This is a genomic window from Saccharibacillus sacchari (assembly GCF_037722395.1).
Lineage (GTDB): Bacteria > Bacillota > Bacilli > Paenibacillales > Paenibacillaceae > Saccharibacillus > Saccharibacillus sacchari_A.
Map to the genome: position 1 here is coordinate 1 of NZ_JBBKAR010000042.1, position 103,480 is coordinate 103,480.

The window sequence follows — 103,480 nt, forward strand, 5'->3', positions numbered from 1 at the left end:
GCATTAAAAAAATAGATAAAAGAAAAAAAAGAGCAAAAATTTCTCTTGAATTCTCTGGAAAACAAATACTGGTTGATGTTGGAATCAAAATTTTATCAAAGTCAGAATGAATCTTAAAAAACCAACTGATGTAAATCAATCGGTTTTTTAAGATATTTCGTCTGTCTATAAAATATTTGATTAAATTGACTCATCAGTCTGAAAAAATTGTAACGTTTAAAAACACATTTAAAGCGATGCATTATATTTATCTGACCTTAAGATTATCGTACGAAGCCTGCATGTGATCGAGCAATTGTTCTCTCGTATCCCTTCCCGCGATATACGACTGCATCAAACTGGCATAATCCTGTGGCGTCCCGATCGGCAGCTGTTGGAAGTACCAATTAAGCGCTTTGCCGTCTGCGATATACGTGGTTAGGTCGCCGCCGAGCGGTCCGATATCTTCCGCCGCCGCTTCGATATTGTTGAACGCCGGAATGAATTGGAACTTCTCGGTCAGGAACTGCTGTCCTTCCGGCGTGCCCGCCATCCATTCCAGCAGTTCTTTCGCTTCGTCTTTGACCGGCGAATTTTTGTTGATGACCCAATAGGTCGGCACGCCCACGAACAGTTTGTCGTTGGCCTCGGCATCGTCGCTGATCGGCATCGGCATCATCCCTACGTTGAGATCGGGATTGATACCGTCGAGCGTCGGCTGTACCCAGTTGCCCTGCTGCGTCATCGCGGCCTGCCCGTTGGCGAACGTGGACATCTGCGTATTATAGTCGGTCGTCAGCGGGTTGGCATTGCCGTACTTGAGCGTCAGGTCGAGCAGGTCCAGCCAGCCGTCGAAAATTTCATTGCTCGCCATATCCGCGTTTCCTTCGTCCAGCGCCTGCATGAAGGCTTCCGGATCATCCTGGCGGGCAAACGGCACGTTCACGTTGTGGTTGCCGAGCACCCACCATTCCGCATAAGCGTTCACGAATGGCGTATAGCCGGCGTCCTGGATCTTTTTCGCGGCTTCTTCCAGTTCGGACAACGTTTTGGGAATCTCGGTCACGCCGGCTTCTTGGAAAATGTCTTTGTTATACAGAAAGCCGTACCCTTCGTAGTTCAGCGGAAAACCGTACAGCTTCCCGTCTGCGCTCATCGGGTCTTTGGCCACCTGCTCCATATTCTCCGTCCACGGTTGATCCGACAGGTCTTCCAGATATTCCAGCCACAGATCGCGTTCCTGGAACCCGCCGATCGTGAAGATGTCAGGTTGGGCACCGGCGGAAAAACGCGATTTCAGCGAAGCCGCATAATCCGTGCCGCCGCCGACCGATTGGATATTCAGCACGACGCCCGGATGCGAAGATTCGTACAGTTGTTTCATTTCCTGAAGCTGATCGGAGATTTCGACTTTCCCCTGATAAATGTTGATGACCTTTTGCCCCGATTCGCCTGCGCTGCCTCCCTGCGTGCAACCGGACAGCACGGTAGCGGCGGTCAGGATCAAGGCGGGCAGCAGCATAAGCTTTTTACCGAACATAGGTATTCCCCCTTACCCTTTCACGGCGCCCGCCGCAATGCCGGACACGATGTATTTTTGCATAGCCAGGAAAAAGATAATGACCGGAGCGATGCCAAGCACCAGTGCCGGAAGCGCCAAATCCCATTGCTTCGTATACTGACCGAACAGCATGTACGTCGCGATCGGAATCGTCTGCAAGCTTTCGCTGGTCAGCATAAGCGACGGCAGCAGGTAATCATTCCAGATCCACAGGGTGTTGAGGATAATGATCGTCACGTACATCGGGCGCATCATCGGATACACGATCCGGAAAAAGACGCCGTACGTGCCCGAACCGTCGACCCGCGCCGCCTGCTCGATTTCGAGCGGGATCGACTTCATGCTGCCGTGGAACAGGAATACCGAGAGCGGCGCGCCGAAGCCCAGATAAGCGATAATCAGACCGACCAAGCTGTCGCTGAGTCCGATCCGGCTCGTCACGTCCGTGAGCGGCAGCATGATGGATTGAAACGGAATGACCATCGCGGCCACGAACAGAGCGAGCAGCGCTTTGTTGAATTTCGTGTTATGACGCACCATCTGGTAAGCCGTCATCGAACTGAGCAGCACCAGCAGCACGTTACTGACAACGGTAATGATTAGCGAGTTTTTGAAAGCGGACGGGAAATTGATCGCTTCCCAGCCCGACTTGTAGTTTGCCCATTGAATCGTATTCGGCAACGCCGCCGCATCCGACAAAATTTCGCCGAATGTTTTCAGCGAGTTGGAGATTAGGAAGTAGAACGGAACCAGAAACAGCAGGCCGATCAGAATTAACACGATTTCGATAATCAACGTAGGGATACGGTATCTCGTCTCTTGTTCCATTATGCTTCAACCTCCCTGCTTTTGGTCGCCCGTACTTGAAGCGCCGTAATGATCGCCACGATAACGAAGAAGATCACGGCTTTGGCCGTACCCAATCCGAGTCGGCTGTTCGTGAACGCTTCGCGGTAGATGTCGAGCGCTACCGAACGGGTCGCGTTGAACGGTCCGCCGTTGGTTAAGGCTAGATTCAAATCGAACATTTTAAACGACCAGGAGATCGCCAGGAACAAGCATACGGTAACGGCAGGCATGATCAGCGGCACAATGATTTTCCACAAAATCTGGCTGCGGTTCGCTCCGTCAATCTCGGCCGATTCCAGCACATCTTTGGAGACATTGCCGAGGGACGCGATATAAATAACCATTAAATAACCGGCATACTGCCACACAAACACGATCACAATACCCCAAAACGCAGTCGGTTCGTCGCCCAGCCACGGTAGGTTGAAGAACGACCAGCCTGTCGCTTCCCCAATCGCCGCGAATCCGCGCACGAAGATGAACTGCCAGATAAAGCCGAGCAGCAGTCCTCCGATCATGTTAGGCATAAAAAAGACGGTGCGCAGGATGTTTTTGCTTTTCAACGGTTTGGTCAGGAAATACGCCAGGAAAAATCCAAGCAGGTTCGCACCGATGACGGCGATCACGGTGAACCTCACCGTAAACCAGAATGAATTCCGGAACTCGGGGTCCGACGTAAAAATATGTACGTAGTTGCTCAAGCCGACAAACTCGACGCTGGTCGATACGCCGTTCCAATTGGTCATCGAGTAGTAAACGCCGAGCAAGAACGGCACCAGGACGATTAATGTGAAAAAGATCGTCGTCGGGCCTACGAAAACGAGCTGCTGCGAAAGTTGCGAAAGTTTTTTGCGGCTCAACCGTATCCTCTCCCTCTGTTTTTGTATATACCTGAAAGATTAAAGCGATTGCAAAACGTAATGGTTATATACCCGATTTTGACTGCTGTCTGTCATCCATCCTGAAATTACCAGAAAAATCGAGAAAAGAGTCGCTTTCTTCTCAGGCTGTCGAGCAAGGTACGTTAGAGTTGTTCGGCACGTTCAATAGCAATTGCTTTATGATTTTGTTTTCTCGCGACAACAGCCGCATAAAGAATTTTTTGTACTGCTCAGAATTAACTAATAGGCATTATTTTCCGGACAACGCAAAAAAAGCCGTCTTAAAACCGATGTACGGTTTTAAGACAGCTTTATAAAGTCAGGTGCGTGATCGCAGAAACCTATTAGTATTGCAGGTTAGGATACAATGGGAAGCGGTCTGTCAGTTCTTTGACGTTTGCGCGTGCTTTATCCAGAACGGCTTCGTCCTTCGGTGCTTTCAGTACGGAAGCGATGATCTGTCCGATCGACTTCATTGCGTCCTGATCCATGCCGCGGGAAGTTGCTGCTGGCGTACCGAGACGGATACCGCTTGTGATGAACGGGCTTGTCGTATCGAACGGAATCGCGTTTTTGTTTACCGTGATGCCGACCGAGTCGAGGACATGCTCCGCTTCTTTGCCCGTGATGCCGACGCCGCGCGTATCGATCAGCATCAAATGGTTGTCCGTACCGCCGGATACGATGTTGATGCCTTCGCCGATCAGCGTGTCCGCCAAGACGCGGGCGTTGTCGATTACGTTCTGCGCGTACACTTTGAACGACGGATCAAGCGCTTCGCCGAAAGCAACGGCTTTCGAAGCGATCACGTGCATCAGAGGTCCGCCTTGCGTACCTGGGAACATCGCTTTGTCGATCGCTTGCGCCCAAGGCTTTTTACACAGGATCATGCCGCCGCGCGGCCCGCGAAGCGTCTTATGCGTCGTTGTTGTCACGAAGTGGGCATGGGGAACCGGCGACGGGTGCAGACCAGCGGCTACGAGGCCCGCGATATGCGCCATATCGACCATGAACAACGCGCCAACATCGTTTGCGATCGAAGCCAGCGCTTCGAAGTCGATCGTACGCGGATACGCGCTAGCGCCGGCAACGAGCATGCGAGGGCGGTGTTTGAAGGCCGCTTTGCGTACGTCGTCGTAGTCGATACGGAAGTTGTCTTCGCGTACGCCGTAAGCCACGAAGTTGTACAGGATACCCGAAGCGTTAACCGGGCTGCCGTGCGTCAAGTGACCACCGTGTGCCAGGTTCATGCCCAGAACGGTATCGCCTGCTTTCAATGCTGCCAAGTAGACACCCAGGTTGGCTTGCGCGCCGGAGTGAGGCTGTACGTTGACATGTTCCGCGCCGAACAGTTCTTTTGCACGGTCGCGCGCCAGATCTTCGACGATATCGACATGCTCGCAGCCGCCGTAGTAGCGTTTGCCCGGATAGCCTTCGGCATATTTATTCGTCAGCACCGAGCCCATTGCTTCGATCACCGCTTCGCTGACGATGTTCTCGGATGCGATCAGCTCGATGTTGGCTTTTTGACGGTCCAGTTCCAGTCCCATTGCTTTCAGTACGGCCGGGTCGCTTTTTCTCAAGTTTTCCATGTTAACGTATTCCTCCCTGGGTTTAAAAAATGTCGTCACTCGCAAAAGGTCGAATCTTCATTTTCCGCCAAACGGTAGACCGCGCGTTCCCCACCGATCAGTGGAGGGCGGGTCAATGCGGCGTTCACTCGGGCTTCGCCGATCTGCCTCACCGACAATCGCAGCGGAACCGCTACCCGTCGCAGGTGCATTCCGATCAGCGTCTCCCCGATATCCAGACCTGCATGGGCTTCGATACTCTCGGCCAGAGCAGGCTCCTTCATATCGCGATACGCTGCGGAAGCCATCGAGCCGCCTGCTTTGGGCACCGGCACAGCCGATACTTCACGCAAGCCAAGTCGCTCCAGCACCGAACGTTCGACCACCAGCGCACGATTGAGATGCTCGCAACATTGGTACGCTACATCGAAGCCAAACTCTTGCTGAACCTCGCGGATACCCGCAAGCAGCGATTGGGCGACTTCGAGCGCTCCCGAAGTGCCGATCCGCTGGCCTGCAACCTCGCTTGTGCTGGTGCCGATCACCAGAACCTTTCCCGGCTTCAGCCCAGCAGTTTCCGCCAATTCACGTACCGCAAGCGTTACCTGAAGGCGAATCGAATTCTCGTGTTTCTGTTCCATCTCCGTCACTCCTTCGCTAATGCCGTTAAGGCTTTCCTCTAACGATCATAACGCCGAAATCGCTCAAAGGAAAGCGAGAAGGCGGGACGGAACCTGGATACATCCTGCCAAAAAAACAAAAAGAGCGACTGCGCGCGTAAAAACGCACGAAGCTGCTCTTTGCCCAGGCGACCGGCCGATTACTCCGGTGCTCCATCGTGGTTGAACCCACACTCGTCGCCAGTTACACCGGATCTGCAATTTCCCCTCCATCATAAGACAACAAAGGGTAAAAATCAACTTAAATTCGTGCGAAATACGGACAAACCATGAGAAGCATTTCACAGACGTTCGGTAATAAAGCAAAAGCTCAGCTCGGCTCGGCTCAGCTAACGGACTCTATGTCCCTTATAAGCACAAATCAACCCTATCCGCGATTTTAACGGATCGTATTGCCATTAGACTCTCATTTCCCTACTTTTTTCGCCAAAATCAGGCCAACTTCTGATCTAAGCGTCACCTCGATCCGTTAAAAATCCAAACTCCTTCCAAATGACCGCTAAGCGTCGCCTTGATCCGTTACAATTTTCAACAGTCCCGTTTTGTTCGATTCTTTTTTCCGTACATAAAAAAACCGTCTTACCGAAAAAGGCGGACGGTTTTGTAACTAACGGTTTGGTATCTATAACAAGCACCGCGTATTTCCTTTTCGTTAACGCTCTCGCCTACTCAGGAACTGCGTTCCAATTTCTCCAGCAGTCGATCGAGCGCTGTCCGAATCTCGGCTGCCGTCGCTTCGTAATCATCTCGCGAACCGCCGAACGGATCGGAGATATCGAAGATCGGAATACGCTGGCGCAACTCGATCATCCGTTGGCGCACGGTTGAATCAACGGCTTCTCCAAGCGCACGCGACAACTCGGCCGATGCCGTTAAACTATCCAACTCTTCCAGATCGGCCAGTACCTCCGGATCATTTTCCACGTATTCCTTCAAGGTGTAGACACGTTCGAACGTCTCGGGAAAGTACCGCAGCACATGGCTTTTATGCGATCCGGTCAGGGTAAGGATCAAATCGGCCCACTCTACCAACTCCCGATCCAACGGCGAAGAGGTCAGACGATCATTAATACTGTGGTCGCGCAAGACGCCCTCCGCATGGCGGGAGATCGGCACGCCCCACGATGCAGCCACGCCAGCCGAACGAACATCCAGCTCTACGCCGCGCTCCCGCGCCATCTGACGCAGCAAACCTTCAGCCATCGGACTGCGACAAGTGTTACCCGTGCATACGAATAAAATATGTTTCAAGCGAACCGTCTCCTTTGCGCAAAAGTGTCATTCCTATCAAACCCGATGAATCCGTCCGCCAGCGGCTTTGCTCATCCGATTCATGATCGCCAAGCCGATGCCGTCTTCCGAGCAGCCTTCAGCCAGCATATACGTCGTTTTTTGTTCATCGAATTGCCGCAACGCCGCGTATAACCGGGAGGCGGCTTCGCGCAGATCGTGTTTGCTGCCCAGAGACAGCGCGACGTCGGACAACTCCTTATAAAAAGCCAAATGCTCATCGAAGGCCAGCACGCCCGTCTTCTCCCCGCGCATGCGAGCAGCAACAAGGCGTTCACGGATTTCCGTTTCGACCCGCTGATCCGAACCGATCACAACTTCAAGCTGTCCGCTCGGCGCGTAATGCGTATATTTCATCCCTGGCGAGCGAGGCGCTTCATTCGTCGCGGCGGCTTCCTTAGCCTCGTCAACAAGCCTGTTGCTGTGATCAGCCTGAGGCAATCCCGCTTGGATCGGCGATAACTCCGCAGCTTCTCCCGTACCCATAGCCGCTTCCGGATCGATATCCGCTCCATGGTCGGCGGACACTTGGTTTACCGGAGCCTCAAGTACCTGACTCAGTTCAGCAACCGAAATGCCGCCCGGTCGAAGCACCGTCGCACCGCCGTAGGCATCGGTTCGCACCACAGTCGATTCAACGCCGACTCCTGCCGGGCCCCCATCTACGATGCCGTCGATACGACCATTCAGATCCTCCCAGACATGAGAAGCAAGCGTAGGACTCGGACGGCCCGAACGATTGGCGCTGGGTGCCGCAAGCGGACAACCGGAAGCGCGGATCAATTCCAGAGCGACCGGATGATCCGGCATGCGGACCGCGACCGTATCCAGCCCCGCCGTGACTTTGGGAGACAAAGCCCCCGGACGAACGGGCAGAACCAAAGTCAGCGGTCCCGGCCAAAAAGCAGCCATCAACTTCTCGTCCGCTTCGGACACGTCCTCTACGAACGCGTCCAACTCCGACCGATCAGCGATATGCACGATTAACGGGTTGTCCGAAGGGCGGCCTTTGGCTTCGAAGATACCCGCTACAGCGTCGGTGTTTCGGGCATCGGCGCCTAGCCCGTAGACGGTTTCGGTTGGAAAAGCGACGAGTTTGCCATTGGCGAGCAGAGCAGCAGCGGCGCTTAATGGCTCTACGTACCGCGACTCATTGTTCCTCGTGGAACTTAAATGGTCGACTTCCCACTTTAAAGTACGCTTGTTAGACATTCCGCCTTCTTTCATAACGTTATCCTTTCTCCATTCGTCAAATCAAAACTTCAAATACGGTATTTTCAATTTCCGTTTTTGCTTTTTATCTTCCTCTTCCAGATGATCCGTACGCAATATGTTGTCGGTTTTCTGACGTGCTTTATTCGAAAGGTGAATACTCATAACCACGCCCATGCAGGCCATATTAATGAGCAAAGAGGTCCCGCCGTAACTGATAAAAGGAAGCGTGATCCCGGTCAGCGGCATAAGTCCCATAAACATCCCGATGTTTTCGAATATTTGATACATCAGCATCGCTACGATGCCGACAATGATATACGGACCCGCTCTTTCCCGGCATTCCAAAGCGATCAATATCATTCGGTGAATTAAAATGAAATACATCAGCAATAGAACGGCCATCCCTACGAAGCCGAATTCTTCCGCCACCACGGTAACGACGGAGTCGGCGTAGGTATAAGGAACTCTCGAAGACAACTCGCCTTTCATGTATCCCGTGCCGAGCATGCCCCCGTTGCCTATGGCAAGCTGCGCTTTTTCGATCTGATACATCGCTTTATCGCTGGCTTCTTCGGGAAGCAGCCAGGCGTCGATCCGTTCCAGCCAATGAGCGCGACCCGCTTTTTCCACGAACTCCGAAATAGGGGCATGATACGTTTTATACGTGTGGATTCCGCCGATCAGCATGGCCGTAGCAAGCACGAAAAAAATCAGCGCGTGCGTATACTTAATATTGCCGATCCACAAAAGACCAGCTACGATCACCAGATAACAAAGCGCGTTGCCCAAGTCGTTTTGCAGCATGACCAGACCGAAAGGAATCAAAACGATCGAAGCGGTCGGCACCACGTCTTTCCAAAACAGCAGCTTATCATTTTGCTTGCGCGCCAGATAGGCGGACAGGCTGACAATCAAAACCAGTTTGAAAACTTCCGCCGGTTGAAGACTGATTCCCGCGATGCTTACCCAACCGTCGGCATTGTTCAGCGTCATTCTGAGCGGCGTCCAAACCAACAAAAGCACGCCCAGACCGAACACGTAAATGTAAACCGCATATTTGATCAGCAGTTGATACGGAATAGCCGCAACCGCGAAAAAACCGACGAAGCCGAGAATATAGTAAGCGACCATGTTTTTGACGGAAGCCGATATATTGGTATTCGTACTGTTCGTTATCGCGCTATTCAAGACCGGAATACAAATCCCCATAAAAATAAGCAAAATAATCACAAGCGTCCAGTCGATATTTTTGATCTTGCCCAGCATCGCCGCAGCCTCCCGCAACACGCGCCGCTTAGTTCCCGTCACGTGTCGGTTGATTTCAAAACGAACTTTCGCTTTGTCGTCGTACGCTTTCTTCGCAATCCCTCAATATCCGATCATATCGTCCCCTCAGCCTCTTTCGCCCGGTTAGACGGTCTAAGCCTTTTTCGATCTTCCCATTCTCGATAGCGCCCCGCGAATCGCTTGGATTCCGCCGTCGTCGACCTTCGAGCCTTTGACGTCCGCGAACTCGTCTCGTACGAGGTCTTCCTTGGTGCACGCCCGAATGCTCATGACCACGCCGATACTCGCCATATTGATCAGCAGCGACGTACCCCCGTAACTGATAAAGGGCAGCGTGATCCCCGTCAGCGGCATCAAGCCGATAAACATGCCGATATTTTCGAAAATCTGGTACATAAACATCGCCACGATCCCCACGATTATATAGGACCCGACCCTGTCTTTGCATTCCAGCGCAATCACGATCATCCGATGAATCATAATGAAGTACAGCACCAGCAGGAATGAAATCCCCACAAAGCCGAACTCCTCGCCGATTACGACGATAATCGAATCCGAATACGTATACGGAACGAGCGAACCTGTCGGATTTTGTACCATATCGCCCTGCATATAGCCCTGACCCGTCATGCCTCCGCCCGCGATCGCGTATTTACCGTTTTTGGTCTGCCACGAAGCGTCCCGGCTGGCTTCGTCCGGCATCAGCCACGGATCGATCCGATCCAACCAGTGGGCGCGTCCGAGCGTGTTGGTCATAAAGTCGGAGACCTGATCGTGATACGTGATATACGCTTTGATTCCGCCGAACAGCAACCCTGCCCCCAACACGAAAATAATCAAAGCATGCGTGAATTTCAGATTGCCGATCCACAGCAGACCGAGCAGAATCAACACATAACTCAGCGCGTTGCCGAGGTCATTTTGCACCATAACGACAGCGAACGGGATAAAAGCGACGATGCCGATCGGAATCACGTCCGCGAAAAAGCCCAGTTTTTCTTTGTTTCGTTTGGCTAAAAGGGACGCGATCGCAATAACCAGCGCCAGCTTGAACAGTTCCGCCGGCTGCATGCCGATCGGTCCGAGCTTCAGCCAGCCTTGCGCGCCGTTTTGCGTCTGGCCGAGCGGCGTCAGCGTCAGCAGCAAAAGCAGCATACCCCCGCCGTACACGATCCAGAAATACTTCACGTACAAGCGGTAGTCAACAAGAGTCATGAAAAAGATAACGCCAAAACCGAGAACGTAATAAAAAATCATCTGCGTGTCCAGGCCCCTGAATCGGTCGCTCGTCGCAACGGCACTATGCACGAGAGGAATGCAAATTCCCATCATGCACAGCAAAACGATAATCAGGGTCCAGTCAATATGTTTCCATTTGGTCAACATGCGGTATGGTTCCTCCGAAAAGCCTGTTCAAGGCCAATTATTCCCTCTTGCAGCATCAAGGCGAACGGGTTCCCGTCTCCGCCTCAGCAATGCTGCGATTAGCCTTGCGAACCGCGTCGCGGTCCTTTCAGCTTTTCTCTCTATGCGTCTTTCTATTGTAGGCGATAAAGCCCCTGCTTGTCATGTGGACGGCTTAGCGCACAGTTCTCCCTGCACATGATACAAAAAAGCGGGAAGCGCTGCGGCCCTGCCGCCCCTGCTTCCCGCCCGCGCGGCCTTTTCATGCGTGTAGATTCAGACAATCCCAATCACATGCCTGCCAATGCCCGCCAGATCGAACACCGTTTCCACGGTGCTCCAGCTTCCGCGTTCCCGCAGCATATCGGCTACAGCGTCGGCTTGGCCCATGCCCAGCTCGAACGCGATCAGCTTCGGATCATGGGCCAGCAGATCAAGCTGCTTCATCATTTCCCGGTACGGCCAAAGCCCGTCCGGCCCGCCGTCCAGCGCTCCGCGAGGCTCGAAATCCCGGACTTCCGGTTGCAGCTCCTCGATATCGGCAGCCGGAATATAGGGAGGATTCGAGACTAGGATATCAAACGCTTTTCCCGCGAAAGGTTCCAGCAAACTGCCTTCGCCGAAGGCCACGTCCGCGCCGAGCCACTGGGCATTACGCTGGGCAACGCTCAAAGCTCCCGGCGAGATATCGCTGGCCGTCACCTGAAGTTCCGGCCGCAGCAGCTTCAAGCTGACCGCGATCGCCCCACTGCCGGTCCCCACGTCAAGCACCGAAGCCGTTCCTTCCGGCCACAATGTTTTGGCACGTGTCACCACCGCTTCGACCAGCAGTTCCGTTTCCGGTCTCGGGATCAGCACATCCGGCGTCACCTCGAACAGAAAACCGTAAAACTCTTGGTCGCCCAAAATGTACTGCGCCGGTTCGCCGTCGCCTTTGCGCGTAATCGCGTTCTCCCAGCGTTCCACATCCGCATGTTCGTACGGAAAAGGATCTCGCAGCGCCATCACGTATTCCGCACCCGACATGCCGAGAATTTCTTTCAGCAGCAGCCGTGTATTTTCATCCGCTTCTTCTACGCCCCGTTCCCGCAAAAAAGAGGAAGCCTCCGCAAAGGCTTCCCGGAGCGTCAGGCCATCGCGCAATTGAAAGCCGCTCCGGCCTGAACGTGCTCGATTCAATGGATTCATGTTCGAATGATCTGAATTCAACGAATTAAATACTTTTCTCGTCGATCAGATCAGTCTGTTCGGCGATCGTGAGCGCGGATACGATCTCCTGAATATCACCGTTCATGATTTGATCCAGTTTGTGCATAGTCAGACCGATGCGGTGGTCAGTCACGCGACTTTGCGGGAAGTTGTAGGTACGGATACGCTCGCTGCGATCACCCGTGCCGACTTTGCTTTTACGCTCGCCGGCATACTTCGCTTCTTCTTCTTGACGCATCACGTCATAGATACGCGAACGAAGCACCTGAAGCGCTTTTTCCTTATTCGAGTTCTGCGATTTGCCGTCCTGGCAAGTCGCCACGATGCCGGTCGGAACGTGCGTGACACGTACGGCCGACTTGGTTGTATTAACGGACTGTCCGCCTGCTCCGCTGGAACAGAACGTGTCCACGCGAATGTCTTTGTCGCTGATCACGATATCCACTTCTTCGACTTCCGGCAGCACCGCTACCGTCGAGGTCGACGTATGGATACGGCCACCCGATTCCGTCGCCGGAATTCGCTGTACGCGGTGTGCGCCGCTTTCGTATTTCATTTTGCTGTACGCGCCGCGGCCGTTGATCATGAAAATGACTTCTTTGAATCCGCCCAGGTCGCTTTCGTTCACGTCCATCAGCTCGACTTTCCAGCCTTGCGTATCCGCGTAACGGCTGTACATCCGGTACAAGTCCGCCGCGAACAATGCCGCTTCGTCGCCGCCGGCCGCGCCGCGGATTTCGACGATTACGTTTTTGTCGTCGTTCGGATCTTTCGGCAGCAGAACGATCCGGATGATTTCTTCCAGTTCGTTTTTGCGCGCGGACAATTCGTCGATTTCCATTTTGACCATTTCGCGCATGTCGTCGTCGAGCTTTTCGCCTTGCATTTCTTTTGCCGCGTCAAGGTCTTCCACAACGCGTTTGTATTCCGTATACGCTTCGTAAGCCGGTTGCAGATCAGACTGCTCTTTGGAGTAGTCGCGCAGCTTTTTCGAATCGCTTGCCACGTCAGGGTCGCACAGCAGCTCGCTTAGTTTGTCGTAACGGTCAACCAGTGCCTGTAATTTATCCAACAAGGCCGATCACCTCTTTATATGATTTAGGTTTGAATGTTAAATGGATTGTAGGTTCGGTATGCAAGGGTGTACGTGTCGGTCCCCGCTATAAATGCACGCCTATGAACATCATGATGGATGCCTCCCTTTCCACGATTCGTGGAGAAGAAAAAATATAAAAGAAATAGCCGTTCGTATCGGTGTACGACGACTCTTAATTATAGCACAGACCTACAGAATTTCCTATGGAAACTTCTTGTCGAATCTTTGATTTTCTTCTTACATTTAGCGCGATATTTGTCGATATTAGTTACAATACACCGACCTCGACGCAGCATCGCTCACCGGCTGCCGGACGACGGCGTAAGACACTTTCCCCGAAGCAAAATGTACAGCACGAGAAAGGACGGGATTTTATGTCAGCAACAAGAGTCGTGATTGTGGATGATTCGCCGTTTTCTATAGCCGTGATTCGAAATATTTTGGAAGACAACGGATTCGAAGTCGTGGGCGATGCCGGAACGTTGGAAGAAGTTAACGAAGTCATCGCCGCCACGCAACCCGATCTGGTGACGATGGATATGACTTTGCCCGGCACCGACGGATTGGAATGCACGCGCGCCGTCCATGCGATCAACCCGAATATCAAAGTCATCGTGATCAGCTCCATGATGGACGACGAAATCCTCAAAGAAGCCAGAGACAACCATGTATCCGGCTACATTCAAAAACCGGTCGACGCCGACGAACTGCTCAGCGCGATTCAAAAAGCCGTCGCGTTCGAAGAAATTTTCACCGAACTGGAAGACGAGTATGTCGAAGTGTTCAAAGAAAGCCTGAAAGACGGACTCAACCGGATGACCAAGACCCTGCTGACTTACAAAAGCGAATACGAACTGGATACCGATTTCGAATCCCGCGGCATCGCGGTGATCGTCGGCATCATCGGCAAATTCTCCGGCAGACTCATGATCGATTTGAGCAAAGAAACCGCTCACGCGCTCGTGGCTGCCATGATGAGAAAAGAACCTGCCAATCTCAACGAAGTCACGGCCGCGCTTGCGGAATATACCAATATTGTAGCGGGCAATGCCTGCTCGATCCTGAACAAGAAAAACAAATCGTTCGGCCTGCGTCTGGCTCCTCCGTCGATCATGCACGGAGAGCGTATGCTCATCTCGCAAGCGCCTTTCAAAACCATAAGTGCCGTCGGAGACACCGATTACGGTGAAGTGCTTCTTAACGTCGGCTTCAAAAGAGGTGAGGACAAATGGACGTAGCACACGTTAACCCGTTTATTGAATCGTTCCTGAAAGTGATGCCGCAACTCGGTTTCGCCGAAGCCCGCAAAGGCGGATTGGGCGTAAAAGGACAGGATCTCACCTGCTCCGGCATCATCATTCTGGTCGGAATCGTCGGTTCGCTGAAAGGCAACGTCGTGTACCGAATCGATACGGAACATGCCAAAAAAATCGCTTCGACCATGATGATGGGTATGCCGGTCGAAGAATTGGACGATATGGCGCGCAGCGCGCTCTCTGAATTGTCCAATATGTTGACCGCTACGGCGGCGACGGAATTCGCGGGCTTGGGGATCAGCATCGATATCTCGACGCCGACTCTGCTCTCTGGCGACAATATCTCGGTCAAAATGAGTTCCAAGCAAGTCTTGAGCGTGGAGCTTTTGGCTAACGATACGCCGGTCGAAGTATTGATCTCATTCGAGAATTGATTGGGTTTCTTTTAAAAGGCTTCGCAAAGCCGCTTTCGTCTTCCATGACGCGAGCGGCTTTTTATTTTACAAACAAATATCTATAGCGTTTGTCATTTGACAAACATATACGAATAATGTTTATATAATATCAAACAAAATCGAAGAGGATCTATTATATACCAAACAAAGGATGGATTCGTCTCATGAACAATCTGGATACGTTATGGAACGCTCCCGTGCAAGACTTGAAGAACGGATATGCGCGTGACGGCGAGATCTTCGTGTGCCTTTTCTGCGGCCATACGACAGAACAAGGCCTGATCTACGCCGACGACGGTATCTTTTACGACGCCAAAAAATCCATGCAGCGCCATATCGAGGCCCAGCATGGATCGGCATTTCAAGCCTTGATCGGTCTCGACAAAAAGGCAACCGGACTGACCGACCATCAAAATTCGCTGCTGCGGCTTTTTTACGATGGGAATAGCGATGACGAAATCAAGAATGAACTTCAAATCGGCAGCGCTTCGACGATCCGCAATCATCGGTTCGTTTTAAAAGAAAAAGAACGGCAAGCCCGAATTTTTCTCGCGTTGATGGAACTGCTCAAGGAGCGAAGCGATAAACCGGAACCGTCTTTCATCGTGCCACATCCTCAAGCTCGCATGGTGGATGATCGCTATAACATGACCGAGGAAGAAGAACGGCAGATTTTAAAGCGCGCTTTTCCGGAAGGCCTAGACGGCCCGCTGCTTACATTTGATCTAAAAGAAAAGCAGCGTCTCGCCGTACTCCGACAAATCGTCTCACGCCTGGATGACGGAAGATTCTATACCGAAAAAGAACTCAACGCAGAACTTTCCCCGATCTACGCGGATTACGCAATTCTGCGCCGCAATCTGGTCGACTACGGCTTGATCAGCCGCGAGCCGGACGGCAGCGCCTACTGGACAACGCGAGGCGGCCGACCCGACTTCGTTGCCGACAAGAGCGTTACAACTACAAAACCGACAAAGGAGGTATCCCCCGTGAATCCCACCAACCGCCGCAAAGAATTGCAAGCGATGTATAAGGAAATCAAACAAGAAAGCGGCGTCTACCGCATCATGCACAAGTCCAGCGGCAAATCCTTTATCGCCTCCCTCCCCAACCTGAAGTCCATGGACGGCCGCCGCTTCGAACTGAATAACGGCAGCTTCCAAAATAAACAGCTTCAACAAGACTGGAAAACCTACGGCGAAGACGCCTTCGAATTCGAAGTTCTGGAAGTGCTCAAGCCTTCAGAAAATGTCTACCTATCGATCCGCGAACAACTCGGCGAACTGGAAAACAAATGGCTCGCCAAACTCACCCCCTACGGCGAACTCGGCTATAACAAAAAGCCTGCGGAATAAAAGGAGCTAACATTTTAATTCCTTAATTCTTTAAATCTAAAAGTGGAGACTTTTATCGACAACAAAAAAGCCGTTTCCCTTTTCAAAAGGAGAACGGCTTTTTTAGCTCAACGATTAAACGTTGAAACGGAAGTGCATGACGTCGCCGTCCTGCACGATATATTCTTTGCCTTCAAGACGCAGCTGACCGCGTTCTTTAGCGCCGTTCATCGAACCGGCGTTAACCAGGTCATGGTAGCCTACGACTTCAGCGCGGATAAATCCACGTTCGAAGTCGGAGTGAATCACGCCTGCTGCGCCCGGAGCTTTCGTGCCTTGACGAATCGTCCATGCGCGAACTTCCTGTACGCCTGCCGTGAAGTACGTGTACAGACCCAGCAGCTTGTAAGCCGCTTTGATCAGCAGGTTCAGACCGGATTCCTGAATACCCAGTTCTTCCAGGAACATTTGCTTGTCTTCGCCTTCCAGCTCGGAGATATCTTCTTCGATCTTCGCGCTGATCGGCACGACTTCCGCGTTTTCGGCAGCCGCGAACTCGCGGACTTTTTGCACGTAAGCGTTGTTGGCCACATCCGCGATTTCGTCTTCCGCTACGTTTGCCGCATACAAAACAGGCTTAAGCGTAAGCAAATGCAGTTCGCGGATCAATTGCAGTTCGTCGTCCGTCAGATCGATGCTGCGCGCAGGCTGGTCGTTGTACAAAGCTTCCTTGACCTTTTCCAGCACTTCGATCTCTTGGGCGTACTGCTTGTTTCCGCCTTTCATGTTCTTTTTCGAGCGTTCGATTCGTTTGTCCACGCTCTCGATATCGGCGAGGATCAGCTCCAGGTTGATCGTCTGGATATCGCTAACCGGATCGATCTTGCCGTCGACGTGCGTGATGTTCTCGTCCACGAAGCAGCGTACAACGTGTACGATCGCGTCAACTTCACGGATATGGGCCAGGAATTTGTTGCCCAGACCTTCGCCTTTGCTCGCGCCGCGAACCAGGCCCGCGATATCGACGAATTCAAACGCCGTCGGTACCGTTTTCTTCGGTGTAACCATTTCTGTCAGCTTGTCGAGACGCTCGTCGGGAACCTCGACGATGCCAACGTTCGGGTCGATTGTACAAAACGGATAGTTGGCGGACTCTGCGCCTGCTTGCGTGATTGCGTTGAACAATGTGGACTTGCCGACGTTCGGCAACCCTACGATACCGGCTTTCAATGCCATATGAATACACAACTCCTCTGAGTTTGATCTTAAAATAACGCGTTCGCGCGAAAAAAGGATGCGCCAGCTTGCCCTGAAATAAGCATCACCGCCTATTATAACAGGAATTTCCGCGAAGCGATACGGGAGAGCGGCAAGTCTTTGCCAGGGGGCTACCGGAACAAAAAACGCCTGCCCCGCTTATCTGCGGACCAGACGTTTCGTGCTTTTAAGCTCCCGTACGTTTCCCGCGCCGATGCCGAACATCACCGTGCGCAGTTCGAATTCCGCTTGCCGCATCGCGGCAGCCGCGCTTTCGGCCGAATCGACGGCCGGGCCGAGCAACGCGCGGCCGACGCCTGCGAGATCGGCGCCCAGCGCGATTGCTTTGGCCGCGTCGACGCCGCTGGTCAGGCCGCCGCTGCCGATCAGCGGCATGTCCGGCAGTGCGGCGCGAATCTCGGCGATGCACTCCGCCGTGCCGTTGCCCCAATTCGCGAACGCTTCGGCCGCCGTGCGGCGCATGATGTCCGAGCTGCGGAATTTCTCGACCTGGCTCCAAGACGTACCGCCAGCTCCCGCCGCATCGACGAAAGCGACGCCCGCTTCCGCCAAGCGCAGCGCCGTGTCCCCGTCGATGCCCCAACCGACTTCTTTGACGCCGACCGGCACGCCAAGCTCCGAGCAAAGCCGCTTGATCTTCGGCAGCAGATCGGCGAAGTCGATATTGCCTTCCGGCTGGAACACTTCCTGCAAGCTGTTCAGATGCAGCACCAGCGCGTCCGCTTCCGCGATCTCCACCGCGCGCCGGCACTCGTCCGCGCCGAACCCGTAGTTCAACTGCACCGCGCCCAGATTGGCGATGATCGGAATGTCCGGCGCTTTGTGCCGAACCTTGAACGTCGCCGCCAAGTCTTCGCGCTCCACGGCCGCGCGGACCGAGCCCAGTCCCATCGCCCAGCCGCGCAGCTGCGCCGCTTCCGCCAACCGCTCGTTGATCCGCCCCGTCCCGGCGCTGCCTCCGGTCATCGAGCTGATCAACAGCGGCGCCCGCAGGCTGCGTCCGACGAACGCCGTCGACAGATCAATATCGTCAAAATTCAGCTCCGGCAGCGCGTTATGCCGAAATCCGTAACGTTCAAGCCCTGTGGTCACGCCGACTCCGGACACATCTTCTTCCAGACACAAGCGGACATGCTCGCTTTTTCGGTCTCCGGTCGAAGGACCGGAAATTGCTTGTTCTCTCGTCATGGCCGCTCCCCTCTTTTCTACATCATCCAATAGCTTGTCCCACTTTAACAGGGGGTTGGAACCGGTCTGAAACGCTAACGGTTCCGGTACGTCTCAGACCAATTACATTCGCCGAGTTAACGCCGTCAAGCTACAGCAAAGTATCGAGCGTTCCTTCTTTTCAGGTTAGCTTTTATTCTCGGCGAGAATTGTTAAGACGAGACTGATTAACACGAGACTTGTCGAAATAAGTGCTTAAATACACTTATTTCGTTGGATTCGCCTCCGCATCTGCCAATAGATGCGAAATTACATTTATTCAAAGAAAAAACGCGTAAAATCGCATAAGATCGATTAATTAAGTGCATATCCGCATCTATTCTCCCCAAATCGCAAAATCCGAAGCAAATAAGTGTATATCCGCACTTATTTTCAATAATCCTATCTAACAGCGTCCGACTCCGGACTTTTCGCGCTCACCGTTCTCGAATAGGCGAATAACCGCTTATCGGCATACCTGCATATCCATACACCCACGTACCTGCATGTCCGTATGTCCGCGTACCTGCATGTCCTCTATCCGCGCATTACATTTTCCTATCCGCGTACCGACCCGAACTTCCGACTCCGCTATACCCTGTTGTAGCCCCGAGCTTCCCGACTCCCTTATACGGTCTACAGGCGCGGAATCCTCGCTTCCTTACACTTTCGTACTCGCGATCCGCTCGGCTACGAGCTGCCCCGACATGGTCACGAGCGGCGTTCCGCCGCCCGGATGCGCGGTGCCGCCGACGTACCACAGCCCGGAAATATCCGGGTCGCGGTTGCCTGGGCGGAAAAACGTCTGCTTCAGCGTATTCGACGAAATGCCGTAAATGGCGCCGCGATGCGCGTACGTGTCCCGTTGCAAATCGGCCGGCGTATACCGCTCTAACACCTCAGCCGTATCCAAGCCGCCGATCCCCCTCTTTTTCAACATGCCAACGATCTTATCCGCGTATTCGTCTTTGCGTTCCCGCCAATCCCAGGATTCGGACAAATAAGGCGCGTTCGCAAGCACAAACAATGAGCTTCCGCCTTCCGGCGCCGTGCCTTGTTCCGAATACCCGCTATTGCAAATGTACAGAGCCGGATCGTCCGGTGCAACCTTACGCTCAAAAATATCGCCGAATTCGCTCTCCAACCGTTGGGGAAATAACATCGTATGATGCAACAAAGAGTCGTAACGCTGCTTGACCCCGGCCAGTAACACGAACCCGGACAGCGACGGCTCGTACGTATCCAATCGGCTGGACGAAGTCCGCCGACGCAGGCGATCCGGCACCAACCTGGCGGTCGTCAACAGATCTCCGTTACACACGACCTCGTCCGCTTCAAGCACTCCCGCCGTGGTCTCCACGCCGTAGGCACGCCCGGACCGGACCTTGATCGACAGCACTTCCGTATCGGTCAGGACCGTCACGCCAAGCTCTTTCGCCAGACGCGCCATGCCTTCGACCAGTCCGTACGTGCCTCCATGAATCCCGTGAATCCCCAAGTCCGCTTCGACATGGGCCAGCATGGCAAAAATCGCAGGGGCGCGCAGCGGAGAAGCCCCGACATACGTAGCGTAACGCCCAAACATCGCCAGCGTATACGGATGACTGAAGTAACGGGCCAGCAGCGTACGCAAGGTCGTGGTTGGGCGAACCTTCAGAAAATCCCGCAGCAGCATCGGATCGATTTTCTCACGGGTAGACAGCATCAGGCGATTCAAAAAACGTCCGTCCGCCAGCCCGTACACGCGCCGCGCCTCCTCCAGAAATGCCGGATAACGCATCGCGTCTTCCGGGCTGTAGGCCGCGATCTGCTCGCGCATCCAGGAAGCGTCCCGGCTCAAGTCTACCGTCGTTCCGTCAAAAAAGACATTGCGCGTGCGCGGCTCCAACTCATACGTCGTGATATAATCTTCCATTCGCCGTCCGGCACGCTCGAAAACACGCCGAAACGCATGCAGCATCGTAATCGTGCTCGGCCCCCGGTCAAACCGATAGCCGGACTTCTCCACGCGCTTCAGCTTGCCGCCGAGCATGGATTCCTTTTCCGTCAGCGTCACGTCGAAGCCTTCGACAGCCAGGCCAATCGCACAAGACAATCCGCCTAACCCTCCGCCGACGATCACCGCTTTGCGGCTCATAAACCCACCTCCATTCTTTTCCGATTCATCCGTAACGCCGTCCTTTCCACTCGTGCCCTTGACCGCTCAAGCCGCCGAATACGCTCGATAGCGCGATCGCCAGCGTACAGGCAATCGTCGCCGCGATCCATACGCCGTGCCAGGCCGGAAATCCGCCGCGCACGTCGCATACCGCTTTGACCGCCATGCCAAGCAGCATCGCGCCTGCGCTAAAACCCGCCAAATGCGCGTTGCCGGTGAATAAGCCGATCAGCAAAGCGACAGGAGGAAGCAGATACAGCCCGCCGTACCAGATCAGCAGACCGAGCAGCAAAACGTAGTTTTTGCCGAGACCCGCGAACAGATTTTTGCGAAACCCGTTCCATACCTCGCGTCCTGTATGATACATGCGCATATGCGCGTGTCGGGTCATATCCGCGAGCAGCATTTTGTAGCCGGCCTTTTTGACCGCTCGCGCCATGGCCATATCGTCGACCATCTCGTTTTTGACCGCTTCGTAGCCGCCCGCGGATTCGTAAGCCGACTTTTTGATCAGCATGTAGGCGCCGTGCGCGGCAACGAACAGTCCGCTGCGCGCACGGGATACCGCGGCGATCGGCAGATGACACAAAATGACGAATTCCATCATCGGCACGACCAGCTTTTCCAGCGGCGTCACGGTGACCTGCTTGGGAAAGCCCGTGACCAATCCGGCCTTTTTCTTTTGCGCCGAACGCAGCGTGTCGCGGATCGCCATCGGCTCCAATCTGACGTCGGCATCGAGCATCAGATACCAACTCCCCGAAGCGCGTTCCGCCAGATTGTGGCAGGCATAGCATTTGCCTTTCCAGCCCGAAGGCAATTCGCCGCCCCGCATCAATCCGACACGCGAATCTTCCATCGCGATCCGGCGCACGATGCCGCCCGTATCGTCGCTCGAATCGTCATCGTACACGATCACTTCAAGACGGAACTCCGAATCGTCCGAAGCCAGTACATGGCGCAAGCAATCTTCGATATTGCGCTCTTCGTCGCGTGCGGGAATCAAGACGGACACCAGCGGGCGGCCTTCGATCGGTTTGGTTCGCCGACCCGGAACCGGCAGCGCCTTCGCATTCAGCAGCGCGAAAACCAGTTGAGCGATCAGCAATGCGCAAACGACAGTCAGAATCAAAGTGAGAGTCAATGCGCGGGCCTCCTTTTTTTTCGCAAACGGTCATACTTCTCGTTAACGGACAGGCCGGTGCGCAGCAGTTCACGGTCGGGCAGCTTGGCCTTTGACCGATCGTTTACCGCAGCAATCGCGTAACTCCGGTGCAGATCAAGCTGCTGCGTCAACCGACTGCCAAGCATCCGGGTCATCGCCGCTCCATCCGAAGACGCCCAGTCTTCAGTCATCGCTTCTCCGATCATCAGCGATACCTCCGGCTTGGAGTGCAGTCCCGACGTATAGTAGAACGTCACCGGCACGACCGCCGTATGCGGCACCCGTCTGAGCAGATGCGCGGTTCCGCGCTGCAATTCCAGCGGACGGCTTTCCAAATGGCGAATATCCCCTTGCGGAAACAGCCACACCCTCGCTCCTTCGTCCAGCAACCGCTCGGTGTACCGAAGCGACGCCCGGCTTGCTCCAGCGGCACTTTTATCCACCGAATAAGCACCCAGCTTGCGAAAAAAACGATATTCCGAAAGCTGGGCCTCATCCATCATGACATAGTGGTTATGCTCGTTGCTGCGGCGCCACAAATGATACAGCAGCAGACCGTCCCACCACGAGCTATGATTGGCGATGTACAAAATAGGACGTTCCTGTTCGATCCCGGCGTCCAGCGTTCCGTATAATCCAACAGAACGAAACGCGCGAGGCAACAGATAACGACGATTATAAAAATCAAACAGCGCGCGAAACGCCGGAGCTTGCTCTGCGGATATCATAACGGACCCGGACCTCCGAAAGCACGATGCCGGCCACCGCGATCCAGACAGGACCGTAAAGCCCATCCTGCAAAGCGATCAGACCGAACATCAGCAAAATAAATTGATAAAGCCTTAACCCGAGCGTCAACGTCCGGCGACTCGGAACGCGTTGCGGCAGAAGCAAAGACAAGATCGTCCCTACCACGAACCAAGCGGCAAAATTACTCCACGGAATCCCGTAGAAGCCGCCTTCCCCGCTCCAATTCCAGAAGCCTCGGGACGCGGCGGCCGGATCAAGCACAAAATCAATCCATACCGTCCAGGTCCCGATCTGTACGGCTTTCCACAATCGTCCGGGTAACGTCGGCGTTCCCGGTCCCGCAATCAAAGCCGAGCTGCCGATCACCGCAATCCAGGCCAAGCCCAATGTGACCGGCACGCCGAACAGATGCGGACCCAAAATCCACGAATAATGATAGCCGCCGAACGGCCACCCGGTATGCACGCCGCTCCATTCGATCCCCATCCCGCCCAGCCAGATCCCGGCCGCGCCCAGCGTCAAGCTCAATAACGGACGCTGCGGCCGGCGAGGTTCCGCTGCGGCCGCGGACGACTCCATCGCCAACCGAAGCAGCACCAGCGCATACGCCGTATAAAACACCAGAAATAACGCATTCGAAAAACCCAGCGCATCCGGCACGCCGACCGTCAACATCAATGTCAGGCCGATCGCCATCCAGACATAAAAAACGATCCCCGAAATCCGCACGGTGCGGTCAAGCGTGCTTGTCTTCTTTTCCAAAAGATTTTTCCCGGCGTAATCGTTCCGTTCCTTCGCGTCCGACAGCTTCCGTTCGCCGCGCTGTGTCTGCTCCGCTACCGCATATTTCCCCGAATCGCTCATCACGATACTGCTGCGCTGTCCGCCGTCCCGTCAATTGCTCCGAAAGCGGCCAGTACGTTCATCAGCAGCAATCCCTTTTCCTCATCCGGCACGATCGCGCGGCGATTGAACACATCGTATCCGTTGCGGCGTACCTGGTCGAAGATCGCGCCGTAGAACGCCGCCGCCAAAGCGACCGCCAATCCGCTGCGTTTCGGATACGTCTCCAGGTTGGACAACCCTTTCGCGAACCACTTCGTCGCCTGGTCGTGCAATTCATCGATCATGGCGACAAAACGCGCGTCGATCACTCCGTTATCCAGATCCGCATCCGTATACCCATGACGACGCATCAGCTCCGCCGGTATATAACGACGTCCCCGGCGCAGGTCTTCGCCCACGTCGCGAATGATATTGACGATCTGCATTCCTTTCCCCAAAGCAATCCCGGCTTCCGCCGCTTCCACATGCAGATCGTCACGCAGCACCGGCAGCAGCATCTCGCCCACCGTCCCGGCCACCAGATAGCAATAATGCTCCAACTGCTCCGTCGTTTCGTAACGCAGCAGCGTCAAGTCGGAGAGCTGACCGTCCATCTGATTCAAAAAAGGCTGTCGGCCGAGATTCGGGAAGCCGGTAAACAACCACCGCAGCGCCGGCCAGATAAAATGACCTTCCGCTTGCTCCAAATTCAAAAACCGTTCCTTCAGCTCATGGATCGTAAACGGCGACGTCTCCGGTTCATCGACGCTGTCGTCAATCAGCCGGCAAAACGCATAGATCACATAGACGGCATGCCGCCTACGTTCGGGCAAATCACGGAAGGCGTGGTAAAACGAAGATGATCCCCGTCGCATTGCGTCTTCACACTGCTGCATAATTTGTTCGTTCATGGGTTCCACTCCTTCAAAAGCTGATTTACGGCCATTCTGGCCCCCTGCATCACAATCGGTACGCCCCCGCCTGGATGAACCGAAGCGCCGGCCGCGTACAGACCTTCAATGCTGTGAAAAGGTTTCGGTTGCGGTCGATACGGACCCGACTGAGCCAGAATCGGCGCGATGCCGAAGCTGCCTCCTACATAGTTGCCGTCCAGCTTCGAATCCTCGGGCGTGCGCAGCTTGATCCACTTGATCGAATCGCGAAGTCCCGGGAAGCCTCGTTCCTCGGCAGCCCGCAGCACCTTGCGCGCCAGCCGCCGGCCTTCCTTGGACCAAGCGATGCGCGAAGCGTCGGGAGCGGGAATAAGGAAGTACAGCACGCTTTCGCCTTCCGGCGCGGCGTCGGGATCAAGCACCACCGGATTAAACACGTAAAACGACGGATTCGCCGGAATCATGCCTCGTTCGAAAACGGCTTGCAGACTGTCGCTCAAACTATCCGGCAGGAAAAATTGATGCGCCGCCGGATCTTCCCATCGCTTGGATACTCCCATAAAGACGAGCACGCAGCCGGACGAAGGCTGATAAGGCTTTTTCCGTTTTGTTGCTTCGGGATGCCCTTCGAGCAGCGGCAGAATCCCCGGAAAATCCCCGTTGAACAGCACGGCATCATATTCTTCGCGAACGCCGTCGACGCTGATTCCGCGGCAGCGGCCGTTTTCCACTTCCAGTCGCTCCACACGCGTATTCAGTCGAATCTCGACACCGCGCGAATGCAGCTCCTCCTCCAAAATAACGGGCAAACGAGCATAGCCGCCTTCAATCATCCAAATGCCGAATTCATGCTCCGCATACGGCAAAATCGAGTACACCCCCGGCGTTCCCGCAGGCTGTCCGCCGATATAGAGCGACTGAAGCGAATACGCATCGATCAGATTAGGGTGTCGGAAGTAGCGGGCGGCAGCTCCCCGAACGCTTCGGTGGGCTTGCAACTGTCCCAGCATGCGTACCTGACGCGGCGTGAAAAAGTCCCGTTTGCGCGGAAACGTCCGCTCCAGCACCGCTTTTTGCGCGCCGGGATACAACTCGCGCATCCGCTCCATATAACGCATATACCCTTCGGACTCGCCGGGAAACAAACGGTCGATTTCTTTGGCCTGATGTTCGGGTTGCCTGCGCTTCGTCATCGTTTCTCCGTCCGAGAAATGAATGCGATACAGCGGGTCCGATTCGATCAGCTTGATCCGTTCCCGTTCAACCCCGCCCTCTTCCAAAATCGACAACAGCATTTCCGGCAGCAGCACGATGGTCGGCCCCTGGTCGATACGGCGAATGTCGTTTTCGTCGCGTTCGAACGCGATACGCCCGCCGAGGCGGTCGCGTCCTTCGAGCAGCGTCACTTCCGCGCCTTGCTTGCTGAGCAGCAGCGCGGCCGTCAGCCCTCCGATGCCACCGCCGACGATCGCGACTTTCGGACCGCGGCTCACTCTGTTGCTCCTGCTGTACCGAGCGCTTGCGGAGTCGGGCTTTTGCGCGTCTTGCCGTCAGCCTTCTCGATCAAGTCCACGCTGATCCGTGCCGATTCGAAGATCGTCGGCAGTCCGCTGCCCGGATGCGTACCGCCGCCGACCAGCCATACCCGCTCAATTTCTTCGAATTCGTTGTGCGGCCGGAACGCCATCATCTGTCCGAGATTATGCGACAGATTGAACGTGGCTCCGCGATAGACATCCAGCGAATCCTGCCAATCCTGCGGCGTGAAAAAGGCTTCTTCCTCGATGCGGCTGCGAATATCTTGGAGTTGCTCGATCTGTTCCAGACGCGTCAGCATCTGTTCCTTGAGCTCTTCGCGCCGTCCGACCCAGTCGGTATCGCCTTTCAGATTCGGAACGGGCAGCAGCACGTATAGAGACGATTTGCCCGCCGGCGCAAGCGTCGGATCAAGCTTCGACGGATTGTGCACATAGATCGACGGGTCTTCCGATAGCGTCAGGCTCTCCGTGATCTCTCGGACGTTTTTCTCGTAATTATCGGCAAAATGAATCGAATGGTGCGGCAGATCGACTTCTCCGTCAATGCCCAGATACAGCATCGCCGTCGAGCAGGAATATTTTTTGGCCTCCAGCTTTTTCGGCGTGTATTTTTTCAACACCCCCGGCTCGAACAGTCCGTTCATCGCCGAAGCGAAGTCCGCTCCGATTACCACGTGATCCGCTTTGCGGGTTTCTCCGCCTTGGAGCCGAACGCCTGTGGCACGGCCGTTTTGCGTCACAATCCGTTCGATCGGACTGCCCATATGAAAACGCACGCCGTGCTCCTGAGCGACCTTGACCATAGCATCCCACAACGCCGCTACTCCGCCTTTTGGATGCAGCAGGCCATAACGATGCTCCATATACGACAAAATGGTAAATGTTCCCGGACAGTTCCACGCGGACATGCCGAGATACTTGGATTGGAAAGTAAACGCATATTTGAGCCGCTCGTCCTTGAAGTACCGCGAGAGCTGGCCGTATACGGTATCGGTAATTTTAAGGTGGGGCAGCGCCTTGATCGCATCGCTTTTCATGTAATCGCCAAAGCCGCCGAAAGGCCGACGCAGCAAGGGTTCCACATGCTCGTACTTCACTGACTCGTCAGTCATAAAGCGGTAGAAGCCGGCCTCTTCGCCAGGAAAAAGGGCCTGTATCCGTTTTGCAGTCTCTTCGTTGTCGCTGGACGGCATCAACACGGTACGTCCCCGATCAAAATACAATCCATACAACGGGTCCAGCTTGTGCAGTTCCACATAATCATGCACCGAGCGCCCGGCCTGTTCGAATAGTTCCTCCAACAGCTCTGGCATCATGACGAATGTTGCGCCCCGATCGAAGGTGTACGCTCCAAGCTTGATCCGGCCCGAACGTCCTCCCGGAACCTCTTGCTTTTCATACACGTCGACCTCGTATCCTTTCGCGCCAAGCAGCATCGCCGCCGCCAATCCTCCAGGTCCCGCTCCTACGATCACCGCAGTTTTTCGATTTTCATTTTGCGCCATTCTATTCACCTTTCCTGATTAGACATTCCACGTTATTTTTAATTACCCAATAACGGGTCTAACGGCTCGCTTTGCGCATGATGTATTTTGTAAAATCGGTTGGCTTGCGATGCAAATAATCTCCTTTAGCCTAACATAGCAAGCTTCGTGCCACAAATAAGTTTTTCGGATACAAAAAAAGAAAGTGCCAAAGTTAGCACTTTCAGGCTGTCCTCGAAAGTTACGCAGGTAGAGGGAAGCGAGAAGACTACGAGAGAAATTCGTTCCGGTCGCGTGTTGAAATCGGGAAAAAGATTGAATTTTAGCGGAATTTTCCCAATTTCAAAGGCGAAAGCTAACGCTCCTTCACTGAATTTCTCTCTCCGTCTTCTCGCTTCCAGATACGTTAGGTTTTCTCCGCTGGCGTGTCTTATACATCAATTATTTTCTATAGGAGCGGGGACAGAAGTCTGGCGGCGGATTCCATGAAGCGGACGGCGATGCGTTTGCTGCCGAATTTGGCTGGATCGATCATTGTCGTGTTCAGCAGGTCGCGCTCGAAATCGGCGGCGATTCGTTCTACGCTGGCGTTGTTCATCAGCAGTGCGTTGACCTCGAAATTCAGGTGGAAGCTGCGCATATCCATATTAGCTGTGCCGATGCTCGCCGTTTCGCCGTCCACGATCAGCAGCTTGGAATGCAGGAAGCCTTTTTCGTATTCGTAAATCTTTACGCCGGCGTCCAGCAGGATCGGGAAGTACGAGTGGGACGCCCAGAACGGCAGTTTCTTGTCCGGCTTGGCCGGGAACAGCAATCGAACATCCAAGCCCGATAAAGCAGCGGTTCGCAGAGCAGTCAAAATATCTTCGTCCGGAATAAAATACGGCGTGGCGATCCAGACCGACTTTTTCGCTGTAGTAATCATCGAGAAGAAAATATGCTTCAGCGCCCGACGATCGTTATCCGGTCCGCTGGCAATGATCTGCACCGCGCCCAATTTCGGGTTCGGCTTGCCTTTCGACTGAAAATATCCGGGTCCCGTCGGCTGCTCGTTCGTCATATGCCGCCAGTCCCGCAAGAAGATCCGTTGCAGCGTACTGACGGCTTCCCCTTCGATCCGCATATGCGTATCGCGCCAGAATCCGTACGTTTTGCTGCGGCTAAGGTATTCGTCGCCCACGTTCAAGCCGCCGATAAAGCCGATGCTTTTGTCAATCACCACGATCTTCCGATGGTTGCGGTAGTTGACCCGGCTAGTCGCCAGCAAAAACTTCGTCGCGCCGAACAAAGCCACCTTCACCCCGGCTTCGCGCATCTCGTCCAAAAACTTGCGCGGAAGCTGAATGCTGCCGACGGCGTCAACCATAAAGCGCACCTCGACGCCCGATTTCGCCTTTTCGATCAGCAGCCGTTGGATCTGTGTCCCGATATCGTCCGCCCGGTAAATGTAATATTCCATATGGATATGATGCTTGGCCCCGCGCAGAGCTTCCAGCAGTTCCGAGAACGTGCTGCCGCCATTGGTGAGCACCGCCGTCGGACTCGAATAGGACACGGGCATCAGCGACAAACGGCGCGACAGGCGCAGTATCCGCTGCTGTTCCTCGCTAAAATGTGCCGTATTCCCGATCCCGGCCAGCGTATCCTTTTCGCTCCATTTGTAAATGCGACGATCCCACTCTGCCTTCTTATCGTACTTGCGGCGGCGGAAATAATTCTGTCCGAACAGGAAGTAGAAAATCAGTCCCACCACAGGCAGCAGCCCCAACACCAGAATCCACGACAAGGTGCTCGAAGGATTGCGGTTGTCCATAAAGATCAAGAAGGCAATCGAAACGACGGTCAGGGTGGAAAAAATACTCATCACCGCAGCGGCGGTCGTTCCGAACAGATCGACGCCAAAATAATAAAAGACGAACAGAAGCACGGCAAGCATAAATACAATCAATCCGCGTCTCACTTCGCATGCTCCTTTCGGGTATGGTGTGGCTGCTTCGAGCAAAAAGCTTGTTGATTTCTTCCCTTATCGTTCAGGTCATTACGCGATGAACCGAGGGAGGTTTCATGGCTTACCCCGATTTCTTCCTTGATAACTCCCTTTACCCTTTGCATTGACATTCCGAATCCGCCATGCTAAATTACAACCTAACGACCGTTAGTTCGCTCGGTTTTATTTGTATTTGGGATAAGAAAAGGAGGGCTTTTGTATGACCCGCAAACCTGCTATCGAAGACGTTGCCCTACAGCTTTTTGCCAGCGAAGGCTTCGAAGGAGCTTCACTGGGACGGATCGCAGATGCAGTCGGCATACGCAAGCCTTCGATCTACGCTCATTTTCGCAGCAAGGAAGATTTGTTCTTGTGCGTGTTCAAGCGAACGCTGCGCCGCAAACAATACATGCTGCTTCGGCATATCCTGCAAGACACCGCCCGTCCGTTCGAACAGACGCTGCGCGAACTTGTCGAGCGGCTGATGGACGATCATGAATCGGATGCGGAGACGCGCTTTTTGCTGCGGATGTCTTATTTCCCGCCTAGCGCTTTGCACGACCGGGTGATGGAGCTGGTTAATCCCTTTTTCGCCCAGGCCGAGCTTGGATTGATTCGGTTGCTGGAGCAGCCGGTTCACGCTGAACGCTTGCGTCCGGAAGGGGCGCAGGAAGCAGCTTTGGCGTATCTGACGATATTGGACGGAGTCATGGCGGAAGCCATTTATACGACAACGGCAAAAGCTACGCGGCGGCTGGATGCAGTCTGGCCGGTGTATTGCCGGGGCGTGCTGATTACGAAGTGAAGCGATATTCAAGGAGAGTGACTACGATGAGCCGTGCGAATCGCGGATGGATGTATGTACTGATCGGGGGAGTGTTCGAGGTCGCCTGGGTATCGGGCCTCAAGCACTCCTCGAATATTTGGGAGTGGCTGCTGACCGTGATCGGAATCGCGGCAAGCTTCTGGCTCATGATTAACGCTTCAAAAGTGCTGCCGATCGGCAGCGTGTACGCGGTCTTTACAGGGTTGGGCACGGCAGGAACGGTCGTCGCCGAAACCTTGTTGTTCGGCGAGCCGTTCAGCATTGCCAAAACACTGCTGATTCTGCTTCTGCTATCCGGCGTCGTCGGTCTGAAGCTCGTCACCGACTCGCCGAAGGACGAAGCGTCTCCAGGCATCGTTAGCAAAAAGGAGGCGATCTGATATGCCGTGGATTGCTCTCGTGTTGGCAGGATGCTGCGAAGTATTCGGCGTAATCGGACTTAAGCAGGTTTCGCTACGCAAAGGCGTTCCCGCTTTCGCTTTGCTGATTGCTGCTTTTGCAGGTAGTTTCTCGTTGCTGACGTATGCGATGCAGCATATTCCGATGGGTACGGCGTATGCGATCTGGACCGGCATCGGTACAGTAGGCGGCGCGCTTGTCGGCATGTTTATGTACGGAGAAGCCAAAGAAGCGCGTCGCTTGCTGTTTATCGCAATGATCCTGGCCGCAGCGGTCGGACTCAAGCTAATCTCGTAAAACTGATTTTATCAGCAAAACAGCCGTTCTCGACCCCGGTTTCCCGGTAAAGTTGAGACGGCTGTTTTTTTCGTTTATACTAATTTCTGACTCGATAGTCGTTCACAGAACCGATAAGTCAGACAAGGAGGCGCATGACGTTTTGGCAGACAAATCCGCAGAGCGCAAACATACGATTTTCGCCGTGGCTCTCGCCCTGTTTTCCGAGCGCGGAATCAAGGCGACATCCATGCAGGATATCGCGGAACGCTGCGGTTTTTCCAAAGGGACGCTGTATCAGCATTTCCGCTCCAAGGAAGAACTAATCCGCTCCATCCATGAATACGCGCTCGGCACTTTACAAGAGAAGCTGCAAGCCGCGGCCGCGGAAGACCGCTCCGCTCGCGAGACTTTTCTCGCCCAGATTGAAGTTCTTCTGCATTCATTAATCGAATTCAAATCCTTCATGCTGATGCAGATCCGGGAGCAGGAATTTACCGGAATCGGCGACCAACTGAGGAAAAGCCAGGAAGAAGGTTCTTGCGCTCCGGTGCGACACCCGCTGCTGACCCAGGCTTTCCTTCTGATCCGGCGCAGCCTGATCGGCATCTACGGACCGGAGATCGACCGCTATTCCGGCGATCTGTCTATCGTCATCAGCGGATTGACCTTCTCGTACCTTCAGCTTGCTGACGATTGGGGCATGCCGGAGATTCCGATCCCCGACGCGCTGCGCCATCTGGAATCCATGGTGGATGCAGCCGCAGAGCGCTTGCTTGAACGGCAGCCGGAACCCTTGATTCCTTCGTCGCTATGGGCAGACTGGATCAAGGATGTCCCGGACGAATCAGGTGCGGCCAAGCGGCCATTTATCCTGATTCGCCAAATGCGGGACACGCTCGCCTGGAGCCCGCTCCTGCGCGCCGAACGCGAGGAAGCTTTGGAGACGTTAGATGTATTGGAAGAAGAACTCTCCAATGCTTCGCCGAGGCGCGCCGTCGTGAAAGGTATGGTCGCCAATCTCAGAGAAGTCCTTGTCCTGCACGGTGCGCTGGAACAGCTCAGCCCGCTTATTTCGTACCGTTTGGACGAATTGTCCACGCATTGAAGCAAGATTGAAGCCAGTTGTACATCCCCGAAAATGACGCCCGACAACGGGTGCAGTCCATCTAAGAGGAGTGGAGAATCTTTTTATGAAAAGTATCATCGGTTTTTCCCTGCGCAATAAGCTTGCGGTCTGGTTCTTGACGATTGTCATTACGGCAGCCGGTATTTACAGCGGACTTACCATGAAGCAGGAAACCATCCCCGATATCAACGTCCCTTTTCTGAGCATTACGGCGGTCGATCCGGGCGCCGCTCCGGAGACGGTCATGAACGAAGTGACCGTGCCGCTGGAGCAAATGCTGCGCAACGTGAACGGCGTGCAGAATGTAACTTCCTCGTCGATGGAAAACGTGGCTTCCCTCGCCGTCGAGTTCAACTTCGGCGCCAATCTGGATGAAGCGACCGCCCAGATTCGCGAAGGGTTAAACCAGATTACGCTGCCCGAAGGCGTGGAACGCCCGCAAATCACGCGTTTCAGTCTGAACTCCTTCCCGGTTATCTCGCTGAGCGCATCGGCCGAGACGGGGACGGACGATCTGGAAGAACTGTCCCGCATCGCGCAGGAGCAGGTGCTGCCGGAGCTGGAGAAGATCGAAGGCATCGCTTCGGTACAGCTCTCCGGTCAGTATGTGCGTGAAGTTCAACTGACCTTCGACGACGCCAAGATGGCTGAACTGGGTCTGACCCGGGAAACGGTACAAAATATCGTCGACGCTTCGTCCGTTCGCGCACCGCTTGGATTATTCACGCTGGACGATACCCAATCGGCCGTCGTCGTCGATGGCAATGTCACCACGCTGGACGATCTGAAAGCGTTGGAAATTCCGGTTGTTCCCGAACAGCCGCAGGCTGGCGGAACCGAAGGCAGCGGCGGAGCAGCTCCGGACGCTTCCGGCGCGGCAGGCTCGACGAACGCCGATCCAAGCGCTGCGGGTATTGATGCGACGCAGGAAGGCGAAGCCCAGCAGGGCGCAGGCGTTGATATCACGCAGCAAAGCGACGCCGAGCAAGGCGCGGCGGCAGCTGCGCTTGCCAACGGAATTCCTACCGTTAAGCTGAGCGATATTGCGAAGCTTGAAGTGGTGGGCAGCTCCGAGTCCGTCTCCCGGACCAACGGCCTGGAATCGATCGGCATTCAGATCGTCAAGACCAACGATGCCAACACCGTGGACGTGGTCAATGCCGTCAAAGACCGCATCAGCGATCTGGAAAGCCAATATTCCGGCCTGAACCTGACCGTCATGCTCGACCAGGGCAAGCCGATCGAAGATTCCGTCCGGACCATGTTGGAAAAAGCGATCTTCGGCGCCTTGTTCGCCGTCTTGATCATCCTGATCTTCCTGCGCGACATCCGATCGACGATCATCTCGATTCTGTCGATTCCGCTGTCGCTTTTGATTGCCGTGCTGCTGCTCAAGCAGATGGGCGTCACCTTGAATATGATGACGCTCGGCGCCATGACCGTCGCGATCGGTCGGGTCGTCGATGACTCGATTGTCGTTATCGAGAACATCTACCGACGTATGACCTTGAGCAGCGAAAAGCTGCGCGGGCGTCAATTGATCAGCGCCGCGACGCGCGAGATGTTCCTGCCGATCATGTCCTCGACTATCGTGACACTGGCTGTATTCGTCCCGCTTGCTTTTGTGAGCGGCATGGTCGGCGAGCTGTTCATGCCGTTTGCCCTGACCATGGTATTCGCGTTGCTCGCATCGCTTCTGATTGCGATCACGCTTGTGCCGATGCTGGCGCACACGCTGTTCCGCGGCGGCATCAAAGCCAAAGCTTCGCATGATAAGCCAAGCCGCATGTCCGAAGGTTACAAGCGGATTCTGGAATGGTCGCTGTCCCATAAGCTGATCACGTTCCTGATCGCCGTGGTACTGCTGGTCGGAAGCTTGTTCACCCTTCCCTATGTCGGCACCAGCTTCTTGCCGGAGCAGGAAGACAAGACGTTTACGTTTACCTATTCGCCGGAAGCGGGAGCTACGGATGAACAGGCCCAGCAGCGTATGCTGGATGCCGAAGAATTCGTCCGCGAGCAGCCGAATCTGACCAATATGCAATATTCGATCGGCGGATCGAATCCGCTCGGCTTCGGCTCGTCCAACTCCGCCCTGTTCTATACGGAGTTCGAAAGCGACACCCCGAACTTCGATACGGTCAAAGAAGATTTGATTGCCGGACTGCAAGAACGTATTCCGGACGGCGAATGGAGCCAGATGGATATCGGTGGCGGCCTGGGCGGCAGCCAGCTAAGCGTCAGTATCTACGGAGACAGCACGGACGATCTCAAGCCTGTAGCTGACGAAGTACTGAAGCTGATTCAAGCGGACTCCAACTTCGAAGAAGCGGAAAGCAATCTGGAGGAAGGCTATAACCAATACACGCTGGTGGCCGATCAACAGAAACTCAGTTCCTACGGACTGACTGCCGGGCAGATCGCGATGGCGCTCGCTCCGGTTACGCAGCGTCCCGTATTGACCGAAGTCGATCTGGACGGACAAAGCCATAACGTCTATATCGAGACCGAGAGCAAGAGCTACTCTACGCTTTCGGAAATCGAAGACACCGAACTGACCTCGCCGCTCGGTATTCAAGTCCCGATTAGCGACGTAGTGGAAGTTCAGGAAGGGCTCGCGCCGGATACGATCAGCCGCTCGGACGGCAAAACCGTCGCTCAATTGTCGGCCAATATCGTTGCCTCCGACGTCGGCGGTGCTTCGACCGCACTGGAGAACAAGATTAGCGAGCTGGATCTGCCGGACGGCATCACCGTCGAATTCGGCGGCGTCACCGAACAGATCAATGACACTTTCTCTCAGCTCGGCCTCGCGATGCTCGCCGCGATCGCGATCGTGTATTTCGTGCTCGTCGTGACCTTCGGCGGCGGTCTGGCGCCGTTCGCGATTCTGTTCTCGCTGCCGTTCATCGTTATCGGCGCATTGATCGGCCTATTGATTGGCGGAGAATCGCTTAGCGTATCGGCACTGATGGGCGTACTGATGCTGATCGGTATCGTCGTCACCAACGCCATTGTCTTGATCGACCGCGTGATTCACAAGGAACGCGAAGGACTCTCGACGCGCGAAGCGCTGCTTGAAGCCGGATCGACCCGTCTGCGTCCGATCCTGATGACCGCTCTTGCGACCATCGGAGCTTTGATTCCGCTCGTTGCGGGCTGGGAAGGCGGAGCCGGCATCATTTCCAAAGGGCTCGGCATCACCGTGATCGGCGGTCTGATTAGCTCCACCGCGCTGACCCTCGTCATCGTACCTGTCGTATACGAATTCCTGATGAAAATCAGCAGCAAATCCCGCGCCAGACGCGCGGAACTGGAAAAGCTGGAGACGCCGCTGGACTAAAACCGGACTGAACAGGAAACCGGTTCAACCCCGATCGCGTCTGCGACTTTCGGCGCCCGGACTCGGTTTCGGCTCCAGCCGTTGCAAAGCAAAATACGGCTCAGCAGAAACGCCCATCGCAAAAAAACAACAAAAGCCGCTTCCTCCGGGAAGCGGCTTTTTGTTGTTGCGAAATTCGCGCGAGCGCGAGCAGAAAAACCCCCTGATCCTTCTTGCACAGCGAAGGCGAGATTACATTACCGCGAAACGCCGGACCCGTGCGCTTGCGTCGGAAGCTTCGACTTCGTACGCGATTCAGATACGAAATCTCGGTCAAGCGTAAACATACGACTTCATCAGATACAGAGGACTTGGGGCAGACAGGAGAGCCGCCGGAGCTGGATAAGCGAACAGACAACTCTTAAGCAAGGAAAAGATCGACGCGAACAAAACCGAAACCGCAAAACCTGAAATCCAAACACTTTTCCGGTTAGATTTTCGAAAATAAATACCGATATGCACTTATTTTATTCATATTTCATCGTTTAGGAAGAATAGATGCGGATATGCACTTAATCTCTCCGCATTCTGCTCTTTTTCTCGTTTCCGCTTCAAATAAATGTATATACGCACTTATTTGAGAAATCGGAAGCAAACCGAACGAAATAAGTGTATTTGCGCACTTATTTCACCCGCTTTCCTTTTCCGCTTCCATTTCCACGACTTTGACGGCTCGCATATCTGCTTGTCGGCCAGCCCTCTGCCCCCTGCCGTATCTTATCTATCCGCCGAATTATTTATCCGCCGACTTCGGCTTGGAATGTCCGTTCTCGCTGGCTTCTTCCTCGTTCACGCCCGTTCCCCGCTGAAGCTCCGCGATCTCCGGGAAGACCGGCTCCAATTGTTCGTAGACCCGTTTGAACAGCGAATAATACTGCTCGTACGTTTTGAAGCGGCCGGAATCCGGCTCGTGCGTGCGCAAGATGCCGATGCCGCTTTTCATATCGGCGTAATCGCCGATCGCCCCGTCTGCTTTCATGGCGACGGCGGCCGCGCCGAACGCCGACGCTTCGTACGTATCGGGCACGACTACCTGCGTTCCCGACAAATCCGCCAGCATCTGGGTCCAGATATCGCTTTTGGCGAATCCGCCCGAAGCCAGCAAAGTCCGATTCGCGCCGCCAAGCTCCGTCAACGCATCCGATACGGTGCGCACGGCGAACAAGACCCCTTCCATCGTCGCCCGGCCGAAATGCGCCCGCCCGTGATGCAGCGTCGCTCCGAAATAAGCGCCGCGTGCGTCGGCGTTCCAATAAGGCGCGCGTTCACCGCTCAAGTACGGCAAAAACAGCAGCCCTTCCGAACCCGGAGGAACGGAATCCGCCAGCTTGACGATCCGGTCGAGCGCCTGCTTTTCTTTGAGATCGCCGCTTTCGCCTTCTTCTTCGTCGATCACGAATTTTTCCAGATACCAGCGCAGCGCGATGCCGCCGTTGTTGGTCGGTCCGCCGACCAGCCAGCGATCCGGTTCGAACGCGTAGCAGAACGTCCGGCCGTCCGGGTCCGTCGCCGGACGGTCCGCGAACGAGCGGACCGCGCCGCTGGTGCCGATCGTGACCGCCGTTTCGCCTTTGCCGAGCGCGCCCACGCCGACGTTCGCCAGCGCGCCGTCGCTTGCGCCTACGATCCACGGCGTGTCGGGATGCAGGCCCATCCGGTCGGCCAGCTTGCGGTCCATGCCGCTTAACCGCTCCGTGATCGGCACGATCTCGCCCAATCGGTCCGGCGACAATTCCGTCAAATGCAGCGCCGAATCGTTCCATTTCAGCGTGTGCAGATCCAGCATTCCGGTTGCGGAAGCGAGCGACAGATCGAGCGCGTAACGGCCGAACAACCGATGCAGCAAATATTCTTTGAACGATACGAATTTGGCGGCGCGCTTGAACAGTTCCGGCTCGCGGTCGGCAAACCACAGCAGCTTGGTTAGCGGCGACATCGGATGGATCGGCGTGCCCGTGGCGCGGTACAGCTTCCCGGCTTCTCTCCCTTTCCGCAAAGCGTTCACCTGTCCGATGCTGCGGTTGTCCGCCCAGGTAATGAGCGGCGTCAGCGGATGCCCGTCGCGGTCCACGGCCATCAGGCTGTGCATCGCCGCGCTGATGCCGACCGCCGAGATATCGTCCGCGTGCGCTTTCGCGTCTTGCATCGCCCCGCGAATCGCGTCGACTACCGCGTCGAGCAGCTCGTCCGGACGCTGCTCCGCCCGCCCCGCTTCGGGCACAAGCAGCGCGTACGCCGACTGCGAACCTCCGCGAATCTTTCCTTTTTCATCGTATAAAAAAGCCTTCGTGCTCGTCGTGCCGATATCCAGTCCGATATATAGTCCCATCCGTGCTTCCTCCTTCGCTTCCGGGAGCCGCCGCTTGACGCCGGCTCGGTCCGACCGCCAAGATCCATGATCCGCCGATCCTTCTTTTCGCCAAGCGACGCTGCCCGGTCTATGCCTCATTTGGACGCTCGGCGAGCAATCGAAACAAAAAGCCGCGCGCCTTCTCCCCGAAAGAAGAAAACGCGCGGCTTGATGATCCGTTTATTTGCTGATCCGCTCGTTCAACCAGGCATAATCGGAAGCGATCAGCTCCTCCATCAATTCGCACAGGCTCAAGTAAAGAGGACTTTCCGTATGCTTGCGCAGCTCGCCGCAGAACGCGGGCACCCACGCCAGCAGATGCCGCTTGACGAAGCCCCATTGGATACGCGCCAGTTGCTCGCATTCGCCTTGCGAACGTACGCCCCGCTCGGTGAGGCGTTCGGACAGCACGGCCATAAACTCCAACTCCATGCTCAGCTCGTCGTCTTTTTCCCCGGACGTCTTGTTGAGGATCACGCCGGCCCGGTCGTATTCCGCGCTGACGCGCATCGCCGCCAATTCCGCTTCGCACCCTGCGTAAAAAGACTCCCGAAGCGGAATCCCCGCCTGACGCTGCCCGACCAGCCGGTCGTACTCCGACGTCTCGCCTTTGCAAAAAGCCGCCAGCGAAGCCGTGTCCGGCTCGGAAATGATCGTTTTGAACCGATTGAAAGCTTCGCTCTCCCACTCCAACCGTTGCAGTTTCCCGCGCCATTTCATGACCAGATGCACGCTCGGTCTATAAATAATAAAATCGCTTAGCAATTGATACATCATCCACCGGGTATGTGTCCATTGATTCTCTTCTCGCTCCATCGTAACCGCCTTCTCCATTGTCGCACTCGTCATTAACGTGAGCCTCCTTATGGGAATAAGCGTCCGGAGTCGTTTCGATAGAGATCAAAAAATCCGGTCGCCCATTGATTTTCGCTTCATAAAAAACGTTCGGGTTGCGTACGCTTACAATTCAATTATACCCGCAATTTGAAACAGCTTGATCCACATGATGTGACAAAACGGTAGCATTTCTAACCTTTTCTTTTAGGGCGTATTTGAAAACTCCGAAGGAAGCAGATTTTGCCGAATTTTCGCTCGCAACAAGGAAGGGTTTCGCAGTCGTGCCGGGGCACGTCAAGAAAGCGTGACGCCGTAGCGGGCGAAAAGGCGGTAAAAGATGCATGTCGTTGAGTTTTCAAACACGCCCTAGTAACGCTTTAGATGATTTTGTTGTAATCTGTCTCAGGAAGGACTATATTGTCGATTAGGGACCCTGCCGTCCAGCTTGGTTCCCTTATTAAACCTTACATGAAATGAAAGCCCTTACTTATTAGGTCGAAGACCTATTCCCGCAAGGAGCGTGCTCGACGTGTCCCAACCACAAACCAATCAACCTCAAACCCTTCCCGCAAGTCCTTCGCCTTTCCTCCCACTCAAAGCCTTCAATTTCTTCCTATACGGTGCAATCGCGGTCTTCGCCAGCTTTTTCCCGCTTTATTTGCAAGACGGGGGCATGAGCAAGTTGGAGATCGGAACGTTAATGGCGATCGGGCCGTTCGTGTCTCTGGTTGCCAATCCGTTCTGGGGATATTTGGGCGACCGGATGGAAAATACGCGGCGGATGCTGATTCTGATGCTGGCCGGTACTTTGGTGCTGTCGCAGTTCGTTTTTCACGTGCAGTCGTATGCGATGATCTATCTGGCGATGATCGCCTTCTACTTTTTCCAAAGTCCGGTCTTCGCGCAAAGCAACACCATGATTCTGGGCTATATCGACGGCACGGATCGCAAATTCGGCGGCTTCCGCCTCTGGGGATCGCTCGGCTGGGCATTGACGGCCGCGGCGGCAGGCTTCGTGATTGATCGCGTCGGAACGTCTCCGGGGGTGCCTTGGTTATTCACCGGGCTGCTCGGCGCGACGCTGCTGACAGCTGTGGTGTTACCGTCGCTGCGTCGCCCGGCCGCCACCAACGTGGTCGCTCCCGGCGGATTCGGCAAAGTCCTGGCCAATCCGACTTTCGCGGCCTTTCTGCTGCTCGGCGTGTTCGTCTCGATTCCGAATGCGATGAACGGGACGTTCATGACGCTCTATATCACCGACCTCGGCGGATCGCGTCAGATGGTCGGTTGGGCCGTCTTTTCCGCATCGGCTGTCGAAGCGTTATTTTTCCTGCTGTTCGACCGCTTTTTCCGTAAAAGATTGGGCTTTATGATGGTGTGCCTGACGGTCGTGAGCGCGCTGTTCGCCGTTCGTTGGTATCTGATGTCGACCGTGACCGATCCGATGCACATCGTGTATATCCAGATGCTGCACAGCGTGACGTATGCCGGCTACTTCTACGTGGGCACGCTGATGACGAGCATGTTCGTGCCGACCGCGTACCGGGGAACGGGACAGGCGCTGTTCACTTTGTCATGGAGCGGCGTATCGGGCATCGTGGCGGGCATTCTCGGCGGCTGGATGTTCGACAATTTCGGCGCGCCGATGATGTACCAGAGCGGCACCGTGCTGTCCGTGATCGGAGCCGTCGGCTTCGCCGCGATGGGCTACACGCTGCACCGAAGCGGGCAACTCGCTCCGGCGGCGGCTTCGGCCAACGCCAAGCGATAACGGGAACGTCACTAGCGAAAAACGACCGTATGCCAAAAAGGTCCCGATTCTCCGGCGCATGGAGAACGGGACCTTTCGATATGAATCACCGTAAACTTCGTTTTATTTCTTCGGCAGCTTGAACGAACTTTTCATGGATACGATCCGGCCAAACACCGGCTTGCCGGCTTCGGACAGCTTCGGATCGACGTTGAAGTAACCGTGACGGAAAAATTGGAACTTGTCTTGCGCTTGCGCGTCTTGAAGCTGCGGCTCCACGAAACCGTGCACGATTTCGAGCGAGTCTTTGTTGACCTTTTTCAGGAAATCGTCCACTTCGTCCGCGGATACGTCGTTCGTCTCGTCCGTCGCCAGTTCTTCCGATTCCTCGTCTTCGCCGAGCAGCGGCTCGTACAGACGGAATTCGGCCGGAACGGCTGCGGAAGCGTCGACCCAGTGGATCGTGCCCTTGACTTTGCGTGCGTTGAAGTCGCTGCCGCTTTTCGTTTCCACGTCGTACGTGCAGTGGATCTCGACGACATTGCCGTTCTCGTCTTTGATAAAGTCGTGGCATTTGATAAAGTAGGCGTGCTTCAGACGAACTTCGTTACCCGGGAACAGTCGGAAATATTTGCTGACCGGCTCTTCCATGAAGTCGTCCTGTTCGATATAGATTTCGCGCGAAAACGGAATTTGGCGAATGCCCATTTCTTCGTTTTCGGTGTTGTTTTCGGCTGGCAGCAGTTCGCTTTCGCCTTCCGGATAGTTGGTGATGACTACTTTGAGCGGACGCAGGATCGCCATCGTGCGCGGTGCTTTAAGCTTCAGGTCTTCGCGAACGAAATGCTCCAGCGTTTGGATATCCACCAGACCCTGGCTGCGCGAAATGCCTGTCTCGTAAATGAACGCCTTGATCGCTTCCGGCGTGTAGCCGCGGCGGCGCATCCCGGAGATCGTCGGCATACGCGGATCGTCCCAGCCGTCGACCAGGTTTTCTTCGACCAGCTTGCGCAGCTTGCGCTTGCTCGTCACCATCGTCGAGACGTTTAGGCGTCCGAATTCGTATTGGTGCGGCTGGGCTTCCATCTCGCACTCGCGCACGACCCAATCGTAGAACGGGCGTTGATCTTCGAATTCGAGCGAACACAAGGAATGCGTTACGCCTTCGATCGCATCTTCCAGCGGGTGCGCGTACGTGTACATCGGGTAGATGCACCATTTGTCGCCCGTATTGTGGTGCGTCGTATGCGAGATGCGGTAAATGACCGGATCGCGCAGGTTGATGTTCGGCGATGCCATATCGATTTTCGCGCGCAGCACGCGTTCGCCGTTTTGGAACTCGCCGTTGCGCATACGCGTGAACAGATCCAGGTTTTCTTCAACGGGACGGTCGCGGTACGGACTATTTTTGCCCGGCTCGGTCAGCGTGCCCCGGTTCTCGCGAATCTCGTCGGCCGATTGATCGTCGACATAAGCGAGCCCTTTGTTGATCAGCAGCACGGCGCGCTCGTACATTTCGTCGAAATAATCCGAAGCGTAATACTGATTATCCCATTCGAATCCGAGCCACTTGATATCTTCCTTGATCGAGTTCACGTATTCGACGTCTTCCTTGACCGGGTTCGTATCGTCGAAACGCAGGTTGGTACGTCCGCCGAACTCGTCAGCCAAGGCGAAGTCGATAAAGATCGCGCGAACGTGCCCGATGTGCATGTAACCGTTAGGCTCCGGCGGGAAACGGGTTACGATTTCTTTGACTTTGCCGCTTTTCAAATCTTCTTCAATAATGCTTTTAATAAAATTCGGTGGGGTCTTGGCGTTCTCCACATCGATCAACCTTTCATTATGCCCGGGTATACCGGTTTTTAACCGTTATGTCTAATCTTTTCGGCCTCTGCTCTTGCTCTACACTTCAATATAACGCAAATCGGCCTTTCCATTCAATAAAAACGCCTGTCTTTTCCCTCTATGGACTGCTTGGACGCTTTTGACGCACCGGGCGGGTTGGAGTAGCATAAGAAACATCATCCCCGCGAAAAGGAGACTTCTTCATGTTCAGCCTGCCGTTAAAAGAATCCGTACAGCTTAAGCCGCTGCGCAGCGGTCATGCAAGGGAGCTGCTTCAACTGATCGAAGGCTCGCGCCATACGCTGGGTCCCTGGATGCCTTGGACGCAGCAGTTACAGGAGCTTGAAGATGCCGAGGAATTTATCGGCAATGCCGCCCGGCTTTACGCAGAAAACGACGCGATTACGGCCGGCTTGTGGGAACGCGAACAATTGGCTGGAGTCATCGGCTTTCACGAGATCAATTGGCGCAGCCGTTCGACCCAGATCGGCTACTGGCTCGGCGAAGCGTTCGAAGGGCGGGGCTTGATGTCGCTGGCCTCACGGGCGCTAATCGACTATGCCTTTATCGAACTGGGTCTGCATCGGATCGAGATTCGCTGCGCGACGAACAACCAGCGCAGTCGGGGCATTCCCGAACGGCTCGGCTTTTTGCTGGAAGGCGTGCTGCGTCAAGCCGAGAAGCTGGACGACGGTTACGTGGATCATGCGGTCTACGGGATGCTGGACGAAGAATGGGGCGCGAAGCGGCCTCTTTTCTAAACAGGTTGATCCATGCCCTTTTACAGAAGCCAGCAGCTCATGAGTACGTCATCGACGAACTTCCCGTCTATGTGATACTCCCGCTCCAACTTGCCCTCGATGGTGAACCCGCAGCGCAAATAGAAGCGGATCGCGTCTTCGTTGGTGGATAGCACGCGCAGGCGCAGTTTTTTCACGCCCCGACGCATGGTATGCAGCTTGATGGCCGCGATCAGCTTCCGACCGACGCCCATCCCTTGATACGCCGGATGTACCGCGATATAGATCTCCGCCACATGCGCGTTGCTGAACATGAGCGTCGGCGGCCGCCAGCCGATACAGCCCACCACGATCCCGTCGCATTCGGCCACTAATTGATTCTCCGGCGGGCAGTTGCGCAAATAATGCGTACGCGACTTCCAGACGGGAATCTGCGGCGAGTTGCGAGAATTCCACACCAGCTTATCGATCCGCATCAACGGCTTGGCATCCTTTATCGTCGATTCGCGAATCGTCACTTCGTTTTCGATCGTCCGCTGCATCCCCGCTCCTCCTCTGCTGCTATTCAAAACAAGCTAAAAGGCTTTTTGTAATCCAGTCCTGCATCTTATCTCTGCTCTATTCGATAGTGAGTGCTTTTGGCGAACGTTGCAGGCGATGGTTCAGCACGAAAAACAAGCAGGACAGGATCGCCGCCGATACAGCCAGCCACGCGACAGGCCCAAGCCCGCCGCGGTCATACAAAATCCCCATAATATAAGGCCCGATGACGCGACCCGCTTGCCCGATACCGCCGGATACCCCGAGATAGAACGGCGCATTGGCGCTGGTACGCTCGGAGATAAAGGCAGGCATCGCGGGTTGGAACAATATCTCCCCGATCGTCGCCAGGAACATGGCCGCGACCAGCGCTCCGTATTGCGGGAACAACAAGATGACCAGATACCCGGCGAGATAAAAAAGACTGCCCGCTGTCATCTGCGATTCCGGCTTGCGGGCGAAAGAACGCTTCATCCAGGAGATCAGCGGCTGAAGCGCAAAGATCAGCACGCCGTTCATCGTCCAAAGGATGCTGTAGTGGGACGGCGGCTTGCCTTCCGACAGAATCGCCGGCGATACGCCTCCGTTCCAGATACAATTGCCCAGCCACAGGAACAGCGCGCCGATCCCCATGTACAGGTAGACACGGGTGTTTTTGAGCAGCGGCAGCGCTTTTTGCTCGCGCTTGGACGTCTTCGCTTCGACATGCAGTTCTCCCGCCCGGTCGACGCGCTTCAAATAAACGAAGAAATAAACGGCGAACAGCAAGCACGTACAGCCGTTCAGCACGAAGGTCAGCGGAAACGAAAGTTGAGCCAGCGGGCCGCTCAGCGCCGTACCCAACGCGACGCCGATATTGTTGCCGACATAGATCGTATTGAAAATCTCGCCTCTGCGCGAAGCGAAACGGAAACCGATAAACGCCTGGATCGCCGGCAGCGTCATGGCGTTGCTGAAGCCGACGATCAGCATCGTCACCATGTACAGTCCCCAGTGAGCGCTAACGATCGGCAAAGCAAACAGGGATAACGCGTTGATCAACAGCGAACCGACCAGCAGTTTTTTCACGCCGATTCGATGGTACATCGCGCCGCCGACCAACTGCCCGGCGATCCCGCCGAGCGATTGCAGCAAAATGACCAGTCCGGCGTCCTGCATGCTGCGACCCAGCTCGCCGAACACATACATCGTCGTCAGCGGCCACATCAGTGCGCTGCCGGTGGAGTTGATCAGGCTTGCCAGCAGCAAAGCCTGGATTTCTTTGGGATAACGTTGAAGCCAGTTCATGTACGTTCTGTTTCCTTTCTTTGTCGAGCTGAGGCTGGCGGAAAAGTTACTTTGGCGAGGGAAGCGAGAAGACTGCGAGAAAAATTCGTTCAAGCCGCTGTCTCACTCGGAAAATGGATTGGATTTAAATAAGGAATTTTCCGAGTTCAAAGGCGTCTTGACCTGAATTTTTCTCTCCGTCTTCTCGCTTCCAGCTACGTCGGACTTTCTCGGCAGGTTATTATATTTTTATAAAAAACATGATTCTGGCTTCGGTGTCTATGTTTCCTGAGCATGTCTGACTTCGACGGTCGTTGAAAAGAAGGTGGCGCCGCCGCCCATGTCGGCGATTCGGGAAGACGTGAGGGCATTCGCCAAGCGGCGTTTGTTTGGAGCATTTTCGCCCGGATTGGCGTTCCACCATAGTCCCTGGCTGACGACGGTTCCCGGCAGCATCAGGTCGGTGACGACGGCCTTTAACACATAGACGCCGCGCGCGTTGTAAGCTTCGACCCGCTGTCCGTCTTCGATGCCCCGGGTTGCGGCGTCTTGAGGATGGATTTGGAGCAGCGGTTCTTTTTCCATCGACTGGTGCTTTTCTACGTTGGCGAAGGTGGAGTTCAGGAAGTTGTGGTTGGGCGGGCTGACGAACATGAGCGGGTATGCGGGATGCTTATGCTCGCGATTTTCGCCGTCAAAGCCTTCCTCAAGCGGCATGTAGGTCGGAAGCGGCGGAAGGCCGAGTGCCTGAAGCTGCTCCGAGTACAGTTCGATTTTGCCCGAAGGCGTCGTCAAACGTTGGAGATAGTCGGCTTTCGGCGACATATCCAGCTCAACGAAACGTTCGGTTTGCAGACGCTCCAGCGTGACGCCTTTTAAATAAGGATTGTCCGGGTTGTCCAATGCCGCGCGCACGACCTGGTTTTCCGTTTCGCGGAAAGCGTCTTCTTCGAACCCCATCGCTTGAGCCAACAGGCTGAACAGTTCGAAGTTGCTTTTACTCTCGCCGGCAGGTTCGATCGCAGGCTCCTGAAGCTGCACATAATGATGCCAGTACGACGTATACAGATCGGTATTTTCGAAGCTGGACGTGGCAGGCAGCACGATGTCCGCGTATTTGGCCGTATCGGTCAGGAATAGCTCGTGCACGACGGTAAACAGGTCTTCCCGCTCCAGTCCTTGCCGCACGCGGTCGGATTCCGGCGCGACGACGGCGGGATTGCTGCCAAACACGAACAGCCCTCTCACTTTCGGCTCCAGCGTCAGCAGAGCGTCGGCCAGCTTGTTCATATTGATCGTGCGCACGCCGGGATTCGGACGCAGATCCGGACGCGTCAGCGCGTCGTCGTTCAGCGAAGCGTAGGCGCCGTTGGACTTGAACGCTCCGCCGCCGCATGTCCATTGTCCGGTCAAAGCCGGCAAGCAAGATACCGTCCGCACGGCCATTCCGCCGTTGTCGTGATGTTGCAGCCCGTTGCCGATATGGATATGGCTCGGCGATGTCTCGCCGTAGAGCATCGCCAACGTAACGATATCGTCGGCCGGAACCCCCGTAATACGCGATACCCGCTCCGGCGTGTACTCTTTGGCGTGCTCGCGCAGCTCCTCGTGTCCAACGGTATGCGCTTGAAGGAACGCTTCGTCCGTCAGTCCGCGTTCGAACAATACGTTCATTATCCCCAGCGCAAGCGCCGTATCCGTGCCCGGATAAAGCGGAATAAACCAATCGGCCCGGCGTCCGGTCAAATTTTTATGCGCGTCGATCACCATGATCTTCGCTCCGTTTTTGCGGGCTTGTTCCATCAGTACGGCCTGGTGCATGCTCGTGCTAACGATATTGCCGCCCCAGACGATAAACAGCTTGGCGTTCAGCGTATCTTCCGGGCTTGAACCTCCGCCGAAGCCCATCGTATACTTCCAGCCGGTATTTCCCGCCGAGTTGCAGATCGTATACGCAAGCTTGGAAGCCCCCAGTTTGCCGAAGAAACGCCGGTCCATGCCTTCGGCGTTCAGCACGCCCATATTGCCATAGAAACTGTAAGGCAGTATGGATTCGGCTCCATGCTCGGCGGACAAAGATTGGAACTTTTCAGCGATTTCCGTAAGCGCCTCTGCCCACGAAATGCGCATAAAGCGCCCCGATCCTTTTGGACCGGAACGCTTCATTGGATAGAGCAACCGATCCGGGTGATAGACCTTTTCGGCCATATGCCTGACTTTATTGCAGATCGCCCCTTTGGTCGCGGGATGATGCGGATTGCCTGTGACTTTGACGATCTTACCTTCTTCCTTGTGCAGCAGCAGGCCGCAGGTGTCCGGGCAATCAAGCGGGCAGACTGCCGGAAACACACCGCTAGGCCGTTCAGTCATGGACATGACAGACGGCTCCTTTCTCACATGAAATCGTAAATTCTTCCAGGCCTTCATTGTAGCATAATTTTTCGGCAAAATATTTTTTCGCAAGGTTAGCGTACAAGTGTTTCAACCGGATGAAGTAAAGGTTATTTAAAAGCATTGGCAAATAGGCGGTAAGTGATGTCCCCTTCATGAACTGTACCTGCTGCCATATCATGGACCACTCCCGAAATTCGCCTTCACAAGCTCCTTCCCCCGGACTTGTGAAGGCGAATTTATTTTGCATGACTTTTTGTTGCCGGAATGCGTCTATTGTATGTACGATGTTCAATCATCACGCGTTCGCTCAAGGAGGAGAATACTTTGCTCGGAAAAAAATTAGGGATGCCGGTTGTGGTCGCAATGGCAAGCCTGTTGGCTCTAACCGCTTGCTCGCCTACCGAATGGGCGGCGAAGGTCGTGACCGACCGCCTGGCTCCCGTCGAACGTCACCCGGATCAGCAGCGTCCTTTGATCGGTTATGTATCGGCTTCGCAAGGATATAGCTGGAAAAGCGACGGTCAAACAGAACCGAGCCAAGCCTGGCAAAACGTGCCGGAAGTCCAAACGATGTACGATCCGGAAGAAGTGGATCTTGCGCACAATACCGGATTCACGGTTCGGGACAAAACGATAACGGGCAAGTCGCTGGAAGATATCGTGAAACAAGCAGCGGCTTACGAATACAAGCACCAAGTGGACGGGATTCATATCGACGCCGAGATTATCGAAGGCGATCATATCTTGGCTTCTTTCCCGTACCGGTACGAAGGCGAGCCCTATCAAGGAGTCGTGCTCGCCAAACGCAAAGGAAACGGCTACGTCTACGAACGCATGAGCTTCTCTCCCGAATTGACCGATGAAGGCAAGCCGTTGCCCTTCGTGCCGGGCAACGGAACGACAGGAATCAATTCAAAAACCGACTCCGATATTCGTTGGGTCGGCGGCAACGTGAACGACGAACGGATTCGCACGATCGTGATGGTCTACGAAAACGGTCCGGTTCTGATTCCGATCAAACCCGATCAGGCCACCTATCTGATTGCCGACGACGGCGAGATCATGGAATCGAATCTGCTGTATATCGAAGCGCAGGACGAGAACGGGAAAGCTCTATATACGTGGCAATACTCGTAGGCGAGGCTTGAGGTTCGGTGCCGGGACATGTTTTTCGTTCAAATCGCATTTTATCGGCTGAACGCCTGCCTCCTTTGCCGTCTGTCTGTCGGCTTCGACGATGCTATGTTATATTGAGCCTAATGCAATAACAGGTTTTATCCATTTTCCAAAAAAGGAGAGATGCACATCATGCCAAACAGCATTGCCGTATTCTGCGGTTCGAGAGAAGGCGCCTCGCCCGCTTACATGGAAAGTGCACGCGCGCTCGGTCTTGAGATGGCCAAACGCGGAATCACGCTTGTCTACGGCGGCTCGCGGGTCGGCCTGATGGGCGCGGTCGCCGATGCGGTGCTGGACAATGGCGGAAGCGCGATCGGCGTGCTGCCTACGTTCATGCAGACCCGCGAAATCGCGCATTTGGGTTTGACCGAGCTGATTATGGTCGAATCGATGCACGAACGCAAAGCCAAAATGGCCGAACTTGCCGAAGGCTTCATCACATTGCCCGGCGGCTCCGGCACGATGGAAGAATATTTCGAAGTTTTCACGTGGGCACAACTTGGTCTGCACACCAAACCGATCGGCGTCTTGAATGCCGCAGGTTATTATGATCCGCTGATCGCTTTGTTCGACCGGATGACCGGCGAAGGATTCGTCACGCCCCAACATCGGGAGATCTTGCTGACAGCTCAAGAGCCTTCGGCGCTGCTGGATCAGATGCAAGCCTACCGTGCCCCGGAAGTGTCGCAGATCCTGACCGAAGAACGTACTTAGTACGTGCAGGCTGCAAACAAAGTAATATTGGTGCGACAAGAGAGAATTTATGGACACAAAAGAACCTGTGCACGCCGCCTTCTTCGCGACGTTCTACAGGTTCTTTTTTAGCTCGAAAATATTGAAGATTTCTCAGGCGTTCTTTTTCAACTCCGGAGTGCCGTAACTGCCTTGTTCAGCCGAAACGGCTTGATGTTCGGCAGGCTTGCGCAGGTAAGTGCCCCAATACGCGGCGGCGACGAAGATCGCTCCGCCTGTTAGGTTGCCGAGCCATACCGGTACGAAATTCGCAAAATACTGGGCCCATGTAAAATGTCCTTCGAAGATCGCCGCCGGGATCAGGAACATATTCGCCACAACGTGCTGGAAGCCAATCGCGACAAACGCCATCGTAGGGAACCAGATCCCGAGGATTTTTCCGCTCATATTGTCCGCGCCGTAACTGAGCCATACTGCCAGCGCCACCAGCCAGTTACAACCGATCCCGGAAATAAACGATTGCAGGAACGTGCTGTCGATCTTGTGTCCCGCCATATCGACCAGCTTGTCCAGATAAGGACCCGACGCGGTGAGGCCGACGATATGACCGAAGAAGTACGCGACGAAGATCGCGCCGGCAAAGTTGGCGATCGTGATCAACACGAGGTTTTTGAGCATTTCGCCTGTCGTGATGCGCCGCGCCATGCGCGCCAGCGGCACGGCCATCATATTGCCGGTTAGCAACTCCCCGCCCGCGAGCAGAACCAGCACCAGCCCGACCGGGAACACGGCGGCCCCGATAAAGTTCGCCATGCTGCCCCATTCTTCCGGCGTATTGGCGATGACCCGAATATCCAGCAGGAATCCCAGCGCAATAAACGCACCGGCCAAAAAGCCGAGAATCAGAACGGAAGAAAGCGTATTATGCGCCTTTTTGACGCCGTTCTCGACCGTAACTTCTGCGATTTGCGGCGGTTTGTTGTAAGCCATTGTTGTCGTCCCCTTTTATAGCTAAAATTTGAACAATTCCTTTTCGTACCCCATTTTAGCGTAGAAGATCAGGCTAGTACGTGATAAACATCATACTATCGGCGATAAAGTGAATATTTTCACTTATTTTCGAGATATTTATTTCCGTCTCCGTCCATTAGGGGTTTCCCTCGTTTCAATGCGGACGATTCCCTGTTTTGTTTTTCGACAGATGACGCATACAGGTACCCGCAAGATCCGGATATAGAGTAGAATACAGATAAAAAAGAGTCGAATACCATTAAAAGATTCTATTGAACAGGCGGTGACCTTTGGTGCACGATCCCGATTCTACGCGTTTGGCGATTCCCGGTTGGATGACGTCGATTCCCGGTTCCGACGCTTGGGCGGCGGCGGAGCCGATCGACAAAGGCTGGTCGCCCGACCGCAAATACCGGATTCGGACGCGGGACGGCGGCTCTTTGCTGCTGCGCGTATCCGAAGCCTCAACAGCCGAAGCGAAAAAAGCCGAGTTCGAACGCGTACGGCAAGCTTTCGCGCTGGGCATCCCGATGTCTCGCCCGCTCGCTTTCGGCGTATGCGACGGTTCCGATCACCCAGACGAACCGGAAGATCGCGGCGCACCGGAAGATCGGAACCGTTCGGAAAACCGGCCTTTCGTCTACTCGCTGCTGAGCTGGATCGAAGGGAAAGACGCACAGGATCTGCTACCCGGCCTGTCCGACGACGAAGCATACCGTCTGGGACGCCGCGCGGGAGAATATCTGCATCGCATGCACACGCTCCCCGCTCCGGCCGGAACTCTCTCGCCCGCGGCCGCTTTGCGCAAGCAGATCCAACGCAAACAAGCCGCCTATGAGCAATGCGGCTACCTTCTGCCGTTCGACCGCGAGCTGCTGGCGCAGATCGAAGCCCGGCTTCCGCTGCTGGAAAACGTCGCTCCGGGATTCCGCCAGGGCGATTACCATCCCGGCAACATGATCCTGGCTCCCGACGGCAGCCTGCATATCATCGACTTCAACCGCTCCGACTACGGCGATCCTTACCGCGACTTTAATCGCCTGATCACATTCACCAGCCGGATCAGCCTGCCTTTCGCCCGCGGCCAACTCGACGGCTACCTCGCCGCAGCCCCTTATGACCCGCACTTTTTCGGCCGCTTATCGCTCTACTGCGCCGTAGAATCCTTGTACGCCATCGTCTGGGCCGTCCCTTTCGGCGAACCGGAAATCAGCGATACCTTGCAACGCTCCGAACAAATCTGGAGCGACTTCGACGGCTTCACGCGAGATGTCCCGGTCTGGTACACCCAATAAGCCGTATATCCTCTCTTGTCTCTTGTCCTGTGATACACATCAACCCAAAAAAGCTGTCCCGGCCTGCATACAAGCCGGAACAGCCTTTTTTATGCTTTTATGTTGTATCTTTTATCTTTTATTTTATTCAAAAGTCCGAGCGAGGACGCCCCCGACCGGCGGAGGGAGAAATTCAGTGTAGGAGCGTTAGCGTTCGCCTTTGCAGTTGGGAAGCTCCCTTATTCAAATTCAATCCGGCTTCCCAAGTGCAACACGCGACCGAAACGAATTTCTCCCGCAGCCCGCGTTCAAGCCATCACGCGTTTGTCTGCTCCTTCACCGACCGCGCCGCTCTCTCCTCCGTGTCCGAGACCGGCTGCGCATCCATTGCCGCGAAGCCCAGCGAGTTCAGGTAGTTCCACGGTTTGTTGTAGTGCGGTTGGAAGAAGAAATCGACGAAGGCCAGTTCTTCGACCGTCATTCGGTTTTGAATGCAGACCGACAGCGTGTTGATCGACTGCGTCAGGTCCACTTTGGACATGAGTTGCGCTCCTACGATGCGTCGGCTGTCTTTTTCGAACACGATCTTGAACGTCGCTTTTTCGTATTCCGGCATGAACTCCGGACGGTAGTTGTCTTCGAACGTCGCTACGGCCACGTCCAGTCCCGCTTCGCGGGCGGCCACTTCGGTCATGCCCGTTGCGGCGATATTGTCTTCATAGATTTTGATGCCGCTTGTGCCTTGCGTGCCCATGTAGGCGATTTTCTTTTCGACCAGGTTCAGCGCGATCAGCGTACCCATACGCACGGCGTTGGTCGCGAGCGGGATGTAAGCGGCTTTGCCTGTCGGATTGTAACGGATCGCGCAGCTGTCGCCGGCGGCGTACACGTCTTTGACGCTCGTTTCCATATAGTTGTCGACCAGGATCGCGCCGTTCGGCAGCATATCAACTTGGTCTTTGAGCAGATCGGTATTCGGGCGGAAACCGATGCAGAGGATGACCATGTCCGCTTCGTGCTCGCCTTTGGTCGTAATGACTTTTTGGACTTTGCCGTCTTTGCCTTCGAAGCGTTCGACTTTTTCGTCCAATGCCAGCGTAATGCCTTGCTCCACCAGCGAGTCTTCGATCCGATCGGTAAACTCGGCGTCCAGGTATTTGCTCAGAATCCGTTTTTCCGCGTCGATCAGGGTCACGTTTTTGCCGTTCATTTCAAAAGCTTCCACCAGCTCGACGCCGATATAGCCTGCTCCGATCACGACTACGTTTTTCGCGGTTTTCGCTTTTTCGATAATCATGTTGGAGTGGTTGAAGTTTTTCGACAAAATGATGTTATCCAGCTCGATGCCTTCGAACTTCGGAATGATCGGCCACGAACCGGTTGTCACGATCAGCTTGTCGAACGTGTCGCCGAACTCTTCGCCGTTTTCCAGATTGCGCACGGTCAACGTTTTGCCTGCGGCGTCAACGTTCAGCACTTCGTGGCGCATCCGCGTTTGCACGCCGAGGGTCATCAGATGCTCCGGCGAAGAGTAGAACAGGCCGTCGGGGTCTTTGACCACGCCGCCGACGTACAACGCGATGCCGCACGACAGGAAAGAGATATTGTCGTTGCGCTCGTATACGGTGATTTCGGCATCCGGGTAAAGCTTGGCGGTGCGGACGATAGCGGCGGTTCCTGCGTGCGTACAACCGATAACTGCGATCTTCATGAGTGAATTCCTCCAATAGGATAATTTTTTATGGGATAAAACTTTGCTTGCAAAGTCATGTGAAAATTTGTACATAATCGTGTAAAAAAAAGATTTTATAACAACTACCCGGCTTTGCGTCGACTGACGCTTTATTGTGAAATTGTTCACCTTGCTAACCAGGTTTGTTTGTGAATGTGTTCACCTGATATCTCTTATTATAGTGTGACATTTTTCACATTGCAAGTGTAAATCCTTAATTTGAACCTTTATTCACATAGTTGTCACAAAAAGAGGTTCGTTGTCTGGTTTCCGTCTCCGTAAACGTACGATTGATCATAGACACGTAAAAACCGCATGCCGAATAACGTTCGACACACGGTTTCTTTTTCAAAACGGTCTTATTGCGAAGCGGTACGGCGCACTTCGCTACCGCTTCCGTTATTGAGCGGCATTTTGCCTTGAGGAGCCGAATCGCGCTTGCGTTCTTCCGACAATGCGTAGAGCGCGTACGGCAGACACAGAGGCACGCCGGTACGCGGATCGGTCACGATATCCGCTTCGATGCCGAACACTTCGTGCATGACGAGCGGACACATGACTTCGAGCGGCGTGCCGGAAGCCAGAGCTTCCCCCTGTTTGATCGCGATCATATGTTGGGCAAAACGGGACGCATGGTTCAAGTCGTGCACCACCATGACGATCGTACGGCCCTGCGTTTTGTTCAAATCGTACAGCAGTTGAAGCACTTCGAGCTGATGCGCCATATCCAAATACGTAGTGGGCTCGTCCAGGAACAAAATATCCGTTTCCTGAGCCAGTGCCATCGCAATCCACGCACGTTGACGCTGACCGCCGGAAAGCTGGTCGATCGGGCGGTCATGGAATTCGCGCATACTGGTCACGTCAAGCGCCCATTCCACGACTTTTTTGTCTTCGGCCTTCAGCGTACCGAAGCCTTTTTGGTGAGGAAAACGTCCATAGGAAACCAGTTCCGTTACGGTGAGTCCTTCCGGTGCGGTAGGTGTCTGTGGCAGAATCGCCAGTTGCTTCGCGATTTCGCGGGTCGACTGCTTATGAATGGATTTGCCGTCGAGCAGCACGCTGCCGTTTTTCGGACGCATCAGACGCGCCATCGTTTTCAAGATCGTCGATTTGCCCGAGCCATTCGCTCCGACCAATGCCGTGATTTTGCCCTGCGGAATTTCAATATTAAGATCCTTGACGATCAGACGATCCTCATACGCGATATCAAGGTTAGTTGTGCTTAAACGGAACATAAAGTAAACCATTCCCTTCCGAAAAGTCTTGAGCCCTTATATGAAAACCAAATGTAGTTGCTTGTATACGTCCGTATGCCTGTCCTCATTGGAACTTCATTCTTTCTTCATTACTGTTTAAGATACTGATAATCATTATCAAATGTCAAGTTAAATTTGCACCCGCACATTTTGTTAACCAAGACAAAAAGGCCCAAAAGCCCCCTTGGCTTTTGGACCTCTTCCATCAGGAAGTCGCACAACGAACACGTGCAAAATATAGGATCGGTAGTTTGGAAACTAAGGACGATCAGTTAGGACTTGTACTTAAGCTGCTTTTTGAGCTGACTTACCCGACTTTGACTGATTCCCAACATCTGAGCAATTTCGCTTTGACTGGATTCTGGATGGTCAATCAGCGCCTGCTCCAGGCGCGGCAACATATCCGACACCCGAATCCGCTTTTTGGATGCAGATTCATCAATGGTCGGAGCCTGAGTCACGGGTACAACAGGCGCATGCTTGAGTTCCTGTAGACACGAAGCACATACGAATTGATCCTTGTAATACACAACGCTATCCAGCGTGCGGCAGAATGAACATTCCGTCGACTTATACTTACGCATTACAAGCATGCCATCGTCCGTTACGAAAAATTCCAACGAATCGCCAATCTCGATATTTCTCGTTCCCCGAATCTCACTAGGGATCACGATCCGTCCGAGACTATCCAAACTACGAATCATACCGGTATCCTTCATTTTGAATTCCTCTCTATGTGAAGTTAGAGTTTAGCCAAAAAGTTTATTTAATATGCAGTATAACATATTTCGGAATAATTGCTACTTTTTGTTCAAAAAATTACTGAATATCCAAATGCGATTTGTAAGGCCCTCCGAGGCGAAACCACGCTAAATTTATTGTAACTGCAAAGCGTATGTACATCAAGATAACAAAAAAATAAAAAAATAAAAAATGTAAACATGATTCGCCTTTTAAAATTTTGTATAGAAAAAAACCGCTTTGATCAAAAGACGGATCGGTGGGGCCGGAATCCATGCTTTTTGACAAAACGGTTTTTTCACGAGATTTCATTGTACGGCTTCAGCATCATTTAATGGTTCAATCGAAAGCCGTCAGACTCCTGTCGACTTCTGGCAAGCCATGTTGTTGCAGCTATCTTGCTCCTACTTCCGAACGTCCCGATTTCTGACGCTGCGCGAGTACAATATAAGCATCCAACCGCTGGCTTAATTCGACAACGTCCCGGTCACAAAAACTCTTATGTTCCGTGATCTTCAGCAGCTCATGCCGCAAACGTTCGATCATGGTGTATAGCGGTTCTTCGTTGCGATAAGAATTGTAAGCCAATACGGTCACCTTCCCTCTCGTGCTTACTTTTTAATCATAGCCTTTGATAGCGAAAAACAATTTTTGCTAAATTCAGATAAAACCACACTTTTTTGTAGAACTCATTACAGGTAATACGCAATATTCGCTATACGGGATCTATTGACGCCTGATTCTTTTGTCTGGTATACCTGACGTATCGGATTTTAAAATCAAAGGAGGTTGCGTGTGCCGCCCGATTCCAACGAGTTGACGCATCTATTTATCCGGACGCTCCGCGCCCACCATAGTCGGATGCACGCTGTGCACCAAACCCTCGACATCCATCCCGGACAAGCTCCGGTGTTTTTTATTTTGTCCAACCATGAAGGATTAAATCAAAAAGAATTGGCGGAGCGCATGCATATCAAGCCGGCCACGCTGACTGTTATGCTGACCCGGCTTGAACAGGCAGGCTTCGTTGAACGTTTCTCCGATCCGAACGACCAGCGCGTTTGGCGAATTCGCCTGACGCCGGAAGGACATGAGATTTCGCGGCGCGTGCATGACGCGGTGGAGGAGATCGATAGCATGACCTTCGGAAATTTCTCGGAGAATGAGCGGGAGCAGTTTCGCGGGCTGATGACCAAGATGTATGGGAATTTGAAAAGCGAAGGATAAGGAACAAACGAAGAAGATGAACACGAATACCACGGCAAGCTAAAAAAGAGCTTCCGAACCGTGAACACGGGTCGGAAACTCTTTTTTTAAATGAAATCGGATACAGGTAATAAATTCGTTCACGCTTTGAGGTAACCAGCGTCCCGCCCTCTGCTGGATTCGCATCTAAAGCGTATACGATTTCGGCATCGCTGCGTTAATTTGTTTCGACGTCCCGCGACAGATCTTCCGGAAGTTGCTTTTCGGAAACGCAAATTCAACAAAATCCTTTTTCTAAGGCGTTTGCTTGCATGTCTTAGAAAGCGCCGAAGTGCCTATCGGTCGGGATCGATTTGCTTTGGAGAGAGAATTGTCAAAATAAGTGCTCGCGTACACTTATTTGAACGAGAAGAATCCCCGCTCCAAGCATGCAGGGATTCTTCTCATCGAGCTATATATTCAATACGGTCGACCCGCGAGGGACGAACCCCGTGAGGAACAAACCATATCTCGGGTTGCGTAGATCGCGAGCAATGCGAAGCCGGCCTTAGCGGCGGCGTCCGCGGCCGCTGCCTGAATCGGAGCCACGGCCGTTGCCGCCGCGGTTGTTATCGCTGCGGCCGCCGTTGCTGCGGGCGGAGCCTGTGCCGCCGCTTTTGCCGCTGCGTTCGGAACCGTTACCGCGCGACGATCCGCCGCGGCCGGATTCCGAGCGGCCGGACTCGCCGCGGTTGTAGCCGCCGCTGCGACCGGATTCGCCGTTGCGGCCTCCGCGACCGCTTCCGGCGCTGTTCGATCCGCTTTCGCTGCGCGCGCCGCCGCGCCCTGCGCTCTCGCCACGGGAACTTCCGCCCCGGCGGCTAGCGCCTGCGCCGTCACGTCCGGCACGGTCTTCGCCGCCGGCTACGCGGCGCGTTCCGCTACGCGAACCTTCGTCGCGTCCTTGATTGCGACCGCCTTCGCCGCGGCGACCACGTCCGCCTTCCTGACCGCTGCGGCCTCCGCCGGCGCCGCGTCTTCCGCCGCCTTTGACCGAACCTTCGCGGCTGTCGCGACCTTCACGGCTCTCGTTCGGACGACGAGTCGCATCGCTCACGCGAATGATGCCGCCGTTTTGGAACACGACGCGTTCCGGACGCTGCTTGGTCGCGTCTTCGATCAGATCCAGCGTGCTTTGCTCGCGCTGCGTCACGAACGTGTACGCCAGGCCTTTGTCGCCTGCGCGGCCCGTGCGGCCGATCCGGTGGATATAGCTGTCCGTATCTTGCGGAATATCGAAGTTGAAGACGTGCGAGACGCCTTCCACGTCCAGACCGCGTGCAGCCACGTCCGTCGCGATCAGGATTTGCAGACGGGCTTCGCGGAACGCGCGCATAACCTGCTCGCGCTTGTTTTGCGACAGATCGCCGTGCAATTCGGCAGAGTTGTAACCTTCCAATTGCAGCTCTTCGTTCAGCTTGGAAGCGCGGCGCTTGGTACGGCAGAATACGACCGCCAAATAAGGGTTATCGCGGTTGATCAGGAACTTCAGCGCGTCGTATTTATTGCGATCCGTGCATTCCAGCGCGATCTGGCGAATATTGCGTGCCGGAATCTTTTCCGCCGGCGTGATGCTGATCTGCTCGGCGTCTTTGGTATACGCACCGGCCAGATGACGTACGTTGTCCGGCAAAGTTGCCGAGAACAACATCGTTTGGCGGGACGGCGGCGTCGCTTCGATGATCGTCTGCACTTCTTTCAGGAAGCCCATATGCAGCATTTGGTCGGCTTCGTCGAGTACCAGCGTTTTGACGCGGCTCAGATTAAGCGTCTCGCGGCGAATATGGTCGAGCAGACGTCCCGGCGTACCGATGACCAGATCGCAGCCGCTTTTCAGCTTGTGCAATTGGGCTTCTACGTCCTGACCGCCGTATACAGACAAGATCCGCATTTCCGGGCCGGCCATTTTGCGGGCTTCGACCGTGATTTGCAAAGCCAGCTCCCGTGTCGGCGCGACGACCAACGCGGGCGGCAAGCCTTTGCCTTCCGAGCGTCCGCCGTCATGCCATTCGCGTCCGGCGGCGATTTTTTCCAGGATCGGCAGGATAAAAGCCAACGTTTTCCCTGTTCCTGTTTGTGCTTGCACCATGAGGTCGCGCCCTTGCAACGCAAGAGGCAGCGAAGATGCTTGTACGGGTGTCGGTACGGTAATACCCTGTGCTTGCAAACGGTCCAGCACCTCGGGAGCAATCCCCAAATCTTTAAATGTCTTCATTCTATTCATTCCTCCGTATGGGGACGTCTTCCGCGATGCTGGCATTCGCTCGCGCGAATTCCAAAAGAAGGGGTATCCGTCATCCTCTTAACGGATACCCCTTTTCCGAAATCAATGGCCCGAAGGCGCGGAAAGTCCCGATTTTTCGATCATAATGCGGCTGTCTTCGTTCAAGCCGCGAATCTCTGCCTGCTTGCCTTGCTTGTAATACTCCAACTTGACTCTGGCGATCGCCGAAGCGGCCGAGTGGTCCCACACATGCGAATGCGAGAGGTCAATCACTACTTTATTCGGATCATCCGTCGGAGTAAAGTGATCCACGAAATGCGCAGCGGTTCCGAAGAACATCTGTCCGCGCACTTCATAGACTTTTACCCCATTGCTTGTCTCTGAAGTCACCTTAAGCTTCGCAATCTTCCAACCGAAATGCAAGGTGCACAGTACAACGCCCACGCCTACGCCGATCGACAGATTATCCGTGACCACGACGATTCCGACAACAATAAGCATGACGACCGTGTCCGCGAGCGGAATCTTTTTCATCCGGTACAGCGAACTCCAGTCGAATGTTCCGATCGAGACCATAATCATAACCCCGACCAGCGCCGCCAAAGGAATCTGACTGACGATATTGCCAAGCAGCACCAACAAAATCAACAAGAACGCTCCTGCCGTAAACGTAGACAGCCGTCCGCGTCCGCCCGACTTGATGTTAATTACCGACTGTCCGATCATCGCGCAGCCCGCCATACCGCCGAAAAAGCCGTTGACGATGTTGGCAATGCCTTGACCGCGCGCTTCGACGTTTTTGTTACTTTTACTTTCCGTCATATCGTCCACGATCGTAGCGGTCAACAGCGACTCCAGCAAGCCGACCAGCGCAAGCGAGATCGAGACCGGCAGAATCGTTGCGAACATGCTCCAGGTCAAGTCGATCTGCGGAATATGGAACAGCGGCGGCATCGTGCCAAGCTCCCCCATTTCTCCGACCGTCTTGATATCGAGCTTCAACCAGACCGCCACCAACGACATGACCACAATCGCAACCAGCGGCGCCGGAACGGCTTTTGTGAATCGCGGTAAAATGTAGATGATCGCAAGCGTCCCCGCCACGATAATATACATGGCCGGTCCCGCTCCCACGAACTGCGGAAGCTGCGCCATAAAGATGATAATCGCCAGCGCATTGACAAACCCGGTCATGACCGGCTTGGGGATAAACGTGATAAAGCGACCGATACCGAACACCCCGAGCAACACTTGAATGACGCCTGCCAGTACCCCTGCCGCAAGCAAATACTCCATGCCATGGTCGCGATACAAACTGCCCATCAGCACAGCCATCGCACCCGTTGCCGCCGAGATCATGCCTGCACGTCCCCCGACAAACGCAATGACGATCGCGATCACAATTGAGGCATGCAGACCCACGATAGGATCGACGCCCGCCACAATCGAAAAGCCGATCGCTTCCGGAATGAGCGCGAGCGCCACCGTGATACCGGACAGGATGTCGCCGCGCACATTTCCGAACCACTGCTGTCTTAGCTCCATAACCATCCTCTATTCCTGTATGATGTTGTGGAGTTTTCCCCTCTCAGAAAAACCCGGGTCCGTTGTAGTCAAGACCCTCATTATACAGAATTCGAGGTAGTGCGGCTACCGGTATAAAACGGCATAAAACGAAGCCAGGCAGCGATTTTCGACGTCTTTCGCCACCCGGCTTGCTTTATTGTGTATTTTTCGAAAATTTTCAGGAAACAGTGTCGGACAGACTTCAAAACCGGCCGGACCTGAAAATGGAGTACAGCAGCAGCACCACCATCAGCACCGCGACGACCAAGCCCGTTTCGATGATCGGATAGTTCCAGATCATGGTCTCTTTTTGCGCCAACGAAGCTCCGACCACAAGCCCGGCCATCACGATGCTGAACGCAAGGAGCACGATACTGAACGCCAGGCGGTTGACCAGACGATCCACGCCGCGCGACGCTTTTCGCAGCTCCGGCACTTCGACTTCCACCCGCACACGCCCGCCGCTGATAAAAGAAGTCAGATGACGCAGACGGTCCGGCAAATTCGCCAATGAATCCGCCAGTCCCAGCGCGCCGCTGACCGTTTTGCGAAGAAGTCGGTCCGGTCCCAACTTTTCCCGCGCCAGCTTGCGTCCGAACGGTTCGGCCAGCGTCACGATACTGAGTGTCGGATCAAGCCGCTCCACCATGCCTTCCGTCGTGACCAGCGCTTTGCCGAGCATAAGCAGATCCGGCGGAATGCCGATGCCGTGCTGCCGGGCCGTCGAGAAGAAGTCGTTGATGACCTGTCCCAAATTGACCTCGGAAAAAGCAACGTCGTAATACCGCTCCCGCAGCCGCTCCAGATCGCGCTTGAGCGCGCCGACGTCCGTTTCGTCCGGAATCATGCCCATGCGCTCGATCGACCGCACCATCGCGGGCGTGTCCTGGCGCATAAGCGCGATGACCAGCGACGATAAATACTCCCGCATATCCGGACTGAGCCGCCCGACCATGCCGAAATCCAGAAACGTGATCGAACCGTCTTTCATGATGAGCAGATTGCCCGGATGCGGGTCCGCGTGGAAAAATCCGCCGATAAAGATCTGGTTCAGCACGGCGTTCACGATGCGCGAAGCGATCTCTTTCACATCGTAGCCGCGCTGCTCCAGATAATGACGGTCGGTCGGCTTGACGCCTTCGACGAACGCCATCGTCAGCACGCGTTCGGACGTACAATCCCAGAACACGTCAGGGACGTGGATATGCGGGTCCTGATCGAATTGTTTGGCGATTCGCTCCATATTGCGCGCTTCGGCCGTGTAGTCCATCTCCGCTTCCATCGAACGCGAAAACTCGTCGACAAGCTGCGGAACCTGGTAGCGGGTCACCCACTCCCAGCGCTTTTCGCCCAACGCCACCAGGTCATGCAAGATTTCCAGATCGCGCGTGACCTGCTTTTTGACGCCGGGACGTTGGACTTTGACCGCTACGCGCCGACCGCTTTCGACCAAGCGCGCGCTGTGCACCTGTCCGATCGAAGCGGCCGCGATCGGTTGTTCGGAAAAGTCGCTCATCACGTCTTCGATCGAACCGCCCAGTTCCAGCTCCACGATGCGCCGAGCTTCTTCCGCTTCGAACGGCGGCACGTCGTCTTGCAGCTTGGACAGCTCTTTGATCACGCCGGGCGGCAGCAAATCCGCGCGCGTGCTCGCAAGCTGACCCAATTTGATAAACGTCGGCCCAAGCGCCTCCATAACCAGCCGGATGCGCTCGCCCAACGTTTTCGTTTCCGGCGTCTCGCTTCTGATCCAGCGGGCTGGCATGCGCAATACGCGCGTCAGCCCCATCTCCTCGACCATGTACCCGAAGCCGTGCCGGATCAAGGCGACCGCAATCTCCCGGTAGCGGCCGGCATGGCGGATATGGACCGCCATCCTACTCGGCCGTCGTTTCCCCGGTAGCGCCCGGACGGTAGGTGTTCGTTTCTGCGGCCGGGTCCGCCGTTACGGCAGGCTTGTCGCCTTCGAGTTCCGCCACGCGCTGCTCCAGCACCGCGATGCGTTGTTCCAGGCTTTCCACGTCGCTGCCCGCCGGAACGTCCAGCTCCTGAAGCACGCGGCGCACCTGTTCCTGAATCATGCTTTTGATCGTATTGCGTTCTTCTTCGCCGCGTTCGATCAGTTTATTGACGACCGCTTTGGACTCGGACGGCGCTATTTCGCCTTTTTTCACGAGATCGTCGACGACTTTCTCTACTTTTTCTTTGCTTGCTACGGTCAGGCCGATTCCCAGCGACAACGCCTTTTTAAACAGATCACTCATGAATGATTCCTCCGTTTTCAAATAGGATACTTTCGCTTGCTTCTCCGTCGGATAAAGCTGCATAATACTTGGCCAACTCCACCATCATACTGCCCATACGCTCTTCCTTCGGCGCGATCACGCGGTCGATTCCTTCTTCGCGGATAGACTGCGCAGTCACTTTACCGACCGCCACAGCGACTATTTCTTGCTCGAAAGCAGCCCGCAGCGCCTTCTCCAGTCCGCGCTCGGCCGCATGTCCGATCAGGAACCGCACTTGAGGGGCGCTGGTGAACGTGACCGCATCGACCCGGCCTTCCAAAATATCGTCCAGCAATTGGCGCAACTGTTCTTCGGGCGGCGAAATATGCTTGTAAGGCAGCACCGTCCGTACGGTCGCCCCGCGTTCTTCCAACCAGGAAACCAGATGCGGGGCCGGATCGCCGTGCAGCTGGACGACCGCGTTGTTGCCGGAGAAGTCGTAATCTTCCATCTGGCGCAGCAAGCCTTCCGTACTGCCGTCGTCGTCCCGCACCAGCGGAGTCAGTCCCCTTTTTTTCAACGCGTTCACTGTTTTATACCCGCGAGCCGCGATCTTTGAATGGGCGATAGACTGGAGAAAGTGTTCCTCCAGCTCCATCTCCTGCGCCGTGTTGATCAGAGCTTCCAAGCCCATACCGGTTGTTAAAATGGACCACTCCGGCTTCAGGCGTATCCATTCCGAGATCCCGCCGCCCAGTTCAGGTTCATCCAGAAACACGGTTCCCTGAGCCGGACGAATCAGCGCGATCCCTCCCATTTTTTGCACGATGGTGCTTAACTCTTCCGCTTTGCGCGGACCGGTAATCGCTATACGTTTTCCTTCCAGCCTTTTCGCCAAGCCATTCGCCCCTTCCCACTACCTTTTCAACCCGTAATCATCAGAAGATATAGAAGGCATTCTTGTGCGCGGCTGTGCCGCTTTCCACCTATTTTCGCTTCCCGGACACAAAAATGCAACCGACAGTCCGGCCAAAGCGTCCACGTTGCATCCGCAATCATGATCCAATACGCCTGATCCGCGAAAAGTAGCTAAGATTCGGCCTGCGATTTGTACGTTATGGAAAAAATGTGCGCGAAACGTCAACATTTTTCGTTAACATTTCGTCTGATCCTAAGAAAGCTGACTTTTTGTGCACATTTTGCTTCAATCGCCGCCTAAATAGCGTTTTCTGACCGGAATTGTTGACGAAAAGTCAGCATTCAGCAAAATTTTGCTTTTTTCGACTTAGAAAGCGAGCAAAACGTCAACATTCGTATGCTTATTCCGTGGTGAGTTCTTCAGTGCGTTTTAAGCTTCATTACTTATATTTGCAATATCCCAAAATTACTATCATATCCTTTGCTTCTCGTCCGATATATAATTTAACGCACAATTTAACCGTGTACATGAAAATTAACAAGAAGCTTGGGAGACTTGGATGATACCGTTTTATTTTTGTATTTTTTCCCATGCGCAAAGCAATTGACCTGTATTCATTCATTCCTGTATATTGTAAATTACTAGTATTATAAGAATTATATGAGATACCTAAATTTGGATGTAATTTAGCTACGTGAGCGAGGTGCAGATTATGGAAACCACAATGACTCTGCGTTCGGAAATCGAAAAAGGCATCGCGGAGCTGGGCATGAACTTTTCCAGTTTCGGCGAACTATCCGGCATCAATCGGGGCATCTTCAGCGCGATTCTGAACGGAAGCCCTCCGAAGCCGATTTCTTTGAACCAGATGGAAGCGATCACCCGAGCATTCGGCTACCCGGAAGGCTGGATGTTTGACCTTTATATTGAAGAGTGCTTCTACGACGGCAAGCCCAACCGCCGCCGCGTCGAGCCCTTCCTGATCCGCTGCGCCGAACTGAACCGAACAGACTGCATCCGCGAAGTGCTATCCCGCCTGCTCGAAGACCTCAAGCACGTCTCGATGATCTTCGATATCGCGGAGAATTTGTTCACGTCGGGAAAGGTCAAGGAGTCTTTGGTGTTTTATGAGTGCGTGGTGGAGAATGAGAAGTATAACCATGCCGAACGCCTGGCGATCAGCCATTATCGAATTTTTCGCGCTTCGCTTGGGGAGGATAATGAGCAGAATTTGCGAGTGACGATGCGTTTTGAACCGTTCTGCGGGAAACTGCCGGATCATCATCGGTTGGATGGATTATTGCATCTGTCTCATACTTATTATGCTCTTGGTAGATGGACGGAAACTGAAATTTACGGTAATCAGCTTCATGAATTTTCTCAAACCGTTTATCAACTAGAAAAACAAAAGATTCGTTCTAAATCAAAATATATTCCTTTAGAAACAGAGCGTCCTTTAGTTGTTTATTACGGACAAGGATTTCTGATGAAAGAAACCATTTCTATGGAACGTTATGAGAATTTTGATGAAGCAAAGAAATATAATCACGGATATGAAGATCTTAGCTGGTTCGAAGGTTTGGACGAGAAAGGGTTTAATGAAGTAGCTAAGTTTAAAATGTATGCGCAAGCGAATTCAATGAATATCGAGATTTTAAAAGGAAACATCGAAGTTATTCCATCTTTTATCGAATTTTTAGATCTTAATCCGAATGAGAGACTTCCAAGTTTGCTCACGTTACTACAGTCTGCAAACAAACATAATTTGTATATAGATAATGTTTTAGATCATTTTCATGATTTTTTAAATTCTTATGAGCAAATTCAAACCCAATATAATAAACGTAGTAAGACTAACCGATACGCTAAAATTTGCTACGAATTAGCAGTGTATTATTTAGATAGAAAAGATTACCATGCCGCTTTAAATAACACTTTACGAAGCTTAGAAATGGCTATTATAATAAATAATAAGCACATGTTTATGAAGTGTGTTCCTTTTTTTGAAGAGTTTAGATCTTACGCATCTGACCAACAAAAAAAGACGTATGAAAACTTAATAAGGAGTGTGTACCAAAGTGCGTAAATTTCTTTTTAGTTTTGTAATAGTACTGGCTTTAAGTTCTACAGCCGTCGTTTCAGCAGAACAATCTAATCAAAATGTACCTACGCAATCGGTTATAAAAGATACTAATATTACCCCTCCGATTCTTCTACAAAGAATGTCTAATGGCGTAGGTGACTCTTAATTTTATCAAATTACGAATTCTAGTTTAAACCAGCTCAATGAGCTGGTTTTTTTATTATATAACTTCAATTACAGGAGATGGCTATGGAACAAAAAAACCTTCTGCGTACACTTTTGTCTCAAGAAATCCTAAGAACGCACTCTTCCATTGCACAGTTCGCAAATAAATCGGGTCTTTCTCGAAGCACGTTTAGCCTAATGTTCAGAGAAGAAGATCCCAAACCGATTTCTTTCGATCATTTGGTTAAGATCACATTAACGCTAGGCTACTCTGAAGATCATTTTTTTGAACTTTATATCCAGGAGTATTTCACCAAAGCAAACTTCAACCGAAGTCGAATCCAAAAAATTTTACACCGTTGCGGAGAACTTGGATTGAACGATCATTTGAGACATGCAATAGATCAGCTTGAAGACAATGCCTACTATGTGCCTGTCGTATTCGATGTAGCCGAAGAACTAACCAAAAACGGCAACGATAAAGCTGCTTTTCTATTGTATGAATGGATCATATCTTTAAAGACAGTAATCTCTACAAAGTTGCTTGCAACCTGTCATTATCGAATATTCCGCTCTTCCATGTCATTGGATAGCGATCTTAATCTTCAAATTTTGTATCGCTTATGGCCATTTTGTCCTTATTTACCTACACATCTATACTTGGATGCTTCAATTCACGCCTTGAATATTCTTTATAACCAACGAAAGTTCGAAGAATTAGATATACTCTCTAAAAATTTTATTCTTTTTTGCGTTCAATTGTTTGGTACCGCAACCTCACCAAAATTGAAAACCATAAAGCTTTACAAAACCCTTTGCGAACGCCACCCTGTAGTTTATTACGGACAAGCCTATTTAGCCAAACAGTGTGCACTTGAAGGGGTTGAAAAGTACAAAGAAGCTCAAACTTACTGCAAAAAATATGGAGAACTTCAATGGTTTGACGACGGCAGCGAAGTAGCAAAAAAAGAACTGTCAAAATTCTTTATCTTTTCGCAAGCCAACTTCTGGAATTTTGAACTTTTGCAAGGGAATATGAATGTTTTACCGGAATACATAGTTTTCTTGGAAAACCATCCCGAAGAACTGATTCCTGGACTGATTACTATTGTCGTATCGGCCAATACGTTCAACTTTTCGATTGATTACTTCATGGAAAGATTTGAACACAAGCTAGAAGCATTATTGGAAAATCCAGACGGTTACTATACAGAAATTGCGAAAAGAAATAACTTGTCTTTTTTGCTCTATCACCTGGCGATCTATCATTCCAATGCAGGTCGACCTGAGAAGTCATTAAATGCTGCGGTTAAATGTTGGAACATGTCTCAGACAGTCAATAACCAACAACATTTTAGGCTTTTAGCCTCCTTGACCGCATTTTATAATATGTATGATGACTCTACAATTTAATCTCAATGTTATCTCTTTCGACTCCGGAGCCTCTTTGCTCCCTTTTTTTATGCCCGAATTTGAGTCTAGAATATTAATTATTTCCCATTTATATCCTTAATTTTACATTTAAATCACTCTATATTCAAAAATGTTATACTTATATTCCTCGGTTTTATTGAACTGCTCATTTTCAAATAAAAGCATCGTTTGTTTTCCAGCTATTAAAGATAGCTGACAAACGTTTCGCTATCGAGGATTATAATGAATCAATTGCGGGATCGATACCGGTTCTGATCAACTACAATTTCCCACTAAACTTATCTGCCGCCCTACCGGGTGGGCTTTTTCATATTTTCGACCGAGGTGTCTTTACATGCAGATTTCCAGTCCACTCCGCTCGGCCATCAAACAGAATATGCGGAAACGGGGATACAATTTCTCCGCGTTATCGGAAAAATCGGGGATTCGCCGCGGATCGCTCAGCCTGATTTTTGTTGGGGGAAGTTCCAGGCAAAATCCGATATCGTTCCCGCATCTAAAAAAAATCACACAGGCGCTTGCTTTGCCGGAAGACGCCTTTTTTGAGTTGTATATCGACGAGTGTTTTTTGGGCGGGCGACCGAATCGAAGCCGGATCGAACCGTTCTTGGAACGCTGCATCGAACTCGGGCATCCTTCCTGCATCGAAAAGGTGCTGCACCGACTCGGCGGCGAGCCGCGCTACCTGCCTTTTCTTTTCGAAATCGCCGAGCGTAAAAATAAAGAAGAAACCAATTCGCTAACTGTACGTTTATATGAATACCTACTGATTCATAACGGTGATCGCCACTCAGTAGAAACTGCTATTTGTCGTTACCGTCTTTTTTTATTGCGCTTAAATCAAGACGAAGAAAACAATTCTCGCGTGCTCAACGCTTTCTCGCCTTACCGCGATAATTTGCCTGAGGAGTTCAAGCTGGAAGCGTTGACGGTGATGGGCGGTCTTTGCTTCAATCGGATGGATGCCGAGGAGCTGGACACTTTTGCCAACGAACTGATTGCGCTTTGCGTGCGGTTGTTCGGCACGGAAGACCAAGCGCCCTGCAAGCCTTTCAACCCTGAACGGAAGCTCACTCGACCGGCGGTGGTCTACTACAGTCAGGGATACGTCATGAAGCAGATCGCTCTTTGCGAAAAAGGGGATTTTCACGAAGCGGAAGCTTATTCGCAACGTTACGAAGATCTGTCCTGGCTTGCGGGAGAAGACGAAGATATGCGGCAAACGGTCGCCGATCTGAAGCTTTTCGCCCATGCCAACCGGATCGGATGCCGTTTGTTGAACGGAGAAATCCATGTGCTGCCTGAATATATCGAACTGCTCGGTCTTCACCCTCATGAACGCGTGCCGGGCTTGATCATCCTGCTCAAAGCGGCCAATTTGCATCGGATTTCGATCGACGAATATCTGCCGCGCTTTCCGATCGATCTCCACCGTTTGCTGGATATGCAAAGCAACACGTATACCAAGCAGATCGGACGCAATCGCTTCGCGCGCCTGCTGTACCAATTATCGATCTATCATTTTAACCGTGGACGAATCGAAGAGTCGCTTCAAGCGGCACTCCAAAGTTGGGAATTATCACATCAATTGAACAATCACCGGATGTTTCGGCTGCTCTCTTCGCTTACGCTGATGTACAGCGAGCAAGCCGATCCGCCCGACCTTTGAGAGGTGCACCATGGAAAAATCATTCAAACTCCGCGCCGCCATCGAAAAAGAAATGGCGGCGCAAGGACATAACTTTTCGACGTTAAGCGAAAAATCGGGCATGAACCGCGGCGTATTCAGCGCAATCTTGAACAGCACGCCGCCCAAGCCGATCTCGTTTCATCAACTGGCCACGATCACGGAAGCTTTGAACATGCCTCCAGGTTGGCTGTTTGATGACTATGTAGGCGAATGCTTTTATGACGACAAGCCGAACCGGCGGCGGATCGAGCCTTTTCTGCTTGCCTGCTCGGAACTGGGCATGACCGACTTGGTGCGACATGTGCTGAAAAGGTTGCTGGAAGATCTGAAATATGTGCCTTTCGTGTTCGAGACGGCCGAGACGCTGTTTATGCAGGAAAAATTCACGCAAGCCGTTCCTTTTTACGAAATCGTGGTCGAACACGAGAAGCATCAGCATTCCGTGCGCTTATCCGTCAGCCAATATCGCTTATTCCGCGCCCGCTTGACGGAAGACGGGGAAGAAAATCTGAAAGCGGCTGTCCAATTCGAGCCGTTCCGCGCGTTTTTGCCTATTGGGCTCAAACTGGACGGACTGCTTCGCCTCGGCAATCTTTTTTACGAGCTGGGCAAATACGCCGAGATGGAAAATCTGGCGGACGAGCTTTTCGCAGCGGCTTCGAAACGTTACGAGGAGATGCGCGACCCCGCATACGAGGAATCTCCGGACGAGCTTCGGCCGATCCCGGCAAAGTCGCTGGTGTTTTATTACGGCAGCGCTTTGCTTCACAAGCAACTGGCTTTGATCGAGCAGGAACGCTATGAAGAAGCTTATGCTTACAGCGAACGGTATGCGGATTTGAGCGACTTCGAAGTTATGGACGACGACGGTCGCGAAGAAGTTGCGAACTTTGCTATTTTCGCGCTGGGCAACCGTCTGGATTTGGAGCTTATGCTCGGCAACTTCGACGCACTGCCCCGGTATGCGGCTTACATGAAGCAGTATCCCAACGAAACGTTGCTATGCCTGGTCAATCTGGTTCGGGCCGCCAATCGCCACGGCGCGGACGTCGACGGTCTGCTGTCCGAACATTATCAGCCGCTCGATCGGTATACGGAGCAGCGGCCGGACAACTATTATCCGGCTTCCGTGATCCGCAGCACTTTTGCCAGCCTGCATTATCATTTGGCCGTCTACCACCATCATCGCGGGCGGCGCGAGCAATCTTCGGCCCATGTGCGCGAATGTTGGAAGCTTTCGCAAGAGCTGAATAACCAGCAGCATTTCCGCCAATTGGCTTCGCTACTGTCCCTGCCGCCGATCGTGGCGCAAAACGAAGAAGCGCATCCGAGCGAGTAACGGCATTGCGGCTGTTAAAAAGAGGATGTAAAAATCGAACGAAACGCTTCGCCGAATCTCCAAAATACGTTACACTGATAGCAAGACAGCAACCGATCGACCCGGAAGATGGTTTCTTCCGGGTCTTCGCGCGCGGAAACGAGGAAACGTACCATGCTTATGTTGATGAAAAACGGCCGCCTCGGCCGAAGCTTCATGTGTTTATCCCTGCTGCTGCTCCTGTGTGGCGGATCGGCAGCGTTCGCTCCGAGCACGCAAGCCGCCGGATCGTTCACGGCCGACCAGCTTGCTGCGCTGGACAAGCTGAACCAGGTTCGCGCCGCCGCCGGCGTGCCACCCGTCACGCTCAGCGCGCAGCTTTCCGAAGCCGCTTCGAATCATGCGAAATACTATAATTTACAGCCGGGAAAGGCCGAAAGTGCCCATGACGAACGCGAAGGCAACCCCGGCTTCACCGGTACCGGGCCTTCGCAACGAATGAAGGCCACGGGTTGGAAACCGATTATTCCAGCCGAAATTTTGGACGGTTTCGCCGCAGGCGAGGTCATGCATTTTTTCCAAAAAAGTAGCTCCGACGCTATCGACGGTTGGCTTGACACCGCTTATCACCGAACGAATCTGCTTCAGTCCACGTTTACCGAAGTGGGCATAGGGCTGGAGGAAGGCACGGCCGTTGTCGATCTCGGCGGTTCCGGCCATCCGAGGATACCGGACGATCAGCTTGTGCTTTATCCGTACAACGGGATGTCCGACGCGGGGGTCGGTTTTTACGGGAACGAAGTACCCAATCCGCTTGCATGGTTCAACGTTTCGTTCTCCGGCTACATCATATCCGTGCAAAGCAACCAATCCTTTATAGACTACGAGTTCAAGCTCACCGATCCTTCGGGAAAATCGCTGGACACTTACGTGGACGAAAAGTCGCGAGAGCTTTATTTCATACCCAAAAAGCTGCTGCATCCCAACACGGTTTATCGGGCGGAACTCCGGTACAAGCTGGGAGATGGCACGGCCCAAAAAACGCACGGTTGGTCGTTCAGCACCGGAAACGGCCTTCCCGTCCACAGGCTGTCTACGTTTCCGCAGGTCACGGTAAATGAAGGAGAGTCGATCGCGTCCGAGTTTACCGCGACGTTCAAAAAATATTCGGACGCTTACGAAGACGTGACCGCGTACACGACTGTAAGTCCGGCTTCCGCAGCAGGCTACCGGTTCCAAAACGGCCGAATCTATGGGCTGAAAGCCGGTACGTACAACGCTGAAGCCACATATGGCGGCGTGAAAGCGAAAATCCAGATCACGGTGCTGCCAAAGCTTAAAACGGTCAAAACCGCCGTTTCTTCGACAGACGCGACAGCCTGGGCGCGTTCGTCCGGTGCTCCTGCGCGCAAAGCGGACAGCCCGGTGACCGAAGCCGAATTTTTGACGCTGCTGCTTCAAGCGTACCGAACCGATCTCGCGGGTTACGCGCCGAAAAAAAGCGTGCATTGGGCGGACGGTGCTTACGTCGTGGCGACGGCGCGCAATCTGCCGGTATCCGGCGGCAAATCGACCGCTTTGCGCGATAAGCCGATCACCCGCGGACGCGCCGCGGAGCTGATCGCGGGTGCTTCCGGCGTGTCATACGCCGGCGAAGACGCCAATCGGTACGTGTCCGGGCTGGACTATATGCGCGGCGCGATCAACTCGTACGCGGACGGCTTCGGTTCGAGCCAAACGATGTCGTTCGCAGAAGCGTCCGTGATGCTGCGCGAGCTTCCGGCGAAAAACGGCGGACTGTCCGCCCGTCCGGGCAAAGCTTCGCCTGTGTTGATGCTGCCGGATTGGCCCGAAATCAACGAATACTTCGTCGTTCCCGACAAACTGGACAAAAGCTATATGATCGCGCGTTATAGCGACAACGGCGTATTGAAGCTGACCGGGCATTTCCCCGATCTGCCTGATCGGACATTCAGAGTCAAAATCGACGCTTTCCTGCCTCGCTGGAAAGAAGTCGCTGTATTGCCTGTTTCTCTAGACGCGAACGGCGATTTCGAATTGTCGCTGCCCGGCTTGGACGCGACCCAGTTGAACGTGTATCTGGATACGGAAGAAAATTATTATTACGTCGATGTGCATGAAGGCACGATGAATATTTCGGAATTCGGCGATTGGGCGGACGAATAACCGTTTCGGTAAGCATTGTCCGGGACAAGATTTACTTATGATAAGATTAATGAAAAAAGGCTATCCTACGCCGATCGAGAGCGTAGGATAGCCTTTTTCTTTTAACGTACAAGCATCGTGCAGGTTCGTTTTATTCCGTTGCCGCACAGGTATCGGATATCGTATAGGTTCGCCTTACTCCGCCGAACCCGTCTCGATACGGATTTCTTTGAGATACTGCTGCGGTTCGGTCACTTCGTACGATTCCGCGAACACGTCGGCAATCGGTTCGATCGTCACCATCATGCTGCCGCTGAGGTTCTGCATCGCGTAGCCGAGATCGACCGTTTTGGCGTTCGCGGTATCGTCTCCGGTCTGCACGGTCATCTCCGCGCTGCCTTTGGTCAGCGTCGCGGTAATGTCGCCTTTGCGCAGCTTGACGACGCTTGTGCCGTCAAAGCCGAATTCCACGCCGAGCGCGGCGGACAATTCTTTGATCGGAACCAGAATCTGCCCTTCGCGAACCTGGGCGGGCACGCTGAACTTCGCTTCTTCGCCGTTGACGTACACGAACAGGCTGAACGCTCCGCTGTCCATATCGACCGCCAGATGCGCGAGCTGGCTTTCCAGTTCTTCGTTGAACGTATCCACATTTTCCGCCGTCACCAGGTTTTTGCCTTCGGCGATCTCGCGGATAATCAGCTCGTTGATCGCTTGGCTATGGTGAGACAGATCTTTGTACTGACCCAGATCATAGGTAATCGAAGCGTCTTCCTGGAAGTCGTATACTTTGACGTTCGGATACTGGCTGAACTGCTCGAACATATACTTTTTCATCGCGTACTGGTTTTCGGCCCGTACCGGATTCGTTTCCGCCCACACCTGCTGGCGCAAGATCGTGTAAGGCGGGTAGTAGAAGGTGAATTCGACATCCGGGTTGTTTTGGATCAGACTCAGCACGTATTTGTTGAATACCGCTTTGACGTTATCGAGCGAGAACTCGTTTTTGCCGTAGCCGATTTCTTTGGTGCGCGCTTTTTCCCAAGTCTGAAGCACGGCCGCCTGGCTGTACTTGGCCGACTTGTCCCAGTTGCGCAGTGTGTCGAGATCCCGGAACGCTTTGGACTCGCTGGCGGGCGTCGTCAATGCGCTCCATGCGTTTTTGATATTGGAGATGTTGAACAGATACTCGTAATCGTTGAACGGATTGTTGTCGTACATATACATCGGCATATCTACCGGTTCGGCATCGACGTCCTGACGCATGGCGAAGTAATCGAAGCCCCAGATCACGCGTTTCACTTTGCCGGTGCTCAGCGCCAGTTTGCCGACCGTGCTTTGTTCCATCGCGGTCGAGCCTTCGATCGACAGCTTCATGACTTCGCCGCCGATCACGCTCTCCACGTACGAAGGCACGAAATTTTGCGTCATCGAGCTGCCGAGAATGATCGTGTCGTAATCGTAATTGCGCGCCAATCCGGCATTTTGATACCGCTCCTGCGAGGAAAACAGCGCCGGGTACAACGACGCTTTGCGGTACAGTTGAAGCGGATCGACGATATACATAAACAATCCGACCAGCAGCGCGAACACAAGCGTGCTGGCGGTGAATTTGACCAAAAACTTGCGATAACCTTTGTTATCCATAACCTTCCCCCATGACGAACCGAACCCTTATTTCAGAAATTGAAGTAGAGGAATTCGCTGATTTGGTTGAAATACAGAAGCGAAACGACGAAGATGGCACCGGCAAATACCGCACGGCCCAGAGTCGGCTTGAAGTTCTCCGTCATTTGGATCGAATTGCGGGCAAACAGTGCGATCGCAAGCGATACGACCACAATCGGCAGACCGGCTGTGAGCAGATCCGGCGGGATAATGATTCCGCTCATGCCGAACATGCCTTTGAGAATGCGAACGCCATCCGACCAATGCTGCGCGCGGAAAAATACCCAGGCGATATTGACGAAGTTGAACGTGATAAACCAGCCTACGTACTTGTTCATCTTGATGCCGGTCAACTGCCACAGACGCTGAATGACTTGCGCCGCGCCGTGCATCGCTCCCCAAATAATGAACGTCCAGCCCGCTCCGTGCCAGAATCCGCCGATCAGGAAGGTCAGGAACAGGTTGATATAAGTACGGGTTGTGCCTTTGCGGTTGCCGCCCAGCGGAATGTAGATATAATCTTTGAGGAAGCGGCTGAGCGTCATATGCCATCTGGCCCAGAAGTCTTTGATGCTGGTGCCTTTATACGGCGAATTGAAGTTGATCGGCAGCTTGATGTTGAATATCAGGCCCAGACCGATCGCCATGTCCGAGTATGCGCTAAAGTCGAAATACAGCTGGCCCGTATACGCGAGCGATGTCGTCCAGGCTTCCACGAAATGCAAAGACTGTCCGCTGTCGAATCCGGCTGTAGCAATCGGAGCCAAAAGATCCGCGATCACGACTTTTTTGAATAAACCGATACAGAAAATGAAAATACCCCGGGAAATATTGTCCGCGCGCACGCGCTTGCCGTCCGGATCGTCGAACTGCGGCATCATTTCTTTGTGATGCAGGATCGGTCCGGCAATCAAGTGCGGGAAGAACGTTACGAACAGCACGTAGTTCGCGATATTGTATTCTTTCACTTTGCCGCGATACGCGTCGACCAGATAAGCCAGCTGCGTGAACGTGAAGAAGCTGATGCCGAGCGGAAGCACGATATGTAACAACGATACGTCCTGGCCGAGCAGCCCGTTATAGTTTTCGATAAAGAAGTCGGCATATTTGTAGTAAGCCAGCAAGCCCACGTCGCCGACCACGCCGAGGATCAACAGCCAGCGTCCCTTATGGTTCACGCCGTCGGCGTTGATATGGCTAAGTCCGCGTCCAACCAGATAGTTGAATGCGATCGAACCCAGAATCAGCGGTAGATAGCGGGTATCCTCATACGCATAGAAAAACAGCGAGGCCAGCGCCATCCAGATTTTTGCCGTGTTATAGAACTTGAAACGATTCAGCAGAAAGTAGCCGATGAACACAACCGGCAGATACACGAAAATAAACTCGTACGAATTGAAAAGCACGTCTTCCCTTCCTCTCTTGGTCCCGCAGGTCCGCCTGAGGCGGGTACGCAGAGCTGCGATTGCGAGCAAAAAAATGAGCAGGGCATGTCGGACAAGCCCTAAAAGCTGCCATTTCGGCACAACGCCCATTATACCTACTGAGCGCCCCTCTAAGCAACGAAGTTGCGGGAAAATTAAACGATTCTTCAGGTTCTTAAGACTTTGCTGACATATGTGAGGTTGGATATCCATACGAAAAAGCATGACCGCTAAAAAAACGGCCATGCCCAGCTCCTCGCGAACAAGCGAAGTGATCTATAACATTCTATTTGAAAGATTCCGACGGAGCCGGAACCTCGGTTTCCGCAGAGGAAAGCTTGGCGGCCTGCACCGCACGTTTAGGCAAGCGCGAGCCGATCAGCCGATCTAACGACCGATTCAGAAGCATCCCGTTGCTGACGATGAACAACAACGTACCCACAACCCGAACGCTGGTCAGGAAAAACAAGCAACCGATCAGGGAAAGCGCCAGCGGAATCAAAGACCGAAGCGCTGCGGCATCCCGCTTGCGAATCGCAGGCACAAGCAGGTATACCAACACATACAAGCTGCCTGCAATGAATAGAACCGTACCCGGATAAATATCCCGAACGTAGAAGAAGCAGGAGCCTACCAAGTAAAGCAGCAGCGGCAATATTTCATGCCCCTTTTCCAGTTGAGAACGCTGCGGCGCAGACGATAAAGCCCTCACCAGAGCAACGCCGTTTCCGGCTAGAAACAGTGCGCTGCCAAACTCCATGTAACCCGCCAAAAAAAGCAGGCTGCCCAGCAAATAAACAGCGTTCATGGCCATGTCATACCAGAGGTTCATAGGCTTGGTGCTCCGGTGTTTGCGGCGTTTGTCAGACGGCGGAGAGGCATCGGGTAGGCGTAGGGTTACGCTGCCTGCTCTAAAAGGTGTTAATGTCGGTAAGTGATTCGGCTCGGTCGCCATCTGTCGTATCCCCAATTCATCATAATGCTTGCAAACAAATATATCGTGAAATAAGCGGCAATCCTGAATAGCAAACCGACGTTTTTTACAACGAAATTTTTCAACGTCCATTCGCACCAAAAAGCGCCAATCACATCGTTCGTGATTGGCGCCCCATATCCCCTATAGCATCGCTATTTCGCACACATGCTTAGCCCAAAATTCCTTCAATCCGCTCCAGCACATCGGCATCCAGCTTAATTCCCGAAGCCGAAGCATTTTCCTTGACCTGTTCCGGGCGGCTTGCTCCTACAAGCGCGCTGGCTACGTTCGGTTGACGCAGTATCCATGCAATCGCAAGTTGGCTCACCTTGATGCCCAACTCGTCCGCGATCTTCGACAGCTCGCCGACTTTGGCAATGCGGTCCTGATTGAGCTTTTCTTCGCTCCATCCCAGCTTGGCGGCCCGGCTATCCTGCGGCGCGGCTGCACCCGGCTTGTATTTCCCGGTTAACAGCCCTTGAGCCAGCGGCGAATAAACGACTTGTCCCACGCCTTTGCGTTCGCCGAGCGGAATGATCTCCTGCTCGATATAACGGTCGAACATGTTGTATACCGGCTGATTCACCACGATGCGATCCAACAGATAACGGTCCGCCGTGCCGAGCGCTTCTTCGATCTGTGCCGCGGTCCATTGGCTCACGCCGACATACAGCACCTTGCCTTGACGCACCAGATCGTCGAGCGCCCGCAGCGTCTCGTAGACCGGAGTCTCGGCATGATGGCGATGGCAATAATAGAGATCGATATAATCGTGGCCCAAGCGCGACAGACTGGCGTTGCACTGCTCCACGATATGTTTGCGCGACAAGCCGGAATCGTTGGGGCCATCGCCCATTTTGCCGAACACTTTGGTTGCCAGTACGTACGATTCGCGCGGATAGCGCTTCAGCGCCTCGCCGACGACTTTCTCCGCTTCGCCGCGCTCGTACACATTGGCCGTATCGAAAAAGTTAATGCCTTCGTCATACGCCGCATGGATCGAGTTGACCGCATTTTCGCGTTCCACGTACCCGCCGTACGTCAGCCAACTGCCCAAACTGATTTCGCTCACTTTAAGCCCGGTCCCGCCAAGTCTCCGATAGTCCATTCGTTTATTCGCCTCCGTTGGTCTGTTTTGGGGTAAAAAAGCCTTCCTGCCTATCTTCTAACAATCTTGGGTCGCCGTCAAAAAACGTTCCCAGCCGTCTTTCAGATTGGCGTGCGCCCATTGCGTATGCTCTTCGCCGAACCCTCGGTAATGGCATTCCACGCGCATCACGAGGTCAAGATATAGCGGGTACAGCGCCCGGCGGACCTTTTGCGAATGTTCACTGCCCTCCGGCAAAGTCGCGACCTGCGAATCGGCTCCGATCGTTGCGGCCCCTATACGTATTCGCGCATCCTCTTCCCCGTATCCCTGTTCGAAAGCAGGCGAATATGCAAATTTTCCGAAGCCATATTCCATCAGCGGATCTGCCCAGAGTGCGCGCTCGAAGTCGATCAGGCTTTCGACCTGTCCGTTTTGGACGAACACATTGCCTGCCCACGAATCCCAATGGATCAGCCTCGGCGTCTTCACCTCGCGCAGCGCGTCCCGGTGCTGTTGCAATTTCGCGTCCAGATCGCCGTAGCCCATCGGAAGCTCGATGCCGGCGTCGCGCCCGTCTTGCATCACGTCGCGCATCAGCCCGATAAACGCTTCGTCCCACGCCGCCGAGTTCACCGGGTTGGGCAGATAATAACCGAACTGTGTGCCCGTGATCGTATGGATCTGCCGGAAATAACCGCCGAGTTCACGGTCGACAGTCTCTTTCTCTTGCCCGGGCATCTCTTCGCGAACTTTGTCGTAAGAGACGCCGCTTAACTTTTCCATCAAAAAGTATTCGCACGGCACGATACTTTTCGACGCGTCGTACGCATAGATTTCGGGCAGCGGCACGGTGCCGAGCGATGTCGCTTTGCGCATCACGTCCACTTCGGTGCGCATCAGTCCCCGCTCGCAGCGCATCCGGCCTTCTTCGGACTCGGCGGCCGCTTTGAGCACCGCCGAGCGCCCATCCTCCAACTGAAGCACATACGCCGAATTGGCCCATCCTTCGCCCAATTCTTGCGTATGCGTGCAGCCGCAGCCGAAATTCGCGTGCGCGATGCGTTGCAGTTCGTCCTCGCTCATTCTTCTTTTGGTCACGCTCTCCATATACCCTTCTCCTTCGTTTATCGGCTTGATCGTCATTCAAAACAGTTCGACAACGGAGCCACAGTCCCTTTTTGCGGCAAAAGCAAATACCGATCGGCCCTTGAAGGTTCGATCGGTATGGTTCAATCCCCGTAATGTTCTTTGCAGCCGATGATATAAATGTTTTCTTCATCGACCCTATAGATTAGATGATCTTTGTCCGTAATCCGCCGACTCCAATATCCCGATAAATCATGACGCAACGGTTCCGGTTTTCCGACACCCGAATATCCGTTGCGCTCAATATCCTGAATCAGCGCGTGAATCTTTTTCAGTATTTTTCGGTCTTCCTGAAACCAGGCCAGATAGTCTTCCCATGCGTAGTCAGAGAAAACTTTATTCATCTTCGTCGAGCAACAGTTCTCTGGACTGACTCATTCCCTGCTCAAGTTGCTTCCGGGATTCCAGTAGCCGATTATAGTTCTTTTTGTTGCTCATAATAAACAGATTTTCCATCATGTTATTGTATTCGTCCTGAGAAATCATGACTACGTTTTTATTGTCTTTGCGAGTCACGATCACGGTTTCGAAATCATCGGTGACTTTGTCGCAGTATTCTTTGAAATTCCCGCGCATTTCCGTATAATTGACAGCCAACATTCTGTTCTGCCTTCTTATTGCGTACATAATTAAGTTCTTTTTTCTGTACAATTTATTGTACTTTTTTCTTTTGAAAATCAATCCGCCGTCGTCAGCCATTCTTCCGTCAACTCGTCGATCGCGGTCTCCAATTGTTCTTTTTCCGCCAACCATTCGCTTAGCTGCCCGGCATCGAGAGCATGGGCCGGACCGGCCAGCATCGTCTCCAATTCGGCGCGGCGGAATTCAAGTTCGAAGATCTCCCGTTCCAGCTTCGCCGGGTCGCGCCGGGATACGGAGTTCCGGGCCGACGCCGAAGACCCCGTACGCGCGCCCTTTTTTGCGGCGATTCCGCTGTCCGGCATTCGGGAACGTTCGCCGGACGACCGAGTGTTCGATGCGGAAAGTTTCCGGGAATTTCGCGACTGCGCGGAAGCGGCTTCGTCCGGTCTGGCGGTTGCCGCCTCCAACGCCTGCTCCGCCTTTTTCCGTTCCTCGCGATACTCGTCGTACCCGCCGAGCGTTACGCGAAGCTCTCCGTTTGCCAACGCCCAGACCCGCTGCGCGATCCGGTTGATGAAAAAGCGATCGTGAGACACGGCCAGCACGGTCCCGTCATATTCCTCCAACGCTTCTTCCAGCGCTTCGCGCGAAGCGATATCGAGATGGTTGGTCGGTTCGTCGAGCAGCAGCAGATTCGGCTTTTGCCGCATCAGTACCGCAAGGCGCAATCGGCTCCATTCCCCGCCGGACAGTCCGGCAACCGGTTTGAACACGTCTTTTCCGTAAAATAAAAACTTCGCCAGACGGCCGCGCGACTCGCCTTCTTCCATCGCAGCGTGTTCCTTGTAGTAATCCAGCACGCTCATGCGATTCTCTGGCGGCGCTTCCTCTTGAGCCAGATAACCGACGCGCACGCGCGAACCCAGGCGCAGTTCGCCGCGGTCCGGTTCTTCCTGTCCCAGCACCATGCGCATCAGCGTCGTTTTGCCCGCGCCGTTGCCTCCGATCAGCACGGCGCGCTCGCCGTAACGCAGCAGAGCGTTGGCTTCGCCCAGCAGCACGCGTCGGCCGTACGCTTTATGAACGCTTTCGAGCGTCAAAACGTCTTCGCCCGTGCGTCCGTCGATTTCCAAGGCCAGACCGATCGACGCCTGTTCCAGCTGCGGACGCTTTACCTTCTCCATCCGGTCCAGTGCTTTTTGCATCGAAGCGGCTTTGCGGAAAAACTTCGGATTGTCGCCCTGCTTGCCCCATTCGATAAACCGCTTGATCGCTTCCTTCATCTGCTTGATCACCTTCTGCTGCTCCTTATATTCCTCGAACTGGCGCAGCAAACGGGCTTCCTTCTCTTCGCGGTATTGCGCATACCCGCACGGGTATGCCGTCGCTTCTCCATCCTCCAACTCGACAACCTTCCCTATCGTCTGCGTCAGGAAATAACGGTCGTGCGAGATCACGATCACCGTTGCGGACGAGTCGCGAATGAAGCCTTCCAGCCAAGCTGCCGCTTCCATGTCCAAGTGGTTGGTCGGCTCGTCGAGCAGCAGCAGATCCGCTTCGCCGAGCAGCAGCGCCGCAAGCGAGACTTTGGTTTTCTCCCCGCCCGACAATTCGGCAAAAGGCTGTGCCCGCTGTTCTGCCGGAATGCCCAGACCCGATGCGACCGCATCCACCTTCGCCGGAATCTCATACCCTCCGGCACGTTCGAACGCTTCCTGGGCTTCGCCGTATTCGCGCAGCAATCGGTCCAATGCCGCACCTTCCGACGATCCCATCTCTACCTCCAACTCCCGCTGCCGATCTTGCAGAGCCAGCACTTGCGCGAATACGTCCAGCAACACATCGCCCACGCTTCGCCGACCATAGTCCGGAATCTGATCCAATACGCCTACTTTTGCGCCGCGACGCAGCGATACCGTGCCTTCGTCCGGCGTTTCCAGCCCGGATAGCAGACGGAATAACGTGGTCTTCCCTGCCCCGTTTCCGCCGAGCAGCCCGACTTTCTCCCCCTCGTAGACATCGAATGATACGTCGCTGAGCACTTCCTGCGCCCCGTAATACTTTTTCGCCTGATGGCAGCCGATCATTAACATGTTGATTCATCCTTTCGTAAAAAGTCCTTTTCGGACTTGATTTTTGGGGTTGCATCGCAAGATTCCCGAACGGAAATCCGGACATTCCCCTGCGGCTGCCTTATCGGTTACAGAAAAATAAGTACGCAAAAAGGCCGCAAGGGAAATGTCCCCTGCGGCCTCGGATCATTAGATTGGAGGTTGCACCCATACGCGCGGCCCGGCATCCCGGACCCTTTTTTTCACTAGAACCCTGGGGGTTCTCAAAAGGTCAAGGCTGCGGAGAATAAAGCGGCCGCGCGAAAAGCGCTGACCCCATCCGCAGACGCGAGACAGGAGCGACATTTCGCTGTTCATTCATGATTGTGGACAGACGGGTACCGTTGGCAAATTTCAGCGTCGAAGGCTCAAATTTGGACAGACTGATCCCGCCCAGCATCACGGAATGAACAATGCCGCTCAGTGCCATCGGCAGCTGACCCAGCACTACAAATAAACTTGCAAGCGATTCTTTCTGTTGCATCCTATCTCACCTCCTTGTCGTCGTATGGGTTCATCTTAACCGCGCCGATTACCGGATGGCAAGCTTTTTTTCCGGCGCGCTTTTTCGCTCTGTTGTCGATTGCCTGCTCATATTCGTTTCTGAACGGCCCAAAGTGGTAAATAAGAAAGGTAGAGTTTAACTCATCCCGATCGAACCTGAGGAGGTCCCCCTGACATGAGCGAAAAATTCAACGTTCCATCCGAACTTCCAAGATATCCGCGTTCCATGTGGAGAACCGTCACGACGCTGCCGACCTTCCCCGAGCTCAAAGAAGAGATCAAAGTGGACGCTGCCGTGATCGGTGCGGGCATCGCCGGCGTAACCACTGCCTATTTGCTTGCCCTGGAAGGCTATAAAGTCGCGTTGGTCGACGCCAGTGAGATCCTGAGCGGCACAACAGGCTTCACAACGGCCAAAATCTCGGCGCAGCACGGCCTGATCTACAGCGAGTTGCTAAGCAACTTCCGCCCCGAGATTCCAAAATCGTATTACGAAGCCAATATCGAAGGATTGCGCTTTATCCGCGAGATGGTAGAGACGCACGGCATCGACTGCGATTTCAAAGAAGAAACGTCTTATCTGTACACCAATCAGGAAGACAAGCTGGACGATCTGCGCAAAGAGTTCGACGCTTACCAAGAGCTGGGCATTCCGGGACAATGGCACGAGTCGCTTCCGATTCCGGTCGACGCGATCGGCGCGATCTCCATGCCGGGACAAGCGCAGTTCAATCCGATCAAATATCTGAAGTTCCTGGTGGAAAAGTTTATCGAGAACGGCGGTTTGATCTACGAAAACACCACGATCGAAGGCGCGGTATACGGCAAGCCGATCAAAGCCTACACGATCGACGCGGAACTGCAAATCAACTGCAACGAGATGATCGTCACGACGCATTATCCGTTCTGGAACGTGCCGGCCGGTTACTTCTCGCGTCTGAACGTCGAACGCTCGTACGCGCTTGTCGTCAAGCCGGAAACGACGTTCCACGGCGGCATGTATCTGAATATCGACGACGAAAAGCGCTCGCTTCGTTCCGCGACATTCGAAGGCGAAGAAGTGCTGATCGTCGGCGGCGAGAATCATGTTCCGGGCAAAAGCGACAACACCTTCGACCATTATCTGGAATTGGAAAAATTCGCGGGCAAAACGTTCGGTTCGCGCGAAATTCCGTTCCGCTGGTCGGCGCAGGATATTACCACGTTGGATAAAATCCCGTATATCGGGCCGCTGTCGGCGGATTACCCGTTTGCGTTTATCGCGACCGGCTTCAACAAGTGGGGCATGACCAACGGTACGTTCGCCGGACTGCTGCTGCGCGACAATGTGCTGCGTCGTTCGAACCCGCATATGGATACGTTCAATCCGGGACGTTTCAACGATAAGAGCATTAGCCAGAATATCGCGACCGGTTTCAAAATGGCAAAAGAACTGATCACGGGCAAATTCGCCGGCGCGCATGAAAAAGTCGATCGTCTGGAACCGGACCAAGGCGGAGTCGTGCGCTACAAAGGCAAAAAAGTCGGCGCTTACCGCGATCCGAAAGGCGAACTTTTCCTCGTCGATACCACATGCACGCATATGGGCTGCGAGACGGCCTGGAACGATGCCGAGCGTTCGTGGGACTGCCCATGCCACGGCTCACGCTTCTCGTATACCGGCGAAGTGCTGGAAGGTCCGGCAACCGATCCGTTGAAGCGCATCGAAGAATAAACGCCGCTTCGTCCCCATTGTTAACTTCGACCCAAACCCCCGCTTCCTGATTAAGGAAACGGGGGTTCTTTTGACCGTCCTCATCATGTAGAATAACAGTAAAATCATTCCATCCGAGGTGGCGCATGAGTTCCCGCAAAAATTTCCGCAGACCGAGGCCGATTCCCTATTTGTTTCTGAGCTTTCTCGGAATCGTCGTGCTGGTGCTGATTGGCATGCTCGTCTGGCGTTTTATCGGCTTCAGCACAGCTTCGACCGCGAATACGGAGTCAATCGATTCCGGAGGCAGCATTCCGGAAGCTCGGGTTCCTGTTTTTGAAGAAAACGGAATTAAGCGAACGACATCCGTTGTCGAGGGGCAACTGGCGGTATACGACGGAACCGATTGGAAAAAATCATTCTGGCCGGGCATCAACTTCGGCGCCACGACGCCGGGGCATTATCCGGGGCAAGTCTCGCCAACCAAAGACGACTATCTCCGCTGGTTCCCGATGATGCAGGAGATGAACATTAAGGCTGTGCGCGTGTATACCATTTTGCCGCCGAACTTTTACGAAGCGCTGGCCGAATACAATGCCAAGCAGACAGAACCGTTGATGCTGATGCAGGGGATTTGGTCACCGGAAGAAGAATTGATCGGCGCGGACGGCAACGGACGGGATGCTTTTACCCATACGATCAAAGCAGGCTTCGAAAAAGAAATCCGGGACGCGGCAGCAGTCGTCCACGGGCAAGCCGTTCTTCCGGCAAGCCCCGGACACGCCTCGGGCACGTATACCGCCGACGTCTCTCCCTACTTGTTAGGCTGGGTGCTGGGTACCGAATGGTATCCGTATGCGGTGCAGACTACCAACGAAGCCCATACGGGTCTGAATCCTTACGCAGGCGAGTATTTCCGTGCCAAAGCCGAAGCTTCTCCGTTCGAGAGCTGGCTTGCCGAAATGCTGGACGTGCTCGCCACCGAAGAAATGAAGTACGGTTGGCAGCATCCGATCTCGTTCACCAACTGGGTCACAACCGATCCGCTGGATCATCCGAACGAACCGCTGGAGCAAGAAGATCTGGTCCCTGTCGATCCGATGCACATGGAACCGACAGAGTCCTGGACAGCCGGATATTTCGCTTCCTATCACGTCTATCCGTACTACCCCGACTCTCTTCGCCGGGATCGGAAATATGTGGATTACGTAAACGACGAAGGTGTCAAAGACCCGTATGCCGGTTATCTGCACGAACTGCGCGAACATCATAAAGGCATTCCGCTGGTCATCGCCGAGTTTGGCATGCCAAGCTCGCGAGGCATTGCCCACTACGGCCTGCTCGGCCGAAGCCAAGGCATGCACACCGAGAAGCAGCAGGGCGAGCTAAACGCGGGCATGCTGCATCAAATCTACAACGAAGACTATGACGGTGCGATGCTGTTCGAATGGCAGGACGAATGGTTCAAGTTTACGTGGAATACGATCGAGCTGGAAGTACCGGGCGATCGCCGCGCGATGTGGCGCAACCGCTTGACGAACGAAGAACACTTCGGCGTTCTGGCGATCGAGCCGGAAGAAAGCGCCGAAAAGCTGATGACGATCGACGGGAACACCGACGATTGGGAAAAGCGCGGTCTCGCAGCGGAAGACATCGGCAACGGCCTGCATATGGCGATGACCAGCGATTCCTCCGACCTGTATATCCTGCTGCAAAAAGACGGCGGCGACTGGAACTTCGACGAGGACGTGCTGACGCTCGGGTTCGACACGACGCCAGGCGGCAGTACGTCCGCGAAGCTTGCGCCGGGCATCAAGTTCGATAGCGGCCTGGAATTTCTGGCCCGCTTCGAAGCCGGCCAGGGCGGACGCTTGTACGTCAACAGCGCCTACGACCAGTTTAGTTGGCTATACGGCTACAAGCTGAAATCCGTGCCGTACAAAGCGGAATACGCCGACGAAGAAGCCGGTATATTCCTGCCCTGGAAGCTGGCATTGAACCGGGAGCTGTACCTGCCTCAAAGCAAAGTTACCGCTCCTTTCGAAGCTTACGACGTCGGCAAGCTGCACTGGGGCACCAACGATCCCGACAGCGAAAAATTCAATAATTTATCCGACTGGTATTTGCAGGGAGATACGCTGGAGCTGCGCATTCCGTGGATGCTGCTTGGTTTCACCGATCCGAGCAAGCTGCAAGTGTGGAAGTATCCGTATGGCACGGAAGCCGTCACGCCGATCGACACGAATGGCGTATCGGTCTCCGCCGTTCTGTCGGGAGCGGAAGCATCTACGGGCTCGAATGTCGCTTCTCCGGCTTCGAAAACGTATATCTGGGATGCTTGGGATCTGCCGCCTTACCACGAACGCCAGAAAAAAAGCTTCGCTATTCTCAAAGACACGTTCGCCGAATACGACAAACCGGTCAAAGGCTCGACGCGCGAGTAGCCGTGCCCACGACCCGCCGATTCGAAACGTTCAAGCGGCCGCAAAACGCCGGAGCGTTAGGCGGCCAAAGCGCCGATCGGCCATAGTGCCAAGTCGGATCGGTCAGGGTCGAGTCGGGTGGATCGGCCTGATTATGAGCGAGAATTCGAGAAATAAATGCTCAAATCCATTTATTTCGTTTGATCTGCTCTCGGATTTTAAAATACATGCAAATCTACATTTATTCGAAGAAAAAAGGCGTTATCGCGTATAAGAACGAGAAAATAAGTGTATATCCGTATTTATTTTTTTCAAGCCGCAAAAACAGAAGAAAATACCTGTATATTCGCACTTATTTTCAAAATTCCGCTTCCATTCCGCTTTTTACCGTAAGCAAACAGACCCGTTCCGGCTCGACGCCGTTCGGGTCTGTTCAGTTTTGTTCGGGTCTTTTTGCTTGCGGTTCACGATTTGCTGTTCGCGTTCACAGATTCCGAAGAGTCGAAGCTTGGCATGTTCAGATACTCCGCAAAATTCTCCAACAAATAAGCCGCATTGATATCCTCGTGCAAATGATGCTCGACAATCTCGTCGATCTTCTCCGCATCCCGCCCAATGACGCTATCGAGAATCAAGCGATGCTCGGCAAGAATCGCTTTGAGCTTCTCTTTTTTGAGCAAATGCAATCGACGGTAGCGGGCATAATGCGCATTGGACTGCTGGATCAGATCCCATAAAAACACCCGTCCGGCCAACGCGAACAACGCCTTGTGAAACGCATCGTCCAATTGCAAAAAAGCTTCATGTGCGTGTTCCTGTTGGATCGTCTCCTCCTGGCGGTCCAAAATTTCTTTCAGTTCCAGCACCCCTCGAAGAGGCAGCGGAGACGTATGGGAAGCCAGGTTTTTGATAATGTCCTTTTCCAACGTGCTGCGCAAATAAATGATCTGCTCCACCGATTCCAGATCGATATACGAGACCAGATTGCCCCGCTTCGGATACACGTCGATATACCCCTCATGCGCAAGCTGCTTGAGCACGTCCCGCAGCGGCGTACGCGAAATCTGAAAGCGCTCCGACAAAGCCGTCTCGCTGAGTATGCTACCCGGCTTCAGTTCCAGCGTTAAAATCTCGTTTCTCAACTGACGCAAAATCCCCGCCTTGCTGGTCATCCCCTCGCCCTCTTTCCTGAATGATGTCCCCCTGCCGTACACGTTCAAAAGTAGTATACAACGTTTGCACCCAAACAAAAACAAACGTTTTCAAAAAAGTAATTGCAAAGCAAGACACCGATAAAAACCTTAAAAATAATCAATTGACAGCAAGAGGGAACGGCACTATGATATAGCTGTTCTTGTATACAAGATTTGCTTGAAAAATAGAGTAGGGTCACTTGGGAGGCTATTTCATGAAAATGACCTGGCGATGGTACGGCGAAGGCAACGACAATATTACACTCGATCAGATCCGGCAAATTCCGGGCGTAAGCGGAATCGTCTGGTCTTTGCATCACAAAACGGCCGGCGAAGTCTGGGAAGCCAGCGAAATTCTCGCGGAAGCCGAACATATCAAATCCAAAGGATTTTCCGTAGCCGTGGTTGAAAGCGTTAACGTGCATGACGATATCAAGATCGGGCTTCCTTCGCGCGATCGCTATATCGAGATTTACGCCGATACGATTCGCAAACTGGCGGCGGTCGGCGTTGAAGTCATCTGCTATAACTTTATGCCGATCTTCGACTGGACGCGCACCAATCTCTATTATCCGCTACCGGACGGTTCAAACGCTTTGTTTTATGAGAAGGCTTCCATCGCAACCGATCCGCACGAGATGGCAGAAATGATCATACGCGGCGGCGGTAACTTTACGATTCCCGGTTGGGAACCGGATCGCTTGTCGCGGCTGGATGAACTGTTCGCGGCCTATGCCGACGTCACCGAGGAGAAGCTGTTCGACAATCTCGTGTATTTCCTGAACAAGCTGATGCCGGTGTGCGAAGAATGCGGAATCAAAATGGCGATCCATCCGGACGATCCCGCTTGGCCGATCTTCGGACTGCCCCGCATCGTACGCAGCCAGGATACCATTCGCAGATTGCTGAACGCCGTCGATCATCCGCATAACGGTCTGACGTTCTGCTCCGGTTCGCTGGGAACCAATCCGCAAAACGATCTACCGTCCATTATCAGCGAGTTCAAAGACCGGATCTACTTCGCGCATCTGCGCAACGTGAAAATCTTCGACAACGGCGATTTCGTCGAAGTGTCCCATAAACTCGGCGACGGAAACGTGAACCTGCCGGAACTGGTTCGGGTGCTGCACGAGAATGGATACGAAGGCTACGTGCGCCCGGATCACGGACGTCACCTTTGGGGAGAAGAAGCCCACTGCCGACCGGGATACGGATTGTATGATCGTGCTTTTGGCGTTATGTATCTGCTCGGGGCCTGGGACGGATTGGAGAACGCCAAGCAACGTGCCGCGCAAATGCAAGGAGGCGAAGTTAGTGTTGGAGCTGAGTGAACGAGGACTGGAGCATACGGAAGCTTGGAAAGCAGCCGGAGTCGAACTTCCCCGGTTCAATCGCAGACAAGTTGCGGAGCATACCTTGGACCACCCGCGCTGGGTTCATTTCGGCGCAGGCAATATTTTTCGCAGCCTGATCGCCAAAGCTCAACAAAAACTGTTAAACCAAGGACTCGCCGACACCGGCATTATCGCGGCGGGCACGCCCGATTCGGAAACGATCGATCTGGTGTACCGGCCGCACGACAATCTGACGCTGTTGGTCGAGATGGATGCCGAAGGCCGACTGCGCAAAGAAGTGCTCGCCAGCGTGGCGGAAGCGCTTTGTGCCGATCCTTTTCGCACCGACGACTATGCCCGTCTGGTGCGCGCTTTCGAGAATCCAAGCCTTCAGCTCGTGTCTTTTACGGTTACGGAAAAAGGCTACGCCTTGACCGAACCGCGCGGCGGCTACACGCAAGAAGCACTGAACGATTTCGAAGCCGGGCCGGAAGCGGCCGAGCAGGTGATGGCCGTAGTCGCGGCGCTGGCCCTTCGCCGCTACCGCAAAGGAGCGTCGCCGCTGGCCTTCGTCAGTCTGGACAATTGTCCGCATAACGGCGACGTGCTGCGAAAAGGCCTGACGACCGTAGCGAAAGAATGGGCAATCCGAGGACATGCGGAAAAAGGATTTGTGCATTATTTGGAAAATCGGAGTCTGGTTTCTTTTCCGCTTACGATGATCGATAAAATTACGCCGCGGCCTTCTTCGTTGATTCGCGAAGAGTTGAAGCGGCTCGGCATCGGCGGCATGGAGGAGATCACGTCTTCCCGCCATACATACGCCGCTCCATTTGTGAATGCCGAAAATATCGAGTATCTGGTGATTGAAGACGATTTTCCGGCAGGCCGTCCGCCTCTCGAAGCGGCAGGCATTCTGTTCGCCGACCGCGACACCGTCAATCGAGCGGACGCGATGAAAGTGACGGCCTGCCTCAATCCGCTGCATACGGCGCTCGCCGTTACCGGATGCCTGCTGGGATATACGCGGATCTCTGACGAGATGCGCGACCCCGTGCTCCGAGCCTTGGCTGAACGCATCGGCAGAAACGAAGGTCTTCCAGTCGTTGTCGATCCCGGTATCCTGTCTCCCGAAAAGTTTCTGGACGAGGTATTGAATAAGCGGTTCCCGAATCCGTTTATCCCGGATACGCCGCAGCGGATCGCTTCCGACACGTCGAAAAAGATCGGGATTCGCTTCGGTCATACTCTTCGCGCTTATATGGAACGGGCAGAACTGGACGCCGCCGACCTGACCGCGATTCCGTTGGCGATCGCGGCCTGGTGCCGGTACCTGATGGGCGTCGACGACGAAGGACGGCCGTTCGAGCCGAGTCCCGATCCGATGCTGGAAGAACTGCGTCGACGCTTGAACCGTCCGGCGGACCGGACAGCCGACACCGCCGAAGCGTTTGAAACTGCCTCGAAGATGTCCGACCGCAAAGACGTGTGGCCCGGCGCGCTGCCGAACGTGCGCGCGATTCTTGCGGACGCCGAATTGTTCGCGGTCGATCTTTACGCGGCCGGTCTCGGCGGCAAGATCGAAAAGATGTTCCGCGACATGCTGGACGGACCGGGCGCGGTCCGGCGCACATTGGAACGGGAACTCGGCACGGAACGTCACGACGCTGACGATCCGGCCCGGATTCCCGCAGAAAGGAGCAACCCGTTATGACCTTTTCTTCAAAAGGCTATGCCGCTTGGCTTCCGTCGGACCGCTGGCAGGACGAGCAACGCATCGAAGCGTGGCGTCCGCTACTGGAGCAGATCGACGCCCGCATGGAACTTCGTGCGGCAGGTCCCGGAGCCGCCGCTCTGCAAGAACTGGCGAACGGTATCGAGATTCTCACCGGAACCCCGCCTTCGCTAACGCTGAAAGCCGGTTCGCCTCCCGTTATCGTGCTGGGTTCGCCGCAAGCGGCCCAACGGTCGCTGGAAGAATTGAAGGCGCTTCCTTTGGCGGAAGAAGCGTACGCGCTGCGTATCGGAGCGGCAAGCGAAAATGAAAATCAGGACGGCGAACAAGCCGCCTACGCCATCCTTCGCGGCGGCTCTGAACGCGGATTGCTGTACGGCGCGTTCGCTTTGCTCCGCTTGATAGACTCTGATCCGCGCGGCCCGCGCGATCTGGACCTGGCGGAATCGCCAAGAAATCCGCTGCGCATGATCGATCAATGGGACAATATGGACGGCAGCGTGGAACGCGGCTACTCCGGCGGGTCGATCTTTTACCGGGATAACCGAATCCTGCTCGAATCGCCGCGCATCGACGATTACGCCAGGCTACTGGCTTCGGTCGGCATCAACGCGATCTCGGTCAACAACGTCAACGTGCACCGCGAGGAAACGAAACTGATTACCTCCGCCCTGCTGCCCGACGTCAGACGGTTAAGCGATACGTTCGGACGCTACGGCATCCAGTTGTTTTTGAGCGTCAATTACGCCGCTCCGATCGAACTCGGCGAACTGGACACGGCAGACCCGTTGAATACTGATGTCCAACACTGGTGGCAGCGCAAAGTCGCCGAAATCTATGCGGCCGTGCCGGACTTCGGCGGCTTCGTGGTCAAAGCCGATTCCGAAAACCGGCCCGGCCCGTTCACCTACGGACGCGATCACGCCGACGGCGCCAATCTGCTGGCCGACGCTTTGGCTCCGCACGGCGGACTGGTGATGTGGCGCTGCTTCGTCTACGACTGCCATCAAGACTGGCGCGACCGTTCGACCGACCGCGCGCGGGCGGCTTACGATCATTTCCGCGATCTGGACGGCCGATTCCGCGACAACGTCGTGCTGCAAATCAAAAACGGCCCGATGGACTTCCAGGTGCGCGAGCCGGTCTCGCCGCTGTTCGGCGCGATGCCGCGCACGAACCAAGTGATGGAATTCCAGATCGCGCAGGAATATACCGGCCAGCAGCGAGACATCTGCTTCCTCGTTCCGCAATGGAAAAAGTCGCTGGACTTCGATACTCTCCTGAACGGAGCAGGATGTACAGTCAAACAAATCGCGGCTGGAAAAGTGCACCCGTTTACCCGGAGCGGCGTGGCCGCAGTCTCCAATATCGGCAACGACGACAATTGGACGGGGCATCATCTGGCGCAGGCCAATCTGTTCGGCTTCGGCCGCTTGGCCTGGAACCCGGAGCTGGAATCGGACGCGATCGCGGAAGAATGGAGCGCGTTGACGTTCGGCGCGGACACTCCCGTCGCTCGTTTCGTCGCAAAACTGCTGCTGGAGTCGTGGCCGGTGTACGAAAGCTATACCGCCCCGCTCGGCGTCGGCTGGATGGTGCAGCCGCATTACCATTACGCGGTCGACGTGGACGGTTACGAATATTCGAAATGGGGCACCTACCATTTCGCCGACCGGGACGGCCTCGGCGTCGACCGGACGCTGGCGACGGGAACCGGTTATACCGGACAATACGCCGACGAAAACCGCGACCGCTACGATTCGCTGGAAGAATGCCCGGACGAACTGCTGCTCTTTTTCCATCATGTTCCTTACACGCATGTGCTGAAGTCGGGCAAGACGGTCATTCAGCATATTTACGACAGCCGTTTCGAAGGCGCGGACGCCGTGGACCGTTGGATCGCGCGCTGGCGGGAGTTGGAGGCTGACGTCGATCCCGAACGTTTTGCGCATATCCTGCATCGTCTGGAAGGACAATCGGAGAACGCGAAGCAGTGGCGGGACGCGGTGAATACGTACTTTTACCGCAAATCGGGCATTCCCGACGAACGGGAACGCACCGTTTACGCCTGATCGTCGAGCAAGCATTGCGGCAGCGCGTTTGTTTTGGGTCCGTTTTGCACGAACCCGGCGGATTTATCCCTATGTATTCGAAGGAGGACACGACTGTGACGCAACAAGCAGAAACGATAAACGGCTACAAAAAACGGGCCAAGCAGCTCGTCGCGCAAATGACTTTGAAAGAAAAAATCCATCAGATGGTGCACGCCGCCCCGGCGATCGAACGGTTGAACGTCAAAGCGTACAACTGGTGGAACGAAGGATTGCACGGCGTGGCGCGCGCCGGCACGGCGACCATTTTCCCGCAAGCGATCGGCTTGGCCGCGACGTTCGACGAAGACCTGCTGCAAGAAGTCGCCGACGCGATCGCCACCGAAACGCGTTCGAAGTTCAATATGCAGCAACGATACGGCGATACGGACATCTATAAAGGACTGACGCTGTGGGCGCCGAACGTCAACATTTTCCGCGATCCGCGTTGGGGCCGGGGGCATGAGACGTACGGCGAAGACCCGCATCTGACCGCCCGCTTGGCCGTGCGTTTTATCCGGGGACTGCAAGGCGACGACGAAAAATACCTCAAAACGGCCGCCTGCGCCAAACATTTCGCGGTCCACTCCGGGCCGGAAGACGTGCGCCACAGCTTCAACGCCGTCGTCTCGGACAAAGATCTGCGCGAGACGTATCTGCCCGCGTTCAAAGCCTGCGTGGAAGAAGCGAACGTCGAAGCCGTGATGGGCGCGTACAACCGGACCAACGACGAACCGTGCTGCGGCAGCGAACTGCTGCTGGAGCAGATCCTGCGCGGCGAATGGAACTTCGACGGGCATGTCGTGTCCGACTGCTGGGCGATCCGCGATTTCCATCTGCATCACAAAGTCACCGCGAACGAAGTGGAGTCGGTGGCTTTGGCCGTGAAAAACGGGTGCGACCTGAACTGCGGCAGTCTGTTCCTGTTCCTGCAAGACGCCGTGGCGCAAGGCCTGGTGACGGAAGAACAGATCGACAAGGCGGTGACGAGACTGTTCACTACCCGCTTCAAACTGGGACTGTTCGACGAGCCGGAACAAGTGCCGTTCTCTTCGATCGGCTACGCGGAAACCGATTCTCCGGCGATGAAGGCGCTCAATCTCACAGCCTCGCGCGAATCGCTGGTGCTGCTCAAAAACGACGGCCTGCTGCCGCTGGATCGTAGCCGCTTCCGCACCGTCGGCGTGATCGGCCCAAACGCCAACAACCGCCGCGCGCTCGTCGGCAATTACGAAGGCACCGCGTCGCGCTATATCACGCCGCTCGAAGGCTTGCAGGATTACCTCGGCGACGGCGTGCGCGTGCTGTACTCCGAAGGCTGCCACTTGTTCCAGAACAAAGTCGGCGGACTGGCCCAACCGGGCGACCGCCTGGCCGAAGCCAAAGGCGTCTGCGCCGAAAGCGACCTGATCGTCGTCTGCCTCGGCCTGGATTCCGGCCTCGAAGGCGAAGAAGGCGATATAGGCAACGCCTTCGCCAGCGGCGACAAGCCGAATCTCGACCTGCCCGGCCAGCAGGAAGAACTGCTGCGCATCGCGCACGAGAGCGGCAAGCCTGTCGTGCTGGTGCTGCTCGCGGGCAGCGCGCTCGCCGTCAACTACGCCGACGCGCATATCCCCGCGATCGTGCAAGGCTGGTATCCGGGCGCGCAAGGCGGCCGCGCCATCGCGGAGCTGCTGTTCGGCGAATACTCGCCTTCCGCCAAACTCCCGGTCACGTTCTACCGCACCACCGAAGAACTTCCGGCGTTCACGGACTATTCGATGAATAACCGCACCTATCGGTATATGCGAAGCGAAGCGCTCTACCCGTTCGGCTTCGGCCTGACCTACGGACAGATCGCGATCGACTCCGTAGAGCTGGACGCGGACTCCGTTACCGAGTCCGGTATCCGCGCCAAAGTCCGCTTGCACAACGCCGGAACGCTCGACGCTTCCGAAGTCGTGCAAGCGTACGTCCGGGCCGACAGCCCGGGCGCCCCGAACGCGCAGCTCAAAGCGTTCCGCAAAGTCCATGTGGCCGCCGGCACTTCCGTCGACACCGAGCTGACCTTGCCGCTCGACGCTTTCGCCCTATACGGCGAAGACGGCACGACCTCGATCGCGGCGGATACTAACTATACGCTGCATATCGGCTTCTCCCAACCCGACGCCCGCAGCGTTGCCTTAACCGGCCGCACGCCGCATTCGTTCACCTTAACCGCCCGGACAGCGGAAAAATCCCGCTTCTTCTAGGGGGCAGGAGGTTCGGGAGGTTCGGGTGTTTCGCCTATCGCTCCGGGTTGTTTTCCTCCGGAAAGCCAAAAGTCGCTCTAGTCGAAAAACCCGAACCCAGGTAGGGGAAAAGGATTCTTCCTTTTTAAAAAATAGGGATCAGACCTCTAACCGATCGCATGACCGTTAGACGACTATTTTTCGACCTTTTCAAAAAGTAACGGATCGTAGAGACGCTTAGACGCTCAAAAGGAAAAAAACCGGCACGATAATCGCCTTTTTCCACACCTAAGCGTCACCTCGTTCCGTTAGCCCAAATCGAACTTGCGTCGATCTATTTAAACGCTCCATTCGGATGTCTATCCGATCAAGCTGATCCTTGCCCTTCGGACCCTAAAAAGCTTCGCCGGGATAACTTGTAGATCCAAAACATTCACCGTCGCCCGTCTTTCGTCCTTTTCGCTTCTCAGTTTCTCAGTTTCTCAACTCTTTATCTTTTCAGCTCTTTATCTTTCGAACTTAATTTCTTTACCTAACTCTACCCACCCAAGTGCCTGGGCAGAGGGGAAATTCCAGCGTAGGAGCGTTAGCGATCGCCTTTGTCCTCGGGAAATCTCTATTTAAATCCAATTCCAATTTCCCGAGGACAACACGCGACCGAAGCGGAATTTCCCCTCTGCCCCACGCACCCCACCATCCCCCCATTTTAAGGAGGTGCTCCCCCATTGGGAATCTTAACGCGCAAACAAGTCAATATCCGCGAAACGAAAAGAGATTCGCTGGCTCGCCACGTTCGCAAAGAATGGGTGCTCTACTCGTTCCTGATCTTGCCGGTGCTGTACTTCCTGATTTTCAAGTACGCGCCGATGCTGGGCAATATCATCGCGTTCCGCAAATACCGGGGCGGTCCCAATTTTCTCGGTACGGAATGGGTCGGCTTCAAGTATTTCGAGATGTTCATGAAAGACCCGACCTTCTGGCGGGCGTTCCGCAACAACCTGCTGCTCAGCGTCTTTTACCTGCTGGTCCGTTTTCCGTTGACGCTGATCTTCGCTCTGCTCATCAACGAGCTGAAAAATATCGGGGTCAAAAAGTTCGTGCAGACCGTCTCCTACCTGCCGCACTTTATCTCGACCGTCATCGTGGCCGGCATGGTCAAAGAACTGCTGGCGCTGAACGGTCCGATCAACGGTCTGCTGCAACAGATCGGACTGCCGAAGCTGTCGTTCATCTCGCTGCCGGAATGGTTTCCGACGATCTACATATCCTCCGGCATCTGGCAAGCGCTCGGCTGGGGCACCATTTTGTATCTCGCCGCGATGACCACCATCAATACCGAGCTGTACGAAGCGGCGCGGATCGACGGGGCGAACCGGCTCAAGTTGGCTTGGCACGTGACGATTCCGGGCATTTTGCCGACGATCATGACGCTGCTCATTCTCGATATCGGCGGCATTCTCGGTTCGAATTTCGAGAAAATCCTGCTGCTGTACAATCCGCTCACCTACGAGACGGCGGACGTCATCTCGACTTACGTGTACCGAATCGGCATCAGCGGCGGCAGCTTTAGCTACGCGACGGCCGTCGGCTTGTTCGAAGGCATCATCGGACTCATTCTCGTCATGTCGGCCAATTACGTTTCCCGCAAAACGACCAAAACCAGCCTTTGGTAGAAAGGAGCCTGCGCTATGGGCAATACGTTATCGTATCGGCTTTTCCGGGTGTTCAACGCTTTTGTCATGTTGCTCGTCATCTTGTTCACGCTGTATCCGTTCCTGTATCTGATCGCGCAGTCGTTCAGTTCGGAATCGGCGATCTACGCGGGTAAAGTCACCATTTTCCCGGTTGAATTCACCGCCGCCACGTACAAGCTCATTTTGAGCAAGCCGGACTTTTACCTCTATTACTGGAACACGCTGGTCTATTCGGTGCTCGGCACGTTTATCGCGGTCATGGGCACGGCTATACTGGCGTATCCGTTGTCCAAAGACAAGCTGCGATTGAACAAATTTTTTATCCCGTTCGTGCTGTTCACCATGTACTTCAGCGGCGGACTGATCCCTAACTTCATCCTGATCTCCAAAACGCTGCATATGCGGGACACGATGTGGGCGATCATTATTCCCGGCGCGATCAGCGCGTTCAACGTCATTTTGATGAAAACGTTCTTCGCGTCGATCCCGAACGAGGTCGAGGAAGCGGCGAAAGTCGACGGGCTCGGCGGTTACGGCATCTTTTGGCGGATCGTGCTCCCGTTGTCCAAGCCGATTCTCGCCACCATGACCCTGTTCTGCATCGTCGGCATCTGGAACAACTGGTTCGGCCCGGCGCTGTATCTGCAATCGAAAGAAAAATGGCCGGTCGCGCTGTACCTCAGGCAAATCATCGACAGCACGGTCAGCACGGCGGAGGTCGGAGCGAGTGCCGAGACGTCCACGCAGATTGCCGCCACGATCAAATCGGCCGCTATGGTGCTCACGTCGCTGCCGATCATCTGTATCTATCCGTTCGTGCAGAAATATTTCGTTCAAGGCATGATGATCGGTTCGGTCAAAGGATAACAAGCCACACATAAACGGGAGGTCTTTATGAACATGTTGAGCAAATTCGGAAAAACGGCGCTGGCCCTGCTGCTCGTCGCCGGAACGGCCGCTTGCGGAAACTCGGACGACACCAACAGCGCCAACGCGCCCGACCCGGAAGGCCAGCAGGAAGCCCAGGGCTACGAGTACGGCGTCGGCAAAACGTTCCATTCCGACGAGCCGGTCAGCTACTCCATGATGTTCAGCGACAACGAAGCGTATCCGTACCAAGACGATTGGCAGTTCTGGTCGTCGCTCAAAGAAAAAACGAACGTCTCGTTTGACCTGTCGGTCACGGCGCGCGCAGAATACGAAAACCAAAAAGCGCTCGTGGTCAACTCCGGCGACGCGCCTTACATCATTCCGAAAACGTACGACGAAACCGCGTACGTCGCGGGCGGTCAGATCGTGCCGATCAGCGAATGGACGCAGTATATGCCGAACTACACCGAAGCCGTGGAGAAATGGGGCATGGCCGACGATCTGAAAGCCAAGTTGCAAGAAGACGGCAAATACTACGTGCTTCCGGGGCTGTGGGAATCGGCGGCGGGCGGTTACTCCTACGTGATTCGCAAAGACATTTTCGAAGCGGCCGGCGTCGACGTGGAAGGCAGCGAAGGCAAATGGACCTACGAAGACTTTTACGCGGCGCTGCAAAAAGTGAAAGCTTATACCGATGCCGACTATGTCTGGTCCGACCAATATCAAGGCAAATCTTCGCTGAATATCGCGGGCGTCGAATACGGCGTGACCGGCGGCTGGGGCCTGGCAAACGGCGTGAAGTTCGACGAAGACAAACAAGAATTTTATTTTGCCGATACGACCGCGGACTTCAAAGAATACGTGAGCTATTTCAACAAACTGATCAAAGACGGCCTGCTCGATCCCGAGTCCTTTACCCAGGACGACGAATCGGCGCGCGCCAAGTTCTACAAAGGCGAAACGTTCGTTATCAACGGCAACTATCAGTTTCTGGCCGATTCCGCGAGCAAGATGACGGACAAAGACAGCGAACTGTACATGATCGTGCAGCCGGGCGGTCCGAAAGGATTGCTGCAAGTCGAAAACTCCCGTTTGGAAAACGGTGTCATGATCAGCCAAAACGCGCTGAACGATCTCGGCAAAGAAGATTTTATTAAAATGCTGCGCTTCGTCGATTGGCTCTGGTACTCCGACGAAGGCCAGACGTTCGCGCTGTGGGGCGACGAAGGCGACACGTATACCAAAGACGCCGACGGCAATATCGTGTTGAACCCGGACATCACGTACAACGGACTCAACGCCGATACGGGAACGAAGCAGCTTAACGTCGATCTCGGCTTCGCGGGCGGCGTATTCGCCTACGGCGGCACCGATCAGCTTCGCTATTCGCGCATGACCGAAGGCGAACGCGATTATATCGAGCGGATCAAAGAATACCGCGAACCGCGCGCGATCCAGCCGCCGATCATGGCAAGCCCGGACGAAGCGGAAGAGATGAACCTGCTCGTCACTCCGCTGATGGACTACGTGGACACCATGACGCTCAAATTCATCATGGGTCAAGAAGACGTCAATACGGGCTGGGACGCTTATGTCGCGCAGGTGCAAGCCAACGGCGCGGATCGCTATATCCAGACGGCGAACGAAATCTTCTCCCGAACCAAAGAAACGCTCGGTTATTAATGGTTCCGCTCCATCAAAATCACAGTCGAACTCATGCCCGGACGCTAAGACGCGTCCGGGAACTTTTTTGCAAAAAAACGCCAAATGGAAAATTTTGAGTGTCTCGTCGTTTCTATGCGTTTACATAAGGACTAAGGAGGATCGACGCCATGACTCCACTACCGACCGTGCAGACGGTCATCGACGCACTGACGGCGAACAGACACACTGCATTGCCTGAACCTACGGTAGATCAATTGCTGATCGGCGATCCGGGCACACCCGTCACCGGAATCGTCACAACCTTCATGCCGACGCTATCGGTCGTGCAGCAGGCGCGATCGCTCGGGGCCAATCTGGTCATCGGGCATGAAGGACTCTTTTTCTCCCATCATGAACGTTCGGAAGAATCGCCGGAAGGCGAGATTGAGCGGATGAAGCGACAGCAGCTTGAAGCCTCGGATGTCGCGGTTTTCCGCTTGCACGACAGCATTCATCGCTATTGCCCGGATGGGATCACCGAAGGACTGGTCGCCAAATTGGGCTGGTCCGGTTATGTTCGCGAATATCGTGCCGAAAGCTGCTTGCTCGATATTCCTTCCGCTTCGTTACGCGAAATCGCTACGGAGATCAAAACGCGACTCGGACTGCCATACATAACAATCTCAGGACATCCAGAAGCGGTCTTTTCGCGTGTTGGGCTTTTGGCGGGCTATCGCGGCGGCGGAACGTTGACGATTCCGTTGCTGGAGTCGAAAGAGGCAGACCTTATCGTCTATGGAGAAGGACCGGAATGGGAGACGCCTGAGTATGTACGCGAAGCAATGCGTTTTGGACGACATTGCGGGCTGATCGCACTCGGCCATGCGGCAAGCGAAGAACCGGGGATGGAGCGGCTCGCCGAAGCGCTGTCCGTTCTTTTTCCCCATATTCCGGTTCACTATCTTCAGGAAGAACCCTCAATCCGCATTTTGTAGCCGATCACCCTGTTGTGAAGAGAAACAGACCCTACTGTGCGCAGACATAGACAAGGAGGAAAATGATCATGAACCGAACGCTTCTGTTCAACGACGGTTGGACTTTTGCCAAAAGCCCGCTGGACACCCAGCATTGGCAGTCGCTCAACTTTGGACCGGTGGAGATTCCGCATGACTGGCTGATTGCCGATACGCAAAACCTTTACGAAGACAGCATCGGCTGGTACAAACGCGTATTGACCGCAGACGCGAATTGGGAAACCGAAGGCGTACGCAAGCTCATGCTGCTTTTCGAAGGCGTCTATATGGACTCTACGGCCTACGTTAACGGACAACAGATCGGGGAATGGAAATACGGCTACTCGACCTTCGAATTCGATATTTTCCCTGCTTTAAAAGAAGGCGACAATGAGATCGTAGTCAAGGTCGTCCACCAGAGTCCCAACAGTCGCTGGTACTCCGGGGCAGGCCTCTACCGGAACGTCTGGCTCAAAACGCGCGGAGATTCCTACATCGATACCGACGGCGTCTACGTCTCGACCAGCCGTCATGGAGACAACTGGCGAATCGCTATCGAAACGGAAGTGGAAACGGTCGGCGCGCTGGAGTTGTCCCACCATCTGTATGACGGAGATACGCTTGTTGCGGAACGCTCGATCCGTCTGGCTCCTTCCGCAGAGCTTACGCCTGCGCAACCGGAAGACGCTCCTTTGCCGGATGCTGCCGTTCAAGCCGAGCAAGGCTTCGGCAAAGCGGAGAAAAACAACCAGTACAAGCGCGAAGCGTTGGAGAGCAGCCGGTCGACTCCTCGCCGAACCTTTCAGGAAGCGCTTCTGGACGTTCCGAACCCACGGCTGTGGAGTCCAAGCGAGCCTAAGCTCTACCGGCTTGAGACGAGTATCCGCTTGCCGGACACGGGACAAGTGATTGAACAGGTTCAGCAAAATATCGGATTTCGGGAGATTGAATTTCATGCGCAGCATGGCTTCAGCCTGAACGGGCAGCACATGAAGCTGAACGGGGTCTGCGAGCATCACGATCTGGGGGCGTTGGGCGCGGCGTTCAATGTGGCGGCGCAGCGGCGGCGTTTTGCACAGCTCAAAGAGATGGGCGTCAACGCGATTCGTACGGCGCACAATATGCCTGCACCGGGCGTGATGGATCTGGCCGACGAGATGGGCTTTCTGGTCGTCTCGGAGTCTTTCGACATGTGGGAGCGTCCCAAAACGACCTACGATTACGCGCGCTTTTTCCAGGAATGGTCCAGCCGCGATGTTCGCAGTTGGGTTCGCAGGGACCGCAACCATCCGAGCCTGATCCTATGGAGCATCGGCAACGAGATCTACGATACGCACGCCGATGAACGGGGGCAGGAAGTGACCCGCATGCTGCGGGAGCTGGTTCGGGAATTTGATCCGCGCGGCAATGCTCCCGTCACGATCGGCTCCAATTACATGCCCTGGGAGAACGCGCAGAAGTGCGCCGATATCGTCAAGATTGCGGGCTACAACTACGCGGAAAAATACTACGGCGATCACCATAACGAACATCCGGACTGGATCATCTACGGCAGCGAAACGGCTTCGGTCGTGCAAAGCCGCGGCGTCTACCACTTCCCGTTCGAGCGGCCCATTCTGACCGATGACGATCGGCAATGCTCCGCGCTCGGCAACAGTCCGACCAGTTGGGGCGCCAAATCGGCGGAAGCCTGCATCCTCGCCGAACGCGACGCGCCGTATTCGTTAGGACAGTTTATTTGGACGGGCTTTGATTATATCGGGGAGCCGACGCCGTATCATACCAAAAATTCGTATTTCGGACAGATCGACACGGCAGGTTTCCCGAAAGACTCCTATTATATCTATCAGGCAGCCTGGACGGATTACCGCAAATCGCCGATGGTGCATATTTTCCCGTATTGGGACTTCAACGACGGACAGATCATCGACGTCCGGGTATGCTCCAACGCGCCGCGGATCGAGCTGCGACTGGACGATGAGACGGTTGGTTTCCACGAAACGGATTGGGCCTCCGGCTCGCAGCCTGTCGCGCATTGGAAAATCCCTTTTAAAGCCGGGCGACTGACTGCGCTGGCTTACGACGAGAACGGCGAGATCATTGCGGAGGATATACGGGAATCTTTCGGAGATGCTCGTAATCTCCGTTTGCAAGCCGATCGCCGGAGTCTTCATGCGGATGGACGCGATGTGGCATACCTGGAGATCAGCGCGACGGATGCCGAAGGACGCCCGGTTGAAAATGCGACCAATCGGGTGAAGATCGAAGTGGGCGGCGCGGGACGGTTGCTCGGCATGGATAACGGCGACAGCACCGATTATGACGCCTATCAGGGAAACTCGCGGCAGCTCTTTTCCGGGAAAGCCGTTGCGATCATCGGATCGACGCTGGAGGCAGGCACAATCACGGTTCGGGTATCGTCTCCCGGCCTTGCGGATGCCAGCTTCGAGCTGACTACGCAAGCCGTAGATCCGGAAGTTACGCAGGGTTTGTCGGTCGTGCTGGATTGCGGCGGAACCGACTCGAGCGAGGAAAAAGAGCAAGCAAAAGCGGGTGACACTACAGCCGCAAGTGCCGCAGATGAGGGCATCCCTGTCCCTGTGCGCAAGATCCGTATTGTCAGCGAATCGGGACGCAAGCTGGATGCCGAGCAGTCTTCTGTCCGCGTCAAAGCCGAGCTGTATCCGGCAGGCACGCCTTGCCGCGATGTGGAATGGACCGTCACCGACGATGCGGGCATCCTTTCCCACTTGGCTGTGGTCGAAGCGGACGGACTCGAAGCGACCGTCACGGCGCTGGGCGACGGTGCCTTCCGGCTTCGCTGCGCAAGTCGCAGCGGAAGCGGCGACGTACGGCTGATCTCGCAACTGGAATTCGAAGCTACGGGACTCGGGACGGCCTATCATGATCCGTATGGATTCGTGTCTGCGGGCGTATACGATTATTCGCGGGGCGAAGTAGGCACGGGCAACGAACGGGGCGTCGCGACATCCCGCGACGGCGAGACGCATGTCGGATTCACCCGGCTTGATTTCGGCCCGTATGGCGCGGATACGATTACGCTTCCGATCTTCGCCCTGTCGGACGAAGAGTATCCGATTGAGATTTGGGCAGGGATTCCGAATGACGAAGGATCGGAGCTGCTTGCGGACGTGATCTACCAGAAGCCGTCTATCTGGAATACGTATCAAGACGCGACGTATACGCTCTCGCGCAGACTGCGCGGCATCGAGACGCTTTGCTTCGTGTTGCGCCAGAAAGTGCATATCAAAGGCTTTGCCTTCGCGCCGCAGAGCCGGGCTTTCGAATGGAATCGTGCGCTGGATTGCGATCGCGTCTACGGCGATGCGTTCGAACGCACCGACCGGGCTGTCGAGCGGATCGGAAATAACGTCTCGATCGAATTCGCGGACATGGATTTCGGCGCGGAAGGCACGGACGGGCTTACGATCCGCGGAACTTCGCCGATCGCGCTCAATACGATCCAGATCCGTTTCGAACACGACAACGGCGAAGCCCGCCGCCTCGTCGAGTTTGCCGAATCCGACGGATACGATCAACGGCGTTTCCCGTTGGAGCCGATCACGGGCCGCTGCCGCGTCACGTTCATCTTCCTGCCGGGCTCGAATTTCGACTTCGACGGCTTCCGCTTCGAGCGGACGGGATCGGAAAGCGTGTAAGCTGCTAGATGGTCGTGCAAAACGCGAGGCGTGCGGCGGTAAGCTGTGAGGTGGTCGTGCGAAGCGCGGGGCGTGCGGCGGTAAGCCGCGAGGTGGCCGTGCGAGGCTCGGGGCGTCTGACGGTAAGCCGCGAGGTGGCCGTGCAAAACGCGAGGCGTGCGGAGCGCGGGGCGTGCGGCGGTAAGCCGCGAGGTGGCCGTGCAAAACGTGAGGCGTGCGGAGCGCGTTGCGAAGCATGAAGATAGGTGCCATGAAGCGGGCGAAGGATGCGGATGCGACCAGAGGCAGGAGAATACCAGAGAAAAGCTTGGTGTTGCGAAAAAACACGAGAGTTCCGCAGAGTGGCGTCTTTTTAAATCGTCTCCGAGGAAATAAGTGCGTATAT

77 protein-coding genes and 1 riboswitch are annotated in these 103,480 nt (G+C 54.4%); of the genes, 30 read left to right on the plus strand and 47 right to left on the minus strand.

Going from position 1 to position 103,480, the window contains the following annotated elements:
- Positions 1-247 precede the first annotated feature (247 nt).
- The 11 genes from WKI47_RS15550 to prfA all read right to left on the minus strand — a co-directional run bounded on the left by WKI47_RS15550 (position 248) and on the right by prfA (position 13,001).
- Positions 248-1,519 carry an ABC transporter substrate-binding protein gene (locus WKI47_RS15550; RefSeq protein ID WP_340228073.1) on the minus strand — a complete coding sequence of 424 codons (1,272 nt, stop codon included), beginning with the start codon at positions 1,517-1,519 and terminating at the stop codon, positions 248-250.
- A 12-nt stretch (positions 1,520-1,531) separates the two neighbouring features.
- On the minus strand, positions 1,532-2,368 hold the full coding sequence (locus WKI47_RS15555; protein ID WP_340228074.1) for a carbohydrate ABC transporter permease: 837 nt from the start codon (positions 2,366-2,368) through the stop codon (positions 1,532-1,534).
- Entirely contained in the window at positions 2,368-3,249 is an 882-nt protein-coding gene (locus WKI47_RS15560) for a sugar ABC transporter permease (RefSeq protein ID WP_340228075.1), read from the minus strand. Before WKI47_RS15560 ends, WKI47_RS15555 begins: the two co-directional genes overlap by 1 nt.
- 365 nt (positions 3,250-3,614) lie before the next feature.
- Complete coding sequence (glyA, locus tag WKI47_RS15565) at positions 3,615-4,862, minus strand: serine hydroxymethyltransferase (RefSeq protein ID WP_340228076.1); 1,248 nt, start codon at positions 4,860-4,862, stop codon at positions 3,615-3,617.
- A 35-nt stretch (positions 4,863-4,897) separates the two neighbouring features.
- The gene (locus tag WKI47_RS15570; protein WP_340228077.1) at positions 4,898-5,482 is read right to left on the minus strand and encodes a TIGR01440 family protein; all 585 of its coding nucleotides are present in this window, start codon (positions 5,480-5,482) and stop codon (positions 4,898-4,900) included.
- 154 nt (positions 5,483-5,636) lie between these two features.
- Positions 5,637-5,719: riboswitch (ZMP/ZTP riboswitch) on the minus strand.
- 471 nt (positions 5,720-6,190) lie between these two features.
- Positions 6,191-6,772, minus strand: a complete 582-nt coding sequence (locus WKI47_RS15575) for a low molecular weight protein arginine phosphatase (protein WP_340228078.1) — start codon at positions 6,770-6,772, stop codon at positions 6,191-6,193.
- A 36-nt stretch (positions 6,773-6,808) separates the two neighbouring features.
- Positions 6,809-8,023: an L-threonylcarbamoyladenylate synthase gene (locus WKI47_RS15580; RefSeq protein WP_340228079.1), complete on the minus strand. Its 1,215-nt coding sequence runs from the start codon at positions 8,021-8,023 to the stop codon at positions 6,809-6,811.
- A gap of 42 nt (positions 8,024-8,065) precedes the next feature.
- Positions 8,066-9,292 (minus strand): FtsW/RodA/SpoVE family cell cycle protein, encoded by a 1,227-nt coding sequence (locus WKI47_RS15585; protein ID WP_340228080.1) that lies wholly within the window; start codon positions 9,290-9,292, stop codon positions 8,066-8,068.
- Between the two features lie 153 nt (positions 9,293-9,445).
- Positions 9,446-10,699, minus strand: coding sequence for an FtsW/RodA/SpoVE family cell cycle protein (locus WKI47_RS15590; RefSeq protein ID WP_340228081.1), 1,254 nt, complete (start codon positions 10,697-10,699; stop codon positions 9,446-9,448).
- Positions 10,700-10,993: 294 nt separating this feature from the next.
- Complete coding sequence (gene prmC / locus WKI47_RS15595; RefSeq protein ID WP_340228082.1) at positions 10,994-11,905, minus strand: peptide chain release factor N(5)-glutamine methyltransferase; 912 nt, start codon at positions 11,903-11,905, stop codon at positions 10,994-10,996.
- 25 nt (positions 11,906-11,930) lie between these two features.
- Positions 11,931-13,001 (minus strand): peptide chain release factor 1, encoded by a 1,071-nt coding sequence (gene prfA, locus WKI47_RS15600; RefSeq protein ID WP_340228083.1) that lies wholly within the window; start codon positions 12,999-13,001, stop codon positions 11,931-11,933.
- 395 nt (positions 13,002-13,396) lie between these two features.
- Between prfA and WKI47_RS15605 the strand changes: the two genes are divergently transcribed.
- From WKI47_RS15605 to WKI47_RS15615, 3 genes are all read left to right on the plus strand, one after another.
- Positions 13,397-14,260 carry a response regulator gene (locus WKI47_RS15605; protein WP_340228084.1) on the plus strand — a complete coding sequence of 288 codons (864 nt, stop codon included), beginning with the start codon at positions 13,397-13,399 and terminating at the stop codon, positions 14,258-14,260.
- On the plus strand, positions 14,251-14,712 hold the full coding sequence (locus WKI47_RS15610; RefSeq protein ID WP_340228085.1) for a chemotaxis protein CheX: 462 nt from the start codon (positions 14,251-14,253) through the stop codon (positions 14,710-14,712). The genes WKI47_RS15605 and WKI47_RS15610 overlap by 10 nt, the downstream gene beginning before the upstream one ends.
- Positions 14,713-14,897: 185 nt before the next feature.
- Positions 14,898-16,088: a DUF2087 domain-containing protein gene (locus tag WKI47_RS15615; RefSeq protein WP_340228086.1), complete on the plus strand. Its 1,191-nt coding sequence runs from the start codon at positions 14,898-14,900 to the stop codon at positions 16,086-16,088.
- 114 nt (positions 16,089-16,202) lie between these two features.
- Here WKI47_RS15615 and ychF read toward each other — a convergent pair whose 3' ends face one another.
- From ychF to cls, 10 genes are all read right to left on the minus strand, one after another.
- Positions 16,203-17,303, minus strand: coding sequence for a redox-regulated ATPase YchF (gene ychF / locus WKI47_RS15620; RefSeq protein WP_340228087.1), 1,101 nt, complete (start codon positions 17,301-17,303; stop codon positions 16,203-16,205).
- A gap of 180 nt (positions 17,304-17,483) precedes the next feature.
- Positions 17,484-18,533: a type 2 isopentenyl-diphosphate Delta-isomerase gene (gene fni / locus WKI47_RS15625; RefSeq protein ID WP_340228088.1), complete on the minus strand. Its 1,050-nt coding sequence runs from the start codon at positions 18,531-18,533 to the stop codon at positions 17,484-17,486.
- Between the two features lie 679 nt (positions 18,534-19,212).
- A complete protein-coding gene (locus WKI47_RS15630; protein WP_340228089.1) occupies positions 19,213-20,688 on the minus strand; it encodes a phytoene desaturase family protein in 1,476 nt (491 codons plus the stop codon).
- A 25-nt stretch (positions 20,689-20,713) separates the two neighbouring features.
- On the minus strand, positions 20,714-21,853 hold the full coding sequence (locus tag WKI47_RS15635) for a glycosyltransferase family 2 protein (RefSeq protein WP_340228090.1): 1,140 nt from the start codon (positions 21,851-21,853) through the stop codon (positions 20,714-20,716).
- Positions 21,850-22,602 carry a lysophospholipid acyltransferase family protein gene (locus WKI47_RS15640; protein ID WP_340228092.1) on the minus strand — a complete coding sequence of 251 codons (753 nt, stop codon included), beginning with the start codon at positions 22,600-22,602 and terminating at the stop codon, positions 21,850-21,852. The genes WKI47_RS15635 and WKI47_RS15640 overlap by 4 nt, the downstream gene beginning before the upstream one ends.
- Positions 22,559-23,488, minus strand: a complete 930-nt coding sequence (locus tag WKI47_RS15645) for a carotenoid biosynthesis protein (RefSeq protein ID WP_340228093.1) — start codon at positions 23,486-23,488, stop codon at positions 22,559-22,561. Before WKI47_RS15645 ends, WKI47_RS15640 begins: the two co-directional genes overlap by 44 nt.
- Positions 23,488-24,360 carry a phytoene/squalene synthase family protein gene (locus WKI47_RS15650; RefSeq protein ID WP_340228094.1) on the minus strand — a complete coding sequence of 291 codons (873 nt, stop codon included), beginning with the start codon at positions 24,358-24,360 and terminating at the stop codon, positions 23,488-23,490. Before WKI47_RS15650 ends, WKI47_RS15645 begins: the two co-directional genes overlap by 1 nt.
- Positions 24,357-25,835, minus strand: a complete 1,479-nt coding sequence (locus tag WKI47_RS15655) for a phytoene desaturase family protein (protein WP_340228095.1) — start codon at positions 25,833-25,835, stop codon at positions 24,357-24,359. Before WKI47_RS15655 ends, WKI47_RS15650 begins: the two co-directional genes overlap by 4 nt.
- Positions 25,832-27,385, minus strand: a complete 1,554-nt coding sequence (locus WKI47_RS15660) for a phytoene desaturase family protein (protein WP_340228096.1) — start codon at positions 27,383-27,385, stop codon at positions 25,832-25,834. The genes WKI47_RS15655 and WKI47_RS15660 overlap by 4 nt, the downstream gene beginning before the upstream one ends.
- 427 nt (positions 27,386-27,812) lie before the next feature.
- Positions 27,813-29,324: a cardiolipin synthase gene (cls, locus tag WKI47_RS15665; protein WP_340228097.1), complete on the minus strand. Its 1,512-nt coding sequence runs from the start codon at positions 29,322-29,324 to the stop codon at positions 27,813-27,815.
- A 247-nt stretch (positions 29,325-29,571) separates the two neighbouring features.
- Between cls and WKI47_RS15670 the strand changes: the two genes are divergently transcribed.
- The 5 genes from WKI47_RS15670 to WKI47_RS15690 all read left to right on the plus strand — a co-directional run bounded on the left by WKI47_RS15670 (position 29,572) and on the right by WKI47_RS15690 (position 35,324).
- Positions 29,572-30,156 (plus strand): TetR/AcrR family transcriptional regulator, encoded by a 585-nt coding sequence (locus WKI47_RS15670; RefSeq protein ID WP_340228098.1) that lies wholly within the window; start codon positions 29,572-29,574, stop codon positions 30,154-30,156.
- Positions 30,157-30,182: 26 nt separating this feature from the next.
- Positions 30,183-30,557 carry a multidrug efflux SMR transporter gene (locus WKI47_RS15675; protein ID WP_340228099.1) on the plus strand — a complete coding sequence of 125 codons (375 nt, stop codon included), beginning with the start codon at positions 30,183-30,185 and terminating at the stop codon, positions 30,555-30,557.
- A gap of 1 nt (position 30,558) precedes the next feature.
- Complete coding sequence (locus WKI47_RS15680; RefSeq protein WP_340228100.1) at positions 30,559-30,873, plus strand: multidrug efflux SMR transporter; 315 nt, start codon at positions 30,559-30,561, stop codon at positions 30,871-30,873.
- Positions 30,874-31,015: 142 nt separating this feature from the next.
- The gene (locus WKI47_RS15685; RefSeq protein WP_340228101.1) at positions 31,016-31,960 is read left to right on the plus strand and encodes a helix-turn-helix domain-containing protein; all 945 of its coding nucleotides are present in this window, start codon (positions 31,016-31,018) and stop codon (positions 31,958-31,960) included.
- Positions 31,961-32,045: 85 nt separating this feature from the next.
- On the plus strand, positions 32,046-35,324 hold the full coding sequence (locus WKI47_RS15690) for an efflux RND transporter permease subunit (protein WP_340228102.1): 3,279 nt from the start codon (positions 32,046-32,048) through the stop codon (positions 35,322-35,324).
- A gap of 772 nt (positions 35,325-36,096) precedes the next feature.
- Here the strand turns inward: WKI47_RS15690 and WKI47_RS15695 are convergent.
- A complete protein-coding gene (locus WKI47_RS15695) occupies positions 36,097-37,692 on the minus strand; it encodes a gluconokinase (RefSeq protein WP_340228103.1) in 1,596 nt (531 codons plus the stop codon).
- Between the two features lie 201 nt (positions 37,693-37,893).
- On the minus strand, positions 37,894-38,562 hold the full coding sequence (locus WKI47_RS15700; protein ID WP_340228104.1) for a molecular chaperone TorD family protein: 669 nt from the start codon (positions 38,560-38,562) through the stop codon (positions 37,894-37,896).
- 517 nt (positions 38,563-39,079) lie between these two features.
- Between WKI47_RS15700 and WKI47_RS15705 the strand changes: the two genes are divergently transcribed.
- Positions 39,080-40,321 carry an MFS transporter gene (locus tag WKI47_RS15705; RefSeq protein ID WP_340228105.1) on the plus strand — a complete coding sequence of 414 codons (1,242 nt, stop codon included), beginning with the start codon at positions 39,080-39,082 and terminating at the stop codon, positions 40,319-40,321.
- Between the two features lie 102 nt (positions 40,322-40,423).
- On the opposite strand, the gene WKI47_RS15710 is transcribed toward WKI47_RS15705, so the two are convergent.
- Entirely contained in the window at positions 40,424-42,127 is a 1,704-nt protein-coding gene (locus tag WKI47_RS15710) for a glutamine--tRNA ligase/YqeY domain fusion protein (protein WP_340228106.1), read from the minus strand.
- A gap of 224 nt (positions 42,128-42,351) precedes the next feature.
- Between WKI47_RS15710 and WKI47_RS15715 the strand changes: the two genes are divergently transcribed.
- Complete coding sequence (locus WKI47_RS15715) at positions 42,352-42,909, plus strand: GNAT family protein (protein ID WP_340228107.1); 558 nt, start codon at positions 42,352-42,354, stop codon at positions 42,907-42,909.
- A gap of 20 nt (positions 42,910-42,929) precedes the next feature.
- Here the strand turns inward: WKI47_RS15715 and WKI47_RS15720 are convergent, their stop codons facing one another.
- From WKI47_RS15720 to WKI47_RS15730, 3 genes are all read right to left on the minus strand, one after another.
- Positions 42,930-43,430, minus strand: coding sequence for a GNAT family N-acetyltransferase (locus tag WKI47_RS15720; protein ID WP_340228108.1), 501 nt, complete (start codon positions 43,428-43,430; stop codon positions 42,930-42,932).
- 76 nt (positions 43,431-43,506) lie between these two features.
- Positions 43,507-44,715: an MFS transporter gene (locus WKI47_RS15725; protein WP_340228109.1), complete on the minus strand. Its 1,209-nt coding sequence runs from the start codon at positions 44,713-44,715 to the stop codon at positions 43,507-43,509.
- 258 nt (positions 44,716-44,973) lie between these two features.
- On the minus strand, positions 44,974-47,064 hold the full coding sequence (locus tag WKI47_RS15730; RefSeq protein WP_425355472.1) for a molybdopterin-containing oxidoreductase family protein: 2,091 nt from the start codon (positions 47,062-47,064) through the stop codon (positions 44,974-44,976).
- Between the two features lie 348 nt (positions 47,065-47,412).
- On the opposite strand from WKI47_RS15730, the gene WKI47_RS15735 reads away from it, so the two are divergent.
- Positions 47,413-48,225 carry a hypothetical protein gene (locus WKI47_RS15735; protein ID WP_340228111.1) on the plus strand — a complete coding sequence of 271 codons (813 nt, stop codon included), beginning with the start codon at positions 47,413-47,415 and terminating at the stop codon, positions 48,223-48,225.
- 171 nt (positions 48,226-48,396) lie between these two features.
- Positions 48,397-48,981, plus strand: a complete 585-nt coding sequence (locus WKI47_RS15740; protein WP_340228112.1) for a TIGR00730 family Rossman fold protein — start codon at positions 48,397-48,399, stop codon at positions 48,979-48,981.
- A 132-nt stretch (positions 48,982-49,113) separates the two neighbouring features.
- Here WKI47_RS15740 and WKI47_RS15745 read toward each other — a convergent pair whose 3' ends face one another.
- Entirely contained in the window at positions 49,114-49,950 is an 837-nt protein-coding gene (locus tag WKI47_RS15745; protein ID WP_340228113.1) for a formate/nitrite transporter family protein, read from the minus strand.
- Positions 49,951-50,264: 314 nt separating this feature from the next.
- On the opposite strand from WKI47_RS15745, the gene WKI47_RS15750 reads away from it, so the two are divergent.
- Positions 50,265-51,266 carry a phosphotransferase family protein gene (locus tag WKI47_RS15750; protein ID WP_340228114.1) on the plus strand — a complete coding sequence of 334 codons (1,002 nt, stop codon included), beginning with the start codon at positions 50,265-50,267 and terminating at the stop codon, positions 51,264-51,266.
- Between the two features lie 295 nt (positions 51,267-51,561).
- On the opposite strand, the gene WKI47_RS15755 is transcribed toward WKI47_RS15750, so the two are convergent.
- The 4 genes from WKI47_RS15755 to WKI47_RS15770 all read right to left on the minus strand — a co-directional run bounded on the left by WKI47_RS15755 (position 51,562) and on the right by WKI47_RS15770 (position 55,574).
- On the minus strand, positions 51,562-52,956 hold the full coding sequence (locus WKI47_RS15755; protein WP_340228115.1) for an FAD-dependent oxidoreductase: 1,395 nt from the start codon (positions 52,954-52,956) through the stop codon (positions 51,562-51,564).
- Positions 52,957-53,336: 380 nt separating this feature from the next.
- Complete coding sequence (locus tag WKI47_RS15760; protein ID WP_340228116.1) at positions 53,337-54,215, minus strand: ABC transporter ATP-binding protein; 879 nt, start codon at positions 54,213-54,215, stop codon at positions 53,337-53,339.
- A gap of 293 nt (positions 54,216-54,508) precedes the next feature.
- Positions 54,509-54,955, minus strand: coding sequence for an AbrB/MazE/SpoVT family DNA-binding domain-containing protein (locus tag WKI47_RS15765; RefSeq protein WP_340228117.1), 447 nt, complete (start codon positions 54,953-54,955; stop codon positions 54,509-54,511).
- 415 nt (positions 54,956-55,370) lie between these two features.
- Entirely contained in the window at positions 55,371-55,574 is a 204-nt protein-coding gene (locus WKI47_RS15770; protein ID WP_340228118.1) for an aspartyl-phosphate phosphatase Spo0E family protein, read from the minus strand.
- A gap of 198 nt (positions 55,575-55,772) precedes the next feature.
- Here WKI47_RS15770 and WKI47_RS15775 point away from each other — a divergent pair, with 198 nt between their 5' ends.
- On the plus strand, positions 55,773-56,204 hold the full coding sequence (locus WKI47_RS15775) for a MarR family transcriptional regulator (protein WP_340228119.1): 432 nt from the start codon (positions 55,773-55,775) through the stop codon (positions 56,202-56,204).
- 526 nt (positions 56,205-56,730) lie between these two features.
- Here the strand turns inward: WKI47_RS15775 and WKI47_RS15780 are convergent.
- From WKI47_RS15780 to WKI47_RS15800, 5 genes are all read right to left on the minus strand, one after another.
- A complete protein-coding gene (locus WKI47_RS15780; RefSeq protein ID WP_340228120.1) occupies positions 56,731-58,437 on the minus strand; it encodes a DEAD/DEAH box helicase in 1,707 nt (568 codons plus the stop codon).
- A gap of 111 nt (positions 58,438-58,548) precedes the next feature.
- Positions 58,549-59,991 (minus strand): SulP family inorganic anion transporter, encoded by a 1,443-nt coding sequence (locus tag WKI47_RS15785; protein ID WP_340228121.1) that lies wholly within the window; start codon positions 59,989-59,991, stop codon positions 58,549-58,551.
- 223 nt (positions 59,992-60,214) lie between these two features.
- Complete coding sequence (locus WKI47_RS15790; protein WP_340228122.1) at positions 60,215-61,888, minus strand: AarF/ABC1/UbiB kinase family protein; 1,674 nt, start codon at positions 61,886-61,888, stop codon at positions 60,215-60,217.
- 1 nt (position 61,889) lies between these two features.
- Entirely contained in the window at positions 61,890-62,276 is a 387-nt protein-coding gene (locus WKI47_RS15795) for a phasin family protein (RefSeq protein WP_340228123.1), read from the minus strand.
- Positions 62,269-63,135 carry a uroporphyrinogen-III synthase gene (locus WKI47_RS15800; RefSeq protein WP_340228124.1) on the minus strand — a complete coding sequence of 289 codons (867 nt, stop codon included), beginning with the start codon at positions 63,133-63,135 and terminating at the stop codon, positions 62,269-62,271. Before WKI47_RS15800 ends, WKI47_RS15795 begins: the two co-directional genes overlap by 8 nt.
- A gap of 733 nt (positions 63,136-63,868) precedes the next feature.
- On the opposite strand from WKI47_RS15800, the gene WKI47_RS15805 reads away from it, so the two are divergent.
- The 5 genes from WKI47_RS15805 to WKI47_RS15825 all read left to right on the plus strand — a co-directional run bounded on the left by WKI47_RS15805 (position 63,869) and on the right by WKI47_RS15825 (position 72,033).
- Positions 63,869-65,242 (plus strand): DNA-binding protein, encoded by a 1,374-nt coding sequence (locus tag WKI47_RS15805; protein ID WP_340228125.1) that lies wholly within the window; start codon positions 63,869-63,871, stop codon positions 65,240-65,242.
- Positions 65,243-65,488: 246 nt separating this feature from the next.
- Positions 65,489-66,817 (plus strand): hypothetical protein, encoded by a 1,329-nt coding sequence (locus WKI47_RS15810; RefSeq protein ID WP_340228126.1) that lies wholly within the window; start codon positions 65,489-65,491, stop codon positions 66,815-66,817.
- A gap of 355 nt (positions 66,818-67,172) precedes the next feature.
- Positions 67,173-68,507 (plus strand): hypothetical protein, encoded by a 1,335-nt coding sequence (locus WKI47_RS15815; RefSeq protein WP_340228127.1) that lies wholly within the window; start codon positions 67,173-67,175, stop codon positions 68,505-68,507.
- A gap of 10 nt (positions 68,508-68,517) precedes the next feature.
- Positions 68,518-69,867 carry a helix-turn-helix transcriptional regulator gene (locus WKI47_RS15820; RefSeq protein ID WP_340228128.1) on the plus strand — a complete coding sequence of 450 codons (1,350 nt, stop codon included), beginning with the start codon at positions 68,518-68,520 and terminating at the stop codon, positions 69,865-69,867.
- Positions 69,868-70,020: 153 nt separating this feature from the next.
- Positions 70,021-72,033, plus strand: coding sequence for a CAP domain-containing protein (locus WKI47_RS15825; RefSeq protein WP_340228129.1), 2,013 nt, complete (start codon positions 70,021-70,023; stop codon positions 72,031-72,033).
- Positions 72,034-72,207: 174 nt separating this feature from the next.
- Here the strand turns inward: WKI47_RS15825 and WKI47_RS15830 are convergent, their stop codons facing one another.
- The 9 genes from WKI47_RS15830 to WKI47_RS15870 all read right to left on the minus strand — a co-directional run bounded on the left by WKI47_RS15830 (position 72,208) and on the right by WKI47_RS15870 (position 81,493).
- Positions 72,208-73,659 carry a stalk domain-containing protein gene (locus WKI47_RS15830; RefSeq protein WP_340228130.1) on the minus strand — a complete coding sequence of 484 codons (1,452 nt, stop codon included), beginning with the start codon at positions 73,657-73,659 and terminating at the stop codon, positions 72,208-72,210.
- 32 nt (positions 73,660-73,691) lie between these two features.
- A complete protein-coding gene (locus tag WKI47_RS15835) occupies positions 73,692-75,086 on the minus strand; it encodes an MBOAT family protein (protein WP_340228131.1) in 1,395 nt (464 codons plus the stop codon).
- Positions 75,087-75,390: 304 nt separating this feature from the next.
- A complete protein-coding gene (locus WKI47_RS15840; protein ID WP_340228132.1) occupies positions 75,391-75,936 on the minus strand; it encodes a hypothetical protein in 546 nt (181 codons plus the stop codon).
- A gap of 313 nt (positions 75,937-76,249) precedes the next feature.
- On the minus strand, positions 76,250-77,188 hold the full coding sequence (locus WKI47_RS15845) for an aldo/keto reductase family protein (protein ID WP_340228133.1): 939 nt from the start codon (positions 77,186-77,188) through the stop codon (positions 76,250-76,252).
- 57 nt (positions 77,189-77,245) lie between these two features.
- The gene (locus tag WKI47_RS15850; protein WP_340228134.1) at positions 77,246-78,277 is read right to left on the minus strand and encodes an aminoglycoside phosphotransferase family protein; all 1,032 of its coding nucleotides are present in this window, start codon (positions 78,275-78,277) and stop codon (positions 77,246-77,248) included.
- A 122-nt stretch (positions 78,278-78,399) separates the two neighbouring features.
- A complete protein-coding gene (locus WKI47_RS15855) occupies positions 78,400-78,660 on the minus strand; it encodes a Txe/YoeB family addiction module toxin (protein WP_340228135.1) in 261 nt (86 codons plus the stop codon).
- Positions 78,653-78,916 carry a type II toxin-antitoxin system prevent-host-death family antitoxin gene (locus WKI47_RS15860; RefSeq protein WP_340228136.1) on the minus strand — a complete coding sequence of 88 codons (264 nt, stop codon included), beginning with the start codon at positions 78,914-78,916 and terminating at the stop codon, positions 78,653-78,655. The genes WKI47_RS15855 and WKI47_RS15860 overlap by 8 nt, the downstream gene beginning before the upstream one ends.
- Before the next feature lie 77 nt (positions 78,917-78,993).
- On the minus strand, positions 78,994-80,991 hold the full coding sequence (gene abc-f, locus WKI47_RS15865) for a ribosomal protection-like ABC-F family protein (protein WP_340228137.1): 1,998 nt from the start codon (positions 80,989-80,991) through the stop codon (positions 78,994-78,996).
- A gap of 250 nt (positions 80,992-81,241) precedes the next feature.
- On the minus strand, positions 81,242-81,493 hold the full coding sequence (locus WKI47_RS15870) for a hypothetical protein (RefSeq protein WP_340228138.1): 252 nt from the start codon (positions 81,491-81,493) through the stop codon (positions 81,242-81,244).
- A gap of 195 nt (positions 81,494-81,688) precedes the next feature.
- Between WKI47_RS15870 and WKI47_RS15875 the strand changes: the two genes are divergently transcribed.
- A complete protein-coding gene (locus WKI47_RS15875) occupies positions 81,689-83,227 on the plus strand; it encodes an FAD-dependent oxidoreductase (RefSeq protein WP_340228139.1) in 1,539 nt (512 codons plus the stop codon).
- A 125-nt stretch (positions 83,228-83,352) separates the two neighbouring features.
- Entirely contained in the window at positions 83,353-85,650 is a 2,298-nt protein-coding gene (locus WKI47_RS15880) for a hypothetical protein (RefSeq protein WP_340228140.1), read from the plus strand.
- A gap of 443 nt (positions 85,651-86,093) precedes the next feature.
- Here WKI47_RS15880 and WKI47_RS15885 read toward each other — a convergent pair whose 3' ends face one another.
- Positions 86,094-86,801 (minus strand): GntR family transcriptional regulator, encoded by a 708-nt coding sequence (locus WKI47_RS15885; protein ID WP_340228141.1) that lies wholly within the window; start codon positions 86,799-86,801, stop codon positions 86,094-86,096.
- A 236-nt stretch (positions 86,802-87,037) separates the two neighbouring features.
- Between WKI47_RS15885 and uxuA the strand changes: the two genes are divergently transcribed.
- From uxuA to WKI47_RS15930, 9 genes are all read left to right on the plus strand, one after another.
- The gene (gene uxuA, locus WKI47_RS15890) at positions 87,038-88,153 is read left to right on the plus strand and encodes a mannonate dehydratase (protein ID WP_340228142.1); all 1,116 of its coding nucleotides are present in this window, start codon (positions 87,038-87,040) and stop codon (positions 88,151-88,153) included.
- Positions 88,137-89,870: a mannitol dehydrogenase family protein gene (locus WKI47_RS15895; protein ID WP_340228143.1), complete on the plus strand. Its 1,734-nt coding sequence runs from the start codon at positions 88,137-88,139 to the stop codon at positions 89,868-89,870. Before uxuA ends, WKI47_RS15895 begins: the two co-directional genes overlap by 17 nt.
- Complete coding sequence (locus tag WKI47_RS15900; RefSeq protein ID WP_340228144.1) at positions 89,867-91,963, plus strand: alpha-glucuronidase family glycosyl hydrolase; 2,097 nt, start codon at positions 89,867-89,869, stop codon at positions 91,961-91,963. The genes WKI47_RS15895 and WKI47_RS15900 overlap by 4 nt, the downstream gene beginning before the upstream one ends.
- A 95-nt stretch (positions 91,964-92,058) precedes the next feature.
- Positions 92,059-94,215: a glycoside hydrolase family 3 C-terminal domain-containing protein gene (locus tag WKI47_RS15905; RefSeq protein WP_340228145.1), complete on the plus strand. Its 2,157-nt coding sequence runs from the start codon at positions 92,059-92,061 to the stop codon at positions 94,213-94,215.
- A 710-nt stretch (positions 94,216-94,925) separates the two neighbouring features.
- Positions 94,926-95,867: an ABC transporter permease gene (locus WKI47_RS15910; protein ID WP_340228150.1), complete on the plus strand. Its 942-nt coding sequence runs from the start codon at positions 94,926-94,928 to the stop codon at positions 95,865-95,867.
- A gap of 15 nt (positions 95,868-95,882) precedes the next feature.
- Entirely contained in the window at positions 95,883-96,755 is an 873-nt protein-coding gene (locus tag WKI47_RS15915; RefSeq protein ID WP_340228146.1) for a carbohydrate ABC transporter permease, read from the plus strand.
- A gap of 27 nt (positions 96,756-96,782) precedes the next feature.
- A complete protein-coding gene (locus WKI47_RS15920; protein WP_340228147.1) occupies positions 96,783-98,441 on the plus strand; it encodes a sugar ABC transporter substrate-binding protein in 1,659 nt (552 codons plus the stop codon).
- 149 nt (positions 98,442-98,590) lie between these two features.
- Positions 98,591-99,397 (plus strand): Nif3-like dinuclear metal center hexameric protein, encoded by an 807-nt coding sequence (locus tag WKI47_RS15925; RefSeq protein WP_340228148.1) that lies wholly within the window; start codon positions 98,591-98,593, stop codon positions 99,395-99,397.
- Between the two features lie 68 nt (positions 99,398-99,465).
- On the plus strand, positions 99,466-103,095 hold the full coding sequence (locus tag WKI47_RS15930; RefSeq protein WP_340228149.1) for a glycoside hydrolase family 2 TIM barrel-domain containing protein: 3,630 nt from the start codon (positions 99,466-99,468) through the stop codon (positions 103,093-103,095).
- Positions 103,096-103,480: the final 385 nt, after the last annotated feature.

Bases quoted from the DNA above. Each gene is read 5' to 3' on its own strand.
- WKI47_RS15650 (WP_340228094.1), bottom strand. From the start codon at position 24,360: ATGAACGAACAAATTATGCAGCAGTGTGAAGACGCAATGCGACGGGGA.
- WKI47_RS15925 (WP_340228148.1), top strand. From the start codon at position 98,591: ATGACTCCACTACCGACCGTGCAGACGGTCATCGACGCACTGACGGCG.
- WKI47_RS15755 (WP_340228115.1), bottom strand. From the start codon at position 52,956: ATGAAGATCGCAGTTATCGGTTGTACGCACGCAGGAACCGCCGCTATC.
- fni (WP_340228088.1), bottom strand. From the start codon at position 18,533: ATGACGAGAGAACAAGCAATTTCCGGTCCTTCGACCGGAGACCGAAAA.
- WKI47_RS15880 (WP_340228140.1), top strand. From the start codon at position 83,353: ATGAGTTCCCGCAAAAATTTCCGCAGACCGAGGCCGATTCCCTATTTG.
- WKI47_RS15725 (WP_340228109.1), bottom strand. From the start codon at position 44,715: ATGAACTGGCTTCAACGTTATCCCAAAGAAATCCAGGCTTTGCTGCTG.
- WKI47_RS15690 (WP_340228102.1), top strand. From the start codon at position 32,046: ATGAAAAGTATCATCGGTTTTTCCCTGCGCAATAAGCTTGCGGTCTGG.
- WKI47_RS15765 (WP_340228117.1), bottom strand. From the start codon at position 54,955: ATGAAGGATACCGGTATGATTCGTAGTTTGGATAGTCTCGGACGGATC.
- WKI47_RS15695 (WP_340228103.1), bottom strand. From the start codon at position 37,692: ATGGGACTATATATCGGACTGGATATCGGCACGACGAGCACGAAGGCT.
- WKI47_RS15700 (WP_340228104.1), bottom strand. From the start codon at position 38,562: ATGACGAGTGCGACAATGGAGAAGGCGGTTACGATGGAGCGAGAAGAG.
- WKI47_RS15820 (WP_340228128.1), top strand. From the start codon at position 68,518: ATGGAAAAATCATTCAAACTCCGCGCCGCCATCGAAAAAGAAATGGCG.
- WKI47_RS15930 (WP_340228149.1), top strand. From the start codon at position 99,466: ATGAACCGAACGCTTCTGTTCAACGACGGTTGGACTTTTGCCAAAAGC.
- WKI47_RS15680 (WP_340228100.1), top strand. From the start codon at position 30,559: ATGCCGTGGATTGCTCTCGTGTTGGCAGGATGCTGCGAAGTATTCGGC.
- WKI47_RS15795 (WP_340228123.1), bottom strand. From the start codon at position 62,276: ATGAGTGATCTGTTTAAAAAGGCGTTGTCGCTGGGAATCGGCCTGACC.
- WKI47_RS15870 (WP_340228138.1), bottom strand. From the start codon at position 81,493: ATGCAACAGAAAGAATCGCTTGCAAGTTTATTTGTAGTGCTGGGTCAG.
- WKI47_RS15885 (WP_340228141.1), bottom strand. From the start codon at position 86,801: ATGACCAGCAAGGCGGGGATTTTGCGTCAGTTGAGAAACGAGATTTTA.
- WKI47_RS15745 (WP_340228113.1), bottom strand. From the start codon at position 49,950: ATGGCTTACAACAAACCGCCGCAAATCGCAGAAGTTACGGTCGAGAAC.
- WKI47_RS15840 (WP_340228132.1), bottom strand. From the start codon at position 75,936: ATGAACCTCTGGTATGACATGGCCATGAACGCTGTTTATTTGCTGGGC.
- WKI47_RS15585 (WP_340228080.1), bottom strand. From the start codon at position 9,292: ATGCTGGGCAAGATCAAAAATATCGACTGGACGCTTGTGATTATTTTG.
- WKI47_RS15605 (WP_340228084.1), top strand. From the start codon at position 13,397: ATGTCAGCAACAAGAGTCGTGATTGTGGATGATTCGCCGTTTTCTATA.
- WKI47_RS15830 (WP_340228130.1), bottom strand. From the start codon at position 73,659: ATGGATAACAAAGGTTATCGCAAGTTTTTGGTCAAATTCACCGCCAGC.
- WKI47_RS15640 (WP_340228092.1), bottom strand. From the start codon at position 22,602: ATGATATCCGCAGAGCAAGCTCCGGCGTTTCGCGCGCTGTTTGATTTT.
- WKI47_RS15660 (WP_340228096.1), bottom strand. From the start codon at position 27,385: ATGGCGCAAAATGAAAATCGAAAAACTGCGGTGATCGTAGGAGCGGGA.
- WKI47_RS15740 (WP_340228112.1), top strand. From the start codon at position 48,397: ATGCCAAACAGCATTGCCGTATTCTGCGGTTCGAGAGAAGGCGCCTCG.
- WKI47_RS15645 (WP_340228093.1), bottom strand. From the start codon at position 23,488: ATGAGCGATTCGGGGAAATATGCGGTAGCGGAGCAGACACAGCGCGGC.
- WKI47_RS15590 (WP_340228081.1), bottom strand. From the start codon at position 10,699: ATGTTGACCAAATGGAAACATATTGACTGGACCCTGATTATCGTTTTG.
- WKI47_RS15850 (WP_340228134.1), bottom strand. From the start codon at position 78,277: ATGGAGAGCGTGACCAAAAGAAGAATGAGCGAGGACGAACTGCAACGC.
- WKI47_RS15825 (WP_340228129.1), top strand. From the start codon at position 70,021: ATGCTTATGTTGATGAAAAACGGCCGCCTCGGCCGAAGCTTCATGTGT.
- WKI47_RS15915 (WP_340228146.1), top strand. From the start codon at position 95,883: ATGGGCAATACGTTATCGTATCGGCTTTTCCGGGTGTTCAACGCTTTT.
- abc-f (WP_340228137.1), bottom strand. From the start codon at position 80,991: ATGTTAATGATCGGCTGCCATCAGGCGAAAAAGTATTACGGGGCGCAG.
- WKI47_RS15555 (WP_340228074.1), bottom strand. From the start codon at position 2,368: ATGGAACAAGAGACGAGATACCGTATCCCTACGTTGATTATCGAAATC.
- WKI47_RS15845 (WP_340228133.1), bottom strand. From the start codon at position 77,188: ATGGACTATCGGAGACTTGGCGGGACCGGGCTTAAAGTGAGCGAAATC.
- WKI47_RS15810 (WP_340228126.1), top strand. From the start codon at position 65,489: ATGGAACAAAAAAACCTTCTGCGTACACTTTTGTCTCAAGAAATCCTA.
- ychF (WP_340228087.1), bottom strand. From the start codon at position 17,303: ATGGCATTGAAAGCCGGTATCGTAGGGTTGCCGAACGTCGGCAAGTCC.
- WKI47_RS15720 (WP_340228108.1), bottom strand. From the start codon at position 43,430: ATGCAGCGGACGATCGAAAACGAAGTGACGATTCGCGAATCGACGATA.
- WKI47_RS15785 (WP_340228121.1), bottom strand. From the start codon at position 59,991: ATGGAGCTAAGACAGCAGTGGTTCGGAAATGTGCGCGGCGACATCCTG.
- WKI47_RS15920 (WP_340228147.1), top strand. From the start codon at position 96,783: ATGAACATGTTGAGCAAATTCGGAAAAACGGCGCTGGCCCTGCTGCTC.
- WKI47_RS15790 (WP_340228122.1), bottom strand. From the start codon at position 61,888: ATGGCGGTCCATATCCGCCATGCCGGCCGCTACCGGGAGATTGCGGTC.
- prmC (WP_340228082.1), bottom strand. From the start codon at position 11,905: ATGAATCCATTGAATCGAGCACGTTCAGGCCGGAGCGGCTTTCAATTG.
- WKI47_RS15630 (WP_340228089.1), bottom strand. From the start codon at position 20,688: ATGAGCCGCAAAGCGGTGATCGTCGGCGGAGGGTTAGGCGGATTGTCT.
- WKI47_RS15610 (WP_340228085.1), top strand. From the start codon at position 14,251: ATGGACGTAGCACACGTTAACCCGTTTATTGAATCGTTCCTGAAAGTG.
- WKI47_RS15615 (WP_340228086.1), top strand. From the start codon at position 14,898: ATGAACAATCTGGATACGTTATGGAACGCTCCCGTGCAAGACTTGAAG.
- WKI47_RS15900 (WP_340228144.1), top strand. From the start codon at position 89,867: ATGACCTTTTCTTCAAAAGGCTATGCCGCTTGGCTTCCGTCGGACCGC.
- WKI47_RS15570 (WP_340228077.1), bottom strand. From the start codon at position 5,482: ATGGAACAGAAACACGAGAATTCGATTCGCCTTCAGGTAACGCTTGCG.
- WKI47_RS15550 (WP_340228073.1), bottom strand. From the start codon at position 1,519: ATGTTCGGTAAAAAGCTTATGCTGCTGCCCGCCTTGATCCTGACCGCC.
- WKI47_RS15715 (WP_340228107.1), top strand. From the start codon at position 42,352: ATGTTCAGCCTGCCGTTAAAAGAATCCGTACAGCTTAAGCCGCTGCGC.
- WKI47_RS15860 (WP_340228136.1), bottom strand. From the start codon at position 78,916: ATGTTGGCTGTCAATTATACGGAAATGCGCGGGAATTTCAAAGAATAC.
- WKI47_RS15675 (WP_340228099.1), top strand. From the start codon at position 30,183: ATGAGCCGTGCGAATCGCGGATGGATGTATGTACTGATCGGGGGAGTG.
- WKI47_RS15760 (WP_340228116.1), bottom strand. From the start codon at position 54,215: ATGTTCCGTTTAAGCACAACTAACCTTGATATCGCGTATGAGGATCGT.
- WKI47_RS15815 (WP_340228127.1), top strand. From the start codon at position 67,173: ATGCAGATTTCCAGTCCACTCCGCTCGGCCATCAAACAGAATATGCGG.
- WKI47_RS15730 (WP_425355472.1), bottom strand. From the start codon at position 47,064: ATGACTGAACGGCCTAGCGGTGTGTTTCCGGCAGTCTGCCCGCTTGAT.
- WKI47_RS15580 (WP_340228079.1), bottom strand. From the start codon at position 8,023: ATGTCTAACAAGCGTACTTTAAAGTGGGAAGTCGACCATTTAAGTTCC.
- WKI47_RS15780 (WP_340228120.1), bottom strand. From the start codon at position 58,437: ATGAAGACATTTAAAGATTTGGGGATTGCTCCCGAGGTGCTGGACCGT.
- uxuA (WP_340228142.1), top strand. From the start codon at position 87,038: ATGAAAATGACCTGGCGATGGTACGGCGAAGGCAACGACAATATTACA.
- glyA (WP_340228076.1), bottom strand. From the start codon at position 4,862: ATGGAAAACTTGAGAAAAAGCGACCCGGCCGTACTGAAAGCAATGGGA.
- WKI47_RS15805 (WP_340228125.1), top strand. From the start codon at position 63,869: ATGGAAACCACAATGACTCTGCGTTCGGAAATCGAAAAAGGCATCGCG.
- WKI47_RS15875 (WP_340228139.1), top strand. From the start codon at position 81,689: ATGAGCGAAAAATTCAACGTTCCATCCGAACTTCCAAGATATCCGCGT.
- WKI47_RS15855 (WP_340228135.1), bottom strand. From the start codon at position 78,660: ATGAATAAAGTTTTCTCTGACTACGCATGGGAAGACTATCTGGCCTGG.
- WKI47_RS15670 (WP_340228098.1), top strand. From the start codon at position 29,572: ATGACCCGCAAACCTGCTATCGAAGACGTTGCCCTACAGCTTTTTGCC.